This window comes from Staphylococcus sp. GDB9P120P (assembly GCF_017893435.1).
GTDB lineage: Bacteria > Bacillota > Bacilli > Staphylococcales > Staphylococcaceae > Staphylococcus > Staphylococcus cohnii.
Map to the genome: position 1 here is coordinate 1 of NZ_JAESNB010000011.1, position 108,363 is coordinate 108,363.

Genomic DNA, 108,363 nt, shown 5'->3' on the forward strand with positions numbered 1-108,363 from the left:
GTAGTCGGACTTACGTTCCGCAAGAGTAGGACGTTGCCAGGCAATTAAGACCCGAAAGGGTCTCTTTTTTTGCATCAAAAAGGAGCTTAACTTCCAGTTCGAAGAACTGTAAACTGACAAAAGAAAGCGTTTGAAGCTGACGAAGTGAGCGAAAGACGAAACGAGCTTACAAGTGGTAAGTGAGTGAGAAAAGCGTGAAACTGAGAAAAGATGCGAGCGCTTGTCTAAAGTCAGGAAAGGTCCTTAGCGCCGAAGGTAGCCGACTTACGTTCTGTAAGAGAAAGGAAAAGGAAATACATGGCATGAGCAAAAGCTCATGCATAAGTACCATTAGAACAATAAATTGAAAATGTTAAATTCGTATTGAACATAAAATAAAAAGTCTAGCATAAGCTAGACTTTTTTAAATTAATAGTGAATAAAGCATTTTATTCTCATTAATGTAGATATTTGAAGGGTCAAATTCATCTACATTTAACTTTAAGTTATCTAAATCTTGATGATTATTTAATTGGATACCGATGATAACAGTCCCTGTATTTTGAGAACTTTTCTTAAGATACTCAAATTTAGTAATGTCATCTTTTGGTCCAAGCACATCATTTACAAATTCTCTTAAAGCTCCAGGTCTTTGTGGGAAGTTGAGAATGAAATAATGTTTCATTTCCTCAAATAATAAAGAACGTTCTTCGATTTCTTTCATGCGGTTAATATCATTGTTACCACCACTTACAACACAAACAACTGTCTTACCTTTAATTTCTGAACGATATTGTTCTAATGCTGAAACACTCAAAGCACCAGCAGGTTCAGCTATAATTGCTTGTTTAGAATACATGTCTAAGATTGTTGAACATACAGCACCTTCATGGACTTGTACGTAGTCATCAACTACATTTTTGGCGATATCATATGTGATTTCACCGACTTTTGCTACAGATGCACCATCCACAAATTTATCAATTTCAGGTAAAGTCACAATTTGATTTTCTAGCACAACCGAAGCATACATGCTACTAGCACCAGCAGGCTCTACGCCAATGATTGAAGTTTGTGGTGAATGTTCTGTAAAGTAAGTACCTACCCCTGAAATTAATCCACCACCACCTATAGCTGCAAATAAATAATCAAATTGTACGTTATCCTCTTTAGATTGTTCTAAAATTTCTTTAGCTAGTGTACCTTGGCCAGCGATTGTATAAATATTATTAAATGGATCGATGAAATTCATTTTATGATCTTGTGTATACGTGAGCGCCTTTTTTAGACAATCATCAAATGTATCACCGGTGAGTACGACTTCAGTGTTACTTCCACCAAAAAATTTCACTTGATTTATCTTTTGAAGAGGCGTAGTCACAGGCATAAATATAACAGCATTTAAATTAAGTTTGTTAGCCGTGTATGCAACACCTTGTGCATGGTTACCTGCGCTTGCACATGTAATACCGTTTTGTCTATCACTTTCATTTAACGCTATAATTGCGTTATAAGCACCTCTTAATTTAAATGATCTAACCCATTGTAAGTCCTCTCTTTTTAAATAGACATCACAATCATATTTATGCGATAAGTAATGATCCTTTTGCAAAGGAGTTTCTTTAACAACATCTTTCAATTGTAAGAAAGCTTCATCTATATCTTTTGAAGAAACAGTTGTTTTAACAGCCATAAATTTCACACCTTTATTTAAGTTTCGTTAAAAAGTTTTTGACGTTTCATAAGCTTGAATTTCATCTTCGTATTGTAGTGTTACCGCAACATCATCAAGTCCATTAACAAGTTTATTTTTCCACGTTCCATCAATGTCAAAGTGAAATGATTTATTATTTGCAGTTACAGTTTGATTAGGTAAGTCAACAGTGACTTTGCCTGCATTGGCAATATATTGACGTTCATCTGCATTTAATACGATAGGTAACATCGCATTTTTAGTACAATTCATATAAAATATATCGCTATAACTACCAGCAATTATAATATCAAACCCATAATCTTTAATTGCCCAAGCTGCATGTTCACGGCTCGAGCCACAACCAAAATTATCACCCGTTACTAAAATAGTGGCATCTTGGTATTCTGGTTTATTTGGATTGAAATCTGGATTGTCGGATCCATCCTCTAAGTAGCGCCATTCATCAAAGGCAAAAGGTCCAAAACCGGATTTAGAAATTCGTTTTAGGTGCACTTTTGGAATGATTTGGTCAGTATCTATATTATCATGGAACAGTGGCACAACTTTACCAGTATAGGTTGTGATTGGTTGAATTTCCATATTATACAACCACCTTTCTTACGTCTACAAACTTACCGTTAATGGCTGCAGCAGCTGCCATAGCAGGGGAGACTAGATGTGTTCGTGCACCTTTGCCTTGACGTCCTTCAAAGTTACGATTACTTGTTGATGCACAATGCACACCAGCAGGTACTTGATCTGGGTTCATACCAAGACACATCGAACAACCAGGTTCTCTCCATTCAAATCCAGCATTTTTAAATACTTTATCAAGCCCTAGCTTTTCTGCTTCTATCTTTACAGTTCTAGACCCTGGAACAACGATTGCTGTAATATTAGGATGCACTTGATTTCCTTTTACAATATGGCTCGCTTCTATTAGGTCAGATAGTCGGGCGTTCGTACAAGAACCTAAAAATACATAACCTAAATCAATGTCTTCTGCTTTTTGTCCTGGTTTTAACCCCATATAGTTGTAGGCACGTTCATCATTAACGTCATTGATTTCGGGGAATGGTGTATTAAAGCTAACACCCATTTCAGGGCTAGTACCCCAAGTCACTTGTGGTTCTAAATCAGATACATCTAGTTGTATGATTTTATCAAAATTTGCATCTTCATCTGTGTATAATTCACGCCATTCATCCACAGAGTACGCATAGTTTGTTGCATAGGGTCTTCCTTTAACATATTCAAATGTAGTTTCATCAGGAGCCATCATGCCATATTTTGCACCTGCTTCGATTGCCATATTACAAATAGTCATTCTAGCTTCCATTGATAGACTACTTATAGTTTCACCTGAAAACTCAAGTGCATATCCAGTACCAAAGTCAACACCATGTTGGTTAATAAGATGTAAGATAATATCTTTTGCATATACACCTGTAGGTAATTTACCAGTTACATCAATTTTTAAATTTTTAGGCTTTGTTTGCCATAATGTTTGTGTTGCAAAAACATGTTCTACTTCACTAGTTCCAATACCAAATGCAATTGCACCAAAAGCACCGTGTGTGGCAGTATGTGAGTCTCCACATACGATTGTTTTTCCAGGTTGTGTAAGTCCGGTTTCAGGACCAACCATATGCACGATGCCTTGTTCATCAGAACCCATATCAAATATATGCACATCAAATTCTTTTGCATTTTTTTGAAGTGTTGTTATTTGTTTATTAGCAATTTCATCTTTGATATTAAAAATATCAATCGTAGGGACGTTATGATCTAGTGTTGCATATGTTAAATCTGGTCTGCGCAACTTTCTATTTTGTAGTCTGAGCCCTTCAAAAGCTTGAGGAGATGTGACTTCGTGTATAAGATGTAGGTCTATATATAATAATTGTGGGTCACCTTCTTTACCAGTTAAGACATGCTTATTCCAAACTTTGTCAAATAGTGTTTTACCCATATGACATCTCCTCCTTTTTAAAGATTTTGTTTAATAAATTTAAAAATATCTGTTGTTTTATATTTACCATTGAGATCTTGAGTCGTTTTTTCATCTTCGATAAGTTGGTATATGACTGATTCTAATTTTTGAGCTGCTTCAGGTGCATTAAGACTTTCTCTTAAACACATAACCACTGATAAAAGCATACCGAATGGATTTGCAATATCTTTATTTGCAATATCCGGTGCAGAACCATGAATTGGTTCATAGAGTCTTGGTCCTTTTTCACTAAAACTCGCTGATGGCGAAAGACCGAGTGAACCAGGAATTACAGATGCCTCATCACTTAAAATATCTCCAAATAAATTTTCAGTTACAATGACGTCAAATTGAGAAGGATTTGTAATGATGTGCATTGCGCAAGCATCTACAAGTAAATGATTAACCTCAACCTCTGGATATTCTTTAGATACATCATTTATAACTTTTCTCCATAATTTACTAGAAGATAGTACATTTTCCTTATCTACTGAAGTTAATTTTTTATGACGATTTTGGGCTAAATCAAAAGCAACCCTTGCAATTCGTTCTATTTCTGTGCGTGTATAAGTTAAGGAATCTAAAGCTTTATCTTCATCCCAATGTTTTGGTTCGCCAAAGTAAATACCACCTGTTAACTCTCTCACTAAAATAAAATCTGTACCAGCTACACGTTCTTTTTTAATAGGTGATAAATTGCTGGTACCGCTTGTTACAATAGTGGGGCGAATATTAGCAAATAGACCTAATGCTTTTCGAATACCTAATAGACCTTGTTCAGGTCTATTGTTAGGGTCTGTCCATTTTGGGCCACCAACAGCACCTAATAGAATTGCATCGGCTTGTTTACAAGCATTTAGCGTCGTATCTGGTAGTGGTGTACCATGATTATCAATAGCGATACCGCCAAAATCATGTGTTTCTATTTCATAGTTAAAATTATAGATATCACTTAGTTGTGAAAGAATTTCTAGTGAACCATTTAAAATTTCTGGCCCAATCCCATCCCCGGGAAGTGCTACAATCTTATAACTCATGAGTGAATACCTTCTTTCACTTCTGAATTAGAAACGTATTTAGCATGTGCTTCAACATAAGATTTACATGACGCTAATAAGATGTCATGGTCAATACCTACACCTGTAACAATTTGATCTCCTATTTTAATTTGCACGTGAACTTCTGCTTGTGCATCAGTACCTTCAGTTACAGAGTCAATGCGATAATCTATAAGTTCAGTTTTGCGATCAAAAATTCGATCTACCGCATTGTATACAGAAACAATTGAGCCAGTACCAATACTTGAGTCTTGATACGTATTTCCATCTCTATCTTGAATAACTACGACAGCACTTTGTAGTCCATTTGAGACGAATTGTAGTTGTAGTGCTTCTACTTTATAGATTGCATTTTGTTCGTGTTCAGTACCTTGAATGAGCGCATGTATATCTCTGTCAGTAACTGCTTTTTTCTTATCAGCGATTGTTTTAAATTGCTTAAATAGTTCTTTTTGTTCTTCTGAATCTACATCATATCCCAATGCGACTAACTTTTCTGAAAAGGCATGTTTACCTGATAATTTACCAAGTGGTAGTTCAGTTGTTTTGACGCCTACTAATTGTGGTGTCATAATCTCATAAGTTTCAGGGTTTTTAAGAACACCATCTTGATGAATACCTGATTCGTGACTAAAAGCATTTTGTCCGACAATAGCTTTGTTTCTTGGGACTCGAATACCTGCATATCGTGCTATTAAATCAGATGTATTTTTAGTTTCTTCAAGATTTATTTGTGATTGATTACCATAATGATCTTGTCGAACGTATAGGCCAAGTGCAACTTCCTCTAGGGCTGTGTTACCTGCACGTTCGCCAATACCATTTAAGGTGCCTTCAATGCGTTTGGCGCCATTTTCAATTGCGGCCATACTATTTGCAACTGCCAAGCCTAAGTCATCGTGACAGTGTGCACTATAAATAACTTCGTGATTCGTATTAACGTTTTCTTGGAGTGTTTTAAAAATTTTGCCATATTCTGTAGGATAACTAAATCCAACAGTATCAGGTATATTGATTACACTTGCTCCCGCATCAACTGCAGTTTGCACACATTCGATTAAGAAGGGCAGTTCCGTTCTTGTAGCATCTTCTGGTGAAAATTGAACTACGTCAAAATACTTTGTAGCATAAGCAACATGCTCTTTGATTGATGTTAACACTTCTTCTTTAGACATCATGAGTTTTGAGTCACGATGTATAGGGCTAGTTGCTAAGAATACATGTATTCTAGGTTTTACAGCCTCTTTAGTTGATTGGTACACTGCGTCAATATCTTTTTTTACACAGCGTGCTAAGCCACAAACAGCAGTGGTTGTTAATGCTTTAGAAATAGCTTCCACAGATTTAAAGCTACCTGAACTTGAAGCAGGAAAACCAGCTTCGATGATATCAACGCCCCATTTTTCAAGTTGCTTCGCAATTTTCAAGCGTTCATCGAATGAAAAGTTTACGCTGGGTGTTTGTTCTCCGTCTCTTAGTGTTGTATCAAAAATTTGAATATGGCTAGTCATTTTAAACATCTCCTAATAAATAGATTTAGTTGAATATGATGTGTCGGCTGAAGAATCTTAACTTGTCCTTAAAATAAAAGGGGGACTTCGCTTGATTCTTCAGACATCATCATATAACTAGTTATTTTTCAATACTCTTGGATTTAATGAACGGCATCATTTCACGTAAGTCTCTACCTACCGCTTCAATTTGATGTCCGTGTTGTTCTTCACGTAGTTTATGGAATTCTTCGAAATTATTTTCATTATCTTTGATGAAACGATCACTGAAGTTTCCTTGTTGGATATCGTTAAGTACTGCTTTCATATTATCTTTAACATCTGGAGTGATTACGCGTGGTCCTGATACATAGTCACCAAATTCAGCTGTGTTTGAGATGGAATAACGCATGTTTTCCATGCCACCTTCATACATTAAATCAACAATTAACTTCATTTCATGTAATACTTCGAAGTAAGCAATTTCTGGTTGATAACCAGCTTCAACTAAAGTTTCAAAACCAGTTTGAATTAGTTTTGTTGTACCACCACAAAGTACAGCTTGTTCACCAAATAAGTCAGTTTCAGTTTCTTCTTTAAATGATGTTTCTAAAACGCCAGCACGTGTTGCGCCAATACCTTTTGCATAACTTAATGCTAAATCAGTAGCTTCTCCACTAGCATCTTGTTCAACTGCAAATAGGGCAGGTACAGCGCTTCCTTCGGTAAAGGTACGTCTAACTAAATGTCCAGGTCCTTTTGGTGCTACTAAGAATACATCTACTGTTTCAGGTGGTTGAATAACATTAAAGTGAATATTAAATCCATGTGCGAAAACAAGTGCATTATTTGGTTCTAAATTAGGTTCAATTTCTTCTTTATATACTTGTCCTTGAATTTCATCTGGTAATAATACCATGATGACATCAGCTTGTTTTGCTGCTTCATTTACAGGATATACTTCGAAACCATCATCTTTTGCTTTATCAAATGAACGCCCTGGTCTGATGCCAATAATCACGTCATAGCCGTTATCTTTTAAGTTTTGAGCATGGGCATGTCCTTGTGAACCATAGCCAATGATAGCTACTTTTTTACCTTGTAATGCATCTTTCGTTACTGATTGGTCATAATAAACTGTTGTCATAATAAAATCCTCCATGTTTTTAAATTATAGTTTGGTGACTTGTGTTTTAAACTAAACCGGCTGAACCAGTTCTTGAAACTTGTTCAATGTTATATGATGATAAATCGTCTAATAAATTATCCATTGTATACTGTGGACCTGATGCTTGTAGATAGGTATAAGGATCTTCATTTTTTAAAATAGAGACTAGCGCATCATAAGGTTTAATTACTTTTTGTAAATCTTGATGGTTGCTTGGTGTTTCTAATTTCACAAGCACCAATTCTCTGTTGTAAGTGTTAGTATCAGTGATATCTTCTACATCAATGATATTTATTTGTTTTTCTAATTGACTAATTAGGTTTCTTAGAACATCTGAATCTGGAATTTCTGCTACGAATGTTATGTTGGAAACGCCATCTTCTCTAGTAGGTGTAACTGATAACGTGACAATGTTAAATTGTCTGCGAACAAAGATGCTCGTTAATCTATTTAAAGTACCAGCTTTATCTAAAACTCTTGTTCTAAATGTGCGTCTCATAATAATCCCTCCATCTCATAATTAGCTTTACCGCTAGGAACCATTGGGTTAACTGGTTCGATAGGTGAGATACGAACATCAATTAATGCAGGACCATCATGTTTGAAAGCAGCATCTAGTTGTTCTTCTAAATGTGTTGGATCATCGATAAGGAAACCTTTAACATTGTATGCTTCACCCAATTTTAAGAAATCGGGTTGTCCATTAAAGACAGAATGAGAGAAACGTTTGTTAAAGAATTTATCTTGCCATTGCTTAACCATACCTAACGTACCATTATTGATAATTACAACTTTTATATCTAAACCGTATTCTTCTAGTATTGCTAATTCTTGATTGGTCATTTGGAAACCGCCATCGCCGACAAAGGCCACAACTGTTTTATCAGGTTGAGCTAACTTTGCACCGATTGCTGCAGGTATGCCAAATCCCATTGTTCCTAAGCCACCACTCGTAACTAATTGGCCATGATTTTTAAATGGATAGTACTGGGCAACCCACATTTGATGTTGACCAACATCAGTAGTAACTACTGCATCACCTTGTGTAATTTCTCCTATATACTCAATTGTGCGTTGTGGTTTTGAAAACGTACCATCAGGGTCTTCACTGTATGCAAAAGGTTGTTCTGCTTTATTGTTAAAGCATTTTTCTAACCAGTCATCATGGTTGATTGAATAGCTATCGAATTCTAGTAAAGCTTCTAATGTTGCCTTACAATCCGCAATGATGCCTAGATCAACCTTGATTATTTTATTAATTTCTGATGGATCAATATCGATATGAACAATTTTTGCATTAGGTGCAAATTCATCCGGTTTGCTAGCAAGTCTGTCATCAAAACGACTACCAAAGTTTATGAGTAGATCGCACTCAGTTAATGCCATATTGCTGGCATATGATCCGTGCATACCTCCCATGCCTAAAAATAGGGGATTTTCATATGGTATGGCACCTAAACCTAATAAAGTGCTAACTACAGGCAATTGATGTCGTGTAACAAATTCAGTGAAAACTTCATTTGCTTTAGCGTGATTTATACCAGCTCCTGATAAAACAACAGGTTTCTTAGAAGTTTTTAAATAATCACGTAATTTTTGAATTTCTGTTTTGTCTGGTTGATTAGGTACTGAATAGCCAGGTAGATTTAATTCGTTTGAAATTTCTGCGTTAGTAGATAAGATTCCCATATCTTTAGGAAAATCAATAACTACTGGTCCTTTTCTTCCTGTGTTAGCCACGTGAAATGCCTCGTGGATTATTTTTGGAATTTCATTTACATTTTTAATCTGATAGTTATGTTTAGTTATCGGCGTGGTCATTGAAAGCAAGTCTGCTTCTTGGAAAGCATCTTTACCTATACCAGCTGTAGCAACTTGACCTGTGATAACGACAAGCGGTAATGAATCACTATAAGCATCTGCAATACCAGTGATTGCATTTGTTGCTCCTGGTCCACTTGTAACAACAACAACACCAGTTTTTCCAGAAACACGGGCATAACCTTCAGCAGCATGTGAAGCGCCTTGTTCATGTCTTGCTAGAATATGTTTAATTTTCCCGTCATAAAATGTGTCATATAGTGGAAGTACAGCGCCACCCGGGTAACCAAATATAAAATCTACATCCTCATTTACAAGTGAATCTACTAATAATTCTGAACCAGATTTCATTTCATCAATTGTTTCTTTTTCTAATTCAACTTCGGGTTCAATTGTCTCTGCTGTTTCAAAATAATCTAAATTTTCTGATTTTTCATATTCAAGTATTTCAGTTTGTTTAGACATCATACTCACTCCTTAAATGAGATCTTCAGGTACTTGCATAATACCACCAGTGTTAGCACTCGTTACTAACGCTGTATAGCGTGCAAGATAACCTGTTTTCACTTTTGCTTTAAATGGTTTCAAGTTTTGCTTTCTAGATTCTAACACTTCTTCTGTAACTTCTACATTTAATGTTCTGTTTGTTAAATCAATTGTAATATCGTCGTTGTTTTCAATTAAAGCGATAGGGCCACCCGCTGCAGCTTCTGGTGAAATATGTCCAACAGCAATACCTCGTGTTGCCCCGGAAAATCTACCATCAGTGATTAATGCAACGTCTTTACCTAATCCTCTTCCTACAATAGATGATGTAGGGGCCAACATTTCTGGCATTCCAGGACCACCTTTAGGGCCTTCATACCTAATCACAACTACATGACCTTCACGTACTACATGATTATCAATTGCTTCAACGGCTTCATCATGTGAATCAAAACAAATCGCTTTTCCTTTAAAGACTTTAATTGAAGGATCTACACCGCCGACTTTTATGACGGCACCTTTAGGAGCTAAGTTACCATATAGGATTGAAAGGCCACCTTGTTTATCGTAAGGATTATCAAGGTGTCTGATAACATCACTATTTAATATCTCTTTTTGTTCGTTATTTTCACGAAGTGTTTTACCTGTAGCTGTGATTCTGTCTGGATGAAGTGTACCTTCTTTTTTAAATAATTCATTAATGATTGCTGGAACGCCACCAGCTTCATGTACATCATGCATAGAGTAGGAAGAACTTGGTGCTATTTTTGACAAATAGGGCGTTTTCTTCGCAATTTCGTTAATCCTTGATAAGTCATAATCAATACCTGCTTCATTTGCAATTGCTAATGTGTGTAATACTGTATTGGTAGAACCCCCCATAGCCATATCTAAAGCAAATGCGTCATCAATTGCTTCTTTAGTTACAATGTCTCTTGGTTTAATGTCATTTTTGATATTATCGACTAGTTTAAATGCTGCTTCTCTAATCATTTCTCTACGTTGTTCACTTACTGCAAGAGCTGTACCATTATATGGGAGAGCTAAGCCTAAAACCTCCATTAAACAATTCATTGAATTTGCTGTAAACATACCAGAACATGAGCCACAAGTAGGGCAAGCATTTTGTTCCATATCCAAAAATTCATCTTTTGAAATTGAACCATCTTTAAATGCTCCGACAGCTTCAAACATTGAAGAAAGTGTTAAAGCTTTGCCTTGTGATGATAAACCTGCTTTCATAGGTCCACCTGAACAAAAAATAGCAGGAACATTGGTTCTTACAGCAGCTAATAACATGCCAGGTGTAATCTTGTCACAGTTTGGTATGTAAAACACACCATCAAACCAGTGTGCATTGATGACTGTTTCTGCTGCATCAGCGATAACCTCTCTAGATGGCAGTGAATATCTCATTCCAATATGTCCCATTGCAATACCATCATCTACACCGATTGTGTCAAATTCAAAGGGGATGGCACCTGCTTCGCGAATTGCTTCTTTAGCAATATCAGCTAATTCTCTTAGGTGAACGTGCCCTGGAACAATGTCGATGTATGAATTACATATAGCTACGAAAGGTTTATTCATATCTGTTGGTTTTTCTAAAGCACCTGTTGCATGCAAAAGGCTTCTTGCTGGAGCTTGATGATCTCCTTTTTTGATCATATCGCTTCTCATATTAATTCCCCCATAAATTTGAAAATAAAAAAGCGTCCCAATAAATAATTGGGACGCTTTCAAGTCCCATTCAACTAGAAATAGGACTTAAACATTTAGTAGATTCTTTACTAAAGTTCCAGTCCTAATAGCATAATAAAATGACTAAAATATTTGAAGTTGTTGGTTGGTATTGCATTGTATATTTGGTCATCTCATTATGCTCCTTTCCGTTAGAATGGTTTATCTTTTAATGTGTTAAATTGAATTGTCTAAAAATTCGATAAATTAAATTTACTATACTGAACTTCTACTGTCAATGATTTTTTTAAATTTTCTATCAATTCAAATAATTCCAAAATGTTGGAACTTGTTTTAGTTTGAAGTAAAATAAGAAAAAATTTGTTAAACTATAATAGTTAATTTAATGATATAAAGTTTTTAAAGAAGCAGATAATCATTAAGCGCTGATGTAATTATTAAATATATTAGTCATTTTTATCCATCAACAATATTTTGAAAGTAAATAGAAATACTTGTGCGAAGCTCAAGTATAAGCGATCCTAACTAAATTAATTTGGAACTGTTGCTAAAAAAGGAGAGGCATATGATTAAAATAAATGATTTAGAAAGTATGGCACATTTTGCAGAAGTGTTAGCGAAACATTTATCTACAGGGGACATTATTTTATTAAATGGTGATTTAGGCGCTGGTAAAACTACATTAACGCAATTTATTGGTAAAGCTATAGGTGTAAAACGAAATATAAATTCACCGACGTTTAATATCATTAAATCTTATCAAGGTAATGCATTTAAATTACATCATATGGATTGCTATAGATTAGAAGATAGTGAAGAAGACTTGGGATTTGATGAATATTTTGAAGATGAAGCTGTTACATTGATTGAGTGGAGTGAATTTATTGAATCATTTTTACCAAATAATCACCTAACTATAAATATTAAAACTATAAATGAAACGAAAAGACAAATAGAGATAAAAGCAGTCGGTGAACATTACCAAAAGTTAAAGGAGGTTGTTGAACATGATATATCTGTTGATTGATACATCGAATCAACCGTTGTCTGTTGCAGTAATGCAAAATAATGTAGTATTAGGTGAAATCAATACTAACGTGAAGCAAAATCATTCTACTCAGTTAATGCCAGCCATTCAACAGTTGATAAATGAGAGTGAAATAGCAAAAGAAGAAATAAATGCTATTATTGTTGCACAAGGACCTGGTTCATATACTGGTCTTAGAATTGGCGTAACCGTTGCTAAAACTTTAGCTTATGCATTGAATGCTGAACTATACGGTGTATCTTCATTAAAAGCACTTGCTGCAACTGTTCAAGATGACGAACGACTATTGGTTCCAATATTTGATGCACGTAGAGAAGCGGTTTACACTGGCGTTTATCAATATAATGAAAATCAATTGGTTCAAATAGAAGAAGATCAATATTTACCAATACAAGAACTTCTCAACTTATTACATAGATTGGGGAAACCCTATGTATTTGTGGGCATAGATACTGAAAAAGTAAAAGATTTATTAGATAGTGATTGCATACCCAACTTACCAAAAGCAAAATATATGAAACATTTAATTGAAACTACTGACGATATACATCAATTTAAACCAAACTATATTAAATTATCAGAGGCTGAACGAAATTGGTTAAACCAACAGAAAAAGAGTTAAATATACGTTTGATGACTTTGAGCGATGTACCTCAAGTATTTGATATTGAAAGAAATAGTTTTAACGACAGTAGTTGGACGATTGATGCTTTTTATCATGAAATAGAACAAAATGAGTTTGCACATTATTTTATTATTGAATATAATCGTATGATTATTGGGTATATTGGTATTTGGATAGTGATAGATCAAGCTCAGGTTACAACAGTTGCCATAGATGAAACATATAGAGGTTATGGTTTAGGACAGTTATTATTAAAATATGCGATGAATTATGTACAAACCAAATGTGAAATAATGAGCTTAGAAGTTCGTGTAGACAATGAGGTTGCACAACATGTGTATACAAATTTAGGCTTTCAATTTGGTGGTAAACGTAAAAATTATTATGGTGAAGGTGAGGATGCGATAGTGATGTGGGTGAATTTAAATGAGTGAGCAAACATTGATTTTAGCAGTTGAATCAAGCTGTGATGAAACGAGTGTTAGTATTATTAAACAGGGCACAGAGGTTTTAAGTAATATTGTATTAAGTCAGATTGAAAGTCATAAACGCTTTGGAGGTGTGGTACCTGAGGTCGCTAGCAGGCACCACGTGGAAGGCATTACAACGACAATTGACCAAGCATTAAATGAAGCAAAAGTAACAATGGAAGATATAGATGCAGTTGCTGTAACACAAGGCCCTGGGCTCATAGGTGCATTACTAGTAGGAATCAATGCAGCTAAAGCGTTAGCTTTTGCTTATGATAAACCATTGATACCTGTACACCATATTGCAGGGCATATTTATGCGAATCATTTAGAACAACCATTACAATTTCCTTTAATAGCTTTAATCGTTTCAGGAGGCCATACAGAACTTGTATACATGAAAGATCATTTGAATTTTGAAGTTATAGGAGAAACTAGAGATGATGCTGTTGGTGAAGCCTATGATAAAGTTGCAAGAACGATTGGCTTAGGTTATCCAGGTGGTCCGCAAGTTGATCAATTAGCAGCAAATGGTCAAGATTGTTATAACTTTCCAAGAGTTTGGTTAGAGGCAAATAGTTACGACTTTAGTTTTAGCGGGTTGAAAAGTGCAGTGATAAATAAATTGCATAATTTACGACAAAAAGGGTCTGAAATAAAACCTGAAGATGTTGCAACGAGTTTTCAAAATAGTGTTGTAGAAGTATTAGTTGGAAAAGCAGTGTCAGCTTGTGAGGCTTATGATGTGAAACAGTTAATTGTAGCTGGTGGTGTCGCGAGTAATAAAGGTTTAAGGGCAGCGCTTAATAAAGCATGTAAGGATTATGATATCAATTTGCGTATACCAAGCCCAAACCTTTGTACAGATAATGCTGCAATGATTGGTGCTGCAGCACATTATTTATATCAAGCAGGGTTAGTTGGAGATATGTCACTAAATGGATTTAACGATATGGATATTGAACAATTTTCATTAAATAATTAAAATTGGTATTGTAAATATTTAAATATGTAATAACAAATCATAGTGTAGTTTTAACTGAGTATCACAATGTACTTATTAAATGCGCACAAAGTATGTTAATTACTAATACTGGAAATGTTGGAGTAGGAATTTTAAATCAAACAGTGATTTGATTTATGTTTCTACTTTTTTTGAAATTTACTACTATGACTTTCAGAAAAATATAAAGGATTGATTTTATCAATTTAATCAAGCTCAAATGTTTAAATATTAAAAAATGGGTATATATTTTAATATATAGTCATACTATATAGAATAATGTAAATAAGCATTACATTATTAGGAGGCGTCTTATAAATGAAATCAGTTCAGTATTTTAATTTTGAAAATAGTTTAGCAGCATTAGACTTTTATGAAAAAAATTTAGGTGCCACAGATATTCAACGTATTGGTGGTGACCATGAAATGTTTACAGATATGCCAGAAGAATTCCAAGTAGATAAAAACTTTACAATGAATGCTTCATTTAAAGTCTTAGGTGAAACATTTTATTGCAGTGACACATGGAAAAATAAAAAAATCGATAATAGTGGTGCGATTGTAACATTTACATTCGATCATAGTAATGAAGCGGATAAACAACAAGCTATTGATTTTTTTAATAATGCTATAGCAGCTGGATGTGAAGAGGCAATGCCGTTAGGTAAAACGGAGTGGTCAGAATTATATGGTATGTTTAATGATCCTTTTGGTGTTACTTGGATGATTAATGCTGAATAAAATATTTAAACTAAATAAAGGAACAATGAAGTAAATGCAAACTTCATTGTTCTTTTTTTTGCATTCATAAACGCATTTATGATTATGTTATTAGGTTTAAGATTTCAAAGACTTAAGTGGAAGATGCTTTAGCTCGCGTATAAACTTGATTAGGGAATTTTAAGATTCTTAATAATTCAATAGCATTTCTTGTATCTGCTTTTCCAGCTTTAATTTTATAATCAAAAGCGATCTCATTTTCATAAATAATCTCATTAAAATGAAAGTTTTTGAAATTATCTTCTAATAACGTGGCTAATTCAATATCATGAGTCGCAGCTATGATTTCGTAATTTTGGCTATTACCTAAATAATTTAACACGGATTCAGAAGCAGCGATACGTTCAGTTGTATTGGTTCCTTTAAATATTTCGTCTATAAAGCAATAAATTTTATCCTCTGTTTTTAAATCAAATAATCGCTTAATAGATTTGATTTCTGTCATAAAATAACTATCACCAGACAAGATATCATCTTGGTTCACCATAGAAGTGAAAATTAAACCAGGTTTATACTTGAAGTAATTTGCAGTAACTGTATTTATCGTTTGAGCTAATAAAAGATTTAAGGCGATTGCTTTCATAAAAGTTGATTTGCCTGACGCGTTTGACCCAGTTAATAATATATGGCTATTGATTTCTAAATCATTAGAAATAGCATTGACAAGTAATGGATGCGTAAGTGCTTCAAATTCTACTGAATCATCATTACTTGCTTGAGGCAATGCATATTGTGATAGCGTTTCTCTCCACAATGCTATTGCATAATGATTGTCTATGCTACCTATATATTCATAACAAGCCATAACTTCAGATTCATATTTTTTAAAGCTATGTTGTATTAAATGGAAGATATGATAGTCCAACATAAATATTGCTTTAAATAAAAATGCAAATATCATAGAATCTTCTGCTGTATTTACTCTTCCTAGAAGACCGCTTAGCCTACGAGCAGCCTTAAAATGATTAAAGTCAACATCTATGGTAGGCGCACCATCTATTTTATGAATTGCATAAGCTTTTTTAATAACATTTGACGTATAAAATAAAGAGTTCAAATCTTGATCAAACGTTTTTCTAAGTATGCCACTCAAAATCATATTGAATATAGCAGCAAGTATAGTTAAAAGTATACCGATTTCAGGTTTTAAAAATGTAAATAGCAAAAAGGCTAACGGAAAATACGTAGTCAACATAAAAAAATGATTACGTTTCACTGTAGTCAATTGATCAGGGAACGTTGGATAAATCGCTTTACTTATTTTAGCAAGGTGGGTTGATATTTTAAGACGAAAAATATCATCATTTTTAAATTTTTGAATTAAAGCTTGATTATGAATCGTAAACATCTTTCTTAAGGTTGCATACAAGCGCATTTCGCCAATTGCAGAAAAATTAAAATTCATGTTGTCGAAAAGGGCATTTAAATTCAAATCAGCGTAAGTTTTATCATCTATAAGATTTGTTTCATCAAATTGGTGTTTATATGTATCAAATTGATAACTATACCTATGATTAGGTCGAACAAAAGATTCCAAAGGTTTTCTTAGTGACCATAAAGGTTTGATATCATGTTTTAATTTTTTTATTGGCAATGATTGTCGTGATAATAAATAACAGTGTTGTTCCAATTATTAATGCGATTAGGAACCAAAAAATAGGATACATAAGTTTCACCTCATACTAAATTAATATGTTTTATTATGTCATGAAATAAATGGATTCACAAATAGCTGGATATGTTAAGTGGTGATATATGTCAATAGAGAACGTGCGTACTTATCAACAATTAGTGTATAACTTGTTGATAAGTCGTGGGCAAATGTGTGGATATGCATTGTTTTCTGAATATTCAACGGTTGAAAAGTTACATTTTACTTGTGGATAAATAGGATAACTCTGTGGATAGCTTTGATGATAGGGTTAAAGCTGTGAATAGTTAATGTGTAAAATAATAATAAAAAGTACGAAAAATGAAAAAATCATTTTTCGTACTTATAGTTAAAATTAGTTTTAAATTAACTTTTCTTGTAATTCTGCCCATTTTGACATGACTTGTTCTAATGCTTGTTCGCTATTTTCTTTCTCTTTGGCTAAACGATTTGCTTCCTCTGGATCACTATATATATCTGGTAAAGTAAGCAATTCATTGATTTCACTAATTTTAGTTTCAAAGTTATCTATCTCGGTTTCACATTCATCAATTTGGCGTTCAATTTGACGTTGTTCGCGTTTTTGAAGTTTTTGATCAATATAATTATCGTTTTGGGTCACTATCGGTTTTGTCTGATGTGAAGCTTCATATTCTTTTTTAGCTTGAATCGCTTCGTTTTCTTCTTTCTTCTCTATAAAATATTGATAATTACCTAAATACATTGTGCCACCATGAGTGTCTAGATCATAAACTTTGTTTGCAAGTTGATTAATAAAATAACGGTCGTGAGAAACAAATAAAATCGTTCCTTCGAAGTAATCCAATGCTTGTTCTAACATTTCTTTTGAATCTATATCAAGATGATTTGTAGGTTCATCTAAAATAAGTACATTGTTACGTTCAAGCATTAACAAAGCTAATTGTAATCTAGCTTTTTCGCCACCAGAAAGGTCATTAATGATTTTTTTAACATCTTCTTGTACAAATAAAAATCTACCTAATACTGCACGTATATCTTTTTCATTCATTGATGGGTATTGGTCCCAAAGGTAGTCTAGTATTGTTTTACTAGATTTAAATTCAGCTTGTTTTTGATCATAGTAACCGATTTTTAAATTCGCACCAGTAGTAATTTCGCCGTTTAATTTTGGTTGAATACCTGCAACTGTCTTGATTAAAGTAGATTTACCGATACCGTTAGGCCCGATAATAGCGATATGGTCTCCTTTAGTTACTTCAATGTTGATACCTTTGGTAACTGCCTGTTCATAACCAATATCTAAATCTTTGATATGAAAAACATCATTACCTGTATTTCGATCAAAATCAAATTGGATATTAGCACTTTTGGCATCAACCATTGGTTTATTGATTCTTTCCATTTTTTCAAGCATTTTCCTACGGCTTTTAGCCATGCCAGTAGTTGAAGCCCGCGCTATATTTTTATCAACAAATGTTTCTAAGCGTTTAATTTCATCTTGTTGACGTTCATATTCTTGCATGCGTTTTTCATAATACTTATCTCTTTTTTCAATAAATTGTTTATAATTACCTATATAATGTTGTACATCTCCAAGTGCTACATCATAGATTTGATTTACTATTTTATCTAAAAAATATCTGTCGTGGCTAATGATAACAATAGCCCCTTTAAAATAGTTTAAATAACTTTCTAACCATTGCGTTGTTTCCATATCCAAATGGTTAGTTGGTTCATCTAGCAATAATAAATCAGGCTCACTTAGTAACATTTGGGCTAATGAAAGCCTTGTTTTTTGACCGCCACTAAAGTCATTAATAGGGCGACTGAAATCTGATTCAGTGAAATTTAGACCGTGGAGTACGGTTTTTATCTTACTTTCATATTGATATCCATCTTGTTGTTCGAATTTATTGGATAAGTATTCATAACGATCAATATGATTTTTATATTCGTCTGTATCATATTCTTTTGCATGCTGTGCTAACCAATCTGTTTCTTTTTTCATTTCAGATTCAAGTTTTTTCATATTTTCAAAAGGTTTGGACATTTCTTCAATCACAGTTTGGTTTGTGTTGAGAGTCATTTGTTGTGTTAAATAACCAAGTTTTAAATTTTTACTTTTTGAAATATGACCACTATCATAACCTTCGACGCCAGCGATAATTTTCATTAATGTAGATTTACCAGCTCCGTTACGTCCAACGATACCGATACGTTCGCCAGTTTTAACTTCAAAATTTACATTGTTAAAAATATCTTCTCCGTCGAATGATTTTGTAATGTCGTTTAATTGTAATAATATCATCCGATTTTGCACCTCTCTATTCATTATCATTCTACCGTATTCTGCGTGTTGTTAAAACTACCAGTGTTTATTTTTATAATGTATTAATGTATAATGTTGAAGTAATTATAAGATTAATTAGAGATTATAGTATAGGAGGACAAGATCTTGGCTAACCAAAGCGAAAAGATTCCTCGTGCCACGTTAAAACGGTTACCGTTATATTATAGATTCGTCAATACTTTGAAATCTAAAGGGATAGACAGAGTTAATTCTAAAACAATTAGTGAAGGTTTGAACATTGATTCTGCAACAATTCGTCGTGATTTTTCTTATTTTGGTGAATTAGGCAAAAAAGGGTATGGCTATAATATTGATAGCTTGTTACATTTTTTTAAAAATGAGATAAGTGAAAATGATGAAATTAAAATAGCCATCGTAGGTGTAGGGAACCTAGGTAAAGCATTACTAACATATAATTTTTCTATTCATGATGAAATGACTATCACAGAAGCGTTCGATATACGTGATGATGTAATTGGAACACAAATAGGCAATGTGGTTGTAAGCCCGTTTTCAAAAATCACTGATGTATTAAAGCAAGAGCAAATTGATGTCGTGATATTAACAACGCCTGAAAACGCAGCACAACAAGTTGCAGATACATTAGTTGAAGCAGGAATTAAAGGGATTCTAAATTTCACACCAACACGTGTTTATACACCGTCAGATGTACAAGTTCATCACATTGATTTAGGGATTGAATTACAGTCTTTACTTTTCTTTATGAAAAATTATAGTAATAAATAATGATTTTTAAATATTAACTTTGTAGAGACACAAACATTATTGATGTTTAGTTGTCTCTACAAAGTTTTTTTATTGTTCGCTAGCTCCGCTTCATCTTATACATATACCTATGAATAACCCTGAAAACATAAAGGTTGAAATTTCAGCATAAATCTAATATGATAATTCTTATTGATTTTATCGGAAAGAGGTAATGTTATGACGTGGTTAATAATCAGTGGCTTAATCGTAGGTGGACTTTTGGGATTTGTCATGCAACGTACACGATTTTGTCTTGCTGGTGGATTTCGGGATATGTATATTCAAAAAAGTAATAAAATGTTTTATGCCTTGTTAATAGCAATATCAGTGCAAAGTATTGGACTGCTAATTCTAACTTCGACAGGGTTAGTAGAAATACCAGAGTCAACATATCCAATCATAGGTACGGTTATTGGCTCATTTATTTTTGGTATTGGAATTATATTAGCTGGTGGTTGTGCAACTGGTACATGGTATAGAGCTGGAGAAGGATTGATAGGTAGCTGGGTAGCACTTATTGCATATGCATTTACATCAGCTGCTACTAAAATTGGTTTATTATTACCTTTAATGAACGGTATCAATAAACCTACTAATGTAAATACAAGTATGGCTCAAACAACTGGTATTCCAACATGGGTATGGGTCGCATTATTAACAATTATAACGGTTATATTTGTTGTTAAAACGCTACGTAAACCAAAGCCAAAATTTGCGGTACCCAAATTAAAACAAAAGTTTACGGGAATTCGTTATTATTTATTTGAAAAAAAATACCATCCCTTTGTTGCAGCTATTGCAGTTGGGCTAATTGCATTATTGGCTTGGCCAGTGAGTGAATCTACTGGCAGAATGTACGGTTTAGGAATTACAACGCCTTCTGCAAATATCGTTCAATTTTTTGTAACTGGTGATCTTCAACTATTAGATTGGGGTGTATTCCTTGTTTTAGGTATCTTTGCTGGTTCTTATATTGCAGCAAAAGGAGCTAGAGAATTTAAATGGAGACTACCTGATAAAAAGACAATCCGCAATAGTGTTATTGGTGGCGTATGCATGGGATTTGGTGCATCAGTAGCAGGTGGTTGTTCTATCGGAAATGGTTTAGTTGAAACAGCTACAATGTCTTGGAAAGGCTGGATTGCGCTTGCATCAATGATACTAGGTGCTTGGTTTATGAGTTATTTCATATTTATTAAGCCGATGAAAAAAGCACAAAAATCTACAACTCAAACAGTTTCCGCACAAACACAAACGACATAAATTTTATTTTTAGGAGGATTTCATTATGGTATATGAATTAGGTACAGTAGGTATGGTTTGTCCTTTTCCTTTAATTGAAGCACAAAAGAAAATGACTACTTTAGAGAATGGTGACGAATTAAAAATTGATTTCGATTGTACTCAAGCAACTGAAGCAATTCCAAATTGGGCAGCTGAAGAAGGTTATCCAGTTACTAATTATGAACAACTTGATGATGCTTCATGGACAATCACTGTTCAGAAAGCTTAATGATATAAAATTAAATTTAAATAACGGGGTAAGATGAAAGTTAATATTATATTAAAAAAATATTATTTTGTTATATACTGCTCACTGAGAGAAAGTCCGAGACATATTCTATGATGTTTCGGGCTTTATTTTGATTTATAAAAATGTCTTATATTGAGTGACACATGTTGTAATTGTAAATGAGATTAGTCGTTTTTGAATGATATATATTTTTAATACTAATAATGTATATAGTTGCTTCTTGAAGTCAGTATTATTTTTTGTGTTTACAAAGTAGTTTGAGTTTGACTTTTAACAGTATTTAAAGGGAATACAATATGATAAAATAGATGATGTTTACAATGCCAAGTAATGAGAGTGAAAATAAAATATGATTGGCAAATCAAAGTGTAAGATTTTTTAGATAATTGATGATAAATTCAGTTACTGTCAATATGTGCAATTATGGTGTCAAAATAATATGCGATAAGTTAAATAATAGACGTTAACAAATCTATACAAATTTAAATAGTAATTTAAAAATTGATGTGTGAGGAATTTTTTATATGAATAAAGTTGATGCCATTTTAAGTATTATTGGTTGATGGCGCCCTTGTTACAGGAATCACATTTCGATTAATACATCATACCGCGTGTGCAATTGTTTTGTAGCGGTGGAAGCCATAGCTTTGTATCAATGAGTAGGATAAATCTAATATAATGATAATGAAATACATAGATATTATGATGCACTGAATTGCGACAGAACAAATATCAGAAAGTAGTAGTTTGTAATAGGAGGAAATAAAGTGAGTGAATGGACAAGAGATGAACGTTATCAACGTTATGAAGATATTAATCAAGAAACAATGGACGAATTAACTGAGCGTGTGAATCAATCTAAATATAGACAATTGTTTCATATCCAGCCGAAAACAGGATTGTTAAATGATCCTAATGGTCTGATTTATTATAAAGGAGATTACTATATCTCATATCAATGGTTTCCTTTAGGAGCCGTCCATGGTTTGAAATATTGGTATACATATAAAAGTAAAGATTTAATAAATTTTGATGATCAAGGAATTTCACTAAAACCAGATACGAAATATGACAGTCATGGTGTATATAGTGGCAGTGCATTTACATATAACAACAACTTGTATTATATGTATACAGGAAATCATAGAGATGAAAATTGGAATAGAAAGTCTACACAACATATAGCTAAGGTACATGACAATGGTGAGGTTCAAAAATTTCCTAAAGCAGTAATAGCAGCACCACCGTCAGGCTATACGCAACATTTTAGAGATCCTAAAGTATTTGTGAAAGATGAAATTTACTATGCAGTAATTGCTGCACAAAATGAAGAAGGATATGGAAGAATACTTCAATATCAATCAACAGACATTGTGAATTGGACATTTCAAGGTGAAATAAAAACAAAACTTGAGGCGTTTGGTTTTATGTGGGAATGCCCAGATTATTTTAATTTAGATGGTTTCGATTTACTGCTATTTTGTCCTCAAGGTATTGAACCAGAAGGTGAAAAATTTAGGAATATTTATCAATCTGGTTATATTATGGGGCAATACGACATAGATCACCTCGTTATGGATCATGGTGATTTTCATGAATTAGATCATGGTTTTGATTTTTATGCGCCTCAAACTTTTACAGATGAATATGGCAAAAGAATACTCATTGGTTGGATGGGTTTACCAGAAGTGAACTATCCTACAGATTCAGATGGTTGGGCGCACTGTTTAACAATTCCTCGTATTTTGACAATTGAACAAGGTAATTTAAAACAGCGTCCTATTAAAGCACTTCAACAATTAAGAACGAATAAAGAAACAGCATTAGGTTATGCTAATAAGTTTACGCGATTTTTAAATCCATATGAAGGTAAACAATTTGAATTGATTATTGATATTTTGGAAAATGACGCTACTGAAATTTATTTTGAAATCAGAGCTTCAAAATCACAGTCTTTACTTATTGCTTATAATACAAAAACAAGAAAAATTACATTGGATCGTAGTGAAAGTGGCTTATTACCAGAACCAGTCGATGGTAATACACGTAGCACGTATTTAGATACGCCATTATCTCAACTACAAATGTTCGTAGATACATCGAGTATTGAACTATTTTGTAATGATGGTGAACGTGTGATGACTTCAAGAATTTTCACAGATGATGATGCCATAGGATTTAAAGCTTCTACCGAATCTGGCCAAGTCTTTCTTAATTTTACAAAATATGACATAAAGGATGATCAATAAATGAAACGTTTACTTGCAATAGGGGAAGCACTTATCGATTTTATCCCTAATCAAAAAGATTCAAAATTAAAAGACGTTGAAGGGTTCACAAGACAAGTCGGTGGTGCGCCTTGTAACGTTGCCTGTACTACGACAAAATTAGGTGGGCAAGCAGAAATGATTACCCAGTTAGGTAATGATGCATTTGGTGATTTGATTGTTGAAACCATAAGTAATATTGGTGTGCATACAAACTATATTCGACGTACAGATGAAGCGAATACTGCTTTAGCATTTGTAAGTTTAACCAAAGAAGGGGAACGTGATTTTTCATTCTATCGTAAACCATCAGCAGATATGTTATACCAGCCTAGCAATATTGATGCAATTACTGTAACAGAAAATGATATGTTACATTTTTGTTCTGTTGATTTAGTAGATAGTCCAATGAAACAGGCGCATAAAGCGTTAATAAATAAGGTGAAATCGGTAAATGGTACGATTATCTTTGATCCTAACGTACGCTTGCCGTTATGGACTAGTGAAGCGGAATGTAAAAATGCAATTCGTGAATTTTTACCATTAGCGCATGTGCTTAAAATTTCAGACGAAGAGCTGACATTTGTGACTGGAAAAAAAGTTGAAAAAGAGGCCATCGCGTGGCTATTCCAAGGTAGCGTGGAGGCAGTTATTTATACTAAAGGCAAAGAAGGTGCAGAAATTCATTTTAAAGATGGCACAGTGATTGATCACCCTGGTTATAAAGTGAAAGTGATAGATACTACTGGCGCTGGCGATGCTTTTATAGGAGCATTAATTAATAGATTGGCAGTATCTGATATTGTGAATCCAATAGAAGCATTAAAACTCCAAGGTGAAGATATACTTCAATTTAGTAACATAGTTGCTGCAAAAGTTACTACTAAATATGGCGCGATTGAGAGTATACCTAGTTTAGATGAAGTTAATGAGGTACTTGAATATTAAAAGAGTGAACGTGGAAAGCAATCTTATTCAATGAATCCAATTACGTTAAGATGAGTGTGGGGATAATAAGGATTAAGGAATATTTGGGCATTAGCGCATGTATAAGTCCCACTAACTCAATAAATTGAGAAGTGTGCTTTAATGATAATAGGCAGAGACAATGAATTGTCTCTGCCTACTAATTTATGTATTAAATTTTTTTGACATTACGTACGGACGCGTAGCAGTGTTCATTATTTTTGAAGTAAACAATACGAGACTTAGAATCAATGGATTCTATATTGTGTCTATTAACAACAAAACTATTATGACATCTAAAAAATCGTTCATCTAAATTATCGATTTCTTTTAAATTACCATAAAATTCAATTTGCCTATTGTCTAGATGAGCAATCAAACGATGTGAATTCGAAGAAGATTCAAAAAACATTACATCATCATATTGTACATAAATAGAATTACTGCCACGTTTGAGCTCGATTGTTTCAACTGTGTTTTCTTTTGAAAGTAGCTTCAATCGAGTTTCTGATGTTTCGAGACAATCAATTACTCTTGATTTTAATTCATCAGGATCATCTTTGAAAATAAAATCCATAGCAGCAACTTTATATACAAAAGTTAAATAAGTGAGCTCACTGTGACTTGTGACAAATATAATATTGCTCACTGGATCGTATTTTCTAATCTCACTTGCTAATTTAATGCCATTAATATCAGCTTCTAATTGTATATCAAGAAAATAACAACCAATATCCTTAAGTTCTTTTGCACGTTCCAATACCTCATAAGGATCTGACGTAGCTACTTCAATTTCCATTGGCTTTTCTTCTATCATGATGTAATTATTGATAATTGAAACTATATTTTCACGTTGTCTTACATCATCTTCACAAATGAATATTTTCATATTTACACATCCTTATGAATTAGAATTTAATATTTCTACTTTTTGGATAAAGTAATTATTATCAATAGTTGTATCTAATAAAACATTGGAAGTTGCATCGGTTATTTCCTTTAAGTTAGATAATCCTAAACCACGATTTTTTCCTTTTGTTGAGTAGTTTTCTTGGAATAAAGTATGCACTCTAGGCATATCAGGTTTACATTTATTCATGATGATAAACATCACTGAATCATCTTCATTTTTGATAAAAGCAATGCGAATTAAAGGGTCATCTTCAATTTTTTCTGATGCTTCTATGGCATTGTCTAATAAAATACCAATAACTCTACTTAAATTGATAATAGGCATATCAATTTTTTCAATTGGTTCTGGAACTTCAATGCTCAATCTTATATTTTTTTCTTGAGCTTGTAATATTTTAGTTGTTAATAAACCTTTAATTTCACGAACTTTTAAATTTTCAATGCCATTAATTTTAAGTGTTTTCATTTGCATATTATCTTGCATTGGTATGATTTCTTCATTAAAATACTTACGTAAACCTTGCATATCGTCTTCTCGGATATAATCAGATAATGTTGAAAGTATATTAACATAGTCATGTCGAAATTTACGCATCTCATTATTAATTTTTTCAATTTGCAACGTATATTTATAATAATTTTCTATTTCTTTGATATTACGTTTATATTGAATTTGTCGTATAATGCTGAAGGAAATAGTAATGATTAAAATAGCAGTAGTAATAATGACCACTGCATACATGATTACAACAAATTTAATATCTGAAAATGATAAAATGGAATTTGGTAAATAAAAATAAATTAACAGTAAAACTGTGAGTAAAAACAAGCATACAATTGAAAGATATATTTTATTTAAAGATAAAAATGAAGTTGACATTTTTATAAAAAAATATTTTATTATGTATCCTAAACTTATTGCAATTAAGATAAAACTTACTGCATAGAATGAACTAAAAATATAATTTAATGTGATAACTTCTATTAATTGAGTAGCTAGCCAAATAGAAATGAAGTTAGCCATATATAAGATGAAAAAACTGATCAATGCTGCAACGACACCTATGGTTTGCTTTCTTATGTACATAAATATAACGACAGCTATTAATAATAAAATAGTTGTTTTTTCACTAATAAAGTAATAAATAATAGTAGAAGGGATTATAATGCAAATCATTGCGATATAATCCCTAAAAGTATATTTGATGTTCGTTAAAGTTTTAACATTAACGAATAAAAGAACTGATTGTATAATTGCTAACAAAACAGAATTAAAAACTACCATATATATACACACTTTCTAATAACGAATTATTTGTATAAATCTGTAATTTCTTTTGGTACCTCAGGTTCATCAAAATAAGCACTGCAAACTTTTCCACCTGAAACTGCTCCTAAAACACTAAAAAATTTAACGAATAAGTTTATAATAGATTCAAAAATATGCATATCTAAACATCCTCCTTAGGAAAAAATATCGGGAGTTGTGCAAACGCAATTAGTGTAATACCTAAAAGTACTAATTGTGAATACGGCTCCTTTAAGATTAATGAAACACACAATAATAATAAAGTTACAACGATTGTTTTGATTTTTTTACCTTTTCTAAGTTTTATTGGAATCGGTTGTTTTTTAGTTGCTGAAGGCGCATAAATAACTAAAATAATAAAACCTAACAAAGCAAGTGTATACATAAGTAAAATATCCACTTTTATATACCCAATAAACCATGGTAATAAAACAAATAAAACAATGTTTTGAATATGACACGAAAGCGATGACTTCGCATGTGCACCGTGTGCATACTGTCTAATCAAATAATAAGATAAATGAACAGTTAGTGTGTATAGAAATATATGGCAAAGGATTGAAATGCCATAAACTACAATAGTTTTCGCAAGATTGCTAACAAAAACTTGCATGCCTAAACGGAGTTTTAGGAACTCAAGATGATCAAGATTATTTCTTTGTTGAAGATATCGTGCTAAGTTTTCAATTTTGTTATCAATTCCCCTTGACATGGCTATTCTCTCCTCACCCGTATTATACAATTTTAATTATATTTTAGGCGTCTCATTGCTTAACTGTAAGTTTTGTATTCCTAACTGTTTGAATTTCTTATCTTTTTAATTTTAACATATAATTCTTAACAAATAAGTATGAAATATAACGAGTTAGGAATTATTAAACGCAATTCTAGAAATCCATGGTTTAATATACTTGTATCACAAAGAAGTGATAAAATTATTTAGACTTAACCGTTTAAATGAAGATGTTAATTAGGCTTTTGAGCAGGAGTCTAATTGACTTTACTAAATTGTAACTGTATCTTCGTATAGTTATTGGAGTTACAAGTTTAGTTGTCGGTTTCATTTCTTTGAATACGGACAAGAGGAGGCTGATGTTGTGACAAGAACCTTTTCAGTAATAGCTAGTGGTTTCGTAAAATAGTACTAGATTAGTACACAACTCGCTTAATACGTTAAGCAAATCCCTTAAATTTGTATTTGTAGACCTTTCCCAGTCTCAAATCAAATCTATTTTAACTTTGTCTATAACAGAGACAATTTAAAATTTAAACATGTAAGCTATCGTAAACATCATTCAATTTATCATTTTAATCGGTAAATTCACTAATTTTTTTCATAATTAATAACATCCCCAAAAAATAGATAGAGAAATAACTGTATAAAACATTCCCTTAATAATAAGTTACAAAAAACCGTGAGTCCCTCCCAAGCTCACGGTTTTTTTATGTTTATTTATAAAGGTGTGGTCTCAAATTTTTAAAGACTGGTATTGCTTCACGTTGTTTGACAACCTCATCTAAATTTAGTGAACAACTTAATCTTCCTTCTTTGTCATTGAGTTGATCTATAATTTCACCATTTGGATTAATAATCATTGAGTTACCAGCATACTCAGTTTTACCATCATCACCACAGGTGTTACAACCGACGACAAACATATCATTTTCTATCGCACGTGCTTTTAGTAAAGCAATCCAATGGTCTAATCTAACACTTGGCCACTGCGCTACATAAAATGCGATTTCTGCACCTTTACGTGCTGGATAACGTAATATTTCAGGAAAACGTAAATCATAACAAATAATTTGTGCGATTTTCACCCCGTTAGAAAGTGAAAAGGGCTCAGGAACAGCGTTACCTGGACTCATAAAGAGTGGCTCATCTAACATCGGGACGAGGTGTACCTTATCGTAACTATTGATTAAATAGCCTTGTTTCGATACTGCAAAGGCAGTGTTATATACATTTTCTTTCATAATATTAGACACAGAACCTGCTACAATATCTACTTGATATTGTATAGCTAATTTTGAAATAAATTCAAAACTTCGTGATAACTGTTGATCAGCTAGTTTGTTTAATTGGGGTAAGGCATATCCGTTATTCCACATTTCTGGCAATACAACAACATCTGTTTCAGTTGTTACATAATTAGAGAACCAATTTTTAATGGTTGTTTCATTAAATGAAACATTTGCTGGTTCAATTTTAAGTTGAAAGATTTCTATATTCATCAATTTCACCCCTTATATTAGTGTTAGACTAAATATACTAAATATATTTAGAAAATTCAAAATTTGGTTAACAGTATTATAAAGCAAATATAAAAAAGAGGCGAAGACATGAAAGTCTTTGCCTCATATAATGATAGTTATATAAATAAATTTATTTTTGTCTATGTTTTTTGATGTTGGATGTAAAATATCTTGTCATTCTGTAGATATTTAATTTTTTACTTTTTTATAAGGAAGCGTTTATCTATATCATTAAATTCTTTTTCGCTAGCTTCTTCACGAATATTACCGAAAGGCATTTGTGCCATAAGTTTCCAAGTTTTAGGAATATCAAAAGCTTCAGAGACTGCTACGTCTACAAGTGGGTTATAATGTTGTAATGAAGCACCGATACCTTCAGTACTTAGTGCTGTCCAAATAGCGAATTGATGCATGGCGTTTGTTTGGCTTGACCAGATCGCAAAGTTTTCTGCATAGTTAGGCATTTGATTTTGTAAACCTTCGATGACTTCTTCATCTTCAAAGTATAAAACTGTACCGTATGAATGTTTAAAATTATCAATTTTATCAGCGGTAGGTTGGAAATCACGATCAGGTCCCATTGTATTTTTAAGTTCTTCTTTTGTGATTTCCCAGAATTTATCATGATTATCATTTAATAATAAAACAATACGTGTAGATTGTGAGTTAAATGAAGAGGGTACATGTTTAATTGCATGTTCAATTATATTTTCAACTTCTTTATCAGAAATTGAAATTTCTTTATTTAAACTATAAATTGTACGTCTCGTTTCTATTGCTTTTTGAAATGCATCTAAATCTTTTGATTTTTTAGTGAATAATCCCATTATAGTAGCTCCTTTATTAATTCAAAATATATATCTAGTATAATAATTATATCGGATTTTGTAAATAGGCTTTTTACAAAAAATTTCAGATTTATTACTTTTTCCTTTCAATAACCATCTATTTAATGAAAAAAAGTGAGCTTTCTAATATAATTATAATGAATATAAGGTTTATTACTATGGAGGTGAGAAAATGAAAGGGTATAAAATGAATAAAATATTAGTTTCTAGCTTCGCTTTTGCTATAAGTGCTTCTTTATTATCAAAACCGATTCAGGCAGCTGAAGATCAAAAAAATAATATATCAACTGATACAAAAGATGTTTTAGCTGGAAATGATGACATGGGACGTTCAAATTTTGTACCTTCAATTTCCGACCTTTATAGTACAGATGGTAAAGAAAATTTTGACACTAACGTTGAAAACAATAATACAATAAAAAATGAGTTGTCAGCTGATAAATTAAATTCAGGTGAAAAAGAAAAATCAGTAGACGATGACGTATTTAATAATGAAGGTACTGATACACCAGTTCAACCAGATGAACCAAACGATGGAGACACGTCTGATTTAAGTGAAGACGATAATACAGGAGAGCCAACAACACCAGATGAACCAAACGAAGATGAAAGCACACCATCAGAACCAGACAATCCAAGTGATGAAGACACGTCTGATTCAAATGATGGAGATAACTCTGGTACAAATGAAGGGACAGATGAACCAAGCGATGGTGACACGTCTGATGCAAGTGAAGACGATAATACAGGAGAGCCATCAACACCAGATCAACCAAACGAAGATGAAAGTACGCCATCAGAACCAGACAATCCAAGTGATGGAGACACATCAGGTTCAAGTGAAGACGATAATACAGAGGAGCCATCAACACCAGATCAACCAAATGAAGATGAGAGTACACCATCAGAACCAGATGAACCAAGTGATGAAGATACGTCTGATTCAAATGATGGAGATAACACTGGTACAAATGAAGGGACAGACGAACCAAGCGATGGAGACACGTCTGATTCAAGTGAAGACGATAATACAGGAGAGCCATCAAAACCAGACAAACCAAACGAAGATGATGAGAGTACACCATCAGAACCAGATGGATCAAGTGATGAAGGCACGTCTGATTCAAACGATGGAGATAACTCTGGTACAAATGAAGGGACAGACGAACCAACGACTCCAGACCGACCAAATGAAGGTGGAGGCACGCCGCCAAAACCAGACAAACCAAATGATGGAGATAACTCTGGTACAAATGAAGGGACAGACGAACCAACGAACCCTGGCCGACCAAATGGAGGTGGAGGCACGCCGCCAAAACCAGACAAACCAAGTAATGGAGATACATCTGGTTCAAATGGAGGAACAGGCATACCGACGAATCCAGATCGACCTAATGTTGGGGGAGGCACGTCATCAAAACCAGATAATCCAAGTGAAGGAAGTACATCTGGTTCAAATGGAGGAACAGGAGTACCGACAACTCCAGACCGACCGAATTTGACACCTCCGCAAACACATTATCCAAATAAACCAAGTAATGGAAACCATAGAAGCGGTAATGACGATGCGTATCAACCAACACAACCAGTCAAACCTTCAAACCCTACACGACCAAACTTAAAAAGACCAAGTGAAAATACGCAACCAAACAAATATCAAAATGAAATAAATTATGGAGACTTGTCAGTTAAACAAGATACAAGTCAAACGTCGGGCAGTACAAATAGTGATCGTCAAATTTTAAATAGATTTAATCAAATGTCTACCGGTTCGTTTAAATATAATCCTTTTGTCGTAAACCAAGTAAAACAATTAAATAATGGTGAACAAAAAATCTCTAACAGAGATATTTTATCCATTCTTAGACCACAACGATTTGATGATAATGCTTTTTTAAATGAGTTACAGAAAGGAACGAATTATTTTAAATTTCAGTATTTTAATCCTTTGAAATCACAAGATTATTATCAAAATTTGGATAATCAAGTATTAGCTTTGATTACTGGTGAAATTGGATCAATGCCAGATTTAAAAAATCCAAAAACGGAAAGTGCTTCAGGTAAATATGAGTATCACTCTAGCAGCGATGAAGAAATGACTGAAACTGCAGACAAAAATTCAAAAAATACTATCGATATAAAATTTGAACGTATTTTATTCGCTTTAATAACAGCTATTTTTATTATATTTATTGGTGTCGTAGTTGGTTACTTTGTTCATCGTAAAAATAAAAATAATGAATAATTGAAATATAAAAAGGACTAATCCATTCAATAGTATGGATTAGTCCTTTATTTTGAGCATAGAAGTTATTTCCAAATTTGCTAAATAATAAGACTGAAAATAAAAGAAGTAGTTTCTTGTAATTCTTTTATTTTTTCTGGGCCAATTAAAACTTGAATTATTACAACAAAACCATTTTGCATCATATGTACAGCAATAGGTACCCATATGCGTTTTGTAAAAGCGTATAACCCTGAAAAAATCATTCCCATACCAAAGTAAATGATGAAGAAGGCTGGGTCACCATGTGCAGCACTAAATATAATAGAACTTACTACTGAAGCTACTATGAATTTTAAGGTTTTATTGCCTTTCATAAGTTGATATAACTCACCAAAAATAACTTTTCTAAATACATATTCCTCGAGGATTGGACCTACGACTGAAATTAAAATAATGAAGACGGGAATATCCTGAGCTACTTTCATTAACCTTTCAGTATTTGGACTTGATTGTGGACCACCTAATACGAACATATTAATTAAATTAGCAATAATTTGATAGACCATAACACAAACATATCCAACGAGCGCCCATAATATTGCGTAGCGTTTCTTTTCTTTTGTTCGTTGTTCTAATTGTGTTGGATTAGCAATGAAATTATTGATTATAATGATAATGATTGATGCGATTATAAATAAAATAACTTGTGTATAAATATTGGTAAACATTAATGATTTACCACTTAAATTGTTGAAAAAACCTGCCATATGTAAAAATATAACACCATATTGCGCTAGACCATAAATAATTAATGTCAATATGGATACCCACAAACGAGACATAATGAACCTCCAAAAAATAGTTTATATCTTATTTTAGCGCAAATTATCGTCACACACAAAATATACAACGATGGTTTTAACTTGAAATGTTGACCAACTTTGATTATTATAGAAATTAGATTAGCACTCAAGGTAATGAAGTGCTAAAGATTTCCAATTCTAAGGAGGAACAATCAATGTTAAAACCATTAGGTAACCGAGTAATTATTCAAAAAATAGAACAAGAGCAAACAACAAAAAGTGGTATTGTATTAACAGATAGCGCTAAAGAGAAGTCAAATGAAGGTACGATAATTGCAGTAGGTGCAGGACGTATTTTAAAAGATGGTTCTCGAGTTGCTCCTGAAGTGAACGAAGGCGATAACGTTGTTTTTCAACAATATGCTGGCACAGAAGTTAAACGTGGAGACGAAACATATTTAATCCTTAACGAAGATGATATTTTAGCAATTATTGAATAATAAATTATAAAACGATAAATCATACTAACAACATGGAGGTTAAGAAATATGGCTAAAGATTTAAAATTCTCTGAAGATGCACGTCAATCTATGCTAAGAGGTGTAGATAAATTAGCAAATGCTGTTAAAGTTACAATTGGTCCTAAAGGGCGTAATGTTGTATTAGATAAAGAGTACACTTCACCATTAATTACTAATGATGGTGTAACGATTGCAAAAGAAATTGAATTAGAAGATCCTTATGAAAATATGGGTGCTAAATTAGTACAAGAAGTAGCAAATAAAACAAATGAAATCGCTGGTGATGGTACAACAACAGCTACTGTATTAGCACAAGCAATGATTCAAGAAGGTTTAAAAAATGTTACAAGTGGTGCTAATCCAGTTGGATTACGTCAAGGTATCGACAAAGCTGTAGAAGTAGCGATTGAAGCTTTACATGAAATTTCACAAAATGTAGATAATAAAAATGAAATCGCTCAAGTTGGTTCTATTTCAGCAGCTGATGAAGAAATTGGTAAATATATTTCTGAAGCAATGGAAAAAGTTGGAAATGACGGTGTTATTACAATTGAAGAGTCAAGTGGCTTTAATACTGAATTAGAAGTTGTAGAGGGTATGCAATTCGACAGAGGTTATCAATCTCCATATATGGTCACAGATTCAGATAAGATGGTTGCAGAGTTAGAAAGACCGTATATTTTAATTACAGATAAAAAGATTTCATCTTTCCAAGATATTTTACCGTTATTAGAACAAGTGGTTCAAGCTAATCGTACAATTTTAATTGTAGCTGATGACGTTGAAGGTGACGCATTAACAAATATAGTCTTAAACCGTATGCGTGGTACATTCACAGCAGTAGCAGTAAAAGCGCCTGGATTTGGTGATCGTCGTAAAGCTATGTTAGAAGATTTAGCAATTTTAACAGGTGCACAAGTGATTACTGACGATTTAGGCCTAGAACTTAAAGATGCATCAATTGATATGCTTGGTACTGCTAACAAAGCTGAAATTACTAAAGACAATACTACAGTTGTCGATGGTGATGGTGATCAAAACAATATCGATGCAAGAGTAAGTCAAATCAAATCACAAATTGAAGAAACTGATTCTGATTTTGATAGAGAAAAATTACAAGAACGTTTAGCAAAATTAGCAGGCGGTGTTGCAGTAATTAAAGTTGGTGCTGCAAGTGAAACAGAATTAAAAGAACGTAAATTACGTATTGAAGATGCCTTAAATTCTACAAGAGCTGCTGTTGAAGAAGGCATCGTAGCAGGCGGTGGCACAGCATTTATGAACATTTTTGATAAAGTATCGAAAATTGAAGCTGAAGACGATGTAGCTACTGGGGTTAATATTGTCTTAAAAGCTTTAGAAGCTCCTGTACGTCAAATAGCAGAGAATGCTGGTTTAGAAGGCTCAATTATAGTTGAAAGACTTAAAAATTCAGAAGTTGGCGTTGGCTTTAATGCGGCTACTAATGAATGGGTAAATATGCTTGAAGCTGGTATCGTAGACCCAACTAAAGTAACACGCTCTTCGCTTCAACACGCAGCAAGTGTTGCATCAATGTTCTTAACAACTGAAGCAGTCGTAGCCAATATTCCTGAAGAAAATAACAATGACCCACAACCAGGTATGGGCGGTATGCCAGGTATGATGTAATATAGCTATTGAGGTTATTACATCAATGTTAGTTGGTTGACATGACAAAATAATATAGAAATTTAAAATCAAACTTCATTGAAGTTAATCATTGACGTTTCTCATTAAGCATAAAGCTTTTTGAGAAGCGTCTTATTTTATATCACAGTTTAGATTAAAGCAAAAATAAAAATGTTATAAATCTTGAAAATTAATGATAATAAAATGTTAGTACAAGCTTTTTACTTATAGTTTATATCAGAATTTTGAATTAATGTGAAGGGCTTAATAATCATAATATTCATTGTTAATAATTTTAGTAATGTGAATAAGTATTAAATAAAAGGGTAGAGAGTGGGTGTAAGTTTTAATAGTTGCAACATATTTTAGCTGCACGATATTTGAAGAGTGGAGGGAATTAAATTATGACTAAGAAATCAGTATATGATGTTATTGATATGGGTGTTAATTATTTAATTTCAGGTTATGATAATTGGAATAATGACCAAGTATTGGACGATAAAATTGATTTATTTCCAAATACAATACATTGGCAATATGGTCATGTTTTAACTATATTTGAATCTGCTTTATCTCTATATGATAAAAATACAGTTGATATAGAACAATACACACGCTTATTTGGTTATGGCTCCTCACCAGAAAATTGGGGAGATGAAACAATACCAAAAATTGATGAAATATTGAACAATTTACAGACATTACCAGAGCGCGCTCAAAAACTTTCAGATGAAGAACTACAAACAGAATTAACTGAAACAATCGCAGGTTGTAATACATTGGATGAATTGTTGGTATTAAATGCCATTCATATTCCTTTACATGCTGGTAAAATTGAAGAAATGTCACGTGTTTTAAAACAACAACAATAAATTAAAAAAGATGAAATTGCTATGAATAGCAATTTCATCTTTTTTTTATACATTTTGTAAATCAGAAATGGCTTTAGCTATTGAATCAAAGACATGAGGGATATCATCTTTTTCTACACAACTAAAAGCAATTCTAATGTCAGAATCATTTAATGCAATTATACCAATAGAATAATTTTCGATTAAATGCTTACGCAATTGTTCTGGATTAACATTTTTAACTTTAAGCGCCATAAAGTATCCAGAGTTAAAATCATAGGGTTGCCAATATGTTGAATATTTTTCGTCATAAACAACAGATTTTGTGGTTTGGTATCTCGCATTTAATGTATCAATATTCTTTTGAATTTCTTTATCAAATTGATCATGGTTTTCAAGTATATATTTAACTGCGCTTTGAGAGGGCATAGGTCCACTAGAAATATTACTTCTAATTAATCCTTTTACTTTGGCTTCTAAGACTTGCTTTGTAATAGGGTCGTTAACACCAAAACTGATAAAGCCTACGCGTAATCCCCATGCAAAGAATTCTTTAGTAGCTCCATCTAAACGGATAGGTAATAAATTAGGTAAATGTAAATTTGTTAATGCAGTAAATAGAGATTGCGTGTAAACATCTTCATAGAATAAACCATAGTAAGCGTCATCTATCAATGCAATAACATTAGTACCACGCTCTGCAAGTGATTTGATGGCATCGACAATAACGGCTACTTCATCTTTAGTAGGCGTGTAGCCAGTTGGGTTATTAGGATAATTTAGGATTAAAATAACTTTATCTTTGTCATATTGTTCTAAAGTATGAACAAGCTGTTCAGTGGTAAAATGTCCGTGCTCATCGAAGATATCATATGTTTCAATTTCAGCACTATGTCTTGTACTATATACTAGTTTATAGTTACCCCAATTATGTGATGGTAGTAATATTGTGTCACCGCTATCAACGAACATATCTCCTACAATAGATAGACCGTGTGTCAATGCATTTGTAACAATAGGTCTTGTCATGTGGTTCGCAGTTAAATCAGGATTGTCTTTCAACATTTTTTGTTGCCATAAATCACGAAGTGCTTCTAAACCTTGAGGAGGTGCGTACGGAAAGATGTCATTTGGTTCTAAATGATTGAACATATCATTTAACGTTTCAGCATACATTTTACTATCTTTATATGTTGCCATACCGATTGTGGCATTATATTTAGTAGCTTTCGCTTCTGCGGATTGTGATAAAATGCCCTTTGGATAATACATTAATTTGCCTAAATCAGAAAGCATATCTGCAATTTCTGGATTGGATTTAGATAATTGCTCGTTTAAATCTAAAGCTAAAGGATTCATAGTTTGTTAACCTCTCTTTACTTTTTAAATGATATAACTATATTATCTTGAAATCAGTCAAAATTAAAGCGTTGCAAACATTTTATAAGAAAAATATAAATTTAAGGTCATTTTATACGAACAGGTGTTCTGTTTTATGTTAGAATATAGATAGGCCATCAAAATCCTACATGGTACTTTTTTTGTGGGGGGTGTAGTATGATTACGTGGTGGCAAGAAATTTTAGTAACTTTAATAACAGGTGGCTTACTTGTTGTATTCCGTGTTTGGTTAGAAAATAAGTGGAAAGACAAATAGGTGGCCTTACACAAAAAACCCCAAGTCTGCGCTATCAGACTTGGGGTTGTGTAGTATAATTCGTGGATACAATTATATTTTAGCACCGCCAAGTATAAACTGCAAACAATATATTCTATTGCATGTAATGCAAATTAATAATAAGATAATTTTAAAATTAGAATAGTATGAATGAGTTTTAGAAATTGTGAGTAAATTTTGATACAATGTAATTATTTGAGGTGAGTATAGTGAAGCATTTAACAAAAATATTTGTGATTATTGCTATTGTATTATTTGTCGTTGGTTACTATTTACAGGCTACTGGACATGAAAATTCAGGCATAAAATTATTAATTGCAGCAATTATGTTTATGATTTGTGCATTTATAAATAGAAGTAATGATAGACGCAAAAAAAATAATCAAAATAATAAAAAGAAATAAGTAATAAGAGTGAGACATCTCTCTCTTTCATATTGGATAAGGCTGACCATTTTATGTGGGTTAGTCTTTTTTTTATTTTAAATGGTATAGTTATTTGCACTTATTTTAGCTCAAAATTTTTAATCACTTTAAAGTTTTTAGTAAAAATGAAAATTTGGCTTTACAAGCGTGTATATATTGTATATATTGTGTATATACAGTTATAGGGGAGGACGTTAATGAAAATACTTTTAAAAAACAGTAGTGAAAGACCGATTTATGAACAAATCAAACAACAAGTAAAAGAGAACATTTTAAAAGGACACGTTACTCCTGGAGAACATTTGCCATCAATGAGAGAACTGGCACAGGATTTAAGTGTTAGTGTGATCACTACGAAACGTGCTTACGAAGATTTAGAAAAAGATGGTTTTGTTTTTACCATAAGAGGAAAAGGTACATTTGTGAAGGAACAGGATAGTTCAATTTTAAAAGAAAAACAATTTATAGTTATTGAGTCCTTAGCCAAATCAATGAGTAAAGAAGCCAAGACCATTGGGATGACTTTATCTGAGTTACAAGAAATTTTATCGTTGATTTATGAGGAGGACGACGAATGAATGCTATAGAATTGAAAAATATTAACTATCAATTTAAAGAATTTCAATTAAATGATATTTCATTTGAAGTTCCTCAAGGTTTTGTAACTGGTTTCATCGGTGCAAATGGTGTTGGTAAAACTACAATTATCAGGTTAATCATGGACTTAATTGAGCCCAATGATGGTGAAATATTAATTTTTAATCAAAAAATGAAAAATAACGCTGTAGCAATAAAAGATAAAATTGGTTTTATTTATTCGGAATTATATCTTAATGACAAATGGACAATTAAAAAAATCGAAAATTATATTGCGCCATTTTATAGTTATTGGAACCATGATGTTTTTGAACATTATGTTGGATTATTTGATTTGCCTTTTAATAAAAAGATTAAAACATTCTCAACGGGAATGAAGATGAAGTTATCTATTGCAATCGCATTTAGTCACCAAGCTGAACTATTTATTTTAGATGAACCTACTTCAGGTTTAGATCCTATAATTAGAAATGAAGTTTTAGATATCATTCAAAAAGAACTTATTGATGAAAGAAAGACTGTTTTTTTATCGACACACATTATTTCTGATTTGGAGAAAATTGCTGATTATTTAGTTTATATTAAGGATGGCGAAGTTGTTTTAAATGACTTTTTAGATCATCTTTTAACTCAATTTAAAATTGTCAAAGGTGATTCCAACCAAATTGATGAAGAGTTAATGCATTTAACTCAATATTTTGAAATTAATAAAACGGGTTATACTGCGTTAACAACACAGGCTAATGTGTTCTATGAAATATTTGGTAATGCTGTTGCAATCACGAGTCCAACAATTGAAGACTTAATGGTTTACCTCGAAAAAGGAACCCCAAAGCATAATTTGGGACTTTCTAATAATTAACAATGTGGGAGGTATAAGATGAAAAATTTACTTATTCGAAACCTTAAGTTACGCAAATGGACGATTGTTTTATATGCAGTTTTACTGATTGTTTCACCTCTACAATTAATTTTGAATCATGACACATTGATAAATAAAGTGCTTTATTCTGCACTTGTTATGGTACTAGTAGTTATTTCAGTGTTAGATTCAGGACATGTTTTTAGATTTAATAAAAAGTTAGGACATAAACAGGCATATGATTTTTTTGCCAGTTTACCGGTTTCTAAATTATCTTTACTAAATGCGAACTATATAACTGTTTTGGTATTTACTTTGGTTGGTGCAGGTATCTTATCATTATATGGCATATCCAATGATAACTATTCAAGTAATACAATTAATATTAACTTCACATTGCCATTTTCTTATATTGCCATTAATCTTTTCGCGATACCATTAGGTTTTAAGCGATTTATAGAACAAAAGGCAGAATATATTTCATTTATTCCTTATGTGTTAGGAATGTTAATTTTCTTACCTTTTGTCATTGCAATTATCATTATTGGTTGTTCTGTACTATTTGATTATGACTTTGAACATTTAAGATATTTTAAAGATTTCTTTAACTATGGCTTCTTATTGTTAAGTGTTATATTTTTAGGAGTAAATTATATCATTCAATATAAAAAGCTAAATTAACTTTAAAGGAGGCGCATTATGCAGTTAAAACAAATTACTAAAACATATGGTAATAATAATGTATTAGACCATATTGATTTTGATTTTGGCCATAGTCAAATTGTTGGTTTAATAGGTAAAAATGGGGTGGGTAAAACCACTTTAATGAAAGTGATGAATGGCAACATTGTAAATTATAAAGGTGAAGTTCAATTAAGTAATAAAGAAAACGTAGGTTATTTAATAGAACACCCTAAACTATATGATAATAAATCTGGCTTATATAACTTGAAACTTTTTGCAAATGTGTTAGGAAAAGGATTTGATAAAAAGTATGCTGATCAAATTATTGATGCATTTGGAATGCGTAGTTATATTAAAAAGAAAATTAAAAAATATTCAATGGGTATGAAACAAAAGTTAGCCATTGCAGTTTCTTTAATGAATAAGCCTAAATATTTAATATTAGATGAACCAACAAATGGAATGGATCCTGATGGCTCAATTGACGTTTTAAAAACGATACAATCGCTTGTTCAGGAACTAGATATGAAAATTTTGATTTCAAGTCATAAACTTGAGGATATAGAATTAATTTGTGATAGAGCAGTCTTTTTAAGAGATGGTACATTTGTGCAAGATGTTGATATGAAAGAAGGCGCCCCAACTGATTCTACAGTATTGAACCTTGAAGCGGGTGACTTTGAAGCAGGATTAGCTTATTTAAATGAACACTTTGATGTTATACAGTCTCAAAGAGAGACAGGAGAAGTTATATTAAAGGCTCAAAAAAACTATAAAGACATATTAAAAGGACTAGCAAGTAAAGAAATTTTCCCTGAGTTTATTGAAACACGTAAAAGTTCTTTACGTGATACGTACTTCAATATCAATCAGAAAGGTGGCCAATAATGAACAGTATTCAACTTGTAAAATATGACTTGATTAGTATTTTTAAAAGTCCTTTAACTTACTTAGCATTATTATTGACTATTTTACCAATGATTGGATTTACAATTTTATTTGTTCAACAATCTGATGAAATGAACGGTAATACATTACTTTCAATAGGTAGTTGGTTCTTTTCTATTATGGGACTACTTTTTGTAATAAAAACAATCACACGTGATATTTCACAAGGTACGATTCAATTATATATGAATAAAACATCGAGTCGTGTAGGTTATGTTGTTGCAAAAGTTGTTTCTATTATATTAATTGCCATATTAATAACAGCAATTCTTGTTGCATTTGTTTTAATTGTTCAGGGTATTGTAGATGGTGAAAATATTAAAACTGATAAAATTTTTGAATTATTATGGTTTTTCCTAATGTTCCATTTATTCTTTGGATTACTATTATATTTATTTGCATTAGTAGTGCCTAAAACAGCGCTTATATTCACATTAGGGATTTTCTTAGTATTGATTGTGCCTTTTGCAGAGCCTTTCTTACCAATGATTCCAAAAATTGGAGATAATATACAAGACTCATTAAAATATATTCCATTTAGTTATTTAACATCGAAAACGACTTCTGGAGATTATACATTTAGTAATTGGCAATGGTTTATTACCTCAGCTTCAATTGTTATTTTATTTATTATTAATCTATTCTATGCATCTAAAAAAGATATTTAATAGTAGAAATTAAACTTCAATAAAAAACACGTATGAATTGTAGTAAAGCTAATCCAATTCATACGTGTTTAATTATTTAGTGATTAATTTATCTAAGATTGAATCGTAAACATGCTTCCACATTTGTGAGTCTGTTTTGTAACGATTTGCAATAATTGTATGTGTTTCTGCAGATTTATCTTTAAATGTAGGATCGTCTTTTTCAGGTAATTTTGAACGCGTTTCATCTACAAAATTTTGGACTTGTCTAGCACGAGGACCCCAAACAGTTTGTTGTTCAAAGTCATCATTTAGAAAAACAAATATTGGAATGGATCTAGCTGTGCCATTTGTTAAGTATTGATCTATTAAATCTGTATTTTCATCGCGATGGAATACTCTGACTTCCAAGTGTAGTGCTTCGCTTATATGCTTTAGAATAGGAAGGTTCATCATAGCATCTCCACACCAATCTTCCGTTATTACAAGCACTTTACTGTAAGGTAAAGATTTGATTTTTTCAAGACGTTCATCATCTTGAGGAAGTGAGAATGATTTATAAATTGTTAGTAAATTTTCTTGGTTTTCAGTCATATCCTCAATGTACTGATCAAGTGGTTGACTGTTTTTGAAATAAGTTTCTAAACTTGTCATTATTTTTCCCCCTTTAATTTATTAGCTATTATTATATCAACAATTTTAAATGAAAGAAAATTTTTAATACTTAGAAAAGTAATAAGTTTTAATATTTGTTTTAAATGAAAATACTAAATGTTTATGCTATATTGATTTAGTATGAATAGTGTAAAACAACATTGAGTTACATAACTTTTTGATATCTATTTTTTAACTAATAATATTTAAACATTAATTAATTATATAATCATTTAACTTTTGTAAGTTACATTTGGATAATAAAATATATTAAAATTTTTTGTACATAGAAATGGTGAAAGATAGAGCATTGAAATTTATAGTAACTAAATTTGGTAATGACACTCCGCAGTGGTTTGCCATTTTTGAATTGAAATAGAAATTGATTAAATCCTACAATTTGAATGGCGGTAGATAACTTGGATAAAATCACATTTTTAAATGCGCTAGAACAAGAATTAGAAAACCTACCTCGAAATGAACGAGACAAAGTGATGTATGAATATGAACAATATTTTTTTGAACAAGAAAATAATGGAAAAAATGAATACCAAATCATTGGAGCTTTAGAATCACCAAAGCAGATTGGTAAACAGATAATGGCAAAAAATGCTATTGTATCTGCCGAATATAGGCCAAATACTAAAAATATTGTCAGAGCAATTATGGCTTCTTTAGGTATGGGGATTTTGTCATTAATTATTATTTTGATACCCATGGTTATACTAGCTGTGTTTATGTGTGCATTATTGCTCGTTGCATTTTTCTTAACTATTAGCCCAATATTGTTAATTGTTCATGGATTATTGAATCATATGATCAGCCTCGCGATAAGTAATTACTTTTTTGCTTTTTCTTTTACAGGATTAGGTATTGTTTTATTTGTAATTATTGCTAAATTAGCACAACTTGTCTATCGTTTAATTTTAAAATACTTAAGATGGAATATCCGAACAATTAAAGGAAGTGTAGATTTATGAAGCGGTTATTTTTAGGTGGGCTAACTTTATTTATAACATGCTTTCTTTTAGGAAGTGTTACATGGTTCGGTTTTGAAAAACAAAATGAAAAATTAAATAGTGTTAATAAAGTATTAGATTCTAAAGATATTAATAATTTAGATGTTTTAACTGAAAATTGTAAAGTTTTAATTAAACCTGGAGATAAAACGTCAGTGAGATATAAAGGTAAAAGAAATCTTGATATCAACAATAATGATAAAACGTTGAAAGTTAAAGAGACTGAAAAACTAGAAAACCATTATGGTTTAAATTACAATCCTTTTAGAAATTTTGAGGATAACTTAATTATCACTTTGCCTGAAGAAAAATTAAATAAGCTACATGCATCAAGTAAATATAATACTATAATTGTTAAACAATTAAATGTAAATGATGCAAATTTATCAAAAAATCATAAAAATGGCGGCAAAGTGATTTTAAATGAATCTAAGTTTGGAAAGTTAAAATATAAAGGATTAAATTCAGCTATAACGTTTAAAGAAAGTGAAATAAATAATGCCAATATTAAAACTGAAAATGCCAGAATAGCGGGTGAAAATACGCTTATTCAGGATTCAGTGTTATTAGTAAACAATGGAACTATAAGATTATCTGATACTGACATCAATTCAAATTTTAAAGCATCTGCTAAAAAAGGAGATATTAACATTAGTTATAAAAACGCTCCGAAAAACACACTTCTTAAGTTATATCCGTTTCATGGTGATAAAAAAGTTAATAATAAGCATTTTATGAATGAAAAAGTTGGAAATGGAGATAATATTTTAGAGCTATATACTACTGATGGGGATATAGTGGTTGATTAATTAGGGACATCATTGATTCGCCCCTGACTCGTGCTTGTTGTTAGTAGTTGACTGAGCTTCAGCTCAAGTAATCATTTTATACTTTTTTCAATCCTAGTCATCTTTATTGGTATGGGGCGACGAAATCTTTTTAATAAAATTAGGTTTCGTCGTCCCACTTTTTTAATATAGTTCAATATGTTGCAAAAGTTAATTCGGTATCTAAATGACCAAAAAGTGTATCTGTGGATAAAGCTTGTCCATTAATCCAATCTGCAAAGTTTATTTTGGTCGGATGATTATTTTCGCCGATTGCAATATGTGCAGTTAAACTTTGTGGTTCATACATGCTTGTATGTATCGTGCCTGACCAACTTTTAAATAATTTACTGTAAATTTTATATTGTGGATTATTAAACAGCTTGAAGGCCTCTGCTTTATTTAAGTGCTTTGGTTTATGCTTAATAAGCCGTTCTAAACGCGCTTCTGATTCTGCTGTATAATTTCTATTTTCATGTGTTAATAATTTAAAGTGATTCGTACAAGTTTGGTCATAACGCACATTAATCGAACGAGGTGTAACTTCAATGATTGCATGTTCTAGGTTTTTATCCATAACAATGTAACTAAACGAACTTCTATGTGGGATTTCTTTTAACAATTGAATTGCTTCTGGCACAGTTTTACAGTACTGCAAAATAATTCTGCCAATCATGTAACATACAAAACCATCACCAGGATGTTTACGATGAATGAAATTGTAGCCCATAGAAAGGCCGGCTTCGTTCATTCCGTCCATTCTTCCAGTTACGCGTGAAGTTGGGCCAATCTGTGCTAAACCACCATCATTTGGTTGAAATAATAAATATCGACCATCATAAGTGGCAGGATGATAATCGTAGTTGCGTACCATGTAATCATTACCTAAAAATACAGTACAGCCGCTATTTTTTAATGGTGTAAAACGATAATGTCCGAAGTTTAGTATCATTTGTTTGGTAGGAAGGTTTAAAACTTCTTGCATACCTTTTATTTCTTCCCAAATTTGTGGTGCGTACATTTGGAAAACATCATATGTTTCTTTAATGTTTATATCAAATCTAGGCATACGCTTTTTCCATTCTTTTTCTCTGTTTTTTAGCATTGGCGTTTGCTGCATCCATTGAGCAGTTTTGATGCCTAAATCAAAATGTGATCCTCGATGCGTTAAAATATCTGATTGTACTTTTTGCATAAAAAAACTCCTATGTTAAGTGTAACCTTACAATAATGTTATCTCATTGTAACGTCATGTTAATTGTATTACCGTGCTGTGGAAGTTATCATAAAATTAACTTTTAAAACTAAAGCTTAATTTAGTTGAATGAGGTGATGATTATGTTAAATTACTATGGACAATTAAGAGATGCTCTGTCAACTTGGTGGGGTAATTAATATCTAATAATTATTTTATAGTAGTATCATGTTTACTTCAAATGGTTATTAATATTCCAATTCTTTTCAAACTATTTAGTATATAATAGTTATTTAGTATATTTATAATGTAATTTTATATTATGAATGCTAAGAATAATTTATTTGAAAAAGGGTATATATTTATTGATGTCTTTAAGTATGCTATCATAAATGTTAGACATGTTAATAAATTATTGAGGTGAAACAGAATGTGGAATTTTATTAAAGGTTTATTTAAATTTGTATTCGGTACAATTCTTACTGTATCGTTAGCAGCAGGAATAGGTGCTGTTGTATTTGCTTATATTTTCAAAAAAGACTTTGAAGATATCGAAAATAAAACAAAAGAAATCGTTTCAGACATCGAATCTAATAATTAATTACTGATAGAACACTTTTAAGTGTTCTATTTTTTTTAGCCTCCGTACATCTGCAGAATGAAGATGGTACGGAGGCTTATGCAGTCGAAAGACTGCGAACCTAAAACGAGAGTGCTGCAGAATGCAGATGATACGGAGGCTTATGCAGTCGAAAGACTGAGAATTAAGTGTATCCAATAATTGACTTTTAATTCGACTTTGGTTGGTGCTTTAGATTTATGTTTGTGATATCAAAAAGCGATAATTTTATTGTGTTTGAAGTAGCAAGTGGATATCCTTCCAAATACATATTAAGCATATCAATATTCTTAATTTCCAATGTGATATATTCTAACCAACCATTCTTATAGTATTCGATATTCACTGGTGTATTCGCATGTAGTGCTTGATGTAGTTGAATATTGAGTTCATTTAATTGATCGTCTGATAAAATAGGACGGTCAATTTTATTTTGATCAATGATATGTTGTTGTACTGCCTCAAATTGTTCGGGTAACGTTGCAAAAGGCGCCCATTTAACCAAACCACGCCCTTGTGGAATATTAGGATTTAATTTTTCTCTAGGTATTTTTCTGTAATCTGTTTCTTTATTATTATATTTACTTGAAAGCATCCAATCACCTCAACTTAATAATAGAACACTTGTTCGTATTATTGCAAGTTATTTTTCAATATTTAATAAAACATTGATTCCAATGTCTGAAAACTCAGTTATCTTATAAAAGAAAGTAGATAATAATTAAAATGAAAGTTAGAAAATGATAAGTTTAATTAAGATAAGTCAGTTCAATAAAAGTAAAATATATTTATGTCATGCAAGTTTCAATAGGATTATTTATAAACGGCGTATTAACGCTAAAACCATTATATTGTCATTTAGTATTAATATTTATTAAAATGAAAGTATCATAATATGGAGGGGTTTACATGACTACAGTAGGATATATCGGTTCATATACGAAAAAAGAGGGAAAGGGCATTTACCGTTTTGAATTAGATGAACAAACAGGAACGGTTGTCGAGGTAGAAACGGGTTATGAATTAGAAGCATCAACATACGTGAATCAGCATCATTCATTTTTATATGCTGTCACACGTGAAGGTGAAGACTGCGGTATCGCAAGTTTTAAAATAGAAAAAGATAGCAAACTTAGCCTTATTAATAAATGTTTAGCTTCAACAAAAGGTAGCGGATGTTATGTTTCAGTTTCACCAGATGGAAAATATATCTTTGAGGCAGTTTATGGTGCAGGACTGGCTCGTATTTATGAAGCGAATCCGACTACTGGTGAAGTTATTCGTTTAATCCAAGAGTTAACACATGACTATCCAACAGGCCCATTAGAAAGACAAGAGCAACCTCATGTCCATTACCTTGGTATAACGCCAGATGAAAAATATGTGGTAGCCATGGATTTAGGGACTGACAAGATTGTGACATATGAATTTGGAGATAATGGCTACAGTGAATATGCTGTATATGATTTTGAGCCCGGAGATGGGCCACGACATATTTCATTCCATGAAAATGGCAAAATTGCTTATGTTGTACATGAATTATCAAATATTGTAAGTGTTATGGCATATGAAAATGGTGAGTTCTCAGAAATTGAACGCCATGCAACAATACCCGAAAATTTTGAAGGTGCAACAAAATTAGCTGCAGTAAGATTATCTCATGATCAAAAATTCCTATATATCAGCAATAGAGGACATGATAGTATAGCTATATTTAAAGTTGGAGACAATGGATCAACAATTTCACTTGTAGATATAGTAGCGAGCGGCGGAGCATTTCCACGTGATTTTAATATTCCTGAATCAGATGATTTCTTAGTTTGCGCTCACCAAGAAGGTAATTATGAAGTAGTTGTATTTAAGCGAGATAAAGTTACTGGGAAATTAGAGAAATCAGATGAATCACAAAATGCGCCAGAAGGTGTTTGTGTTCAGTTCTTAAAATAAAAACAAACGATAAGAAGCCCGAAAACTATATTAAGTTTTCGGGCTTTAATATATCAAAATACTATTTGTTGAAAAATGCTTTAATATATTTAAATTTTCCTTTATAAGGAGGGAACAATAGGCTTGATTCAAGCCTTGTAGATTTGAAAATATAAGATTTATCATGGCTAAAAGTATCAAATGAGTATTTTCCATGATATTTTCCTATACCGGAAGCACCAACACCGCCAAAAGGTAAGTTAGGATTTGCTAAATGCATAAGGGTATCATTGATTGCACCGCCACCAAATGATAATTCATTTAATATTCTCTCTGAACTGTTTTCATCTTCACTAAATAAATAAAGACTTAGTGGTTTAGGTTTAGTACGTATTAAATCAATTGCTTCGTCAAAATCATCATAAGCTATAATAGGTAAAATTGGGCCAAAAATTTCATTTTCCATAATTTTTGAATCGAAAGTAGTACCTTCTAAAATCGTAGGTGCAATAAAATTTTCATTAATGTCAGTTTGACCACCGAAAGTAATTTCAGGGTAATGGATATTTAATAATTCGTTTAAACGATGATAATGTTTTTGGTTTACAATTCGCCCATAGTCTGGACTATCTTGAATATTTGTGCCATAAAATTCAGTGATTGTCTTTTTTAATGCACTGATAAGTTCATCTTTAACTTTACGGTTTACAAGTAAGTAATCCGGTGCAACACAAGTTTGCCCAGCATTTGTAAACTTACCAAAACAAATACGTTCACTTGCAACTTTAATATTTGCACTCTCATCAATGATTGCAGGTGACTTTCCACCAAGCTCTAAAGTTACTGGTGTTAAGTTTTTACTTGCTGCGCCATAAACAACGCGTCCAACCTGTTCACTACCTGTAAAGAAAATATAATCAAAAGGAAATTGAAGTAAAGTTTGAGTTGTATCAGCATTTCCTTGAATGATATTAATATATTCAGGATCAAATGCATCGGCAATAATTTGTTGTATGACACCAGATACATTTGGTGTGAACTCAGAAGGCTTTAGTATCACAGTGTTCCCCGCAGCAATTGCACCAATCAATGGTTCTATTAGTAATTGGAACGGATAGTTAAAAGGTCCAATAATGAGTACTGTGCCATAAGGTTCTTTCATAATGTAGCTTTTAGTAGGGAACATAAATAATGGTGTGTTTACTTGTTTGGTTTTCGCCCAATTTTTAAGTTCTTTACGAGCTGATTTAATATTTTTTAATGTAAAGCCAATCTCAGTTGCATAGGCTTCTACTTTATTTTTACCTAAATCTTCTTGAAAAGCTTCAAGTAATTCACTTTCATAGTTTTTAATACTCTTACTTAATTGCTTGAGTTGCTTTTTTCTGAATTTAAGTGATTTGGTTTCATGAGTATTAAAATATTGTTTACTATTGTGGAAAGATTGTTCTATTGAATTCAAATATTATTCCTCCTAGTATATTGATGATTTAGATAGTTTAAAATGATGGATAAAAAACTGGAACATAATTATTATTATGTTCCAGTTTTTCTATATAGTAAACTATTTAAGTTTTTACTATTACAACGTTATATATTGATAAAGTATGAAATTAACTTAAAGCTTCTGTAATTTGTGGTACCACTTGTTTTTTACGAGATACAACACCTGGTAAAAATGCAGTGTTGTTGTCTAGTCGAACATTGAATGCATTGCCTACTTTATCTTTTTCGGCACCAACGACTAAAATCTTAGAGTCACTGTTGATGATATCAGTTACAAGCAATACAAATAAATCATATTTTTCATTTGTACTTACTTCTAACATTTCTTTTTCTAACTCTTCTTGACGTTGGAATACTTCATCAATATCTACAGTATTAACTTGGCCAATACGTGTAATATAGTCACCCATATTAAATGATTTCGCATCCATATTTAACAGTTCAGATGCAGTTTTATCAGTTGTAGACGCACCTGCTTTTAACATTTCTAGACCATAGGATTCTAAGTCAATGTCTGCAATTGATTTTAAAGCTTCAGCAGCGTCAATATCTTGTTGTGTACAAGTTGGTGATTTAAATAGTAGGCTATCTGAAATGATAGCAGAAATCATTAAACCAGCAATTTCAGGTTTGATTTCAAATCCGCGTTCTTTGTACATTTTGTATAAGATTGTTGCAGTACAACCTACTGGCTCTGCACGATAATACAATGGTGCTGCAGTTTCAAAGTTTGAAATTCTATGATGATCAACGACATGTTGAATTGATGACTTGTCAATCGTATCAGCACTTTGTTGGAATTCATTATGGTCAACTAAAATAACATTTTGATTATTTAAATCATCGCTAAGTAATTCTGGTGTTTCCACATTAAAATGATCTAATGCATATTGAGTTTCAGGTCCTACTTCACCTAAACGATAAGGTGTTGCGTCTGTATTTCCTGTTTGTTGTTCAAAGTCTGCCATAATAATAGCTGATGAAATTGCATCTGTATCTGGATTTTTATGACCGAAAATATAAGTTTTTGCCATGTTTTAATTCTCCTTAATTTTATATTTAATTTTATTTTATCATGATTTTCTATTGTTATTCTACTTCAGCACCTAATGAATTTTTAAAATGATCTAATGCCCATTGATGTCCTGTTGGATTAAATGAAGCAACACCCTTATGGGAAATTGAAATAGCATATCCCAAATTGTAGGCAGTGATAGCAGTGTGAAGCACGCAAATGTCTGTACATACCCCGACAATTTCTAAATGCGTAATGTTGCGTTCGCGTAACATAATGTCTAAAGGCGTACCACAAAATGAATCATAACGCGTTTTATCTAAATAATGAACATGATCATTAAATAAGATATTTTGATAAATATCATTTACTTTACCGTAGAGTTCTCTTCCAGTGGTGTCTATTATATTATGAGGTGGGAAAAGTTTGTTTTCTGGATGATAACTATTTTCTTCATAATGTAAATCCATAAGAAAAAAGATATTAGCCTGTTTTTTATTATATACTTCAATTCTTTCAACAATATAATTTTCAATTTGTTGCCCAAGAAGGCCACAAGTTAATTTGCCATTATCAGCAACAAAATCATTTGAATAGTCAACAATAATAAGCGCACTATTTTTCATCTAATGTAACACTCCCAAAATTAAGATTATAGTTATTATATACTAAGTACATAAATCATTAAAGGAGCATTTAAAGCGTTTAAAAACTAAATATTAGTTTATTATAAAGTATTAAGTAAGGAGGAAGAGTTGCTAATGATCATTAACGCAATGCACTTTGGATTAAAAGGTAAGCATAAATGGGCAGATACACGTGCGATTCAAAAAGCATTGAAATATGCTAGAAATCACAAAAACACAACAATTTATATTCCTAACGGAGAGTATCATATTCATAGGCCGTTGGTAATATATGACTCAACTACTTTGATATTGGATGATGAAGCAGTATTAAAAAGAGTAGGTAAAGATACTTTATTAAAAAACGGTAGATGGTTGAAATCTTATTATGGATACGAAGGTAATGGTGCAATCTGTATTGCTGGTGGCACACTGGATATGAATGGTTATGACTATCCGTATAACAATACAGCAATGTGCATGGGTCATGCTCAAAATATTCAAATTTTAGACGTAACATTTAAAGATGTTGTTGGAGGTCATGCCATAGATGCATGTGGCATCAATGGATTATATATCAATGGCTGCCAATTTTTAGGATTTAAAGATGACAAAGGGGAAAGATTGTTTTCAGAAGCGGTACAAATTGATATACAAGTAAAAGGCGCATTTCCAAAATTCGGTGCAACGGATGGTACGATAACTAAAAATGTAGTGATTGAAAATTGTTATTTTGGAAATTCGAAAACACCTACAATGGGCGCGTGGAATAGAGCGATAGGATCTCACGCGAGTAGATTTAATCAATTTTATGAAAACATACATATTCGTTTTAATACGTTTGAAGGAATAAATCAATATGCACTGACACCTTTAAAATCAAAAGATACTTTTATTCACGATAATATATTCAAAAATTGTGGGGGCGGTATTCGGTTTTTAGCAGTGAAAGATGGTAAAAATGCGCAAGACCTTACCGGTAAGGTAAGAACAACTCAATCTGGAAGTAATTTATATATTTACCAGAATCATTTTATTGGTCATATGTCTAAAGATGCAATTCGAGTGCAAAGTTACCATAACGTAAAACACAAGAATATATTTATTGCACAGAATTATTTTGATAATAAACATCAAAGACTTTATTTAAAAGATATAGAAAATTTGTATCTATCAGATGAAAAAAATATAAACATTAAAAAAATAAACATAAAATAATGATTCTTTATTTTAGTAGTTCTGAATTAAAACACAATATAAAACATATTGTAATTTAATTGAAATTATATTATCTTAAAGAGTAATAATGTAAGAAAATTCAGAAAACAACTAAAATCGGGGGGAACATTATGAATAACATGAACAAAGGGGAATTTAGACGTTCACATTATTTAACATTTTTTTCTGAAAAAAATAAATCTTATAATGCAGGACAGCTGACAGGATTGATTTTAGGGCCACTATTATTTATTTTGACATTGTTAACTTTTCAACCTGAAAATTTATCTTATAAAGGTGTTTTTGTGTTAGCAATTACAATTTGGATAGCTATTTGGTGGATTACTGAAGCAATACCAATTGCAGCAACTAGTTTATTACCATTAATTTTATTGCCTATTGGTCATGTACTTAGCCCGGAAGAAGTATCTGCTCAGTATGGTAATGATATTATCTTCCTATTTTTAGGTGGCTTCATACTAGCTATAGCTATGGAAAGATGGAATTTACATACACGTGTAGCATTAACAATTATCAGTATTTTAGGTACAAGTACTGGAAAAATTTTATTAGGTTTTATGATTGCGACAGGGTTTTTATCTATGTTTGTTTCGAACACTGCAGCTGTGATGATTATGATACCGATAGGTTTAGCAATTATTAAAGAAGCAAATGATTTAAAAGGGGAAGAAATGAATGCTACAAGCATCAATAAATTTGAACAATCATTAGTATTAGCTATCGGATATGCAGGAACAATTGGTGGATTAGGAACTTTGATTGGAACGCCACCACTTATTATTCTAAAAGGGCAATATCAATCAGCATTTGGTGAAGAAATCAGCTTTGCCAAATGGATGGTTGTTGGCGTGCCAACGGTCATTGTGCTATTGATTTTAGTATGGTTATATTTGCGTTATGTTGCATTTAAACATGATATGAAGGAACTGCCAGGCGGTCAAAATTTAATTAGAAAAAAATTAGATGAATTAGGCAAGATGAAATATGAAGAAAAAGTAGTACAAGTAATTTTTATATTGGCAAGTTTATTATGGATTAGTAGAGAATTCTTATTGAAAAATTGGTCGTTCACCTCAGAAGTTGCCGACGGTACGATTGCAATGTTTATAGCTGTATTATTATTCTTAATTCCTGCTAAAAATAAAGCGCAACATACACGTATTATTGATTGGAATGTTGCCAAGGACTTGCCATGGGGCGTGCTCATTTTGTTTGGTGGAGGTTTAGCACTTGCTAAAGGTATTTCAGAGAGCGGTTTAGCCACATGGCTAGGGGAACAATTAAAGTTAATCGAAGGTGTCAGTCCATTAATTATCGTCCTTGTCATTACAATATTTGTGTTATTCTTAACAGAAATAACTTCGAATACAGCTACTGCGACTATGATTTTACCTATTCTTGCTACACTTTCTGTTGCAGTTAATGTACATCCACTACTACTTATGGTGCCGGCTGCTATGGCTGCCAATTGTGCTTATATGTTACCGGTTGGTACACCGCCAAATGCTATTGTATTTGGTACTGGAAAAATTAGTATTAAAAAAATGGCATCAGTTGGATTTTGGGTCAATTTGTTGAGTATTATTGTCATTGTGTTAGTGGTTTATTTCTTAGTACCACCAGTATTAGGTATAGATGTTACCAAGCCTTTACCATTAAAATAACTAAAAGCGTCATAGAGCCTGAGGCATATAAAATGTCTCAGGCTCTATTATTGAAATATATAAGATGATAAGTTTTCGAGTTGGAATTTCAGTAAGTTTTACTTTATTAATTAATCGTGATTTAACTTATTGAAAGACCCAATGACTGTAACTTGAAAATCTAAAGTGTTCAAGATTTTAATGACTTTAGATAATTCTTCCGTCAATCCAGTGTCTGCTTGGACGAAAAAGTGATACATACCTAATTGTGTTTTTAAAGGTCTAGACTCAATCCAAGATAAGTTGATGTTAAAAAGTACAAAGGTATTTAGAATACTTGCTAGTAAACCTGGTTTATCAAATTGCGGTGTGATGAGTAACATTGTATCGCTTGCATTGTCCAAATGTTGCGGCTGGTTACTTACGACTAAAAAACGAGTAACATTGTGAGGGAAATCTTGAATGTTTTGTTCTATAGGTTGGAAACCATAAGTTTCCCCGCTACCTAAAGGTGCGATTGCGCCAACTTGGTTAGTTATTTTTTCTAAACTTTGTATTGTGCTATCTACATAATCATATGTGAAGTTATGCTGTTGTATATATTTACTCGTTTGACTAATTGCTGGGCTTATTGAATAAACTTTTGATATATCATTTACTGTAGCATTTTCAGGGCCATATAAAGCAAATTGTATATCTAAATGAATTTCTCCCTGAGCATAAATGTTCTGTTGAGTTAAGGCATCGGCAACAATATTGATTGTACCTTCTATTGAATTTTCGATAGGCACAACAGCAATGCTTTGATCATCTTCTGAGACAGCAGTAACTACTTCATACAAATTAGATTTAGATATATAGTCAAACTCAGACTCTGATTGATATTGTTTTGCCGCTAAATATGAAAATGTTCCTTTTGGACCTAAATAATATAATTTCATTTGACGTTACCCCTTAAATATATGTGTTAATTTTAAAAATTAATGGAAAGGACACCCAGAAGCAGATGATTGCTTTTTATAATAGAAATTTGGTTCTCTCATCTCGTTTTTATATCCATGATGGTAATTAGATACTAGCGTTGGAGATAAAGAGGGTGCTAACCAAGACCATTTACCAGTTACATCTCTTCCATTCTTGCGTTCATTTTTTTCAAATCTTTCAAATTGTTTTGACGCGGTTAAATGATCAACCATTGACACGCCCTCATTTTTAAATGAATGATATACTGCATAATTCAATTCAACTAATGTTCTATCTTTATTAAAAGAATTATTCTTTAGTGTATCAAATTCAAAAGCTTCTGCAACGGTTTCTAGTAAATTATAGCGATATGAATCCGTAAAATTACGCACAGCAATTTCATTTACCATATACCAACCATTGAATGGTGCGGTTGGATATGTGATTCCACCAATTTTCAAGTCCATGCTAGATATAATTGGTACGGCATACCATTTTAATCCAAGCTTTGCTAATTTTGGAAAACGGTCATGTGTAATGGGTACTTCCTTAATTAATTCAGGTTGATAATTATGAAATTTTAATGTTTCCCCAGGAATTTTATAAATTAAAGGTAAAATATCAAAATCAGTATGATTGCTTGTCCACCCTAAATGTTCTGCTAATTGAGTGATTTTTATTTCAGCAGGGTCGCCAACATCTTCATATCCAGCATATCTGATGAGTTGATTATTAAATATTTTTGGTGGGTTTTGAGCGGCAAAAATAGTGATACATGGTTTGATTTTTCCATCATTTGTTGCAAATTGAATATGATTTTCTATTGCGTCTATAAATTCGTGTTCTGACTGAATATGTCTTGCATCTTTGACAGTTAAAGCATCCCAGAATGCACGACCTATACAACGATTTGAATTTCTCCATGCCATCTTAGCACCATATACAAGTTCTTCATTAGTATGTTCATACGTACCTGTTAAGTTGATTTGTGTTTCTATCTGATTTAGTCGTTTTAATATAATATTTTCATTATAATTTAATTCTTTATACATTGTTTGAATAAATGATTTAGCTTCATTTAACATATAAAACACCTCGCACATATTATACGGCATTTTTTCTATTTTTAATGCTTAACTGTGTAATTGTCATGATTTTGTCGCTACTATTTTGAATTTACTACTAACTAAATAATTAATAAATAACAAAATTATATTTAATAATGTGCTGAGTTATAATTGAAGTAATATAGATAAATTTGTTTCAGATATAAACGTTTAATTTTTTGTGTTAAACTAATGAAAAAGCCGATAGGAGAGATAGCGGTGTACCAATTTGAGGATGATACTTTAGTATTACATAATGATTTATATCAAATAAATATGGCGGAGAGTTATTGGAATGATGGTATTCATGAGAGATACGCTGTATTTGATTTATATTTTAGAAATATGCCCTTCAACAGTGGTTATGCAGTGTTTAATGGATTAAAAAGAGTTATAGCTTATATTAATAACTTTCATTTTTCAGAATCGGATATTAAATATTTAAAATCTATTGGTTATCAAGAAGACTTTTTGGAATATTTAAAAGATATGAAATTTACTGGTAATATTCGTTCTATGCAAGAAGGAGAATTATGCTTTGGTAATGAACCTTTATTAAGAGTTGAAGCACCACTCATCCAAGCGCAATTAATTGAAACGATGTTGTTAAATATCGTGAATTTTCACACGTTAATTACTACGAAAGCAAGTAGAATAAAACAAGTAGCGCCCAATGACACATTAATGGAATTTGGAACAAGACGTGCACAAGAAGCGGATGCTGCTTTGTGGGGTGCAAGAGCAGCATATATTGGTGGATTTGATTCAACTAGTAATGTGCGTGCAGGAAAACTTTTTGGTATACCAGTATCAGGGACACATGCGCATGCAATGGTTCAAACATATGGTGATGAATATATTGCATTTAAAAAATATGCAGAACGTCATAAAGATTGCGTGTTCTTAGTTGATACTTTTCATACCTTGAAATCTGGTGTGCCAACAGCGATTAAAGTGGCTAAAGAACTTGGTGATGAAATTAACTTTATTGGTATACGTTTAGATTCTGGTGATATTGCTTATTTATCAAAAGAAGCACGTCGCATGTTAGATGAGGCTGGGTTCACTAAGACTAAAATTATTGCATCAAATGACTTAGATGAGCAAACAATTACAAGTTTGAAATCGCAAGGTGCAAAGGTCGATTCATGGGGAGTTGGTACTAAATTAATTACTGGTTACGACCAGCCAGCCTTAGGTGCTGTATATAAACTTGTGGCAGTTGAAGATGCTTCAGGGAATTATGTAGACCGAATAAAGTTATCTAACAATGCAGAAAAAGTAACAACACCAGGTAAGAAAAATGTGTATCGCATTATTAATAAGAAAACCAACAAAGCTGAGGGTGACTACATAACGTTAGCGCATGAAGATCCTTATGATGAGTCGCCACTTAAATTATTCCATCCTGTTCATACGTATAAGATGAAATTTATAAAGTCTTTTATAGCTAAACCATTACATCATGATATTTTTAAAGCTGGTGAACTCGTTTATGATTTACCGAGCGAAAAGGAAGCACAAAACTATTTGACGGAAAGTCTTTCATATTTATGGGATGAAAACAAACGTCACCTTAATCCACAAGAGTATCCGGTTGATTTAAGTACAGAATGTTGGGAAAATAAACACAAACGTATATTTGAAGTGGCAGAACATGTGAAGGAGATGGAAGAAGAAAATGAATGAAATTCAAGATATTATCGTTAGAGAAATGAAAGTCAAACCCAACATTGATAGCAAATTAGAAACACGTAATATTGTTCAATTTATAAAAAATTACATCCAATCTCATTCATTTATCAAATCCTTGGTTTTAGGCATTTCAGGAGGACAAGATTCGACTTTAGCTGGTAAGCTGTGTCAAATTGCAGTAAATGAATTAAAGGAAAAGGATATTGATTGTCAATTTATTGCGGTTAAACTACCATATGGCGAACAAAAAGATGCAGATGAAGTTGAAGATGCTTTGAAGTTTATACAACCAGATCGAACAATTACGGTTAACATTAAACCTGCTGTAGATCAAAGTGTACAATCGTTAAAAGAAGCTGGAATTACGCTGACTGATTTCCAAAAAGGGAATGAAAAAGCACGTGAGCGTATGAAAGTACAATTTTCGATTGCATCAAATAAGCAAGGTATCGTAGTGGGAACCGATCACTCAGCGGAAAACTTAACAGGATTTTTTACAAAATATGGTGATGGTGCAGCGGATATTGCCCCGTTATTTGGTCTGGATAAACGTCAAGGACGACAAATCTTAGCGTATTTAGATGCACCAGCACATTTATATGAAAAAATACCAACGGCTGACTTAGAAGAAGATAAACCACAGCTACCAGACGAAGAAGCACTTGGTGTTAGTTATGCTCAAATAGATGATTATTTAGAAGGTAAACAAGTGCCAAAAGAAGCAAAAGCTATAATAGAAAATCATTATATTAAAAATGCACATAAAAGAGAATTAGCTTACACAAGATATACATGGCCAAAGAATCAAACAGATTTCGAATGATTTTAGTGACAAAATAATAAGTTACTGATAAAATAATTTGGATTTAATGAGAAAGAAAGGAAAATGAACATGTCAGTAATCACATCTAATCCATGGTTAATGGTTTTAGCTATTTTTATTATTAATGTTGCTTACGTAACTTGTTTGACAATGAGAACGATATTAACACTCAAGGGTTATCGTTATGTTGCAGCAGTTGTAAGTTTCTTAGAGGTTTTAGTATATGTAATTGGTTTGGGAATGGTGATGTCTAGTTTAGACCAAATTCAAAATGTCTTTGCATATGCTTTTGGATTTTCAATCGGTATTATTGTAGGCATGAAAATTGAAGAGAAATTAGCACTTGGCTATACAGTTGTGAATGTTACTTCATCTGAATATGAATTAGATTTACCAAAGCAATTAAGAGATTTAGGTTATGGCGTTACGCATAATACTGCTTATGGTAGAGATGGTACGAGGTTAATTTTACAAATATTAACACCAAGACGCTTTGAATTAAAATTAATAGAAACAATTAAGCAAATTGATGAAAAAGCGTTTATCATTGCATACGAACCAAGAACAATTCACGGTGGTTTTTGGGTTAAAGGTGTGCGCAGTAAGAAACTTAAACAATATGATCCAGATAAAGTGGAAAGTATATGAAAAAGCAGCAAAAGTTTAAAGTAGAAGAAAACGAAACGGTACAAGATTGTTTGCAACGTATGCGAGATGCTGGATATATGCCTATTAAACGCTTTGAAAAGCCGATTTATAAAGAAAATAAAGATGGTGAATACGAAGTATATAGACAAGAAATTCAATTTGTTGGTAAATTAATAGAATAATTGTTCCAAAATAGCTAAGAAATCAGATATGAATTAGTGCTAGATATATAAGTGTAATCGTTGACAGAGATAAAAAATCTCAGGTCAACGATTTTTTTAATCATGTTGTTCCATTTTGATATAGATTGATAAATTTTTTGAGTAGAATAAGGTTTTTCTGCACGCCTTTTGATAAAACGTGTTAAAATTTCTGTAAGAAGATAGAAAAGACTTATACATTTATGGTCAATTCTGTTAAACTAATAATGACAAGATTAAACACGAACTTTAACCGTATTTTTTGAATGAATGTACATGTTTTTGGAGTTTGTGGACTAAAACTTACGCAAGATAGGAGCTTATTTCAATGATAGAACGTTATTCTAGAGAAGAAATGTCTAATATTTGGACGGATCAAAATCGCTATGAAGCTTGGTTAGAAGTAGAAATACTGGCATGTGAAGCTTGGAGTAAATTAGGTGATATACCTGCTGAAGATGTATTGAAAATTCGCCAGAATGCAAAGGTTGATGTTAACCGAGCAAAAGAAATTGAAGAAGAAACACGACACGATGTCGTTGCATTTACAAGACAAGTATCAGAGACATTAGGTGAAGAGCGTAAATGGGTTCACTACGGTTTAACATCAACTGATGTAGTTGACACTGCATTAAGTTATGTTATTAAACAAGCAAACGATATTATTGAAAAAGATTTAGAAAGATTTATTGATGTTTTAGCCCAAAAAGCTAAAAATTATAAGTATACTTTAATGATGGGGCGCACACACGGTGTACATGCGGAACCTACAACATTTGGTGTTAAGATGGCATTATGGTATACAGAAATGAAACGTAATTTAGAGCGTTTTAAACGTGTGAGAAAAGAAATAGAAGTCGGTAAAATGAGTGGTGCAGTAGGTACCTTTGCGAACATCCCACCCGAAATTGAAGCGCATGTTTGTGAAAATTTAGGTTTGGATGCAGCAGCTGTTTCTACTCAGACATTACAACGTGATCGTCATGCATATTATATAGCTACCTTAGCGTTGATTAGCACTTCTATGGAAAAATTTGCAGTGGAAATACGTAATTTACAAAAAACTGAAACAAGAGAAGTAGAAGAAGCTTTTGCTAAAGGTCAAAAAGGTTCGTCAGCAATGCCACATAAACGTAATCCAATTGGTTCAGAAAATATCACTGGTATTGCGCGTGTTATCAGAGGATATATTACGACAGCATATGAAAATGTAGCTTTATGGCATGAGAGAGATATTTCGCATTCATCTGCAGAAAGAATCATGCTACCAGATGTAACGATAGCTTTAGATTACGGATTAAACAGATTTACAAATATTGTAGAAAGACTTACTGTATTTGAAGATAATATGTTAGCAAATATCGATAAAACATTTGGTCTTATTTATTCACAACGCGTATTACTAGCGCTGATAAATAAAGGTTTAGCACGCGAAGCGGCATACGATAAAGTACAGCCAAAAGCGATGACATCTTGGGAAACAAAAACACCGTTTAGAACGTTAATTGAACAAGATACAACTATTACAGATTTATTAAGCACTGAAGAATTAGACGAATGCTTTAATCCAAAACATCATTTAAACCAAGTTGATACGATTTTTAGCCGTGCAGGATTAGAATAATTGAAATTTACTGATGAAATCGTTACACTTTAATGTATTAGCACGTTGAATTAAGATTAAAATGAAAGTACAGGGGTTGTTTTTAATGCAAATAGAAAAATTAAGAGGAAAAGCATTAGATGAATTATTTGATGCAATTCTTACATTAGAAAACAGAGAAGAATGTTACCAATTCTTTGACGATTTATGTACAGTTAATGAAATCCAGTCGTTATCTCAACGATTGCAAGTCGCAAAAATGATTAAGCAAGGTTATACTTATGCGACGATTGAACAAGAGTCCGGTGCTTCAACTGCAACAATTTCTCGTGTTAAAAGATCTTTACAATGGGGAAATGATGCTTACACAATGATTCTAGACCGCATGAATATTGAAACGACCGATTAATTAACAATTCTATATACTATAGCGAAGTGTAATTTTAATGATTTCATTTGAAAAGCTGTTAGCAAAGAAACCTTCTTTGCTGACAGTTTTTTTGTTGTTAATTTAAAGTGTATTGATAAAATAGAAATAAGGCTTTAAATTTTTTGAATATATTTAGCGAGAAACATGATTAACTTATGATTTATTTGTCATGTTAAAATACATTATAAAATCCTATATCGTTTTAGAACTCAGTGGTTAAAAATGATATAATCAAAAGTATGCTAAAAAAAGGAGTAACATATCATGTATGACATTAAAAAGTGGAAACATATTTTCAAATTAGATCCTGCCAAGTCTATTTCTGATGAAGATTTAGATGCAATATGTATGTCTCAAACCGATGCAATTATGATCGGTGGAACAGATGATGTTACTGAAGATAATGTTATTCAATTGATGAGTAGGGTGAGGAGATATCCTTTACCTCTAGTTTTTGAAATTTCCAATATAGAAAGTGTTATGCCTGGATTTGACTTTTATTTCGTACCGACTGTATTGAATAGTACAAATGTAAAATATCATAACGGCATACTTTTAGAAGCATTGAAATCTTTTGGACACGTCATTGATTTTGAAGAGGTTGTTTTTGAAGGATATGTTGTCATGAATCCTGAAAGCAAAGTAGCACAAGTTACACAAGCTGAAACAAATTTAACAGATGAAGATATTGAAGCATATGCTCAAATGGTTAATGAAATGTATAAATTACCAGTCATGTACCTTGAATATAGTGGTACATATGGAGATGTTGAAAAGGTTAAGACAGCTGCAAATATGTTAAGTGATACACAACTATTTTATGGTGGTGGCATTAGTAATCAAGAAGAAGCTGAAGAAATGGCTTCGATTGCTGATACGATTATCGTTGGTGATATCGTTTATAAAGATATTAAAAGCGCATTAAAAACAGTTAAGATAAAGGAGTCACATAAATGAATGCATTAGTAAATAAGATGAATGATGAACAAAGCTTAGCAGTACGCACTACAGAAGGGCCATTACTTATTATGGCGGGTGCAGGTTCAGGCAAAACACGTGTTTTAACTCATCGTATAGCTTACTTGCTTGATGAAAAAGACGTATCTCCATACAACATTCTAGCGATTACTTTTACAAACAAGGCAGCAAAAGAAATGAAAGCACGTGTGGAAGCTTTAGTCGGTGAACCAGCTCAAGTTATATGGATGTCAACGTTCCACTCAATGTGTGTAAGAATACTGAGAAGAGATGCAGATAGAATTGGCATTGAACGTAATTTTACTATTATTGACCCAACCGATCAAAAATCAGTTATCAAAGATGTATTGAAGAATGAAAATATAGATAGTAAAAAGTTCGAACCGAGAATGTTTATAGGTGCTATAAGTAATTTAAAAAACGAATTGAAAACGCCAGAAGATGCTCAAAAAGAAGCTGACACTTATCATGAGCAAATGATTGCTACAGTATATAAAGGATATCAAAGACAGTTATCAAGAAACGAAGCATTGGATTTTGATGATTTAATCATGGTTACAATTCGATTATTTGAACGTGTGCCAGATGTTTTAGAATTTTATCAAAATAAATTCCAATACATACACGTCGACGAGTACCAAGACACAAACAAAGCACAATATACATTAGTTAATCTTTTAGCGTCTAAATTTAAAAACTTATGCGTAGTTGGAGATTCTGATCAATCTATTTATGGTTGGCGTGGCGCTGATATTCAGAACATACTTTCCTTTGAAGAAGATTATCCTGAAGCTAAAACGATATTTTTAGAACAAAATTATCGTTCAACTAAAAATATATTAAATGCAGCTAATGAAGTAATCAAAAATAATTCAGAGCGTAAACCTAAAGGATTATGGACAGGTAATACATCCGGAGATAAAATTCACTACTACGAAGCTACTACCGAGCGAGATGAAGCTGAATATGTAGTCAAAGAAATTATGAAACAACAACGCAACGGAAAAAAATTCAAAGATATGGCTATCTTGTATCGTACTAATGCACAATCTCGTGTGTTAGAAGAGACATTTATGAAATCTAATATGCCTTACACAATGGTCGGTGGTCAAAAATTCTATGACCGAAAAGAAATTAAAGACCTACTTAGTTATTTGAGAATAATAGCCAATAGTAATGATGATATAAGTTTACGCCGTGTAATAAATGTGCCAAAACGCGGTGTTGGACCTTCGACAGTAGATAAAATTCAGGCCTATGCTGCTCAAAACGATATAAGTATGTTTGACGCGCTAGCAGAAGTGGATTTTATAGGCTTATCTAAAAAAGTTACGCAAGCATGTATTACTTTTTATGACATGATACAGAACTTAATTAAACAACAGGAATTTTTAGAGATTACTGAAATTGTTGAAGAGGTATTAGTTAAATCAGGTTATCGTGAGATGTTGGAACGAGAACAAACATTAGAATCAAGAAGTAGATTAGAAAATATAGATGAATTTATGTCAGTGCCTAAAGATTACGAAGAGAATACCCCATTAGAAGAACAGTCATTAATCAACTTTTTGACAGACTTATCTTTAGTTGCAGATATAGATGAAGCGCAAATAGATGATGGTATAACGTTGATGACAATGCACTCAGCAAAAGGACTAGAGTTTCCTATTGTATTTATAATGGGGATGGAAGAATCATTATTCCCACATATAAGAGCAATAAAAAGTGATGATGATCATGAAATGCAAGAAGAAAGAAGAATTTGTTATGTTGCGATTACACGTGCTGAAGAAACGTTATATTTAACGCATGCAACTTCAAGAATGCTTTTTGGAAGACCACAGTCCAATATGGCTTCAAGGTTCTTGAAAGAAATACCTGAAGATTTATTAGAAAACGAAAATAAAGCACGAGCTACGGCACAAGGAAATCGATTTAAATCTGCAACCAAACAACCTGAAAAAAGAGGTTATAGTAAACGTGTTACTTCTTCTGAAAAAGCACAACAATCAACGGATTGGCATGTTGGTGACAAAGTTATTCATAAATCATGGGGTGAAGGCATGGTGAGCAATGTTAATGAAAAAAATGGTTCAGTTGAACTAGATATTATCTTTAAATCTGAAGGACCTAAACGTTTGCTTGCTCAATTTGCACCTATTGAAAAGAAAGGGGAATAAAGCGTGGCTGACTTACAATCGCGTGTCGATGCATTACATCAATTGCTAAATCAATATAGCTATGAATATTATGTACAAGATAATCCTTCAGTACCAGATAGTGAATATGATAAACTTTTGCACGAATTGATAGATATTGAGGCAAACTATCCAGAGTATCAAACAGTTGATTCACCTACAGTAAGGGTAGGTGGCTCAGCTCAATCAACGTTTGAAAAGGTAAATCATGATACACCGATGCTGAGTTTAGGAAATGCTTTTAATGAAGAAGATTTAAGAAAATTTGATCAACGTATACGTGAGCAAATTGATCAAGTTGAATATATGTGCGAGTTGAAAATAGATGGTTTGGCTGTGTCTCTCAAGTACGAAAATGGTAGGTTCGTACAAGGTTTGACACGTGGTGATGGTACTACAGGCGAAGATATTACCGAAAACTTAAGAACGATACATGCGATACCATTAAAGATTAATGAAGCCAGAACATTTGAAGTTCGCGGTGAAGCATATATGCCTAGAAAATCATTCTTTGATTTAAACGAAGCCAAAGCACAAAATGACGAACAACCATTTGCTAATCCAAGAAATGCAGCTGCTGGTTCACTGCGCCAATTAGATTCCAAACTTGCAGCAAAGAGAAAACTAAGTGTTTTCCTATATAGTGTGAATGACTTTACACAATTTAATGCTCATACACAAAGTGAAGCTTTAGATGAATTAGATAAATTAGGTTTTAAAACAAATAAAGAACGAGAACGTGCTCAAACTATAGAAGAAGTATTCGACTATATTGAAAAATGGACGGAAGCGCGGGAACAGTTGCCATATGATATTGATGGCATTGTTATTAAAGTGAATGATTTAGATCAACAAGATGAGCTTGGCTATACACAAAAATCTCCGCGTTGGGCAATTGCATATAAGTTCCCTGCTGAAGAAGTCATGACAGATTTATTAGATATTGAACTTAGTATTGGTAGAACAGGCGTCGTTACACCTACGGCCATACTTGAGCCAGTAAAAGTAGCGGGAACGACAGTTTCTAGAGCTTCTTTACATAATGAAGATTTAATTCATGAAAAGGATATCCGAATTGGCGATAGTGTAGTAATTAAAAAGGCTGGCGATATCATACCAGAAGTTATAAAAAGCGTTTTAGATCGTCGACCGGAAAATGCTGAAGTTTATCACATGCCAACACATTGTCCTAGTTGTGATCATGAACTAGTTAGAATAGAAGGGGAAGTAGCATTAAGATGCATCAATCCAAAATGCCAAGCACAACTCGTTGAAGGTATGATTCATTTTGTATCACGACAAGCAATGAATATAGATGGTTTAGGTACTAAAATTATTCAACAACTTTATGAAAATGAAAAAATAAAAGATGTTGCTGATATATTTTACTTAACTAAAGACGATTTGCTACCATTAGAGAGAATGGGTGAGAAGAAAGTCAACAATCTATTAAATGCGATTGAACATTCTAAAACAAACTCATTGGAACATTTACTATTTGGTTTAGGAATCAGACACCTAGGGGTCAAAGCGAGCCAAGTCATTGCTGAAAAATATGGAACGATGGATCATTTATTTGATGTTACTGAAGAATCATTAATTGAAATTTATGATGTTGGTCAAAAATTAGCACAATCATTAGTCACTTATTTAGAAAATGAAGATATCCGTGCACTTATTAATAAATTAAAGGAAAAACATGTTAATATGACTTACAAAGGTGTCAAAACAACTGAGTTAGAAGGTCATCCAGAATTTATTAATAAGACCATTGTATTAACTGGTAAGTTATATCAAATGACAAGAAATGAAGCTTCAAAATGGTTAGAATTGCAAGGTGCTAAAGTTACAAATAGTGTTACTAAAAAGACAGATCTAGTAATTGCTGGAGAAGACGCTGGTTCAAAACTTACAAAAGCCGAAAAATTTGGCACAGAAGTTTGGACGGAGGATGACTTTGTCCAGAAACAAAAAGAAATAGAGGGATAGAGGAGATAATGCATGAAAAGAACGATTATACTATTCATCTCAGCAATTTTTCTATTATCAGCATGTGGAAATGATGATAATGAAAAAAGTAAAGAACAACCTGATGACAATAAACAGCAAGAAAAATCCGGTTCAGTAAAAGAAATCGCTACTGATAAACATGTTCAAGGTAATAATTATAGAACGATTTTACCATTTAAAGAAAGCCAAGCACGTGGTTTATTACAAGATAACATGGCAAATAGTTATAATGGGGAAGATTTCGAAAACGGCCTCTTAGAATTGAGTAAACAAGTTTTTCCAACTGACGATTATTTATATCAAGATGGTCAGTACTTAGATAAAGATACGATTAATGCTTATTTAGATCCAAAATATACTAAATCTGAAGTAGATGAGATGGATGAAGATGAACGAAAAGAAAAGAAAGCGAATGAGAATTTAGGTCTAAATCCATCTCATAATGGAGAAACAGATCCAGAAAAAATTGCTGAAGAATCACCTGCGTATCTTTCAAATATTTTAGAACAAGATTTTTATGCTAGTGGTGATACTAAAGGTAAGGAAATTAAAGGTATGACTATCGGACTAGCTATGAATAGTACATATTACTATCAAAAAGAAAAAGATGGCGAAACCTATAGTAAAAAATTAGATGACAAAGAAATTAAAAAACAAGGTAAGCAAATGGCAGGAGAAATTTTGTCGAGAGTCAGAGAAAATAAAGATTTGAAAGACATACCAATACACTTTGCAATTTATAAACAAACTGGTGAAAATTCAATTGTTCCAGGTGAATTTATTGCTGGTACGACAGTTGAAGACGGCAAGACGCGTATTAATGAATGGAAAGATATAAATCAAACTACAGCATTGTTACCTTCTGATGAAGCAGGGGAAATTGATGAAAATTTAAATAATAATTTTAAGCAATTTAATGATAATTTACAGACGTATTTTAACAACTTTACTCAAGCAGTGGGTACAGTTAAATTCGATAATAAAAAAGCAAAACAATTAACAGTTGATGTACCGATTGATTATTATGGTGAAGCAGAAACAATTGGTATCACACAATACATCACTGAACAAGCAGAGAAATACTTTGATGATATTGACGAATATGAAATTCGCATAAAAGATGGTAACAAAGCAAAAGCTTTAATCAGTAAAACTGAAGATGACAAAGATCCACAAGTTCATATTTATAAAAACAATAATTAGTATACGTTTTCTCGATAAAAGCCACTCTATGTAATCACGTTATGTGTTACAAGAGTGGCTTTTTAGTATCAATTTATAGTGAGAGCGTTGCGATTCGATTATTCTTTAACCATTTCTTTAACTTTATTTAAATCGTGCTCTACAAATTCACCAGGTTTTTTAGTAATTTTACTTACTAGATAAGTAACTATCACACTTGCTAGAAAACCAGGTATTATTTCATACATACCAAATATTTCATTTACTGATGCTAGCGGTTTAACCCAAGCAATCCACACAATAACGACTAAAGCTCCTGTAATCATACCACTCAGCGCGCCAGCGTGAGACAACCCTTTCCAGTATAGTGAGAAAATCACTAACGGGCTGAACGCTGCGCCAAATCCTGCCCAAGCATTACCGACAAGGTTTAAAATTGTATCATTTGGTGACCATGCAATCCAAATTGCAATAATTGCAACTAGTAAAACAGATAGTCGTCCAATCATTACAAACTCTTTTTCGTGAGTTTTTGCTTTCGCTTCACCACGAATAAGTTTATAAAAATCTTCAGTTAATGAACTAGAAGTCACTAATAACTGAGATGAAATTGTGCTCATAATAGCTGCCAAGATAGCTGCCAACAAGAAACCGCCTACAAGAGGGTGGAATAAAATTTGGCTCATAATGATAAAGAGTGTCTCTGGATCTTCCATTTTAATGTGGTATTGAGGTATAAATGCGATACCTGTTAGGCCTACAGCAACTGCGCCTAAGAGACCAATAACCATCCAGCTAATACCTAAACGTCTTGCTTTTGGTAAAAGTTTATGTGTTTTAATGGACATAAACCGAACAATAATATGTGGTTGACCAAAATACCCCAATCCCCAGGCAAATAATGAAATAATACCTAAAAACGTTGTCCCTTTAAACAAATCCATATTGGTAGGTTTCATAGCTGCTACTTCGCTAAAAGTATCCAAACCGTTGAGTTTTATAAGTGCTACAATAGGAACCATTACCATTGCGATTAACATAATTACACCTTGGAAGAAATCCGTAATGGATACAGCTAAATACCCACCAAAGAACGTATAAAAAATTACTATTGCTGCAACTATGATAAGTCCCCAATGATAGTTTAAACCAAAAGCACTTTCAAATAATTTTCCACCAGATACAAACCCAGAATGTGTATATAAAGTGAAAAACACAACAATAATTAGACCTGAAATTATTTTTATGTAATTTTTACGGTCATTGAGTCGATTTTTAAAAAAGTCTGGCAGGGTGATAGCGTCTCCTGCAATTTCAGTATAAATGCGGAGTCGAGGTGCAACTACAAAATAGTTAATATAAGCGCCGAGTGATAAACCGATTGTAATCCACATTGCTGATAAACCAGTGCTATACACAGATCCAGGGAGACCCATAATCATCCATCCACTCATATCGGATGCACCTGCTGATAAGGCAGTTACGTAAGGGCCAATACTTCTACCTCCCAGCATAAATTCACTTAAATTACCTGTTGATTGTTTGTAACCATAATAGCCAATAACTAATAAAATGATAAAATAAATGATAATCATAATATACGTTTGCCAAGTAACGTGAACTTGATTAGCTAAAGATGTACCTAGAATAAACATAATACTTCAACTCCCTTATCCCCAGAATATTAAATTGTGTTACATGAATTATTATACAATGTAATTTATAAATAGAGTAGATTTATTTTTATTTTTTTGAAATATTTAGCTCAATGACAAAAATGAAAGTGCTTACAAAACATAGAATGATATTACGCACTTTATAAAATTTATGATTTATTATGCAATAATTGTTATTAATACTATGAAAATTGTATATATTGTTTTTGAAACATATTTAAGTTACATAATTACAAATGTTTTACCAAACGGAACTTAATTAAAATATGGTTATTTATTGTTATTGTTGAAAAGTTTAGATTTTTGTTTGAAATTTTGATACAATTTTATAATGAATGAGTAAAAAGGAGGCTTTTATTTAATGGCTAAAGTTACACGTGAAGAGGTAGAGCATATTGCTAATTTAGCTAGACTTCAAATATCTGAAGAAGAAACAATTGAAATGCAAGATACATTAGAAAGTATTTTAAATTTTGCTAATCATATAGATACAGCAGACACTAGCTCAATTGAGCCAACTTATCACGTATTAGATTTACAAAACGTGTTAAGAGAAGATAAAGCAATCGAGGGCATTCCTCAAGAGCTTGCATTAAAAAATGCTAAAGAGACGGAAGATGGACAGTTCAAGGTACCATCTATCATGAATGAGGAGGACGCTTAAGATGACCATCCGTTATGAATCTGTGGAAAATTTAATTACATTAATAAAAAATAAAGAAATTAAACCTTCACAAATAGTGAACGATATCTATGATGCAATTGAAGAAACTGATCCAACAATTAATTCATTTCTTGCATTAGATAAAGACAATGCTATTAAAAAAGCACAAGAATTAGATGAGTTACAAGCCAAAGACCAAATGGAAGGCAAACTATTTGGTATTCCAATGGGAATTAAAGACAATATTATTACTGAAGGTGTAGAAACAACTTGCGCTAGTAAAATGCTAGAAGGATTTGTACCTATTTATGAATCTACAGTAATGAATAAATTACGCAATGAACAAGCTATTTTAATTGGAAAACTAAACATGGATGAATTTGCAATGGGAGGTTCTACAGAAACTTCTTATTTCAAGAAAACGTTAAATCCATTTGATCACACGGCTGTTCCTGGTGGTTCATCTGGTGGTTCAGCAGCAGCTGTTGCAGCGGGATTAGTACCTTTTAGTTTAGGTTCAGATACTGGTGGCTCAATTCGTCAACCTGCAGCTTATTGCGGTATTGTAGGTTTAAAACCAACTTATGGTCGTGTATCACGTTTTGGTTTAGTAGCATTTGCGTCTTCATTAGACCAAATTGGGCCGCTAACGCGCAATGTTAAGGACAATGCTTTAGTATTAGAAGCAATTACTGGTTTAGATGAAAATGACAGTACGAGTGCACCTGTAGAAGATGCAGATTTTACATCTGATATTGGTAAAGATATTCAAGGCCTTAAAGTGGCATTACCAAAAGAATATCTCGGTGAAGGTATATCTGATGAAGTGAAAGCATCTGTAAAAAAAGCTGTTGAAACATTGAAAGAACTAGGTGCTACAGTAGAAGAAGTTTCATTACCGAATACGAAATATGGCATTCCTTCTTATTATGTAATCGCATCATCTGAAGCATCCTCAAACTTATCACGTTTTGATGGTATCAGATACGGTTATCATTCTCCAGAAGCAAATTCACTAGAAGAATTATATAAAATGTCAAGAAGTGAAGGATTTGGTGAAGAGGTTAAGCGTCGTATTTTCCTTGGCACATTTGCACTAAGTTCAGGATACTATGATGCGTTCTATAAGAAATCACAAAAAGTTAGAACATTAATAAAAAACGATTTTGATCGTATTTTTGATAACTATGATGTTGTAGTTGGGCCAACAACACCAACAACTGCATTTAATATAGGTGAAGAAATCGATGATCCACTTACAATGTATGCGAATGACTTACTAACAACACCAGTTAACTTAGCTGGCTTGCCAGGTATATCTATTCCTTGTGGTAAAGCGAATGGACGTCCAATTGGTTTGCAATTTATTGGTAAACCTTTTGATGAGAAAACATTATATCGTGTCGCTTTCCAATATGAATCAAAATTTAATTTGCATAATGAATACGAAAATTTATAAGGAGTGGAAATCATGCATTTTGAAACAGTTATTGGACTAGAGGTCCATGTTGAGTTAAAAACAGAATCTAAAATGTTTTCTCCATCGCCAGCACATTTTGGAGCGAAACCTAACTCAAACACAAACGTAATTGATTTGGCTTACCCTGGAGTACTACCAGTTGTCAACAGACGTGCCGTTGATTGGGCGATGAGAGCGTCAATGGCATTAAATATGGATATTGCAACAGAATCAAAATTTGATCGAAAAAACTATTTCTATCCAGATAATCCTAAAGCATATCAAATTTCACAATTTGATCAGCCAATAGGTGAAAATGGTTATATTGATATTGAAGTAGATGGTGAAACAAAACGCATAGGTATCACACGCTTACACATGGAAGAAGATGCTGGTAAATCAACACATAAAGATGGTTATTCATTAGTTGACTTAAATAGACAAGGTACACCATTGATTGAAATTGTGTCTGAGCCAGATATTCGTTCACCACAAGAAGCATATGCATACTTAGAAAAATTACGTTCAATTATTCAATATACTGGTGTTTCAGATTGTAAAATGGAAGAAGGTTCACTGCGTTGTGATGCCAATATTTCATTACGTCCATATGGTCAAGCAGAGTTCGGAACAAAAGCAGAACTGAAAAATCTAAACTCATTTACTTATGTACGTAAAGGGTTAGAATATGAAGAAAAACGTCAAGAAGAAGAATTGTTGAATGGTGGAGAAATCTTACAAGAAACAAGACGATTTGATGAATCTACGGGTAAAACAATTCTTATGCGTGTGAAAGAAGGATCAGACGATTACCGTTACTTCCCAGAACCAGATATCGTACCTTTATATGTTGACGATGAGTGGAAAGAACGCGTACGTCAAACAATTCCTGAATTACCAGATGAAAGAAAAGAAAAATACGTGAATCAATTTGGTTTACCAGCATATGATGCACACGTGATTACATTAACAAAAGAAATGTCTGATTTCTTTGAAGGTGCCGTAGCAGAAGGTGCTGATGTAAAATTAACTTCCAACTGGTTAATGGGTGGCGTTAACGAGTACTTGAATAAACATCAAATAGAATTATTAGATACAAAACTCACACCACAAAATCTTGCTGGTATGATTAAATTAATTGAAGATGGCACAATGAGCAGTAAAATCGCTAAAAAAGTTTTCCCAGAACTAGCTGAAAATGGTGGAGATGCAAAACAAATTATGGAAGATAAAGGTTTAGTTCAAATCTCTGACGAAGCGACACTTCTTAAATTTGTAAATGAAGCATTAGACAATAATCCACAATCAGTTGAAGACTATCAAAATGGTAAGGGTAAAGCAATGGGCTTCTTAGTTGGTCAAATTATGAAAGCTTCAAAAGGTCAAGCTAACCCACAATTAGTGAATCAACTATTAAAACAAGAATTAGATAAAAGATAACAAAATCATTTGCATTTTGAACAGTTATAATCTAATTAATGAGTAACCGAGAAATAAACAGCTTGGATAAAGTATTAAACGTCAATTTCTATAACAAAATAGGAATTGACGTTTTTTTATAAAACTTTAAGCGCACATTGAACTACTACTTTTTAATGTAATTTTATAAATTGCTGAATTCAATGAAATAATATGTGTGAAATATTATAAGAACGAACGATATATCAGGCAAGCATTATTCACAGTCAAAATCTTAAATTTAAAATATAAGAGCGCTAATTTAAATTATGGATAGTGCCATGTTTTGATAATAGGAATGGAAGTTTCAATTTCTTTAATATTAAGTAGTATATTATATTTTCTTTTTGAAAATAGCCTAAATGCTTTTATCATTTAACTAAATCATTTAATATATATACTGAGTATAAAAAGTTGAGGGATAAAATATGAGAAAACGAGCTAGAATCATTTATAACCCAACATCTGGTAAAGAATTGTTTAAACGAACATTGCCAGATGTGTTAATAAAATTAGAAAAGGCCGGTTTTGAAACGAGTGCCTATGCAACTGAAAAAATTGGTGATGCAACAACTGAAGCTAAACGTTGTTTAACTCAAGACTATGATGTTTTAATAGCTGCAGGGGGCGATGGGACGCTCAATGAAGTCATCAATGGTATAGCAGAACATCCAAATAGACCTAAAATTGGAATCATCCCAATGGGAACTGTAAATGATTTTGGGCGTGCATTGCATTTACCCAATGATATTATGAGTGCGATTGATGTGATTATAGAAGGCCATTCAACGCGCGTTGATATTGGAAAAATGAATAGTAGATATTTTATTAATTTAGCTGCAGGGGGACAATTAACACAGGTATCTTATGAAACACCAAGTAGATTGAAATCAATTGTTGGTCCTTTTGCATATTATATTAAAGGATTTGAAATGTTACCTCAGATGAAAGCTGTTGACATACGTATCGAATATGATGATGAGGTTTTTCAGGGAGAGGCGCTCTTATTTTTATTAGGTTTGACCAACTCTATGGCAGGATTTGAAAAATTAGTGCCTGATGCCAAATTAGATGATGGTTATTTCACCTTGATTATAGTGGAAAAAGCGAATTTAGCAGAGTTAGGGCATATTATGACCCTTGCTTCAAGAGGTGAGCATATTAAACATCCTAAAGTGCATTATAAAAAAGCAAAATCAATCAATATCTCTTCATTTATAGATATGCAATTAAATGTGGACGGTGAATATGGTGGTAAATTGCCCGGAAATTTCTTGAATTTAAAACAGCATATTGAAGTTTATACACCAAGTGACATTAAAAATGAGGAACTAGTTGAGCAATAACAAATATAATATTAAAATAAATCGTAATCGTGAACTAGTTTAAATAAATGAGTTAAAATGAATCTTCAAAAACGTTAATAGACAACGAGGTTAGGTAAAGATACAAATAGCCTAACCTCTTTTATATGGGGTGATAATATGAGCATATTACAAAAAAATGAAATCTTAGAAGGACACGTAATTGATTTAACACATGAAGGACACGGCGTTGTAAAGTTAGATCGGTATCCTGTGTTTATTCCTAATACTTTAATAGATGAAACGATTAAATTTAAAGTGATTAAAGTAAAAAAGAATTTTGCAATAGGTAAATTAATAGAAATTAAAGAACAAAGTAAAGAACGTGTTGAGCCACCATGTGTATATTATTACAAATGCGGAGGCTGTCAATTACAACATATGACATACCAAGCTCAATTGAATATGAAAAAAGAACAAGTAATTAATTTGTTTCATCGAAAAGCAGATTTTAAAGATACGATTATTAATGACACAGTTGGTATGGAAAATCCTTGGTATTATCGAAATAAATCACAAATACCTGTTGGAAAGAATAAAGACGAAGAGATTATCTCAGGTTTTTATAGACAAAGAAGTCACGATATTATAGATATGGAAAGTTGTTTAATTCAAGACCAATTGCATCAAGAAGTTATGAATCAACTTAAAGTTTGGTTTAACGAATTGAATATTAGCGTTTATAATGAACATAAAAAACAAGGGCTTATGAGGCACGTTGTCATTCGTACTGGACACCATACAAGAGAGTTAATGGTGATATTTGTGACCAATGGCAAGAAATTTAAACAGAGTGATTTACTTGTGCAAAAATTAGTTAAAGCATTTCCTGAAATTACAAGTATAAAGCATAATGTCAATAATACACATTCAAATGTAATATTAGGAGCGGAATCTAATACTTTATATGGTAAGACAACAATCAATGATAAATTATCAGACGTTACCTTCAAAATAAGTGATCAATCTTTTTATCAAATTAATTCGATACAAACTGAAAAATTGTATCAACTTGCGATTGAATACGCAAACTTAAAGCAGGATGATGTTGTCTTGGATACTTACTGTGGTATCGGAACGATAGGTTTATATATGGCACCAAAAGCGAAACATGTTTATGGCGTAGAAGTTGTGTCAGAAGCCATTGAAGATGCTAAACAAAATGCGACTATAAACCAATTTGAAAATACTACTTTTGTCTGTGGTAAGGCAGAAGAGGTTATATTAAAATGGAAATCACAAGGAATTAAACCAGATGTAGTGATGGTTGATCCGCCTAGAAAAGGCTGTGACGAAACATTTTTAAAAACATTATTAGAATTAAACCCAAGAAAAATTGTCTATATTTCATGTAATCCTTCAACACAACAACGTGATGCGCAATATTTAGCACAACATTACAAACTAACGAAGATTACACCAGTAGATATGTTTCCTCATACAACACATGTTGAAACGGTTGCTCAATTTAATCGTATATAAAACGTAGGTTAATAGATAAGCATGATTTAATAAACATTGTGTAAAGTTAATTAACTTATTGTTTGCTCAGTGTTGCAGTTTATTTCAATGTAAGAAGATTTGTTAAAATTCAATTACAAGTCATTAACTTTGTTCAATAGCTCTTTCTAAGTGATTAAAATCATTGTATACTCTAGGTAATAACAAAGCATTTGGAGGGTTGCTAATGTTTAAAATTGAGTTGTTTTCTAATAAAAAGTTATTAGAAGGATTCTTACTATTCCAATTAACAATAGTAATGATCAGTATATTGTTATCATATAAATTTGCTTATTTATTTGCTTCGGTTATAGAGCAAAATATCTTATTTAATTTATTGTATGGTATTTTAGGTTTTACTATTGTTTATTTCTTACATGAATTGATTCATAACTTAATGTTTCGCATCTTATCAAAAGGTCGAAAACCTATTTATAGAGTTAAATATGGTTTGATAAAGTCACATATGCCACAAGTTTATTTCAAAAAATGGCAATATAGCTTAATTATGTTAGCCCCTTTAATTATTATATCACCCATTTTATTTATCATATTTTTTATTACGCCTTACTCATCTATCATATTTATTACAAGTTTTCATATTGGATATTGTGTTGTGGATTTGTATTTACTTTCAGGTGTGTTAAATGAGAAAGTGGAAGTCATAGAAGATACTGAGGATGGTATTAAATATTATACAAAAAACCCTTCAATTGAATTGCAAACTGAACCAAAATCATAAGAATTAATTAATCTGAGTTAGTAATACTGCTAAATACATAATTATCATTATAGATGATATCGTATTTAAGAAGCGGATAGCTAACTCTTTTTTGTTTGTTTTACTATCATGAGCATATATTATGTAACAAAATCATTTAGATTGTAAGATAAATATCAATAATATAATTATATAAGTTTAAAAAGGGAGGTGTGTGCATTGACAGAAAGAAGAATCATTCATATAGATATGGATTATTTCTTTGCTCAAGTAGAAATAAGGGATAATCCAAGTTTAAAAGGGAAACCAGTTATCGTCGGTGGAAAAGCGAGTGGTAGAGGCGTGGTGTCAACAGCTTCTTATGAAGCAAGAAAATATGGTGTTCATTCTGCAATGCCCACCGCACAAGCACATAAATTATGTCCGAATGGTTTTTATGTATCTCCTAGATTTGAAGCTTATAAGGAAGCCTCAAACACAATTATGAATATTTTTAAAAGTTACACTGAAATCGTTGAACCATTGTCATTGGATGAAGCATATTTAGACATTACGCATTTAGTCCGTCCTGATTTACCAGCGTCTATGATTGCGCAATATATTCGTAGAGATATTTACGAAGCTACCCAATTAACGTCCTCTGCAGGTGTCTCTTATAATAAATTTTTAGCAAAATTAGCGAGCGGTATGAATAAGCCTAACGGTCTAACTATTATTGATTATAAAAATGTACATGAAATATTAATGGGCTTAGATATTGGTGATTTTCCAGGAGTAGGTAAAGCTTCTAAAGAAAAAATGCATGAGCATAAAATTTATAATGGCCAAGATTTATATAACCAAAGTGAGCGTGAATTAATTCGTCTTTTTGGAAAACGCGGTTATGGATTGTACAATAAGGCGAGAGGTATAGATAATAATGAAGTAAAAGCCACAAGAATTAGAAAGTCAGTTGGCACAGAACGCACCTTTGCAACAGATGTTAATGATGATGATCAAATTCTTCAAAAAATTTGGGAGTTAAGTCATAAAACAGCTGAACGCTTAGCCAGAATTCAAAAATCTGGCAAAACTGTCACTGTTAAAATTAAAACTTTTAAATTTGAAACTTTGTCAAAACAAAGAAGTTTGAGAGATCCGATTAGAAATGAGACGGATATTTATAACATTGCATATAGTTTATATACTGAACTAAAAGATTCAGAAACACCAATTAGATTGGTGGGCGTTACAGTAGGTAACTTAGAAAAAGCGACATATGAAAACATGACAATTTATGATTATATATAAACGAAGTATCATGGAAATAATTACTGATTTTGAATAAATTAATCTTTATCTTTTAACTGCTTACCAAATATTGTTAATATACTATTCAAATCATCATAGTGTTTTAATAATCGAAATGTAATCATTGCACATGCTTTAGCATCATTTAAAGCATCGTGATGACCGTGAAAATCTAGATTGTAATAATGCATCATATGATTCAACCCATAACGATGATTATTTATTGTCTTTCTTGATAGTTGTAGTGAACAAAAATAAGTGATTGTTGGTGTGTCTTGACCAATTTGCTTAATGCTGTCATACAAAACATTCATATCAAATGCAGCATTATGAGCAACTACTGGTAATCCATCAATGAATTGCATCATATATGGATATACTGATGCAAATGTCGGCGCATCTTTTACATCATTTGGATTAATACCATGTACGGCAATGTTTTGTTTTGAAAAATAGTCATTTGGATTAACCAGTGTATAAAAAGATTCTGTGATTTGATGATTGATAACTTTGACCATTCCCACTGAACATATACTCGTTCTTTTTCCGTTTGCAGTTTCAAAATCTAAAGCAATATAAGCATTAGCTGTCATCAAGCAAGAACCCTTTCTCTTATAGAATATGTTATGACTTTATATAATTCTCTTTTCGAAGTCAAGCGAGTAAAACTCAATTAAGCATAATAGATGATCAACAGTCCTTTCCTACTAGCAAAATACTTAAAAAGCATGCCAATCATGTTGGCATGCTTCTGTATATTCATCATTAATTTTAAAAATTTGTTAGCGTATTAACGCTATGCTTCATCTTCATTAAATGAACGTGCAGCTAATTCTTTCTCATATAAATATAAAGTGTTACTGTCGTCACCGATACGGTTTAAATAATCAATATGTGTATCAAACATTGATTCTTCTTCGACTTGTTCATCTAGGAACCAATTTAAAAATGAAATTGTGGCATAATCTTTATCTTTATTAGCTAGGTCAGATAAATTGTAAAATCTGCGTGTTACATCTTGTTCTTGGGCTAAGCCATCTTCAAAGGTTTCTAAGATACTTGTGAATTCAGATTTAGGTGCTGGTATTGAATTAAATATTGCTTGTTCACCACGATCATTGATATAATCATAAATTTTCTTACCATGAAATCTTTCTTCTTTTGCCTGCTGGATATAGAAATTAGCAAAGCCTTCGTAGGACTTACTATCACAATACGCAGCCATTGCCATATAAGCATGTGCAGCAAAATACTCGTGGTTCATTTGTTCATTTAATGCATCTAATAATTCTTTATTCAACATAAGTAACAGCCTCCATGTATCATTTTTCATTAGTATAGCAAACTTATTCTCATTCGTAAATAATAATTATTCTAATCTAAAGAATGTGAAAGATATTTGCATTGAGAATTGTTTGGAATACAACTTAATCGTGTTATAATATTTGAGTGAATAGTAGAGGAGGAAGTAGATGAGACAATGGACTGCAACACGTCTAGCGAGACTGGCAAGACAAGTAAGTCGTACTGTTGGGAAAAAGGGAACAGACTTACCAGGTCAAGTCGCTAGAAAAGTGGATAAAAATATTTTAAGAGAATTAGCATCTCATGTAGATGAGATTGTATTTATAAGTGGTACAAATGGGAAGACGACTACATCAAATTTAATAGGTCATACTTTGAAAGAGAATCAAATAGAAATCATACATAATAATGAAGGTGCCAATATGTCTGCTGGTATTACATCAGCCTTTATTTTGCAAATTAAAAAAAACACTAAAATCGCAGTTATTGAAATTGATGAAGGTTCAATACCAAGAGTACTTAATGAAGTTACGCCTACGATGATGGTGGTTACTAATTTCTTCCGTGATCAAATGGATCGATTTGGGGAAATCGATATTATGGTAAATAATATTGCAAAAGCAATTGATAATAAAGGGATAAAATTATTGTTAAATGCTGATGATCCATTTGTCAGTAGATTAAAGATAGCGAGTGACACTGTTAATTATTATGGAATGAAAAAGCACGCGCATGATTTTGAACAAAGTTCTATGAATGAAAGTAGATATTGTCCTAATTGTGGTCGCTTATTACATTATGATTATATTCATTATAATCAATTAGGCCATTATTATTGTGAATGTGGCTTTAAACGAGAAAATACAAAATATGAAGTAGCTCAATTTGATTTAACACCTTTTATAAATTTAAATGTTGGTACTACAACATTTAATATGAAAATTGCAGGCGATTTTAATGCATATAATGCAATTGCTGCTTATACCGTGCTCAGAGAACTTGGATTAAATGATGCGTCAATTCGAAAAGGGTTTGAAACTTATACTTCTGATAATGGCAGAATGCAGTATTTTAAAAAGGGTACGAAAGAAGCAATGATCAATCTAGCTAAGAACCCTGCAGGTATGAATGCAAGTCTCTCAGTTGGTGATCGGATAGAGGGGAACAAAGTTTACGTCATCAGTTTAAATGATCATGCTGCAGATGGACGTGATACATCTTGGATTTATGATGCTGACTTTGAAAAATTAGCGAATCAACAGATAGAAGCTATAATAGTTACAGGTACACGAGCAGAAGAGCTACAATTGAGATTAAAGCTCGCAGAGATAAATGTACCAGTTATTTTAGAAAATGATATCTATAAAGCTACTGCGAAAACAATGGAATATACTAATAGTTTTACTGTAGCAATACCTAACTATACTTCACTTGCCCCTATGTTAAAACAATTGAATCACTCTTTTGAGGAGGATAACGTAAAATGAATGAGTTAACGGTCTATCACTTTATGCCTGATAAATTAAATTTGTACAGTGATATAGGTAATATCATTGCACTTAAACAACGTGCAAAACGCCGTAATATCACTTTAAAAGTTGTAGATATTAATCAGACGGAAAATGTTACTTTTGATGAATGTGATATCTTCTTTATTGGTGGGGGTAGTGACAGAGAACAAGCATTAGCAACATTAGAATTGAGTAAAATAAAAAGTAAGTTAAAAGCTGCTATTGAAGATGGTTTGCCTGGTCTAACTGTATGCGGTGGTTACCAGTTTTTAGGACGTAAATACATTACACCAGATGGCACAGAACTAGACGGTTTAAATATTTTAGATTTTTATACAGAATCTAAAAAAAATCGTTTAACAGGAGATATCGTTATTGAAAGTAATACTTTTGGTACAATTGTAGGATTTGAAAACCATGGGGGCCGTACTTATCATAATTACGGTACTTTAGGTGAAGTTACTCATGGATTTGGTAATAATGATGACGATGCTAAAGAAGGCATTCATTACAAGAATCTACTAGGTACTTATTTACACGGACCGATACTACCTAAAAATCATGAAATTACAGATTATCTATTAGAAAAAGCATGCGAACGTAAAGGCCTTGTATTTGAACCGAAAGAATTAGACAATTCAGAGGAAGAAGCAGCTAAGAAAGTAATTGTTGAGCGCGTTGCTCAACAAAAATAGTAAAGATTTAACTAGTATGAATAAACCACAGCCTAGGACATTTTGTCCTAGGCTGTTTTGTTGATGTAACAATAGTTAATAGATCAATTTAAGCAAACCGATTATTTAAAATTCTATAAATTAATAGTATTTCATAGACAATATGACTTTTTAATTGATTTTTATCAAACTCATCTAAACCTTTGACGGTGGATTTAAGTAACGACGCTGATTTTGGATGACGCTCAAAATGTCCAGTTCTATGTATGTTATTTATACTCTCAGCAATATTTAGGATGGCAAGTTGCTCATCTTTAGTAAAAGTAACTTGTGTGTCTTTTGGTAAAAAAACTAAGTTAGATAAGTGAGTTATAAATAAGCGATTTGTATGTGTACGCGTAGTTAAAGACTTTAAACGAATCCATTCTGAATTGTGGTGTTTGTGATAACTGAGCTCATCTTTTTGATAAGAAAGTAACGTCTCGACTTTTTGGTTTAAATTTAATAATGTGGTTAATTGTTGATTGGTCGTTCCATTATAAAATTTACCAATAACCAGTTGACGCATACGCTTATGAAATAATGCGTACATTTTTGCTTCAGTTTGATTAATAGCATCATCCAATTGATCATAATATTTGGGAGGTAAGACAATAAAGTTTACTAATCCCGCTGTAACTAATCCAATGATAGCCGTTAATAATCTGGAGAAGAAATTAAAGTAATAAGCATCATGTATGCCAGGAATCATAGCCATTGCAGTTAAAGTTGCTACAGTTGTACCTACTTGTAAATTTAATTTTGTACAAAGAATAATGGTGAATGTTGCACTAAATGCGTAGGCAAAAGCAGATTGATCGCCGAAAATAAAAGTAAATATAACGGCAAATAACGCACCAATAATTGTTGCAGGAAGTCTTCTATAACCTTTTATTAACGATGCCTTAGCGGTTGGTTCAATTGTGACAATAGCTGTTAATATAGCAAAAATTGGATTTAAGTTTAAGGCTAAACAAAAAAGAGCAGTTAAAAAGGTAGCTAAACCTGTTTTCAGAGTTCGTGCACCAACAATATTTTTATACCAAGAATCATTCATATTAAAACTCCTATAAAAATAAACGTTTAATGATTTAACCAGAATTGTAAAAGTGGTTATGTCATTATTTGGTTAAAATGTTAAACTATATATGATAAAAATTTTCTAATTTATTATATCAAAAAAAGTCTGCTATAATAAGAAAGAATATAATTTACAAAAAGGAACGGGATAAAATGATTGTAAAAACAGAAGAAGAATTAACAGCACTAAAAGATATTGGATATATCTGCGCACTAGTTAGAGACAAAATGCAAGAAGCTACTACACCTGGCATCACTACTAAAGAACTTGATGATATCGCAAAAGATTTATTTGAAGAACACGGTGCTATCTCAGCACCAATTCATGATGAAAACTTTCCAGGTCAAACTTGTATCAGCGTTAACGAAGAAGTGGCACATGGTATTCCTGGAAAACGAAAAATTCGTGAAGGTGACTTAGTAAATATTGATGTTTCTGCATTGAAAAATGGGTATTATGCTGACACTGGCATTTCATTTGTAGTTGGTGAAGCGGATAATCCATTGAAACAAAAAGTTTGTGATGTTGCTTTAGAAGCATTTGAAGCAGCTATGACAAAAATCAAACCTGGTGCAAAGCTGAGCCAAATTGGTAAAGCAGTTCACGCAACTGCACGTAAAAATGATTTGACAGTAATTAAAAATTTAACAGGTCATGGTGTTGGTCAGTCATTACATGAATCTCCAAGCCATGTGATGAATTATTATGATCCAAAAGATAAAACTTTGCTTAAAGAAGGTACTGTAATTGCTGTTGAGCCATTTATTTCTTCAAAAGCTACATTTGTCACAGAAGGTAAGAATGAATGGGCATTTGAAACTCAAGATAAAAGCTTTGTTGCACAAATTGAACATACGGTTATAGTAACAAAAGAAGGACCAGTTTTAACTACTAAAATAGATTAGAATAAGTTTCGGTCTAAAGTCCTAATATAAGATGGTTCCGGAGCCTATACTAATGGTTCCGGAAATTTTTTATAATAGAATCTAATCAATCATGAGGTGATTCTATGAATTATATTACGACTTATCTAGAAAAAATGACTAAACAAACTTTTTATTCAAGTTTAATTGAATATAGACAATATCTTGATAAAAAATTAAGAAGCATAGAAATGTACATAAATTATCTATTTGAAAGAAAAACTTATGTAGCTAGATTAATAGATCATTTAACATTATCTTTAGAAAATAAATATATCGACATTTTAGATGAATCTGATATTGAATGTGCACAAGAGATTGAGCACTATGATATAGAAAAAATTAAAAATGATTTGAATGAAATGGAAGCAGACTACGCACGTATTGTAGCCGATTTATCACAACAGGCAAAGGAAAAAGTGAATGTTGAAACAGAATGTGATTTAATCGAACAAATTAGTTTAGTCGCTTGAAGAAAGGTGGCGAAACATGACTCATAAATATATATCAACTGAAATGTTGATTGTGTTTACAGCATTAATGATAATAGCTAATTTCTACTATATTTTCTTTGAAAAAATAGGTTTTATTTTTGTATTATTATTAGGCTGCATATTGGTTTATGTAGGATATTTATATTTTCATAAAATACGAGGGTTATTAGCGTTTTGGATAGGGGTATTACTTATAGCTTTTACTTTACTATCCAATAAATACACAATTATCATATTATTTATATTTTTAATTGTGTTAATTGTGAGATATATATTTTATAGGTTCAAACCTTTGAAAATTATTGCGACAGAAGAGGCAGTAGAATCTCCAGAATTTATTAAGCAAAAGTGGTTTGGTGAACAACGTACACCTATTTATGTTTATAAATGGGAAGATTTACAAATACAGCATGGTATTGGTGATATTCATATAGATATGTCTAAAGCTGCTAATATTAGAGAACATAATACTGTAGTGATAAGACATTTTTTAGGTAAAGTGCAAATTATTGTGCCTTTAAACTACAATATAAAATTACATTTTTCAGCACTTTATGGTAATGCATATGTTAATGAAACATCATATAAAGTTGAAAACAATAATATTAAAGTTGTTGAAGAAACAAAAGAAGATAATTATGCTGTTAATGTCTACTTGTCAACATTTATAGGAGATGTTGAGGTGATTTATAAATGAATCACTACATAAGAGCAATAGGGTCAATGTTGATATTAGTTTATAGTACATTTTTCGCTATGTTTTTTATAGATAAAGTTTTTGTGAATATTATATATTTTCAAGGCATGATTTATACGCAAATCTTTGGAATACCAGTTTTACTATTTATTAACTTATTAGTTATATTACTTTGCATCATTGTTGGCTCAGTATTAGCTTATAAAATCAATCAACAAAATCATTGGTTACAAGACCAAATTGAGCGTTCTATAGAAGGGCAGACAGTAGGTATCAATGACCAAAATATAGAATTATATAATGAAACAATTGAATTATATCAAACGCTTGTACCGCTCAATCAAGAAGTTCATAGATTGCGTTTAAAAACACAAAATTTAACGAATGAATCATATAATATGAACGATGTGAAAGTTAAAAAAATAATTGAAGATGAAAGACAAAGACTGGCTCGAGAGTTACATGATTCCGTAAGCCAACAATTGTTTGCAGCAAGCATGATGCTTTCTGCCATTAAAGAAACTGATTTGAAAGCGCCTTTAGATCAACAAATTCCAGTATTGGAAAAAATGATTCAAGATTCACAGCTAGAAATGCGTGCCTTGCTATTACATTTAAGACCAATTGGCTTGAAAGATAAATCACTCGGCCAAGGTATCAAAGATTTAGTGGTTGATTTGCAGAAAAAAGTGCCTATGAAAGTTGTACATGATATTGAAGAATTCGACGTACCTAAAGGTATAGAAGATCATTTATTTAGAATTACACAAGAAGCAATTTCAAATACATTAAGACATTCAAAAGGGACAAAAGTTACAATTGAATTGTTTAATAGAGAAGAATATTTATTATTACGTATACAAGATGATGGTAAAGGCTTTAACGTAGATGATAAGGTAGAACAAAGCTATGGGTTAAAAAATATGCGCGAACGAGCACTTGAAATTGGCGCAACGTTTCATATAGTATCACTGCCAGATTCAGGAACACGAATTGAAGTCAAAGCCCCATTAAATAAGGAGGATTCATATGCCGATTAAAGTATTATTTGTTGATGATCATGAAATGGTCAGAATTGGTATTTCTAGTTATTTATCTACTCAACCAGATATAGAAGTAGTCGGAGAAGGGCAATCAGGGAAAGATGCAATTGAAAAAGCACATGAACTAAAACCTGATTTAATTTTAATGGACTTACTGATGGATGATATGGATGGTGTAGAAGCTACAGAACAAATTAAGAAAGATTTGCCACACATTAAAGTCGTTATGCTAACTAGTTATATTGAAGATAATGAGGTGTACCGTGCACTAGATTCTGGTGTAGATAGCTATATTTTAAAAACAACAAGTGCCAGTGATATCGCTGAAGCGATACGCAAAACATATCGTGATGAATCTGTATTTGAAGCAGAAGTGTTGGTTAAGATGAGAAATCGTATGAAACAACGCGCTGAATTATATGAGATGTTAACTGAGCGTGAAATGGAAATATTATTATTGATTGCAAAAGGGTACTCAAACCAAGAAATTGCCAGTGCTTCACATATTACAATCAAAACAGTTAAAACACATGTGAGTAACGTATTGAGCAAATTAGAAGTACAAGATAGAACTCAAGCTGTAATCTATGCATTTCAACATAATTTAATACAATAATAAAAGCTAAAACCTAAGCAGAGATACAATAATGTGTGCCTAGGTTTTAGCTTTTTTAAATTTATATTCGAAGAAAGATTCTGTCGCTTAATCTACTCCGTTATTTTTTTCTTCTTCAATTTGATCAATTGTAATTTCTTCTGGTGTTTTACCTGCAACTACTTTTCTTTGATGCATAATTGCATTGATTTCAGCACCAATAATGATGATAAAACCAGTGATATAAAGCCATAACATTAATATAATAATACCGGCAATACTACCATATGTTTTAGAATAATTAGCAAAGTTTGAAATATAAATACCAAATAAATAAGAGCCGCCTAAAAATACGATAGTTGCAAAAATAGCTCCGGGTATAACCGAAAGCATTTTAATTTTAACATTTGGTGCTAACGTATAAAGTACTATAAATGCTATAAGTACTACAATAACAGGTAGTGCAAATCTAACTAAATTGAAAATCCATTTAACTTGATCACCTAAGCCTAAAGGTCCAAATAGCAATGACCCGATTTGTTCACCAAATGTAGGCAGTACAATTGCTAGTGGTAAGACAATAATTAATGCCAGTGTAAACACTACACTTAATAGTTTAGAAACAATAAAATTTCTGCTATCTTCTACGTCATAAGCCACATTAAAAGAATTCATCAAGGCGGTCATACCATTAGAAGCAGACCATAACGCTAAGATTAACCCTACAGATAAAATACCGCCACTTGCATTGCCCATAATATCGCCAATAATAGATGATACTTGTGGTGCGTAATCTGGTGGCACATGTTCCTTAATCATGCTTCTAATCGAGCTTTGTTTAATACCGAGGTACGGCACAATAGATAATAAGAAAAGTAACATAGGAAATAGTGATAACATAAAATAATAGGATAGTTGTGCTGATAATCCTGATGCATCGTCTTTTCCTATTCTATATACTAAATAAGAGAAAAAATTTGAATCTTTAGTATATTTTGCAGGCTTATTGATACGTGATACAAAAAATTCTTGATTGTCTTTTTTTGGCGATTTCGATTTAAATTCATTTGGTGTTATGTATATACGATCACGTTCAATTTGTTCGTTCTTATCTTTTTTGTTCTTTTGATCTTCCATTTCTTTAGTTTCATTCAGAAAATTAGAAGATGTTTTTTCATTTTTAGACATATCAAATCTCCTTATGTATTGATATTTTACGTATACAGTTTAATATACTGTAAAATGCATTAAAGGTAAATATGTGTTGCCATATTCTTTTGAAATAAAGTAACTTTTGAAAAATAAAATATCTTATAACAAATCAAAAATAAAGGAGGGTAGGAAAGAAATCAAAACTTATAAAGTAGATTTCCAATTCCCACCCCCGCTTGGATGACTAAGTTATATTATGCGCAAGTCATCTATGACGCTACACTTCAAACTATCATTATGAAGTGACTAAACGTTTTTTATATTCATTAGTCACGATATTATTTATTTAATTTTTCAAGCGATTATTTTTACGTTCAACAAATGTGTCTTTTGCATCTTTTAAGGAACGCTCTAACTCTGGATTATTGCGTCTAATTTCTTCTATTGCATCTTTCCAATATGAGACTTCATCTTTTATATTAGAAATTGCTGAAGGTTTTTGTGAACGATTACCTTCTTTAATATCTTTAATTGATTGTTTTAATGATTGGCGTGTAGATTTGTCAGCAAGTGTTGCTGCGCCTCCTATTACAGCACCTAATAATATACCTGGAATTAATTTGTTTTGCATGATGTTGTTACCCCTCTCTTAAATTAGCATCTTTAATAATAAAATCAATTAAATTATCACAAGATGATTGTACCATTTTATACACGCCTTCGAAATTATTTGTGTAATAAGGATCTGGTACATCAGTTTCTGTCATATCACTGAATTCTAACAATTTAAATAATTTTCCTTTAATATTTGGATTAATATTTTGAATATCATCAACGTTGCTTTGATCCATAGCAATAATATAATCAAAGTCGTCGTTAGATTCAAATAGTTCACTAATCATACCATTAAATGGAATATTGTGTTCAGATAATATTTTTTGTGTCCCTTCATGAGGTGATTGTCCAAGATTCCATTTACCTGTACCTCTTGAAGTGATTTCTATACCATCGATACTTCTATCTTTTAACCTTTGTCGCATTATAGCTTCTGCCATAGGTGAGCGACAAATATTTCCAAGACAAACAAAAGCAACTGTAATCATATATTGACCTCCAAATTATATAATCCTATTTCCCATTTTAATGGTTTATTAATCATTTCTAAAGAGGAATTGTGATAAAAGTTTTACAAGGTTAGCAAATTTGATAAAATAAAGTAAAAAGAGGTGAGAGTAGTGACTAAAAATAACGAAGAAATGATTGAAGAAATTCGTGATCGTTTAAATCTAGTAAATCAAAGTTTAATCGATCCCGAAAAATATAAATCTGCTGATGAACAAGAAGTAAAAGAGGTATATGATTATGTAACGTCCAAAGCCTCATTTACGCCAAGTGAAGCTTCGGCAATTGCAGATGCACTTGGACAAATTCGTAAATAAGGGAGAGTTTAATTATGGGGCAATTACAACATAAATTGAAACAGTACGCTGAATTATTAGCTGGCATTGGCATGAACGTACAAGAAGGTCAACCAGTATTTATCCGTTCAAGCGTAGATGCTTTAGAATTAACGCATTACATAGTTGAAGCAGCATATAAAAGAGGTGCTTCAGATGTGAAAGTAGAGTATAGTGATGATCGCTTAGCACGACTTAAATTTGAAAATGAAACAGTTGATCATTTTGAAAATAATGAAGTTAAAGCTTACGAAGTTGCTAAACGTATGGATTATGCTAACCGTGGTGCAGCTAATCTCGCACTAATTACTCAGGATCCAGACCTATTAAATGGTATAGAAAGTGATAAATTAGCCACTTTCCAAAGACAATACGCTACAGCATATAAAGGTTATATGGAAGCAAGTCAGAAAAATCAATTTCCTTGGTGTGTAGCTGCCTTTCCGTCTAAAGCTTGGGCAGCACGTGTATATCCAGAATTAACTGTAGAAGAAGCATATGAAAAATTTATTGATGAAGTGCTAGATATTGTACGTGTAGACGGAAACGATCCAGTGGCAAATTGGGAAAAGCATATTGCTAATTTAAGTAAGCATGCAGATAAACTACAACGTAAAAACTATAAGTCATTACATTATATCTCTGAAGGAACTAATTTGGAAATTGGTCTTCCAGAAGGTCATATTTGGGAAGATGCAACAAGTTATACAGATGAAGGTCAAGCATTTGTTGCTAATATCCCAACAGAAGAAGTATTCACAGCACCGCATCGTTTGAAAGTGAATGGATATGTGACCAATAAATTACCATTAAGCCATAACGGTAATATTATTGATGGTTTTACACTTACGTTTAAAGATGGTGAGGTAGTAGATTTTAAAGCTGAACAAGGTGAAGAAGTGCTACGTGATTTATTAAATACAGACGAAGGTGCCAAACATTTAGGTGAGGTTGCTTTAGTACCAGATGATTCACCAATTTCAAATCGTAACACAATTTTTTACAACACTTTATTTGATGAAAATGCCTCATGTCATATTGCATTAGGTTCAGCTTATGGATTTAATATTGAGGGTGGCACAACAATGACCACTGAAGAAAAATTAGCACATGGATTAAATGATTCACTGATTCATGTCGACTTTATGATTGGTAGTTCTGATTTAACGATTTATGGTATCACTACAAGTGGTGAGCAAGAACTGATTTTTGAAAATGGTAATTGGGCTAACTAATCATTTGAAAATGTAGAAAAATTTGATCATGATATACTTATTTCAACTATAGTCATCATTATCGGGGTGGGACGACGAAATCTTTTTAATAAAATTAGATTTCTGTCCCACTCCTAATTTATATTTGTTTAAGTTTAAAAAAGGGAAGGAATATATTATGGGAACTACAAAAATGAAATCGATGTCTGAATCTAGAAGTGTTAAAGCAAGACAAGTATTTCCACAAGATACTAATCATCATCATACGATGTTCGGCGGAATGTTGATGGCTAACATTGATGAAATAGCAGCTATTACAGCAATGAAGCATAGTAACACACAAGTTGTTACAGCATCTACAGATTCTGTTGATTTTTTAAAGCCAATCAAAACCGGGGATATAGTGTCATATGAAGCAATGGTGTCATATGCAGGTACATCATCAATGGAAGTATGCGTACAAATTACAATTGAGGATGTTTTGAAAGATGAAAGGCACCTAGCAGCACTAAGTTTTTTGACATTTGTTGCCCTGGATAATGATGGCAAGCCAACACATGTGCCACAAGTGTATCCAGAAACAAAAACTGAAAACTGGTTTCACGAAACAGCATTAGCGAGGGTTAAACGCCGTAAAGAAAGAAGACAAGAAAGTAAAGAAACAATTGAGTTTTTAGCCAGTGTGCAACATATAGAATAAAGTTAGGGAATGTCTATTCCGAATATGGTGATTGAAATCCTGGTTTTGATTATGGATATTCATCATATTCGAAAAATAGACATTCCCTTGTTAATTGAAACTTTAAGCTCAGTAGATACGATTAATGCATAGGATACAAGCGATGCATATCTATTTCATTTTGTTTGAAATTTGTATCAGGGTAATACATATTTTTTACTAGAACATTTGGTCCTAAGCAATTAAATTTAGGACAATGGCAGTTAAGTGATTGTGCTAAAGGTGTCTTTAACCATGCATTAAAAACATCCGTGAGTTTATCATTTTTAATATTTGATAAAGCGCCATTTTCATCACCAAAATCAGTCACTATAATGTTTCCAGAAAACACATTCACGTTTAACCTATTTCTACCATCTGGGTCATTTCGCATCGTAATATTTTTGGAATTTCTTAATCTATGTAACAATGCTTGATAATCTTCATTGGTTATACATGGGTAAATAGGCAATGTTCCAAAAAGCATCCATATATCTGGGTGTCGAATATCTAATAAATGATGAATTGCTTCTTTTATTTCAGTTAATGATAGCACTTCTAATTGACTAGCAAAGTCAGAAGGATACATCGGATGAATTTCATGTCTTTGACATTTCATATCATTAACAATTTCATTATGTATTTTATTCAAATAGGGCCTTGTACTTTTGTTTAACATTGTTTCAGCAGAAATGAACATACCTTGTTCAGAAAGTGTTCGAGCGTTTGATAACATTTGATCATAAAGTCGTAATTTCGCTTTCAGTGGTGGTTGTTTTTCCATTGCTCCAAATCCAACTTCTGTAAATTCATCAATTGTTCCCCAATTATGTGAAATATGCATTACATCAATATATTCAGCAATATCTAAATATCTGTCGATAGGTAACGTTAAGTTTGAATTCATTTGAACATAAATTCCGCGATCATATGCGTATTTCAATAGTGGTTTCACAACATTTTTAATGGATTTCTTTGAAAACATAGGTTCACCACCAGTGATGGACATCGTTTTTAAATTTGGGATTTCATCCAAACGGCGATAAATTAAGTCCATTGGCAAAGGGGAAGGGTCTGCAGTTTGAAGAGTGTATCCTACCGCGCAATGACTACAGCGCATATTGCATAGATTTGTCGTGGTGAATTCAATGTTACTCAAAGTTAATGCATTATGTTCTTGAATATCATTATAGGTTTCCCATGGATCATTAAATATAGAAATAGGTTTTTTAATACTAGACAATAAAGATTTTTGATATGTCATTTTAAACATCCTTTTATTAAAGCTTGGTTTAGGTTTAAATATATGAAATGGTTAAACATATTGAAATTATTCTAATTTAGTTAAATTATTTCAGTTTATAATTATTAAGACTTTGGCAAAATTTGTCAAATCCATGTTAGTATAATAATATCTGAAAAAAAGGAGTTACTAATACAATGGATGACAATCAAACAATAGATCAAATAAAAAAGAGACTAGAAAAATTTATGAATGATATCGATCATGTAAACCCTAACGAAGTTAAAGTAGAAGACATAGATGAATGGATTGGTTTATTAGATCAATTAGAAGAAAAAGTTAAATCAGTTTCGAAATCATCAGATTAAATTTCGGGGTATTAAAATTTTTTATGTTTAAAAAACGCTAGTTTCGTCTATACAGAGTATATAACATAAATATGGAAAGGTGATAATTCATGGCTAAAAAAGTAGCAATTATTGTAACTAATGAATTTGAAGATGTAGAATTAACAAGTCCTAAAGAAGCAATTGAAGAAGCTGGACACGAAACTGTTGTTATTGGTGATGAAGCCAATAGTGAAGTTGTTGGGAAACATGGTGAAAAAGTTTCTGTGGACGTAAGTATTGCTGATGCAAAACCAGAAGATTATGATGGATTATTAATTCCAGGTGGTTTCTCACCTGATCATCTACGTGGTGATTCTGAAGGCAGATACGGTACATTTGCTAAATACTTTACCAAAAATGATGTTCCAACGTTTGCAATTTGCCATGGACCACAAATTTTAATAGATACTGATGACTTAGCAGGTAGAACATTAACTGCAGTATTAAATGTTCGTAAAGATTTAGCGAATGCAGGTGCACAAGTAGTTGATGAATCAGTAGTCGTTGATAATAATATTGTAACTAGTCGTACACCTGATGATTTAGATGACTTTAATAAAGCAATTGTAGATCAATTAAACGCTTAAGGAATTAAACGCTAATTGAATCATTGATATTTTAAAAAAAGAGGTTGTCTCTATTTTTGATGAATTTACTTTTATGATACAAAAGTGGTTCATTATAAAATAGAGGCAACTTCTTTTTGCTTGTTATAGAAATTTTAAAATTTAAAGCGAGATTTGGAAATAGATTTGGTTAAATCGCTTATTATAATGCCTTGATAGGAGATACATATACACCCTTGGACTGATTTTTATGATTTACTATAGATAAAAATTCCAACTATTGATAAACTCACTTATAATGATATGAGAGCAATATAAAGGAGCTACCGCATGAAAAGAAGCGATCGTTATAAGCAAACAACTAAAAAATCTCAAACCGATACTGTAAACGAACCTCAATATAATACTTATTTTCAACCAGTAACAAAATCACAAAAACGTAAAAAAGGAAAAGGGCTTTTCTTTAAACTACTTATTCCAATTATAATTGTTTTAGGTATATTTATTGCTATAATGTATGCTTTGAGTACTCGTGCAGATGTTGATGAATTAAAAAAAATAGAAAATAAAGAATCGTTTGTATCTGTGTCAAACATGCCAGATTATACTAAAGGTGCATTTATAGCTATGGAAGATGAGCGTTATTATAAGCATCATGGATTTGATATAAAGGGAACATCACGAGCACTATTTTCAACATTAAGTGATAAAAGTGTACAAGGTGGAAGTACAATCACACAGCAGGTAGTGAAAAATTATTTTTATGATAACGAACAATCAATCACGCGTAAAGTTAAGGAATTATTTGTAGCTCATCGTGTTGAAAAATCATATAGTAAAGATGAAATACTCAGTTTTTATATGAATAACATTTATTACGGTAGTGATAATTACTCAGTAGAATCAGCTGCAAATTATTACTTCGGGGTGACGACAGATAAAAATAATCAGGAGTTACCACAAATTTCAGTTTTGCAAAGTGCGATTTTAGCAAGTAAAATTAATGCACCTAGTGTTTATAATATCGATGATATGTCCGATAATTTTATAAATCGAGTAAAAATTGATTTAGAAAAAATGAAACAACAAGAATTTATTACAGATGAGCAATACAAAAATGCATTATTAGAATTAGGTGTATGATTAAAGTTATATCACTAAGTATCAATAGTTGTATAAAATGAGTCGCCAATGACAAACTCCTTTCCAAGAAGTCATGTGAAAAATGATTACTTGGAGGGAGTTTTTAATATCATTAAAAATTTTAAAAGATACAATATATGTTAACTGCAATTGAGGTTAGGAGAATTTTTAAATATGTAAAGCACTATAAAATATATCGATATATGCAGATTAGGTATGCTATTTCGTGAAAGGATTATACTACAAACCATGTTATAATTTGTACATAATCATAGTGAAGTTGTAGTTTGCAAATAAAAATCACTATAATTCCATTCATAATCAATATAAGTTATTCTTATAAGTGGAGTGAAGATAATGTCGAAAATCACAAAAATAGAAGTTCAAAAAAATAATAAAGACCGTTTTAATCTATATTTAGATGATGAATTTGAGATGGGTATTGATATTGATACTTTTGTATATTTCAACCTTAAAAAAGGACAAATCGTTGAAGCATCAGATATGGAAAAAATTCAAAATTATGAGCAATATAGACAAGCAATTAATATAGCGATTCAATATTTATCATACAGAAAAAGAACTGATCACGAAGTATCACAACATCTGGCAAAAAAAGATATTTCAGAAAGTGTTATTGCAAATGTATTAGATTATTGCCATAAACAAAATTTAATAGATCATAAAGATTATGCTAATAGTTTAAAAAATACGATGATTTTAACTACAGATAAAGGGCCTGAAATTTTCAAACAAAAACTACGTGAAGCTGGTATAGAACAAAATATCATTGACGAATATGCGCTTTTATATGATGATGAGCAACCTTTAGATAAGGTCATAAAATTAGCAAATAAAATATTGAAACAAAAAAAGGGACCACAAATAAAGCGTAAAGAAAAGCTGAAACAATCTTTAATGCAAAAAGGTTACACATTTGAAACGATTAATATCGTTATGGAAGAGTTAGATTTTTCACAATCAGAAGAAACATTAGATATGTTATTACAAGATGATTTAGAAAAAGCGTATATTAAAACTTCAAAAAAATATACAGGTAGAAAATTGGTCAATAAAACAATTGAAACACTTATGAGAAAAGGTTATCAATATGATAAAATAAAAGCTAAACTAGAAGAGAGTGGTATTGAAGATGGAACAGAAGAAATTGAGTGAAATGAGCGAAATAGAATTACGTCATGAAATTCAAGGATATAAAGAACAAATGCGCAAAGCAGAAATGAATGGCATTTATAATGAGTATGACGTATATGCAAGTAAAGCAATCATAGCGGAAAGTTATTTAGTAGATAGAAATGAAGTAGAACTTGGAAAAATTTATAAATTAAATGATGGTACTGGAAGTTATTTTAAAGTAGAGCGACTTAAAGGAATATTTGCGTGGGGATTCAGAATCAATAGTTCAGAGCCAGAAGAAGGTTTACCCTTAGCATTATTAAAACTGTAGAAGGATGAAGATAGCATGGGTAGTTCAATTATTTTAAAGTTACTTAATGTAACACATTACTATAGAAATAAAAAATCAAAAAAGTGGTATCAACCTTTTGGTTATGGTGCAGATAACATAGAGTTAAATAATATTAATCTACATATCTATCAAGGTGAATCACTTGGAATTATCGGTGAACCTGAGTCTTCAAAATCTCTTGTAGGTCGGATTTTAAGTGGTGAAATCAAACCTGATAAGGGTAGAATTGTGCGTAAAACAGATTTGTTTTATGCAGATATAGACGATAAATATTCACAAAATATATCAGTTAATGATTACATATCAAATGCAGTTACGCTATTCCCATACAAAGTAAATACGCATAAAGTCGAACAAATCTTAAAATATGCACATGTCGAAGAACAAAGTGATACTCCTATATGTGAATTATCAGATGAAACATATGCACGTATACTTTTTTCACTTGCCAGAACATCTAAAGCAAGTATTATCATTTTTAATAAAATACTGCAAAATTTAACAGAGGAATATTTTGAAAAAGCAATTGAACTATCAGACGAATACATAAATAATAATTTAACTGTTGTTATGATAGATGACAATGTTGAAAGAGTTAGTAAAGCAAGTAATTATATAGCATGGGTTTCGCATGGCCAACTTAGAATGGAAGGTTCTATTAACCAAGTCATTCCTGTCTTTAATGATCATGAGAAAGATAGAGTATCTTTAGAAAGTAAAGAAGAAAAACAAAACTTTGATTTGGATTGGAAAAAGAGCAGAGCACGTACGCCAGAATTAACATATAATTTCAAACGTATTGAAAGGTATAATCACGTCAAACCCCCGATTGTATTAGTCAGGTTCTGGACATTTATTACTATTTGTATCTTAGGGATGGTTTTAACAGCGGTACTAATGTTTAATGATATTGGAAAAATTGAAATTGGACAAAACGAGGATCAGGCTTCTATTCAGAATCAACCAAAAAATCCTTATGAAGATAAACTATCATACGGAATTGTATTAGATGATTCAGTTAAATTAGATAATTTTAAGAATGGTAAAGATTTAAGTCCAAGCAAATATGCTTTGCTTACAATAACAGGTGAAAATACTAAAAATTATCGCGTTAGTGTCGATAATCAGTCTTATAAAGTTGGTAAAAAAGATATACGTTATTTTGATCCAGCTGGTTTATTTGAAGAACATAGTGGTGATACACTCGCGCCATTTATGAGTAAAAATTACAGTAATTATTACGAATTTTTTAATAGTCACTTACATAAAAAACATGGTACTGTGACTGATTCGCTAGTTCCAGAAGAAGGGAAAAATGATCGTTTTATTGTTCCTATCGTTCAACAACCGATTGCTATGATATTTAATGATCAAAATAAACTCTCTGGATTTACAATTCCGATGAAAGATAAAGCGAAGTTAAAAGATAAATTTAATATTGATAATAACTTCTGGATTACTAAATCAGGTGATGGTTATTTCATGGCAGATTTTAAAAATGATAAATGGATATATATTGAATTGTAGGTGTAGTAAATGATAGATAATCTAATTAATTTTTATAAGAATGCACCATTTTTAAGTAAACATTTGTATCATCGGTTAAAGGGGCAATGGAAATGGTTTGTTATACCATTTATTAGTAGCATCCTATTATTATGTTTGTTAATGTTTATATTTAATGTGAATGGTACAGAAGAAATAAAACAAGCACGTGGCTATTTTAGGTTAGCAGCATTAATAAGTTTTTCATTTATTTGGGTAGCTATTTATCAAAGTTATCAATTGTTTAAAAAAGAGTATTTTACTGCGAAAGTTTTTAATTTAAATCCCATTTTCCAAACTATTATGATAGCTATTATTTCTAATTTATTGATGTTTATTGCATTAATGATGATTATCATAATGACACCAGTTAACATAGAAAGTTCTATCCCATCGACAATATATTTTGTCGTTATGTCAATTATTTTTGTTGTAACTATCTCTACGGTATTTGGTTTACTGACTATTACCAAAAATAATGTAAATATCATATTTTATATATTATCAGTAATCATGTTCTTTATCGTACCGATTGTGTTTATCCCGTCCAGTAATTCAACTGTAATTTCACATATTTTAATGTTAAATCCGTTGTTTTATCTTATAGAGGGAATTTCACAGTCAGTTGTTTTAGGCGCATTAAGTTTAAATAATATACCGTACCATTTATATTTTATATTTTTAATGGCTACAGTTTGTGCAGTTATATTTGCTATGTATCGAATGACTGCGTATCAAAAATTCAGATTTAGAAATGGCCAAGTAGAAAAAACGTCTGATACTAAATTAAAAAACGAGACAAATCATAACGAAAACGTAACTGCTCAAGATACAAACACAAATCATAAATAGTGATATTATATTTTAATTATGTATCTTCAATATAATATTAAAGGCTGAGACACAATCATGTGTCCCAGCCTTTGTTATTATCAATAAAATATCATTTAGCAAATAATTTTCTTTGTAGTTTATCTTCACTAAACACCCAACCAATATAAGAATGATCAATATTCATAAACTCATCTAAATGTGCGATTGCTACAAATGAATAGTGTCCATTCTTGAGATAGCGTAAATCAATCAATCTAATTTCTGTCGTATCATCATCTAATTTTCTAGCTTGCCAACGATAAATAGATGAGAAGTTAAGGAAAGTTTTAATATTTTTATCATCTTCAACAAACTGCATTAAATCATTACTAGGAAAAGAATGACGTTCTGATTTATCACTGAAAACGATGTTTCTACCATAACTTCGTCCAACATAATCGTGATTTTCTGTTTGAATAGCTACGCGCCATTCCATAAATCGTATGGTAGGCGCAACAAAAACTTTAACAGGATTATGTTCTTGCTTTATCTGTTTAAGCGCTTGTTGTTTAATGATGGCTTGCATTCTAAAACGAATAATATAATAAACAACAAGAATAGCAAAAATAGGAAAGAATGAAATGTAAGGATGTAAGCCCAATATCCAAAGTATAATGCCGACACACCAAAGGATGAATATGATTGGATCAAACGTATTGATTACACTGAGTTGAATCCATTTATTTGTGATGGGTCTGAGCGCCTGAGTTCCATAAGAATTAAATATATCTACAAAGACATGAAGAAAAACTGCAAGCTGAGCCCATAACCAGATATGGCTAGCATCAATATTTTTGAAAAATGTAAAAATAAATAAAGTTATAAGTAATGGCCACAAAATCGTAAAAGGTATTGAATGTGTTATACCTCTATGATTTGATATATAAGTAGCATTATCTTTAAGTTTTAAAACTGTATCACCATCTGGTATCAGTGAACCAATGATTAGAGTAGTTGCTGTTGCTGCAAATGAGCCAGTCATTGCAGGATCTTGTGTTGCCAAAGCGGTTAATCCAATACCCATGACAATATGCGTACCTGTATCCATAAGTATCCTCTCATTTCATTTCAATATTATTTCTATTATAATCTAATATACTAAATAATAAAATTAACATACTAAAATGAAGAAAAAAAGTTTTAGAATCACATAGAGAAAGAGATGTATAACATGTATAATGAATCGCAATTTAAAAATAATCTCGTAAAATGGTTTGAGAAAAATCAGAGACAAATGCCTTGGAGAGAAACTAAAAATCCATACTATATTTGGTTGAGTGAAGTAATGTTACAACAAACCCAAGTGAAGACAGTTATCGATTATTATCATAAATTTGTAAATAGGTTTCCAACAATAACGGATTTAAGTAATGCACATGAAGATGAAGTGCTTAAATATTGGGAAGGGCTTGGTTATTATAGTCGTGCACGTAACTTTCATACTGCGATAAAAGATGTAGCAATGAATTATAATGGTGAAGTCCCCAATGACCCTGAGCGCTTTGGAGAACTTAAAGGTGTGGGTCCATATACGCAAGCAGCAGTCATGAGTATTGCTTTCAATCTTCCGTTAGCAACAGTAGATGGTAACGTGTTTAGAGTTTGGTCAAGATTAAACAATGATCATCGTGATACCAAATTACAAACCACAAGAAAAGCATTTGAAAAAGAATTGGAAATTTATGTACAAGAAGATTCAGGTACTTTTAACCAAGCTATGATGGAACTAGGTGCATTAATTTGTACACCTAAAAACGCGTTATGTATGTTTTGTCCTGTCCAAGAACATTGTGAAGCTTTTGAACAAGGAACAGTTGAACAGTTACCTGTAAAAACTACGAAAGTGAAGAAAAAACATATCAAACAAAATGTATATATCGTGAGTAACGAAAATGGCGATTTATTAATTGAAAAAAGAACTCAAAAACTTTTGAATAATATGTGGGAATTTCCTATGTATGAAGCGGAAAGTAATGAAAATATTAATACACAGTTATCTACAGAAATTCAATTTCAAACTAAACCTGTTTATTCATTAAAACATCAATTCACACATTTAACTTGGGATATTGATGTGTATTTATCTCAAAGTTACGTTAGACAACAAGATATTACATTAACCGACAACATGGTGTGGATGCGTGTTAATGATAAAGATGAATATAACTTCCCAGTAAGTATGTCAAAAATATATAATTTTTTGCTAACAAATATTTAAGGTCGTTCTGTCATCGTTAATTATGTTATAATTCAATATGTGAAATCAGAAAAGGTGGTGTGGAGCATGGTTAAAGAGTCCATACCTAAAGAGGGTCAGACGATAAAAATTCAAAGTTATAAACACGATGGAAATATACACCGTGTTTGGTCTGAAACAACTATTTTAAAAGGTACGGATCATGTTGTCATTGGTGGTAATGACCATACATTGGTAACAGAAAGTGATAATCGCACATGGATTACAAGAGAACCTGCAATTGTATACTTCCATTCCGAATATTGGTTTAATGTTATTTGTATGTTTAGAGAAGATGGTGTTTATTATTATTGTAATTTATCTTCACCATTTGTATGTGATGAGGAAGCTCTAAAATATATAGATTACGATTTAGATATTAAAGTTTATCCCAATGGTAAATATCATTTATTAGATGAGGACGAATATGAGCAACATATGCGCCAAATGAATTATTCATCTGATATTGATGTGATTTTACGAAGAAATGTAGATATTCTTCAACAATGGATTGAACAGAAAAAAGGTCCATTTGCACCAGACTTTATTAAAGTTTGGCGTGAAAGATTCAAAAAAATTAGAGATTATTAAGCATATTTAATGTATTTGATAGTTATATTCGATATAGTTATGTAGGTATATATGATACAAGTTAATTGTATAGAATAAAAATTCATAGCAAATGCTTAACTAAATCATCTGATTGTAGATAATTGTATTAACAGCCTCGTTGAATTTCAGCGAAGGCTGTTTCATTTGCTGAAATAAGCAAGGAGGTATAGTTTGTATGATTCGCAGATATATACAATTCGTAAAACCATATAAATGGCGGATCATTGCCACAATTCTTGTAGGTATATTAAAATTTGGTATTCCAATGCTCATTCCGTTATTAATTAAATACGTTATTGATGACATTATCAATAATGGTGCAATTTCGGTAGAAGAAAAATTTACTAGATTGGGAATTGCGTTAGGAATAGCCTTATTTATTTTTGTAATCGTAAGACCACCTATAGAATTTTTAAGACAATATTTAGCTCAGTGGACAAGTAATAAAATATTATATGATATTCGTAAACGTCTATATAATCATTTACAAGCACTAAGTGCAAGATTTTATGCTAATAACCAAGCTGGGCAAGTTATTTCAAGAGTAATTAATGATGTTGAACAGACAAAAGATTTCATTTTAACAGGACTTATGAATATTTGGCTTGATTGTATAACAATCATCATAGCCTTATCAATTATGTTTGTATTAGATGTGAAATTAACACTGGCTGCAATTATTGTATTCCCAGTTTATATTCTGACTGTCTATTTCTTCTTTGGACGTTTAAGAAATTTAACACGAAAAAGATCACAAGCTTTGGCTGAAGTTCAAGGTTTTTTACATGAACGAGTACAGGGCATGTCAGTCATTAAAAGTTTTGCGATAGAAGATAACGAAGCGGTTAACTTTGATAAGCATAATAGTAATTTCTTACAACGTGCATTTACACATACAAGATGGAATGCTTATTCGTTTTCTGCAATTAATACAGTGACGGATTTAGGCCCTTTAATTGTAATAGGTTCTGGTGCAGTATTAGCTATCAACGGTTCCATTACAGTAGGTACACTCGCTGCATTCGTGGGTTATCTTGAACAATTATTTGGTCCATTACGTAGATTGGTTTCTTCATTTACTACGTTAACTCAAAGTTTTGCATCAATGGACCGTGTGTTCCAGCTAATGGATGAAGGTTATGATATTAAAAATAAAAAAGGTGCCTTACCATTAGAAATTAAGGAAGGACGTATTGAAATAAATAATGTGAGTTTTCAATATAATGCTGATGAATCTACGATATTAAACCATATTAATTTGGATATCGAACAAGGAGAAACAGTAGCATTTGTCGGTATGAGTGGTGGAGGTAAATCGACACTTATCAATCTTATACCAAGATTTTATGATGTTACAGATGGCGAAATCAAAATTGATGGTACCAATATAAAATCCTATTTAACGGGTAGTCTCAGACATCAAATCGGATTAGTCCAACAAGATAACGTACTATTCTCAGATACAATTAAAGAAAATATTTTATTAGGTAGACCCGATGCAACAGATGAAGAAGTCATTGCAGCTGCAAAAATGGCAAACGCACATGATTTCATTATGGAATTAACAGATGGATATGATACAGAAGTGGGTGAAAGAGGCGTCAAACTTTCTGGAGGTCAGAAACAACGCATATCTATCGCGCGGATTTTCTTAAATAATCCACCGATAATTATACTAGATGAAGCAACAAGTGCATTAGATTTAGAAAGTGAATCTATAATTCAGGATGCATTAAATATTTTAAGTAAAGATCGTACAACGTTAATTGTGGCACATAGATTATCTACAATTACTCATGCAGATAAGATTGTTGTTATAGAAAATGGTGAGGTAGTAGAAAGCGGGACACATCAAGAATTACTAGCAAAAAAAGGTGCTTATGAACATCTTTATAGCATTCAAAATCTATAAAAGCGATTTGCTAAATTTTGATTGTTTAAGTGCAGTTAATGTGTAAGAATAATTTTAAATTGAATAAAAGATCTAAAAAGACCAGAGACATTTTATATTGTCTCTGGTCTTTTTAGTTCAAATATTGATGGTTTTATAAATCAAAATCTTCTTCTTCAATTTCAATTTCACTATCATTAGAGTGATATGAGAAGAAACTGATAACTAAGCGATCCAAATGTTCTATAGTATAACGATATTCTTCAATAGCTGAAATAATCTGCATTATATTTGTAAACGAATATGTTGTTTGGTATGGATCTTTAATGATTTCTCGTTGGAAAGCATCCATTAAATCCTTTTTTTGTGGGTTTTCAATCTGACTATCAAAATGACTTATATCATATCGCGCTTTTTTTGAAATACTGATGAAAATTTGTTCGTGATAAGCAATGAGCAAATCTATTTCTAATTTTATTTGAAGTAACAACTCATTATTTAAATTATGAAGATCGTTTTGATAACGATTCATTCGTTTTAAAACATCGTATGCTTGCCGTGTACTACGCACGACTTGTTTAAATAGAATTTTTTTTCTATTTTGTGCATAAATTTGTTTTTTCGTCCAAGGTCGTTCTTCCTCATAGTATTCAAATATTTGCTCTAATTTCGTAATTCGTTTGCTGATTAGTCCTCTATCTTCTTTTATATGATGATATTCAGATGTATCATTTAACACAAGTTTGAACCATACAAAGATATCTGAACAAATGTTTAATGAATTATAATAAATTTTAGACTCGAATTTAGGGGGTAAGAATAAAAGATTAACTGCAGAAGAACTAATTACACCTACCATAACAAGGACAAATCTGTAAAATGCAGAAATATAAAAGTTACCAGTATGTGTTCCCATAATAATTAATGCAGTTATACTTGCAAGTGTAGCTACATGCTCCAAGTTAAAACGGAATAAAATAGCAATTAATAATATAACAGTAACCCCCATGATCACTGGATTATTACCAAAAACAGTAACCATAACTACTGCGAGTATTGCACCGATCAGGTTACCAATTGCTCTTTCAGAAATTGTTTTAATGGAACGAAAAACACTTGGTTGCATCGCGATTACCGCACTGACAGCAGCGATTGCCTTTAATCCTGCTTCATCAGGGAACAGAGAAGCGATAAACAAAGCAAGTATAATAGCTATACCTGTCTTCAGAATGCGTGCTCCTAATTTCAAATGTACCGCTCCTTCATATATTTAATAAAATTATGTTTATACTTGTTATACAACGATTCCCTATAAAATTCAAGTTTATTTCATTTGACTAAAAGCGTAATCTACAGCTTCTAATGTTTTATCAATATCATCTTTAGTATGTTCAGTTGTTAAAAACCAAGCTTCAAATTTTGAAGGAGCAAGATTAATGCCTTGATGTAACATGAGTTTAAAGAATTGTGCAAAAGCATCACCATCTGAATTTTCAACTTGATCATAATGTGTGACAATTTCATTTGTAAAATAAAGTGTTAATGCACCATAAACTCTATTGACTGTAGCAGTTATATTATGTTTTTGAATTAATTTATTCAAACCATCTTCTAATTGTTGACCTAGGCTATCTAAATGTTCGTAGATACCATCTTGTTCCAATACTTCTAATAATGCGATGCCTGCTTTCATAGATAATGGATTACCAGCCATCGTTCCAGCTTGATATGCAGGGCCTAGAGGAGCAACTTGTTCCATAATGTCTTGTTTGCCTCCATAACCACCAATAGGTAGCCCGCCACCTACTATTTTACCGAAAGCTGTTAAATCTGGATAAACTCGATATAAATCTTGGGCACCGCCAAAATGGAAACGAAATGCGGTAATAACCTCATCATAAATTACTAAACTTCCATTATTATGGGTAATTTCATTTACTTGTTCTAAAAATCCAGATTTAGGTTTGACCATACCAAAATTACCAACGATAGGTTCGACTAATACTGCTGCAATATCATCTCCCCAATAATCAATTGCTTCTTTATAAGACTCTATATCATTGTAAGGTACCGTGATGACTTCTTGAGCTACACTTTGAGGAACGCCGGCTGAGTCAGGTGACCCTAATTGAGAAGGACCACTCCCAGCTGCAACTAATACTAAATCTGAGTGACCGTGATATTGGCCAGAAAATTTAATTATCTTATTTCTTTTAGTATACGCACGTGCCACTCGTATTGTTGTCATTACGGCTTCTGTTCCAGAGTTAACGAAGCGAATCTTTTCTAATGAAGGGATAGCGCTACGTAATTTCTTAGCGAAATTTATTTCAAGCTCTGTTGGCGTTCCATATAATACGCCAAGTGCAGCTTGTTCTTGAATAGCTTTAGTTATATGAGGATGAGCATGACCAGTAATTATTGGGCCATAAGCTTGTAAATAATCGATATATTTATTACCATCTACATCAAATAAATAAGCACCTTGACCTGATTTCATCATTACTGGAGCGCCACCACCTACAGCTTTATACGAACGAGAGGGTGAGTTAACGCCTCCCAATATATATTCATTTGAGTAATTTTGAAGTCTTTCACTTTCTGTAAATTTCATTAATATCAACCTCTTTTATTTAATATTTTCGTTTATTATCGTATCATATAATTATTAGTAAAAAGAAATAGGGTGAGTTATTTGTTGAAAAAAGGAGATCAATTTCCAGAATTTAAACTTGAAAACCAAAACGGTGATATTATTTCTAATGACACATTAAAAGGATATAAAGCAGTGCTCTATTTTTATCCAAGAGATAACACGCCAACATGCACAACAGAAGCCTGTGATTTTAGAGACAATTTATCATATTTTAATGAACTTAAAACAAAAGTTTACGGAATTAGCGGAGATACAAAGAAAAAACATCAAAACTTTAGCAATAAGCATAATTTAAATTTTGACTTATTGGTCGATGAAGATTATCAATTATCCACAGAAGTGGGTGTATACCAATTAAAGAAAAATTTTGGAAAAGAAACTATGGGAATCGTAAGAACTACGTTCGTTATAGATGAAGAGGGCATTATAATCGATGTCATAGAAAAAGTGAAAGTAAAATCACAAATGGACGAATTAAAAGCAATACTGGGGTGAGTAAAGATGAAGGCAGTCAGTTTAAAAAAAATGGGAGAGTTGGAAAATGATTTAGTTGAAGCTTTTCCAAACGTCAATTTTATATTTACACATGGTGTTTCTGAAATTAATGACCATGATAAAAAAGATTTAGATATACTGTTTGGATATGATGGTAAATTAGATGAAGACTTCTTGAAGGAATGTCCAAATTTAAAATGGTTGGCTTGGTATGCTACCGGTGTGAATAACCTTCCTTTAGATTATATCAATAATCATAATATATTGTTGACGAATGGCCGTGGTGTTCATGCAAAACAAATGTCTGAATTTATTATGGCTTTTATATTAGATGACTATAAGAAAATGAAGGTTTCATTTATTAATCAAACAAATAAAATTTATGACTCAAAGTTAACTGGTAACAGAGTGAGCGGTGAAAAGCTTTTATTTTTAGGAACAGGAAGCATAGCTCAAAAAACAGCAACTATTGCGAACGCGATGGACATGATTGTACAAGGTGTGAATACAACTGGTCACCCAGTAGATGGCTTCTCAAAAACCTATACTATTAATCATTTATCACAAGCATTGGAAGAAGCGGATATTGTTGTAAATACGTTACCTGAAACGCAACAAACGATACATTTACTTCAAAAAGAACATTTTGAAGAGATGAAAGACTCTGCTTTATTTATTAATGTAGGAAGAGGAACAATAGTTGAGGAAAATGTAATAGCAAATGTTATGAGAGAAAACATCATACGACAAGCTTATTTAGATGTGTTTGAAAATGAGCCACTTAAACCAAGTAATCAATTATATGATATAAATAACATTACAATTACAGCACATATCACAGGTAATGGTATAGAAAATAAACAAGAAGTAACTGAGATATTTAAACGCAATCTCAACCATTTTCTCAATAAGAATGCTTTAATTGAGAATGAAGTTGATCCAAAAACAGGATATTGATTGAAATGGTCTTTGTTTATTGACAATTCAATGATGCAACAGTTATATTAATATTAAGTAATAATAATTATTAAATAGAAAGATGGTGAGGGACATGAGTGCAGAGATGGAAACAGTTGAACATCAATTAGAAGATTCGATTGCGTCTTTAAGAGATAATGGGATAAGAATAACCCCACAAAGACAGGCGATATTGAAGTTTTTAATTGTCTCTGAAACACATCCCACTGCTGATGAGATTTATCAAGCACTTTCACCCGATTTTCCAAATATAAGTGTTGCAACGATATATAATAATTTACGTGTATTTAAAGGAATTGGCATCGTTAAAGAATTGCCTTATGGAGATGCTTCAAGTCGCTTCGATTTTAATACACATAATCATTACCATGTTATATGTGAAAATTGTGGAAAGATTGTAGATTTTCATTATCCACAACTAGATGAAGTTGAACAATTAGCTCAACACGTAACGAATTTTGATGTAACGCATCATCGTATGGAAATTTATGGTCTATGTAAAGAATGTAAAGATAAAGAAAAATTACAGCAGTAATTACAATTGAACAAATATAAAAGTTATTAAGATTCAAAGTGCCGCATTTATAATCATTTTATAAATGCGGCACTTTGTATTACTAAGAGATAAATATAGATTAATAAAAGTAAAAACACATAAGATGACATTTGTTGACAATGTATAGAAGGAATAGACACAAAATACAAATATTATTATACGTTTTAACATATAAATACATATAATAAATAATTAGTTATTACAAAGGTAAAATTTAACTAAAAAGTTATTAGAATTGAATTGACGTGTGAGATTAATCTTGATATTATATAAAAGTCGTCAAAACAAGATGACTTAAAAAAACAAACCAACCAAAAAATAATACAAAGTGTAAATTTGACACTTGTTAAAATTATTGAATGGTTATACAATATTAAATGTTGAGTTAACAAACGAAACAAACTTAATAATAACAAACAAAAATTTATTATTGACTTAACAAAAACTTAATGTTACAATTAATTCTTGTAACACATCAATGAACATTGAAAACTGAAT

At 31.9% G+C, this 108,363-nt stretch carries 105 protein-coding genes; 67 read left to right on the top strand and 38 right to left on the bottom strand.

Annotation, left to right across the window (positions count from 1 at the left end; all coding sequences use genetic code 11):
* Nucleotides 1–403 precede the first annotated feature (403 nt).
* The 9 genes from ilvA to ilvD form a co-directional block, all read right to left on the bottom strand.
* On the bottom strand, nt 404–1,672 hold the full coding sequence (gene ilvA, locus KA856_RS12325; RefSeq protein ID WP_210138748.1) for a threonine ammonia-lyase IlvA: 1,269 nt from the start codon (nt 1,670–1,672) through the stop codon (nt 404–406).
* Between the two features lie 27 nt (nt 1,673–1,699).
* A complete protein-coding gene (gene leuD / locus KA856_RS12330) occupies nt 1,700–2,275 on the bottom strand; it encodes a 3-isopropylmalate dehydratase small subunit (protein WP_019469534.1) in 576 nt (191 codons plus the stop codon).
* Between the two features lies 1 nt (nt 2,276).
* Nucleotides 2,277–3,647 (bottom strand): 3-isopropylmalate dehydratase large subunit, encoded by a 1,371-nt coding sequence (gene leuC / locus KA856_RS12335; protein WP_107383572.1) that lies wholly within the window; start codon nt 3,645–3,647, stop codon nt 2,277–2,279.
* A gap of 17 nt (nt 3,648–3,664) precedes the next feature.
* A complete protein-coding gene (gene leuB / locus KA856_RS12340) occupies nt 3,665–4,705 on the bottom strand; it encodes a 3-isopropylmalate dehydrogenase (RefSeq protein WP_107383573.1) in 1,041 nt (346 codons plus the stop codon).
* The gene (locus tag KA856_RS12345) at nt 4,702–6,237 is read right to left on the bottom strand and encodes a 2-isopropylmalate synthase (RefSeq protein WP_107383574.1); all 1,536 of its coding nucleotides are present in this window, start codon (nt 6,235–6,237) and stop codon (nt 4,702–4,704) included. The genes leuB and KA856_RS12345 overlap by 4 nt, the downstream gene beginning before the upstream one ends.
* Nucleotides 6,238–6,358: 121 nt before the next feature.
* The gene (gene ilvC / locus KA856_RS12350; RefSeq protein WP_019469538.1) at nt 6,359–7,363 is read right to left on the bottom strand and encodes a ketol-acid reductoisomerase; all 1,005 of its coding nucleotides are present in this window, start codon (nt 7,361–7,363) and stop codon (nt 6,359–6,361) included.
* 46 nt (nt 7,364–7,409) lie between these two features.
* Nucleotides 7,410–7,883: an acetolactate synthase small subunit gene (gene ilvN, locus KA856_RS12355; protein WP_107383575.1), complete on the bottom strand. Its 474-nt coding sequence runs from the start codon at nt 7,881–7,883 to the stop codon at nt 7,410–7,412.
* Nucleotides 7,880–9,670 (bottom strand): biosynthetic-type acetolactate synthase large subunit, encoded by a 1,791-nt coding sequence (gene ilvB, locus KA856_RS12360; RefSeq protein WP_107383576.1) that lies wholly within the window; start codon nt 9,668–9,670, stop codon nt 7,880–7,882. Before ilvB ends, ilvN begins: the two co-directional genes overlap by 4 nt.
* A 12-nt stretch (nt 9,671–9,682) precedes the next feature.
* Nucleotides 9,683–11,371 (bottom strand): dihydroxy-acid dehydratase, encoded by a 1,689-nt coding sequence (gene ilvD, locus KA856_RS12365; RefSeq protein WP_119535879.1) that lies wholly within the window; start codon nt 11,369–11,371, stop codon nt 9,683–9,685.
* 586 nt (nt 11,372–11,957) lie between these two features.
* Here ilvD and tsaE point away from each other — a divergent pair.
* From tsaE to KA856_RS12390, 5 genes are all read left to right on the top strand, one after another.
* The gene (gene tsaE / locus KA856_RS12370; protein WP_107505082.1) at nt 11,958–12,419 is read left to right on the top strand and encodes a tRNA (adenosine(37)-N6)-threonylcarbamoyltransferase complex ATPase subunit type 1 TsaE; all 462 of its coding nucleotides are present in this window, start codon (nt 11,958–11,960) and stop codon (nt 12,417–12,419) included.
* Nucleotides 12,400–13,062 (top strand): tRNA (adenosine(37)-N6)-threonylcarbamoyltransferase complex dimerization subunit type 1 TsaB, encoded by a 663-nt coding sequence (gene tsaB / locus KA856_RS12375; RefSeq protein WP_107386127.1) that lies wholly within the window; start codon nt 12,400–12,402, stop codon nt 13,060–13,062. The genes tsaE and tsaB overlap by 20 nt, the downstream gene beginning before the upstream one ends.
* An 11-nt stretch (nt 13,063–13,073) precedes the next feature.
* A complete protein-coding gene (gene rimI, locus KA856_RS12380; RefSeq protein WP_394859185.1) occupies nt 13,074–13,499 on the top strand; it encodes a ribosomal protein S18-alanine N-acetyltransferase in 426 nt (141 codons plus the stop codon).
* Nucleotides 13,492–14,520 (top strand): tRNA (adenosine(37)-N6)-threonylcarbamoyltransferase complex transferase subunit TsaD, encoded by a 1,029-nt coding sequence (gene tsaD / locus KA856_RS12385; protein ID WP_107383581.1) that lies wholly within the window; start codon nt 13,492–13,494, stop codon nt 14,518–14,520. The genes rimI and tsaD overlap by 8 nt, the downstream gene beginning before the upstream one ends.
* Before the next feature lie 336 nt (nt 14,521–14,856).
* Entirely contained in the window at nt 14,857–15,279 is a 423-nt protein-coding gene (locus KA856_RS12390) for a VOC family protein (RefSeq protein ID WP_107383582.1), read from the top strand.
* 112 nt (nt 15,280–15,391) lie between these two features.
* Here the strand turns inward: KA856_RS12390 and KA856_RS12395 are convergent, their stop codons facing one another.
* Together KA856_RS12395 and KA856_RS12400 are read right to left on the bottom strand one after the other, a co-directional pair.
* Complete coding sequence (locus KA856_RS12395; protein ID WP_348634782.1) at nt 15,392–16,855, bottom strand: MutS-related protein; 1,464 nt, start codon at nt 16,853–16,855, stop codon at nt 15,392–15,394.
* 475 nt (nt 16,856–17,330) lie between these two features.
* Nucleotides 17,331–19,259 (bottom strand): ABC-F family ATP-binding cassette domain-containing protein, encoded by a 1,929-nt coding sequence (locus KA856_RS12400; RefSeq protein WP_107383584.1) that lies wholly within the window; start codon nt 19,257–19,259, stop codon nt 17,331–17,333.
* A 147-nt stretch (nt 19,260–19,406) separates the two neighbouring features.
* Here KA856_RS12400 and KA856_RS12405 point away from each other — a divergent pair, with 147 nt between their 5' ends.
* From KA856_RS12405 to KA856_RS12425, 5 genes are all read left to right on the top strand, one after another.
* A complete protein-coding gene (locus KA856_RS12405) occupies nt 19,407–20,048 on the top strand; it encodes a redox-sensing transcriptional repressor Rex (RefSeq protein WP_107383585.1) in 642 nt (213 codons plus the stop codon).
* Between the two features lie 198 nt (nt 20,049–20,246).
* The gene (locus KA856_RS12410) at nt 20,247–21,332 is read left to right on the top strand and encodes a YeeE/YedE family protein (RefSeq protein WP_107383586.1); all 1,086 of its coding nucleotides are present in this window, start codon (nt 20,247–20,249) and stop codon (nt 21,330–21,332) included.
* Between the two features lie 25 nt (nt 21,333–21,357).
* Nucleotides 21,358–21,582: a sulfurtransferase TusA family protein gene (locus tag KA856_RS12415; RefSeq protein ID WP_019469551.1), complete on the top strand. Its 225-nt coding sequence runs from the start codon at nt 21,358–21,360 to the stop codon at nt 21,580–21,582.
* A gap of 788 nt (nt 21,583–22,370) precedes the next feature.
* A complete protein-coding gene (locus tag KA856_RS12420) occupies nt 22,371–23,852 on the top strand; it encodes a sucrose-6-phosphate hydrolase (RefSeq protein WP_107383587.1) in 1,482 nt (493 codons plus the stop codon).
* Nucleotides 23,853–24,818: a carbohydrate kinase family protein gene (locus KA856_RS12425; RefSeq protein WP_107383588.1), complete on the top strand. Its 966-nt coding sequence runs from the start codon at nt 23,853–23,855 to the stop codon at nt 24,816–24,818.
* A 190-nt stretch (nt 24,819–25,008) separates the two neighbouring features.
* Here KA856_RS12425 and agrA read toward each other — a convergent pair whose 3' ends face one another.
* The 6 genes from agrA to KA856_RS12455 form a co-directional block, all read right to left on the bottom strand.
* Nucleotides 25,009–25,725, bottom strand: a complete 717-nt coding sequence (agrA, locus tag KA856_RS12430; RefSeq protein ID WP_019469554.1) for a quorum-sensing response regulator AgrA — start codon at nt 25,723–25,725, stop codon at nt 25,009–25,011.
* A gap of 12 nt (nt 25,726–25,737) precedes the next feature.
* On the bottom strand, nt 25,738–27,033 hold the full coding sequence (gene agrC, locus KA856_RS12435) for a quorum-sensing sensor histidine kinase AgrC (protein ID WP_181187632.1): 1,296 nt from the start codon (nt 27,031–27,033) through the stop codon (nt 25,738–25,740).
* A 26-nt stretch (nt 27,034–27,059) separates the two neighbouring features.
* Nucleotides 27,060–27,197: a cyclic lactone autoinducer peptide AgrD gene (agrD, locus tag KA856_RS12440; protein WP_019469556.1), complete on the bottom strand. Its 138-nt coding sequence runs from the start codon at nt 27,195–27,197 to the stop codon at nt 27,060–27,062.
* Between the two features lie 2 nt (nt 27,198–27,199).
* Nucleotides 27,200–27,769: an accessory gene regulator AgrB gene (locus KA856_RS12445; RefSeq protein WP_210138749.1), complete on the bottom strand. Its 570-nt coding sequence runs from the start codon at nt 27,767–27,769 to the stop codon at nt 27,200–27,202.
* Between the two features lie 737 nt (nt 27,770–28,506).
* The gene (locus KA856_RS12450; RefSeq protein WP_210138750.1) at nt 28,507–29,292 is read right to left on the bottom strand and encodes a carbon-nitrogen family hydrolase; all 786 of its coding nucleotides are present in this window, start codon (nt 29,290–29,292) and stop codon (nt 28,507–28,509) included.
* A 218-nt stretch (nt 29,293–29,510) separates the two neighbouring features.
* Complete coding sequence (locus KA856_RS12455; protein WP_019469559.1) at nt 29,511–30,140, bottom strand: nitroreductase family protein; 630 nt, start codon at nt 30,138–30,140, stop codon at nt 29,511–29,513.
* A 193-nt stretch (nt 30,141–30,333) separates the two neighbouring features.
* Between KA856_RS12455 and KA856_RS12460 the strand changes: the two genes are divergently transcribed.
* Nucleotides 30,334–32,406: an SdrH family protein gene (locus KA856_RS12460; RefSeq protein ID WP_181187633.1), complete on the top strand. Its 2,073-nt coding sequence runs from the start codon at nt 30,334–30,336 to the stop codon at nt 32,404–32,406.
* Nucleotides 32,407–32,486: 80 nt separating this feature from the next.
* On the opposite strand, the gene mroQ is transcribed toward KA856_RS12460, so the two are convergent.
* On the bottom strand, nt 32,487–33,230 hold the full coding sequence (gene mroQ, locus KA856_RS12465; protein ID WP_064264595.1) for an intramembrane glutamic endopeptidase MroQ: 744 nt from the start codon (nt 33,228–33,230) through the stop codon (nt 32,487–32,489).
* Nucleotides 33,231–33,406: 176 nt separating this feature from the next.
* Here mroQ and groES point away from each other — a divergent pair, with 176 nt between their 5' ends.
* The 3 genes from groES to KA856_RS12480 all read left to right on the top strand — a co-directional run bounded on the left by groES (nt 33,407) and on the right by KA856_RS12480 (nt 36,234).
* Nucleotides 33,407–33,691, top strand: coding sequence for a co-chaperone GroES (gene groES, locus KA856_RS12470; protein WP_019469562.1), 285 nt, complete (start codon nt 33,407–33,409; stop codon nt 33,689–33,691).
* A 48-nt stretch (nt 33,692–33,739) separates the two neighbouring features.
* A complete protein-coding gene (gene groL, locus KA856_RS12475; RefSeq protein WP_210138751.1) occupies nt 33,740–35,362 on the top strand; it encodes a chaperonin GroEL in 1,623 nt (540 codons plus the stop codon).
* A gap of 404 nt (nt 35,363–35,766) precedes the next feature.
* Nucleotides 35,767–36,234, top strand: a complete 468-nt coding sequence (locus KA856_RS12480) for a DinB family protein (RefSeq protein WP_107383615.1) — start codon at nt 35,767–35,769, stop codon at nt 36,232–36,234.
* Between the two features lie 45 nt (nt 36,235–36,279).
* Here KA856_RS12480 and KA856_RS12485 read toward each other — a convergent pair whose 3' ends face one another.
* Nucleotides 36,280–37,572 (bottom strand): aminotransferase class I/II-fold pyridoxal phosphate-dependent enzyme, encoded by a 1,293-nt coding sequence (locus KA856_RS12485; protein ID WP_107383616.1) that lies wholly within the window; start codon nt 37,570–37,572, stop codon nt 36,280–36,282.
* A gap of 201 nt (nt 37,573–37,773) precedes the next feature.
* On the opposite strand from KA856_RS12485, the gene KA856_RS13950 reads away from it, so the two are divergent.
* The 7 genes from KA856_RS13950 to pmtD all read left to right on the top strand — a co-directional run bounded on the left by KA856_RS13950 (nt 37,774) and on the right by pmtD (nt 42,074).
* Nucleotides 37,774–37,869: a Trp-rich small protein gene (locus KA856_RS13950; protein ID WP_224396387.1), complete on the top strand. Its 96-nt coding sequence runs from the start codon at nt 37,774–37,776 to the stop codon at nt 37,867–37,869.
* A gap of 230 nt (nt 37,870–38,099) precedes the next feature.
* Nucleotides 38,100–38,294, top strand: coding sequence for an SE1626 family protein (locus tag KA856_RS12490; RefSeq protein ID WP_064264599.1), 195 nt, complete (start codon nt 38,100–38,102; stop codon nt 38,292–38,294).
* A 218-nt stretch (nt 38,295–38,512) separates the two neighbouring features.
* Entirely contained in the window at nt 38,513–38,893 is a 381-nt protein-coding gene (gene pmtR, locus KA856_RS12495; RefSeq protein WP_019469568.1) for a PSM export ABC transporter transcriptional regulator PmtR, read from the top strand.
* Nucleotides 38,890–39,774 carry a phenol-soluble modulin export ABC transporter ATP-binding protein PmtA gene (gene pmtA / locus KA856_RS12500; protein ID WP_107385281.1) on the top strand — a complete coding sequence of 295 codons (885 nt, stop codon included), beginning with the start codon at nt 38,890–38,892 and terminating at the stop codon, nt 39,772–39,774. The genes pmtR and pmtA overlap by 4 nt, the downstream gene beginning before the upstream one ends.
* 18 nt (nt 39,775–39,792) lie before the next feature.
* On the top strand, nt 39,793–40,455 hold the full coding sequence (gene pmtB, locus KA856_RS12505; protein ID WP_064264602.1) for a phenol-soluble modulin export ABC transporter permease subunit PmtB: 663 nt from the start codon (nt 39,793–39,795) through the stop codon (nt 40,453–40,455).
* Between the two features lie 18 nt (nt 40,456–40,473).
* Entirely contained in the window at nt 40,474–41,346 is an 873-nt protein-coding gene (gene pmtC / locus KA856_RS12510) for a phenol-soluble modulin export ABC transporter ATP-binding protein PmtC (RefSeq protein WP_107386640.1), read from the top strand.
* Nucleotides 41,346–42,074 (top strand): phenol-soluble modulin export ABC transporter permease subunit PmtD, encoded by a 729-nt coding sequence (gene pmtD / locus KA856_RS12515; RefSeq protein ID WP_019469572.1) that lies wholly within the window; start codon nt 41,346–41,348, stop codon nt 42,072–42,074. The genes pmtC and pmtD overlap by 1 nt, the downstream gene beginning before the upstream one ends.
* 72 nt (nt 42,075–42,146) lie before the next feature.
* On the opposite strand, the gene KA856_RS12520 is transcribed toward pmtD, so the two are convergent.
* Nucleotides 42,147–42,707 carry a thioredoxin family protein gene (locus tag KA856_RS12520; protein WP_107385278.1) on the bottom strand — a complete coding sequence of 187 codons (561 nt, stop codon included), beginning with the start codon at nt 42,705–42,707 and terminating at the stop codon, nt 42,147–42,149.
* 419 nt (nt 42,708–43,126) lie between these two features.
* Here KA856_RS12520 and KA856_RS12525 point away from each other — a divergent pair, with 419 nt between their 5' ends.
* Both KA856_RS12525 and KA856_RS12530 read left to right on the top strand, forming a co-directional pair.
* On the top strand, nt 43,127–43,687 hold the full coding sequence (locus KA856_RS12525; protein ID WP_064264605.1) for an HAAS signaling domain-containing protein: 561 nt from the start codon (nt 43,127–43,129) through the stop codon (nt 43,685–43,687).
* Nucleotides 43,684–44,535 (top strand): DUF4097 family beta strand repeat-containing protein, encoded by an 852-nt coding sequence (locus tag KA856_RS12530; protein WP_107524342.1) that lies wholly within the window; start codon nt 43,684–43,686, stop codon nt 44,533–44,535. Before KA856_RS12525 ends, KA856_RS12530 begins: the two co-directional genes overlap by 4 nt.
* Before the next feature lie 172 nt (nt 44,536–44,707).
* Here the strand turns inward: KA856_RS12530 and KA856_RS12535 are convergent, their stop codons facing one another.
* Nucleotides 44,708–45,748, bottom strand: coding sequence for a C45 family autoproteolytic acyltransferase/hydrolase (locus tag KA856_RS12535; protein ID WP_210138752.1), 1,041 nt, complete (start codon nt 45,746–45,748; stop codon nt 44,708–44,710).
* Nucleotides 45,749–46,178: 430 nt separating this feature from the next.
* Between KA856_RS12535 and KA856_RS12540 the strand changes: the two genes are divergently transcribed.
* Nucleotides 46,179–46,349 (top strand): hypothetical protein, encoded by a 171-nt coding sequence (locus KA856_RS12540; protein WP_019469577.1) that lies wholly within the window; start codon nt 46,179–46,181, stop codon nt 46,347–46,349.
* A gap of 187 nt (nt 46,350–46,536) precedes the next feature.
* Here KA856_RS12540 and KA856_RS12545 read toward each other — a convergent pair whose 3' ends face one another.
* Nucleotides 46,537–46,962 carry a YolD-like family protein gene (locus KA856_RS12545; protein WP_107385054.1) on the bottom strand — a complete coding sequence of 142 codons (426 nt, stop codon included), beginning with the start codon at nt 46,960–46,962 and terminating at the stop codon, nt 46,537–46,539.
* A gap of 314 nt (nt 46,963–47,276) precedes the next feature.
* Here KA856_RS12545 and pglS point away from each other — a divergent pair, with 314 nt between their 5' ends.
* Nucleotides 47,277–48,314 carry a 6-phosphogluconolactonase gene (gene pglS, locus KA856_RS12550; RefSeq protein WP_107385055.1) on the top strand — a complete coding sequence of 346 codons (1,038 nt, stop codon included), beginning with the start codon at nt 47,277–47,279 and terminating at the stop codon, nt 48,312–48,314.
* Nucleotides 48,315–48,375: 61 nt separating this feature from the next.
* On the opposite strand, the gene KA856_RS12555 is transcribed toward pglS, so the two are convergent.
* The 3 genes from KA856_RS12555 to KA856_RS12565 form a co-directional block, all read right to left on the bottom strand.
* Complete coding sequence (locus tag KA856_RS12555; RefSeq protein WP_107385056.1) at nt 48,376–49,755, bottom strand: aldehyde dehydrogenase; 1,380 nt, start codon at nt 49,753–49,755, stop codon at nt 48,376–48,378.
* A gap of 151 nt (nt 49,756–49,906) precedes the next feature.
* Nucleotides 49,907–50,833, bottom strand: coding sequence for a manganese-dependent inorganic pyrophosphatase (locus KA856_RS12560; RefSeq protein WP_064264578.1), 927 nt, complete (start codon nt 50,831–50,833; stop codon nt 49,907–49,909).
* Nucleotides 50,834–50,888: 55 nt separating this feature from the next.
* On the bottom strand, nt 50,889–51,440 hold the full coding sequence (locus tag KA856_RS12565; protein WP_181187635.1) for a cysteine hydrolase family protein: 552 nt from the start codon (nt 51,438–51,440) through the stop codon (nt 50,889–50,891).
* A 135-nt stretch (nt 51,441–51,575) separates the two neighbouring features.
* Here KA856_RS12565 and KA856_RS12570 point away from each other — a divergent pair, with 135 nt between their 5' ends.
* Both KA856_RS12570 and KA856_RS12575 read left to right on the top strand, forming a co-directional pair.
* Nucleotides 51,576–52,658, top strand: coding sequence for a glycosyl hydrolase family 28-related protein (locus KA856_RS12570; protein ID WP_181187636.1), 1,083 nt, complete (start codon nt 51,576–51,578; stop codon nt 52,656–52,658).
* Nucleotides 52,659–52,789: 131 nt separating this feature from the next.
* The gene (locus tag KA856_RS12575) at nt 52,790–54,343 is read left to right on the top strand and encodes an SLC13 family permease (protein WP_107385060.1); all 1,554 of its coding nucleotides are present in this window, start codon (nt 52,790–52,792) and stop codon (nt 54,341–54,343) included.
* Between the two features lie 110 nt (nt 54,344–54,453).
* On the opposite strand, the gene KA856_RS12580 is transcribed toward KA856_RS12575, so the two are convergent.
* Together KA856_RS12580 and KA856_RS12585 are read right to left on the bottom strand one after the other, a co-directional pair.
* Nucleotides 54,454–55,263 (bottom strand): prephenate dehydratase, encoded by an 810-nt coding sequence (locus KA856_RS12580; RefSeq protein WP_040029803.1) that lies wholly within the window; start codon nt 55,261–55,263, stop codon nt 54,454–54,456.
* Between the two features lie 39 nt (nt 55,264–55,302).
* On the bottom strand, nt 55,303–56,370 hold the full coding sequence (locus tag KA856_RS12585) for a nitric oxide synthase oxygenase (protein ID WP_107385059.1): 1,068 nt from the start codon (nt 56,368–56,370) through the stop codon (nt 55,303–55,305).
* Nucleotides 56,371–56,610: 240 nt separating this feature from the next.
* Here KA856_RS12585 and KA856_RS12590 point away from each other — a divergent pair, with 240 nt between their 5' ends.
* The 10 genes from KA856_RS12590 to KA856_RS12635 all read left to right on the top strand — a co-directional run bounded on the left by KA856_RS12590 (nt 56,611) and on the right by KA856_RS12635 (nt 68,179).
* Nucleotides 56,611–58,080 (top strand): nicotinate phosphoribosyltransferase, encoded by a 1,470-nt coding sequence (locus KA856_RS12590; RefSeq protein WP_107385058.1) that lies wholly within the window; start codon nt 56,611–56,613, stop codon nt 58,078–58,080.
* Nucleotides 58,073–58,909 (top strand): ammonia-dependent NAD(+) synthetase, encoded by an 837-nt coding sequence (gene nadE / locus KA856_RS12595; RefSeq protein ID WP_064264234.1) that lies wholly within the window; start codon nt 58,073–58,075, stop codon nt 58,907–58,909. The genes KA856_RS12590 and nadE overlap by 8 nt, the downstream gene beginning before the upstream one ends.
* A 69-nt stretch (nt 58,910–58,978) precedes the next feature.
* Nucleotides 58,979–59,557 carry a DUF2179 domain-containing protein gene (locus KA856_RS12600; protein WP_019469590.1) on the top strand — a complete coding sequence of 193 codons (579 nt, stop codon included), beginning with the start codon at nt 58,979–58,981 and terminating at the stop codon, nt 59,555–59,557.
* Entirely contained in the window at nt 59,554–59,739 is a 186-nt protein-coding gene (locus KA856_RS12605; protein WP_064264236.1) for an NETI motif-containing protein, read from the top strand. The genes KA856_RS12600 and KA856_RS12605 overlap by 4 nt, the downstream gene beginning before the upstream one ends.
* A gap of 346 nt (nt 59,740–60,085) precedes the next feature.
* The gene (gene purB / locus KA856_RS12610; protein WP_064264238.1) at nt 60,086–61,381 is read left to right on the top strand and encodes an adenylosuccinate lyase; all 1,296 of its coding nucleotides are present in this window, start codon (nt 60,086–60,088) and stop codon (nt 61,379–61,381) included.
* Nucleotides 61,382–61,466: 85 nt separating this feature from the next.
* The gene (locus KA856_RS12615) at nt 61,467–61,769 is read left to right on the top strand and encodes a YerC/YecD family TrpR-related protein (RefSeq protein WP_019469593.1); all 303 of its coding nucleotides are present in this window, start codon (nt 61,467–61,469) and stop codon (nt 61,767–61,769) included.
* A gap of 285 nt (nt 61,770–62,054) precedes the next feature.
* Nucleotides 62,055–62,747 carry a heptaprenylglyceryl phosphate synthase gene (pcrB, locus tag KA856_RS12620; protein ID WP_064264242.1) on the top strand — a complete coding sequence of 231 codons (693 nt, stop codon included), beginning with the start codon at nt 62,055–62,057 and terminating at the stop codon, nt 62,745–62,747.
* Nucleotides 62,744–64,948 (top strand): DNA helicase PcrA, encoded by a 2,205-nt coding sequence (gene pcrA / locus KA856_RS12625; protein WP_107384519.1) that lies wholly within the window; start codon nt 62,744–62,746, stop codon nt 64,946–64,948. Before pcrB ends, pcrA begins: the two co-directional genes overlap by 4 nt.
* A 3-nt stretch (nt 64,949–64,951) precedes the next feature.
* The gene (ligA, locus tag KA856_RS12630; protein WP_064264246.1) at nt 64,952–66,955 is read left to right on the top strand and encodes an NAD-dependent DNA ligase LigA; all 2,004 of its coding nucleotides are present in this window, start codon (nt 64,952–64,954) and stop codon (nt 66,953–66,955) included.
* A gap of 12 nt (nt 66,956–66,967) precedes the next feature.
* Nucleotides 66,968–68,179 (top strand): CamS family sex pheromone protein, encoded by a 1,212-nt coding sequence (locus KA856_RS12635; RefSeq protein ID WP_064264248.1) that lies wholly within the window; start codon nt 66,968–66,970, stop codon nt 68,177–68,179.
* Between the two features lie 98 nt (nt 68,180–68,277).
* Here KA856_RS12635 and putP read toward each other — a convergent pair whose 3' ends face one another.
* Nucleotides 68,278–69,813 (bottom strand): sodium/proline symporter PutP, encoded by a 1,536-nt coding sequence (gene putP / locus KA856_RS12640; RefSeq protein ID WP_064264250.1) that lies wholly within the window; start codon nt 69,811–69,813, stop codon nt 68,278–68,280.
* Nucleotides 69,814–70,195: 382 nt separating this feature from the next.
* Here putP and gatC point away from each other — a divergent pair, with 382 nt between their 5' ends.
* From gatC to dinB, 7 genes are all read left to right on the top strand, one after another.
* Nucleotides 70,196–70,498 (top strand): Asp-tRNA(Asn)/Glu-tRNA(Gln) amidotransferase subunit GatC, encoded by a 303-nt coding sequence (gene gatC / locus KA856_RS12645; RefSeq protein ID WP_019469599.1) that lies wholly within the window; start codon nt 70,196–70,198, stop codon nt 70,496–70,498.
* 1 nt (nt 70,499) lies between these two features.
* A complete protein-coding gene (gene gatA / locus KA856_RS12650; protein WP_064264252.1) occupies nt 70,500–71,957 on the top strand; it encodes an Asp-tRNA(Asn)/Glu-tRNA(Gln) amidotransferase subunit GatA in 1,458 nt (485 codons plus the stop codon).
* A 12-nt stretch (nt 71,958–71,969) separates the two neighbouring features.
* Nucleotides 71,970–73,397 carry an Asp-tRNA(Asn)/Glu-tRNA(Gln) amidotransferase subunit GatB gene (gatB, locus tag KA856_RS12655; RefSeq protein WP_064264255.1) on the top strand — a complete coding sequence of 476 codons (1,428 nt, stop codon included), beginning with the start codon at nt 71,970–71,972 and terminating at the stop codon, nt 73,395–73,397.
* A 446-nt stretch (nt 73,398–73,843) separates the two neighbouring features.
* Nucleotides 73,844–74,761: a diacylglycerol kinase gene (locus tag KA856_RS12660; RefSeq protein WP_064264257.1), complete on the top strand. Its 918-nt coding sequence runs from the start codon at nt 73,844–73,846 to the stop codon at nt 74,759–74,761.
* 138 nt (nt 74,762–74,899) lie between these two features.
* On the top strand, nt 74,900–76,261 hold the full coding sequence (gene rlmD, locus KA856_RS12665; protein ID WP_107524444.1) for a 23S rRNA (uracil(1939)-C(5))-methyltransferase RlmD: 1,362 nt from the start codon (nt 74,900–74,902) through the stop codon (nt 76,259–76,261).
* 205 nt (nt 76,262–76,466) lie between these two features.
* Nucleotides 76,467–77,021: a DUF3267 domain-containing protein gene (locus KA856_RS12670; RefSeq protein WP_064264261.1), complete on the top strand. Its 555-nt coding sequence runs from the start codon at nt 76,467–76,469 to the stop codon at nt 77,019–77,021.
* Nucleotides 77,022–77,219: 198 nt separating this feature from the next.
* Nucleotides 77,220–78,290, top strand: coding sequence for a DNA polymerase IV (gene dinB, locus KA856_RS12675; RefSeq protein ID WP_064264263.1), 1,071 nt, complete (start codon nt 77,220–77,222; stop codon nt 78,288–78,290).
* 38 nt (nt 78,291–78,328) lie between these two features.
* On the opposite strand, the gene KA856_RS12680 is transcribed toward dinB, so the two are convergent.
* Complete coding sequence (locus KA856_RS12680) at nt 78,329–78,883, bottom strand: 3'-5' exonuclease (protein WP_107384522.1); 555 nt, start codon at nt 78,881–78,883, stop codon at nt 78,329–78,331.
* Nucleotides 78,884–79,086: 203 nt separating this feature from the next.
* Nucleotides 79,087–79,593, bottom strand: a complete 507-nt coding sequence (locus KA856_RS12685) for a ferritin (protein ID WP_019469608.1) — start codon at nt 79,591–79,593, stop codon at nt 79,087–79,089.
* Nucleotides 79,594–79,762: 169 nt separating this feature from the next.
* Here KA856_RS12685 and murT point away from each other — a divergent pair, with 169 nt between their 5' ends.
* Both murT and gatD read left to right on the top strand, forming a co-directional pair.
* Entirely contained in the window at nt 79,763–81,082 is a 1,320-nt protein-coding gene (gene murT, locus KA856_RS12690) for a lipid II isoglutaminyl synthase subunit MurT (RefSeq protein WP_181187639.1), read from the top strand.
* Nucleotides 81,079–81,801, top strand: coding sequence for a lipid II isoglutaminyl synthase subunit GatD (gene gatD, locus KA856_RS12695; protein ID WP_064264271.1), 723 nt, complete (start codon nt 81,079–81,081; stop codon nt 81,799–81,801). Before murT ends, gatD begins: the two co-directional genes overlap by 4 nt.
* 88 nt (nt 81,802–81,889) lie before the next feature.
* On the opposite strand, the gene KA856_RS12700 is transcribed toward gatD, so the two are convergent.
* A complete protein-coding gene (locus tag KA856_RS12700; protein ID WP_064264273.1) occupies nt 81,890–82,876 on the bottom strand; it encodes an FUSC family protein in 987 nt (328 codons plus the stop codon).
* Between the two features lie 176 nt (nt 82,877–83,052).
* On the opposite strand from KA856_RS12700, the gene map reads away from it, so the two are divergent.
* The 5 genes from map to vraR all read left to right on the top strand — a co-directional run bounded on the left by map (nt 83,053) and on the right by vraR (nt 86,673).
* Nucleotides 83,053–83,805, top strand: a complete 753-nt coding sequence (map, locus tag KA856_RS12705; protein WP_064264275.1) for a type I methionyl aminopeptidase — start codon at nt 83,053–83,055, stop codon at nt 83,803–83,805.
* Between the two features lie 104 nt (nt 83,806–83,909).
* Nucleotides 83,910–84,296: a hypothetical protein gene (locus tag KA856_RS12710; protein WP_019469613.1), complete on the top strand. Its 387-nt coding sequence runs from the start codon at nt 83,910–83,912 to the stop codon at nt 84,294–84,296.
* Between the two features lie 16 nt (nt 84,297–84,312).
* Nucleotides 84,313–85,014 (top strand): cell wall-active antibiotics response protein VraT, encoded by a 702-nt coding sequence (gene vraT, locus KA856_RS12715; protein WP_019469614.1) that lies wholly within the window; start codon nt 84,313–84,315, stop codon nt 85,012–85,014.
* Nucleotides 85,011–86,054: a sensor histidine kinase VraS gene (gene vraS / locus KA856_RS12720; RefSeq protein ID WP_019469615.1), complete on the top strand. Its 1,044-nt coding sequence runs from the start codon at nt 85,011–85,013 to the stop codon at nt 86,052–86,054. Before vraT ends, vraS begins: the two co-directional genes overlap by 4 nt.
* Complete coding sequence (vraR, locus tag KA856_RS12725) at nt 86,044–86,673, top strand: response regulator transcription factor VraR (protein WP_019469616.1); 630 nt, start codon at nt 86,044–86,046, stop codon at nt 86,671–86,673. The genes vraS and vraR overlap by 11 nt, the downstream gene beginning before the upstream one ends.
* 87 nt (nt 86,674–86,760) lie before the next feature.
* Here vraR and KA856_RS12730 read toward each other — a convergent pair whose 3' ends face one another.
* The 3 genes from KA856_RS12730 to KA856_RS12740 form a co-directional block, all read right to left on the bottom strand.
* Nucleotides 86,761–87,840, bottom strand: a complete 1,080-nt coding sequence (locus KA856_RS12730; RefSeq protein WP_107521367.1) for a YihY/virulence factor BrkB family protein — start codon at nt 87,838–87,840, stop codon at nt 86,761–86,763.
* A gap of 310 nt (nt 87,841–88,150) precedes the next feature.
* On the bottom strand, nt 88,151–88,435 hold the full coding sequence (locus KA856_RS12735; protein ID WP_019469618.1) for a YtxH domain-containing protein: 285 nt from the start codon (nt 88,433–88,435) through the stop codon (nt 88,151–88,153).
* A 7-nt stretch (nt 88,436–88,442) separates the two neighbouring features.
* Nucleotides 88,443–88,907: a low molecular weight protein-tyrosine-phosphatase gene (locus KA856_RS12740; RefSeq protein WP_107384534.1), complete on the bottom strand. Its 465-nt coding sequence runs from the start codon at nt 88,905–88,907 to the stop codon at nt 88,443–88,445.
* Between the two features lie 132 nt (nt 88,908–89,039).
* Here KA856_RS12740 and KA856_RS12745 point away from each other — a divergent pair, with 132 nt between their 5' ends.
* The 3 genes from KA856_RS12745 to KA856_RS12755 all read left to right on the top strand — a co-directional run bounded on the left by KA856_RS12745 (nt 89,040) and on the right by KA856_RS12755 (nt 91,175).
* On the top strand, nt 89,040–89,243 hold the full coding sequence (locus KA856_RS12745) for a DUF1128 family protein (RefSeq protein WP_064264282.1): 204 nt from the start codon (nt 89,040–89,042) through the stop codon (nt 89,241–89,243).
* Nucleotides 89,244–89,257: 14 nt separating this feature from the next.
* On the top strand, nt 89,258–90,496 hold the full coding sequence (locus tag KA856_RS12750) for an aminopeptidase (RefSeq protein ID WP_107384533.1): 1,239 nt from the start codon (nt 89,258–89,260) through the stop codon (nt 90,494–90,496).
* A gap of 157 nt (nt 90,497–90,653) precedes the next feature.
* On the top strand, nt 90,654–91,175 hold the full coding sequence (locus tag KA856_RS12755; RefSeq protein ID WP_064264286.1) for an acyl-CoA thioesterase: 522 nt from the start codon (nt 90,654–90,656) through the stop codon (nt 91,173–91,175).
* Nucleotides 91,176–91,296: 121 nt separating this feature from the next.
* On the opposite strand, the gene yfkAB is transcribed toward KA856_RS12755, so the two are convergent.
* Nucleotides 91,297–92,457, bottom strand: a complete 1,161-nt coding sequence (gene yfkAB / locus KA856_RS12760; RefSeq protein WP_107384532.1) for a radical SAM/CxCxxxxC motif protein YfkAB — start codon at nt 92,455–92,457, stop codon at nt 91,297–91,299.
* A 176-nt stretch (nt 92,458–92,633) separates the two neighbouring features.
* On the opposite strand from yfkAB, the gene KA856_RS12765 reads away from it, so the two are divergent.
* The 7 genes from KA856_RS12765 to KA856_RS12795 all read left to right on the top strand — a co-directional run bounded on the left by KA856_RS12765 (nt 92,634) and on the right by KA856_RS12795 (nt 98,420).
* Complete coding sequence (locus tag KA856_RS12765; RefSeq protein WP_019469624.1) at nt 92,634–92,804, top strand: SE1561 family protein; 171 nt, start codon at nt 92,634–92,636, stop codon at nt 92,802–92,804.
* Nucleotides 92,805–92,893: 89 nt separating this feature from the next.
* Complete coding sequence (locus tag KA856_RS12770) at nt 92,894–93,412, top strand: type 1 glutamine amidotransferase domain-containing protein (protein WP_107384530.1); 519 nt, start codon at nt 92,894–92,896, stop codon at nt 93,410–93,412.
* Between the two features lie 309 nt (nt 93,413–93,721).
* Entirely contained in the window at nt 93,722–94,534 is an 813-nt protein-coding gene (sgtB, locus tag KA856_RS12775; protein ID WP_064264292.1) for a monofunctional peptidoglycan glycosyltransferase SgtB, read from the top strand.
* 357 nt (nt 94,535–94,891) lie between these two features.
* Nucleotides 94,892–95,710, top strand: coding sequence for a recombination regulator RecX (recX, locus tag KA856_RS12780; protein WP_107386310.1), 819 nt, complete (start codon nt 94,892–94,894; stop codon nt 95,708–95,710).
* The gene (locus KA856_RS12785) at nt 95,688–96,002 is read left to right on the top strand and encodes a YfhH family protein (protein ID WP_064264297.1); all 315 of its coding nucleotides are present in this window, start codon (nt 95,688–95,690) and stop codon (nt 96,000–96,002) included. Before recX ends, KA856_RS12785 begins: the two co-directional genes overlap by 23 nt.
* A 15-nt stretch (nt 96,003–96,017) precedes the next feature.
* Entirely contained in the window at nt 96,018–97,550 is a 1,533-nt protein-coding gene (locus KA856_RS12790; RefSeq protein WP_107384528.1) for an ATP-binding cassette domain-containing protein, read from the top strand.
* 9 nt (nt 97,551–97,559) lie between these two features.
* On the top strand, nt 97,560–98,420 hold the full coding sequence (locus KA856_RS12795) for a hypothetical protein (RefSeq protein ID WP_064264301.1): 861 nt from the start codon (nt 97,560–97,562) through the stop codon (nt 98,418–98,420).
* 91 nt (nt 98,421–98,511) lie between these two features.
* On the opposite strand, the gene KA856_RS12800 is transcribed toward KA856_RS12795, so the two are convergent.
* Entirely contained in the window at nt 98,512–99,489 is a 978-nt protein-coding gene (locus KA856_RS12800; protein ID WP_107384527.1) for a metal-dependent hydrolase, read from the bottom strand.
* A gap of 123 nt (nt 99,490–99,612) precedes the next feature.
* Between KA856_RS12800 and mutY the strand changes: the two genes are divergently transcribed.
* From mutY to KA856_RS12815, 3 genes are all read left to right on the top strand, one after another.
* Nucleotides 99,613–100,659, top strand: a complete 1,047-nt coding sequence (gene mutY, locus KA856_RS12805; protein ID WP_107384526.1) for an A/G-specific adenine glycosylase — start codon at nt 99,613–99,615, stop codon at nt 100,657–100,659.
* A gap of 66 nt (nt 100,660–100,725) precedes the next feature.
* Nucleotides 100,726–101,268, top strand: a complete 543-nt coding sequence (gene ntdP, locus KA856_RS12810; RefSeq protein ID WP_019469633.1) for a nucleoside tri-diphosphate phosphatase — start codon at nt 100,726–100,728, stop codon at nt 101,266–101,268.
* 196 nt (nt 101,269–101,464) lie between these two features.
* Nucleotides 101,465–103,201 (top strand): ABC transporter ATP-binding protein, encoded by a 1,737-nt coding sequence (locus tag KA856_RS12815; RefSeq protein ID WP_064264307.1) that lies wholly within the window; start codon nt 101,465–101,467, stop codon nt 103,199–103,201.
* A 133-nt stretch (nt 103,202–103,334) separates the two neighbouring features.
* Here the strand turns inward: KA856_RS12815 and KA856_RS12820 are convergent, their stop codons facing one another.
* Together KA856_RS12820 and KA856_RS12825 are read right to left on the bottom strand one after the other, a co-directional pair.
* Nucleotides 103,335–104,429 (bottom strand): FUSC family protein, encoded by a 1,095-nt coding sequence (locus tag KA856_RS12820; RefSeq protein ID WP_064264309.1) that lies wholly within the window; start codon nt 104,427–104,429, stop codon nt 103,335–103,337.
* A 75-nt stretch (nt 104,430–104,504) separates the two neighbouring features.
* The gene (locus KA856_RS12825) at nt 104,505–105,794 is read right to left on the bottom strand and encodes a glutamate-1-semialdehyde 2,1-aminomutase (protein ID WP_107384525.1); all 1,290 of its coding nucleotides are present in this window, start codon (nt 105,792–105,794) and stop codon (nt 104,505–104,507) included.
* Between the two features lie 81 nt (nt 105,795–105,875).
* Between KA856_RS12825 and KA856_RS12830 the strand changes: the two genes are divergently transcribed.
* The 3 genes from KA856_RS12830 (at nt 105,876) to perR (ending at nt 107,844) form a co-directional block, all read left to right on the top strand.
* Nucleotides 105,876–106,331 (top strand): peroxiredoxin, encoded by a 456-nt coding sequence (locus KA856_RS12830; protein WP_064264313.1) that lies wholly within the window; start codon nt 105,876–105,878, stop codon nt 106,329–106,331.
* 6 nt (nt 106,332–106,337) lie between these two features.
* On the top strand, nt 106,338–107,288 hold the full coding sequence (locus KA856_RS12835; protein WP_210138753.1) for an NAD(P)-dependent oxidoreductase: 951 nt from the start codon (nt 106,338–106,340) through the stop codon (nt 107,286–107,288).
* Nucleotides 107,289–107,382: 94 nt separating this feature from the next.
* A complete protein-coding gene (gene perR / locus KA856_RS12840) occupies nt 107,383–107,844 on the top strand; it encodes a peroxide-responsive transcriptional repressor PerR (protein WP_019469639.1) in 462 nt (153 codons plus the stop codon).
* Nucleotides 107,845–108,363 lie beyond the last annotated feature (519 nt).

Bases quoted from the DNA above. Each gene is read 5' to 3' on its own strand.
- ilvA (WP_210138748.1), bottom strand. From the start codon at position 1,672: ATGGCTGTTAAAACAACTGTTTCTTCAAAAGATATAGATGAAGCTTTC.
- leuD (WP_019469534.1), bottom strand. From the start codon at position 2,275: ATGGAAATTCAACCAATCACAACCTATACTGGTAAAGTTGTGCCACTG.
- leuC (WP_107383572.1), bottom strand. From the start codon at position 3,647: ATGGGTAAAACACTATTTGACAAAGTTTGGAATAAGCATGTCTTAACT.
- leuB (WP_107383573.1), bottom strand. From the start codon at position 4,705: ATGAGTTATAAGATTGTAGCACTTCCCGGGGATGGGATTGGGCCAGAA.
- KA856_RS12345 (WP_107383574.1), bottom strand. From the start codon at position 6,237: ATGACTAGCCATATTCAAATTTTTGATACAACACTAAGAGACGGAGAA.
- ilvC (WP_019469538.1), bottom strand. From the start codon at position 7,363: ATGACAACAGTTTATTATGACCAATCAGTAACGAAAGATGCATTACAA.
- ilvN (WP_107383575.1), bottom strand. From the start codon at position 7,883: ATGAGACGCACATTTAGAACAAGAGTTTTAGATAAAGCTGGTACTTTA.
- ilvB (WP_107383576.1), bottom strand. From the start codon at position 9,670: ATGTCTAAACAAACTGAAATACTTGAATATGAAAAATCAGAAAATTTA.
- ilvD (WP_119535879.1), bottom strand. From the start codon at position 11,371: ATGAGAAGCGATATGATCAAAAAAGGAGATCATCAAGCTCCAGCAAGA.
- tsaE (WP_107505082.1), top strand. From the start codon at position 11,958: ATGATTAAAATAAATGATTTAGAAAGTATGGCACATTTTGCAGAAGTG.
- tsaB (WP_107386127.1), top strand. From the start codon at position 12,400: ATGATATATCTGTTGATTGATACATCGAATCAACCGTTGTCTGTTGCA.
- rimI (WP_394859185.1), top strand. From the start codon at position 13,074: ATGACTTTGAGCGATGTACCTCAAGTATTTGATATTGAAAGAAATAGT.
- tsaD (WP_107383581.1), top strand. From the start codon at position 13,492: ATGAGTGAGCAAACATTGATTTTAGCAGTTGAATCAAGCTGTGATGAA.
- KA856_RS12390 (WP_107383582.1), top strand. From the start codon at position 14,857: ATGAAATCAGTTCAGTATTTTAATTTTGAAAATAGTTTAGCAGCATTA.
- KA856_RS12400 (WP_107383584.1), bottom strand. From the start codon at position 19,259: ATGATATTATTACAATTAAACGACATTACAAAATCATTCGACGGAGAA.
- KA856_RS12410 (WP_107383586.1), top strand. From the start codon at position 20,247: ATGACGTGGTTAATAATCAGTGGCTTAATCGTAGGTGGACTTTTGGGA.
- KA856_RS12415 (WP_019469551.1), top strand. From the start codon at position 21,358: ATGGTATATGAATTAGGTACAGTAGGTATGGTTTGTCCTTTTCCTTTA.
- KA856_RS12425 (WP_107383588.1), top strand. From the start codon at position 23,853: ATGAAACGTTTACTTGCAATAGGGGAAGCACTTATCGATTTTATCCCT.
- agrA (WP_019469554.1), bottom strand. From the start codon at position 25,725: ATGAAAATATTCATTTGTGAAGATGATGTAAGACAACGTGAAAATATA.
- agrC (WP_181187632.1), bottom strand. From the start codon at position 27,033: ATGGTAGTTTTTAATTCTGTTTTGTTAGCAATTATACAATCAGTTCTT.
- agrD (WP_019469556.1), bottom strand. From the start codon at position 27,197: ATGCATATTTTTGAATCTATTATAAACTTATTCGTTAAATTTTTTAGT.
- KA856_RS12445 (WP_210138749.1), bottom strand. From the start codon at position 27,769: ATGTCAAGGGGAATTGATAACAAAATTGAAAACTTAGCACGATATCTT.
- KA856_RS12450 (WP_210138750.1), bottom strand. From the start codon at position 29,292: ATGAATATAGAAATCTTTCAACTTAAAATTGAACCAGCAAATGTTTCA.
- KA856_RS12455 (WP_019469559.1), bottom strand. From the start codon at position 30,140: ATGGGATTATTCACTAAAAAATCAAAAGATTTAGATGCATTTCAAAAA.
- KA856_RS12460 (WP_181187633.1), top strand. From the start codon at position 30,334: ATGAAAGGGTATAAAATGAATAAAATATTAGTTTCTAGCTTCGCTTTT.
- mroQ (WP_064264595.1), bottom strand. From the start codon at position 33,230: ATGTCTCGTTTGTGGGTATCCATATTGACATTAATTATTTATGGTCTA.
- groES (WP_019469562.1), top strand. From the start codon at position 33,407: ATGTTAAAACCATTAGGTAACCGAGTAATTATTCAAAAAATAGAACAA.
- groL (WP_210138751.1), top strand. From the start codon at position 33,740: ATGGCTAAAGATTTAAAATTCTCTGAAGATGCACGTCAATCTATGCTA.
- KA856_RS12480 (WP_107383615.1), top strand. From the start codon at position 35,767: ATGACTAAGAAATCAGTATATGATGTTATTGATATGGGTGTTAATTAT.
- KA856_RS12485 (WP_107383616.1), bottom strand. From the start codon at position 37,572: ATGAATCCTTTAGCTTTAGATTTAAACGAGCAATTATCTAAATCCAAT.
- pmtR (WP_019469568.1), top strand. From the start codon at position 38,513: ATGAAAATACTTTTAAAAAACAGTAGTGAAAGACCGATTTATGAACAA.
- pmtA (WP_107385281.1), top strand. From the start codon at position 38,890: ATGAATGCTATAGAATTGAAAAATATTAACTATCAATTTAAAGAATTT.
- pmtB (WP_064264602.1), top strand. From the start codon at position 39,793: ATGAAAAATTTACTTATTCGAAACCTTAAGTTACGCAAATGGACGATT.
- pmtC (WP_107386640.1), top strand. From the start codon at position 40,474: ATGCAGTTAAAACAAATTACTAAAACATATGGTAATAATAATGTATTA.
- pmtD (WP_019469572.1), top strand. From the start codon at position 41,346: ATGAACAGTATTCAACTTGTAAAATATGACTTGATTAGTATTTTTAAA.
- KA856_RS12520 (WP_107385278.1), bottom strand. From the start codon at position 42,707: ATGACAAGTTTAGAAACTTATTTCAAAAACAGTCAACCACTTGATCAG.
- KA856_RS12530 (WP_107524342.1), top strand. From the start codon at position 43,684: ATGAAGCGGTTATTTTTAGGTGGGCTAACTTTATTTATAACATGCTTT.
- KA856_RS12535 (WP_210138752.1), bottom strand. From the start codon at position 45,748: ATGCAAAAAGTACAATCAGATATTTTAACGCATCGAGGATCACATTTT.
- KA856_RS12540 (WP_019469577.1), top strand. From the start codon at position 46,179: ATGTGGAATTTTATTAAAGGTTTATTTAAATTTGTATTCGGTACAATT.
- KA856_RS12545 (WP_107385054.1), bottom strand. From the start codon at position 46,962: ATGCTTTCAAGTAAATATAATAATAAAGAAACAGATTACAGAAAAATA.
- pglS (WP_107385055.1), top strand. From the start codon at position 47,277: ATGACTACAGTAGGATATATCGGTTCATATACGAAAAAAGAGGGAAAG.
- KA856_RS12560 (WP_064264578.1), bottom strand. From the start codon at position 50,833: ATGGCAAAAACTTATATTTTCGGTCATAAAAATCCAGATACAGATGCA.
- KA856_RS12565 (WP_181187635.1), bottom strand. From the start codon at position 51,440: ATGAAAAATAGTGCGCTTATTATTGTTGACTATTCAAATGATTTTGTT.
- KA856_RS12570 (WP_181187636.1), top strand. From the start codon at position 51,576: ATGATCATTAACGCAATGCACTTTGGATTAAAAGGTAAGCATAAATGG.
- KA856_RS12575 (WP_107385060.1), top strand. From the start codon at position 52,790: ATGAATAACATGAACAAAGGGGAATTTAGACGTTCACATTATTTAACA.
- KA856_RS12580 (WP_040029803.1), bottom strand. From the start codon at position 55,263: ATGAAATTATATTATTTAGGTCCAAAAGGAACATTTTCATATTTAGCG.
- KA856_RS12585 (WP_107385059.1), bottom strand. From the start codon at position 56,370: ATGTTAAATGAAGCTAAATCATTTATTCAAACAATGTATAAAGAATTA.
- nadE (WP_064264234.1), top strand. From the start codon at position 58,073: ATGAATGAAATTCAAGATATTATCGTTAGAGAAATGAAAGTCAAACCC.
- KA856_RS12600 (WP_019469590.1), top strand. From the start codon at position 58,979: ATGTCAGTAATCACATCTAATCCATGGTTAATGGTTTTAGCTATTTTT.
- KA856_RS12605 (WP_064264236.1), top strand. From the start codon at position 59,554: ATGAAAAAGCAGCAAAAGTTTAAAGTAGAAGAAAACGAAACGGTACAA.
- purB (WP_064264238.1), top strand. From the start codon at position 60,086: ATGATAGAACGTTATTCTAGAGAAGAAATGTCTAATATTTGGACGGAT.
- KA856_RS12615 (WP_019469593.1), top strand. From the start codon at position 61,467: ATGCAAATAGAAAAATTAAGAGGAAAAGCATTAGATGAATTATTTGAT.
- pcrB (WP_064264242.1), top strand. From the start codon at position 62,055: ATGTATGACATTAAAAAGTGGAAACATATTTTCAAATTAGATCCTGCC.
- pcrA (WP_107384519.1), top strand. From the start codon at position 62,744: ATGAATGCATTAGTAAATAAGATGAATGATGAACAAAGCTTAGCAGTA.
- KA856_RS12635 (WP_064264248.1), top strand. From the start codon at position 66,968: ATGAAAAGAACGATTATACTATTCATCTCAGCAATTTTTCTATTATCA.
- putP (WP_064264250.1), bottom strand. From the start codon at position 69,813: ATGTTTATTCTAGGTACATCTTTAGCTAATCAAGTTCACGTTACTTGG.
- gatC (WP_019469599.1), top strand. From the start codon at position 70,196: ATGGCTAAAGTTACACGTGAAGAGGTAGAGCATATTGCTAATTTAGCT.
- gatA (WP_064264252.1), top strand. From the start codon at position 70,500: ATGACCATCCGTTATGAATCTGTGGAAAATTTAATTACATTAATAAAA.
- gatB (WP_064264255.1), top strand. From the start codon at position 71,970: ATGCATTTTGAAACAGTTATTGGACTAGAGGTCCATGTTGAGTTAAAA.
- KA856_RS12660 (WP_064264257.1), top strand. From the start codon at position 73,844: ATGAGAAAACGAGCTAGAATCATTTATAACCCAACATCTGGTAAAGAA.
- rlmD (WP_107524444.1), top strand. From the start codon at position 74,900: ATGAGCATATTACAAAAAAATGAAATCTTAGAAGGACACGTAATTGAT.
- KA856_RS12670 (WP_064264261.1), top strand. From the start codon at position 76,467: ATGTTTAAAATTGAGTTGTTTTCTAATAAAAAGTTATTAGAAGGATTC.
- KA856_RS12680 (WP_107384522.1), bottom strand. From the start codon at position 78,883: ATGACAGCTAATGCTTATATTGCTTTAGATTTTGAAACTGCAAACGGA.
- KA856_RS12685 (WP_019469608.1), bottom strand. From the start codon at position 79,593: ATGTTGAATAAAGAATTATTAGATGCATTAAATGAACAAATGAACCAC.
- murT (WP_181187639.1), top strand. From the start codon at position 79,763: ATGAGACAATGGACTGCAACACGTCTAGCGAGACTGGCAAGACAAGTA.
- gatD (WP_064264271.1), top strand. From the start codon at position 81,079: ATGAATGAGTTAACGGTCTATCACTTTATGCCTGATAAATTAAATTTG.
- KA856_RS12700 (WP_064264273.1), bottom strand. From the start codon at position 82,876: ATGAATGATTCTTGGTATAAAAATATTGTTGGTGCACGAACTCTGAAA.
- map (WP_064264275.1), top strand. From the start codon at position 83,053: ATGATTGTAAAAACAGAAGAAGAATTAACAGCACTAAAAGATATTGGA.
- KA856_RS12710 (WP_019469613.1), top strand. From the start codon at position 83,910: ATGAATTATATTACGACTTATCTAGAAAAAATGACTAAACAAACTTTT.
- vraT (WP_019469614.1), top strand. From the start codon at position 84,313: ATGACTCATAAATATATATCAACTGAAATGTTGATTGTGTTTACAGCA.
- vraS (WP_019469615.1), top strand. From the start codon at position 85,011: ATGAATCACTACATAAGAGCAATAGGGTCAATGTTGATATTAGTTTAT.
- vraR (WP_019469616.1), top strand. From the start codon at position 86,044: ATGCCGATTAAAGTATTATTTGTTGATGATCATGAAATGGTCAGAATT.
- KA856_RS12730 (WP_107521367.1), bottom strand. From the start codon at position 87,840: ATGTCTAAAAATGAAAAAACATCTTCTAATTTTCTGAATGAAACTAAA.
- KA856_RS12735 (WP_019469618.1), bottom strand. From the start codon at position 88,435: ATGCAAAACAAATTAATTCCAGGTATATTATTAGGTGCTGTAATAGGA.
- KA856_RS12740 (WP_107384534.1), bottom strand. From the start codon at position 88,907: ATGATTACAGTTGCTTTTGTTTGTCTTGGAAATATTTGTCGCTCACCT.
- KA856_RS12750 (WP_107384533.1), top strand. From the start codon at position 89,258: ATGGGGCAATTACAACATAAATTGAAACAGTACGCTGAATTATTAGCT.
- KA856_RS12755 (WP_064264286.1), top strand. From the start codon at position 90,654: ATGGGAACTACAAAAATGAAATCGATGTCTGAATCTAGAAGTGTTAAA.
- yfkAB (WP_107384532.1), bottom strand. From the start codon at position 92,457: ATGACATATCAAAAATCTTTATTGTCTAGTATTAAAAAACCTATTTCT.
- KA856_RS12765 (WP_019469624.1), top strand. From the start codon at position 92,634: ATGGATGACAATCAAACAATAGATCAAATAAAAAAGAGACTAGAAAAA.
- KA856_RS12770 (WP_107384530.1), top strand. From the start codon at position 92,894: ATGGCTAAAAAAGTAGCAATTATTGTAACTAATGAATTTGAAGATGTA.
- sgtB (WP_064264292.1), top strand. From the start codon at position 93,722: ATGAAAAGAAGCGATCGTTATAAGCAAACAACTAAAAAATCTCAAACC.
- recX (WP_107386310.1), top strand. From the start codon at position 94,892: ATGTCGAAAATCACAAAAATAGAAGTTCAAAAAAATAATAAAGACCGT.
- KA856_RS12785 (WP_064264297.1), top strand. From the start codon at position 95,688: ATGGAACAGAAGAAATTGAGTGAAATGAGCGAAATAGAATTACGTCAT.
- KA856_RS12790 (WP_107384528.1), top strand. From the start codon at position 96,018: ATGGGTAGTTCAATTATTTTAAAGTTACTTAATGTAACACATTACTAT.
- KA856_RS12795 (WP_064264301.1), top strand. From the start codon at position 97,560: ATGATAGATAATCTAATTAATTTTTATAAGAATGCACCATTTTTAAGT.
- KA856_RS12800 (WP_107384527.1), bottom strand. From the start codon at position 99,489: ATGGATACAGGTACGCATATTGTCATGGGTATTGGATTAACCGCTTTG.
- mutY (WP_107384526.1), top strand. From the start codon at position 99,613: ATGTATAATGAATCGCAATTTAAAAATAATCTCGTAAAATGGTTTGAG.
- ntdP (WP_019469633.1), top strand. From the start codon at position 100,726: ATGGTTAAAGAGTCCATACCTAAAGAGGGTCAGACGATAAAAATTCAA.
- KA856_RS12815 (WP_064264307.1), top strand. From the start codon at position 101,465: ATGATTCGCAGATATATACAATTCGTAAAACCATATAAATGGCGGATC.
- KA856_RS12825 (WP_107384525.1), bottom strand. From the start codon at position 105,794: ATGAAATTTACAGAAAGTGAAAGACTTCAAAATTACTCAAATGAATAT.
- KA856_RS12835 (WP_210138753.1), top strand. From the start codon at position 106,338: ATGAAGGCAGTCAGTTTAAAAAAAATGGGAGAGTTGGAAAATGATTTA.
- perR (WP_019469639.1), top strand. From the start codon at position 107,383: ATGAGTGCAGAGATGGAAACAGTTGAACATCAATTAGAAGATTCGATT.